Here is a 98,362-nt window from a genome sequence, read left to right on the forward strand (position 1 = left end):
AACTTATCCTCATATTTATATAATGATTTTGGTCTTTCTATATGGTTATTGTTTGTATCTATAAGAAATTCTTTGAGCCCTAAGTCAAATGTATTCTTTCTTTAATTCCCTATTACAGTAATTGTTACAGTCCGTTTTCGATAAACTCTTTTTAACAGTTTCATATAATTCTATCTTTTTAGCTAATATTTGATTATAAATAAACCTAACACAACCAAATGTCTTAGCTAATTGTGTTTCTTGTTCCACTGTTGGATAAATACGATATTTAAATCCTTTTATCATAGACAAATTCACCTTCTTATTTTTCCTTTTGACTATTGATATAAATTTTAATTTGTTCTTCTGTATTTTCACTTACTGTTGCTACAAAATACGAAGGATTCCACAAATGCCCTCCCCATAGTTTCTTTTTTATTATTATTCCATATTCTTTCATAAGTATTCTAGCTGATACTCCTTTTAATGCTTTCATTATATCTGGGATATATTGTTGTGGAGTACATTCTATTAATAAATGAATATGATCTAAATCTCCATTCATTAATATTATAGTAAATCCGTTATCTTCAGCAATTTTATGCAAAATTTCTTTTAATCTAGTTTCTATACTAGAAGTTAAAATCTTATGTCTATATTTAACACACCAAACAATATGATATTGTATTGAATAAACATAGCCACGTCCATAATATACTTGAGCCATTAAGGTATAAAATCAGGTATTAAGTCTATAGGGCTTAAAGCATAGCCAACAACTAATAGTATTACTAATTTAGCATACCAAGGAACATCGCGTCTTTTAGAAGCCAAATACAAAGCTTTTATTTCTTTTTTTAATTTTTTTATAGTTATCTTTAAATTATTAAAGGTCATTTTTAATCTTTTTATAATTATATTAATCATAATACCACCTCTATTAGTGCCCGATATTTTACTATCCTTCATCAATCGTAAATCTAATATTGATGAAGAATTTATGAAACATGCGAACTAACTTATTATATGGTGGAACTAAAATAGAAATTGCCAATAAGACACCTTTATGTGCAAAAGGAAAACACTATATATTTCTCCTTGCATAGTGTCTTTTACGTCATATATCAGTTTGAAAAATACTTTAAAGCACCACCTAAAAGAAGAATTGCAATAATTATGCAGTGAAGTACCATTGTTACTTTACTTAATTTTATCTTATCTCTAGCAACAAAGTAGGCTTCAATCAATACCATAACTCCAACTACAACTTGGAAAATACCATATATAAACCTTATACTCATAGTAACACCCCCTTAATATGCCGTCATATATTACAATTATTCATCAAGCGTGGTTTTACGATAGATGAATATCAAACAAAAAACATAAATGTTCATTACAATCCACCATTATATTTTTTCTGTGCCATAAATATTATAACCAAGCCCCATACAAAGAATATCCCAAAGCATATCACACCATATGCTGTCTTTGATGTGATATTAATAATACCCATCATCAGTATCATTCCTATTCCCATTATAATACATGCTTTACCCATTTTTTCTGTATAAGCTTTTTTATCTTTTTCAGCAACCCTTGTATAATGATAATCATGTATTAGTGTTATCTGTTCTTTTTTCCAAATACGCCATCCTATAAAAATAAAAGCTAATCCTACAGGTAATAATATAAGCATCATAACTATTAATTCAGACATATAATCATCTCCTTAGTTAAATATAAATAATTTTAAGTTCGTAGTTTTTTACGACTGCGAAACAACTTATAGATAGATTATACCTTCTAATACCATAAAATAGTATTCAATACTGTATTTTGTAACCATATTGGACGTAGAATGCAGCATTTTTCCGTAAATATTGGTGATTTGTTTTTTTCAAAATATGTAATTAGTTTTCTAATTCATTGCGCGAAATATAAGTCAAAAGATAAGACAAGGGATATTGCATAATATATCCCTTGTCTTATCTTCATTTAGAAATTCTTCATTTTACAATATAAATTTCTCGTAACCTATCAGCAATGTACACATATTAGTATGAACTTTCTCCTGTGTGACTTGAAATAAGAAGCGAAGAAACATTGAAGTTCAATTTACAAATTCTTCTTTTTTAATATAAATTTCTCGTAAGCCTTCCAGGACGTCAGGCTAGCGAACCTGAGCCAGGAAGGCGAATGTGAGTGCATAACAATTAATAATTGTTATGTCCCCACAGAGAACTACCCAGAGGATAGAGAAATTTATATTTAAAAAGATTAGAATTTGTTAATTGAATTTCACGTTTCGAACTCTTATTTCAAGTCACATCGGAGAACTCTACTCCACCTTTTTTTGTCTAGGTATATCTTTTATATATTGGTAATAATAACATAACAATCTTCCATTATATAATTTCCTGTTTTTATCTGCCTTTTGTCCAAATTCCTTCTGAAACTCTCCATTAGCAGTTATGACGTAGCAAGACCATTCATTTAGATTTCTATACATATCTCCAAAATCAATATGAAGTTTTTTTACTTCTGCTGCTTCTCCTAGTCTCTCTCCATAAGGTGGATTTGTTATTATAACACCATATTTCTGCCTAGAAGTAAAACTCTGCATTGGTATCTTTTGAAATTTTATAAATTCCTTAACTCCTGCTTTTTCAGCATTAGCTCCTGCTGTTCTTAGTAAACTTCCATCAATGTCTGAAGCTAGTATTTCGATTTGATCTCCATTTACAGTTTTTCTTGCGCCTTCTCTAACTTGCTCCCAAATATCAGCATCCATAGTTGGCCAATCTTCGCAGGCAAATTTTCTGTTTATACCTGGTGCAATGTTTTTCCCTATAAGCGCTGCTTCTATAGCTATAGTCCCAGAACCACAAAGCGGATCAGCTAAAACTCTTGAAGTATCCCAATTGCTTATTAGCACAAGGGCTGCAGCTAGTGTTTCTTTAAGTGGTGCCTCACCAGCATATTCTCTATATCCTCTTTTATGTAAGCCCACACCTGAAGTATCTATGGATAGTGTCACTATATCTCTTAAAATTGCAACCTCTATCTTATATTCAGGACCTTCTTCTGAAAACCACTCACTAGCATATTTTTTCTTCATAGACTCAACTACTGCTTTTTTTACTATGCCTTGGCAATCTGGCACACTGTGAAGCTGTGATTTAACAGATTTACCTATGATATGCATATTACCGTCTTCAGGTATTAAATTACCCCAATCTACTGCCAGTGTTCCTTGAAATAAGTCTTCAAAAGACAAGGCCTTAAACTCAGCCATCTTTATAAACAATCTTTCTGCTGTTCTGAGCCAAGTATTGCATATAGCGATATCCATTTCATCGCCTTCAAAAGTTACTCTTCCGTTTTCAACCAATAAATCTTCGTATCCTAGTGCTTTTAGTTCCTTTGCTGTAACTGCTTCTATTCCAAAAGTAGTAGTGGCAATTAAAGTATACATCATATATTATCTCTCCCATTTCTTCTTTTCCTTAGGTAAGTCTAAAAAATAACCAGTACATATGCTAGTTATTTTTTAAGATCCCTTTTGTTAGTATCACTTATATTATAATATCTCTATTTGTTATTGTTGTCTAGGAATTTAAAATTACGAACCTCAAAAAAACTTTTCCTAGAATAATAAATAAAAGTGTCAGAATTTCCTCTGACACTTAATTTTAAAAACTCTATAAATTCCAGTAGCAAACAACTATGTTATTAAACAGTAGGAAGTTAACTAATTATCTCCTGACTTACTATGCTCAGGTAAAACTAAGTTTAATATTATTCCTACTAGAGTTGCTAGTGCTACCCCTGCAAGTTCAAATTCTATTCCTAAGAATGGAAACTTAATACCACCTCCTCCAATACCTAAAACTATTATCACTGAAGCAATTATCAAATTTCTTTTTTTACTAAAATCAACCTTATCTTCCACAAAAATTCTAAAACCAGAAGATGCAATTATTCCAAATAACATTACACTAACTCCACCAATTACCGGCAATGGGATATTACCTATTATTGCAGAAACCGGTCCAAGAAAGGATAATATAATGGCAATTGTTGCAGCTCCTCCAATAACCCAAACACTATATACCTTTGTAATTGCCATAACTCCTATGTTTTCACCGTAGGTAGTATTTGGAGGTCCACCTACAAATCCTGCAAACATTGTAGCAACTCCGTCTCCTAGAATTGATCTATGAAGCCCTGGGTCTTTTGTAAAATCTTTTCCTACAACATTACTTGTAACATATACATGACCAATATGTTCCGCTAGAGTTACAAAAGCTACTGGAGCCATAAGCATAATAGCATTTATGTTAAAGGTAGGCAAAACAAAACTTGGTAGCTTAAATAACTTTGCTGCGCCTATTTCTGTTAGAACTTCCTTTGGAATTATGCCAAGTACCATAGAAAGTATATATCCAACTACCATTGCAATTAAAATCGGTACTACTCCGAAAAACCCTTTAAAATACATAGTACCTATTATAGCAATTGCAAGAGTTACCATTGATACTAGTATCCAGACTCCTCTAGATACACCTTCAAGAGCTGGTGTTGTAAAAGATGAATTTAGTCCCGCCCAATTTATTGCAGTGCCAGCTAAACTAAGTCCTATTACAATTACAACAGAACCTACCACCACTGGAGATAACATTCTATCTAACCATTTAGTTCCTGCAAGCTTAATAATCAGTGCTACAAGTACATACATAAGACCTGCAGCAATAATTCCTGATAACATTGAACTTTGTCCGTATGCCTTTGTAGCTACACCCATAGGTCCTATAAAAGCAAAGGACGACCCTACATATGCCGGAAGCTTGGCTTTTGTACATAAAATATATAGTAATGTTCCCACCCCACTACAAAACAGTGCAATTGACGGACTAAGACCTGTGAGCATTGGTACAAGAATAGTTGCACCCACCATAGCAAACAAGTGCTGTAAACTTAAGGGAATAGTCTTTATTATAGGTAATCTTTCATTAACATCTACAAAATTTTTCATTTGTTCCTCCTTTTAGGCTCTCCGTCCTATTTTAAAAGATTATTATCTTCTTCGTAGCTATTTATCTTTTTTTAAGCTATTTATCTTCTTGAAGCTAAAGTTCAAATATACTAACTGAATCTTCTCCGTCAATTTCTAGAAGCTCAACTGAAATCATTTCCTTACCTGAAGTAGGTATATTTTTCCCTACATAATCTGCTCTAATAGGTAATTCTCTGTGCCCTCTATCTACTAAAACAGCGAGTTGTATCATTTGAGGCCTACCATTAGCTATTATTGCATCAATTGCAGCCCTAGCAGTTCTTCCAGTGTATAATACATCATCTACTAAAATTATTTTTTTGTCTTTTACATCTATACCTAAATCTGCATTATTTAACACTGGTTGCTCGTTTATTGATGTAAGGTCATCTCTATATAGTGTAATATCCACACTACTTACGAGAACTTTCTTTCCTTCAATTTGCTCTATTAAATCAGCAATTCTTTCTGCAAGTGGTACCCCTCGTCTTTTTATTCCTATAAGTACGATGTTTTCTATTCCCTTGTTTTTTTCAATAATTTCATGTGCTACCCTTGTTAATGTTCTTTTTATAGCTTTTTCATCCAATAAAACTGATTTAAATTCCATAACCTGGCCCCCTACCCAACTGTATTATTTATGTTCATAATATTAAAAAAGCCTTTACCCTAAGGGTAAAGGCATACTATACACTAAAAATAGTATTGCTAACTTTATCCTTATGATCTCTCTGGAACATTTAAAGGCATAAACATTATATTATGAACATGATACCACATATTCTGCGCTATTTCAACTCGTTTCTTAGTTTTGTTATTATTTTTTCAAAATAAGCTGGAAGAGGTGAACTAAATTCCATGTATTCATGAGTACTTGGGTGTATAAACCCAAGCCTTTTTGCATGAAGAGCCTGACCTTTTAGATTAAACCTCTGCTTTTTAAAACCATATACCAAATCACCAACTAAAGGATGTCCTATTTTAGCCATATGTACTCTTATTTGGTGAGTTCTACCAGTCTCCAAATTACATTCTACTAAGGTATGACTCTCAAATCTTTCTATTACTTTATAGTGGGTAATAGCCTTTTTACCGTTTTCTACAACACCCATCTTTATCCTGTCATTAGGATTTCTTCCAATTGGTTGATCAATAGTGCCTTCATCAGGCTTAATTATACCTTCTACAAGAGCTACATAACTTCTTGTCATTGAATGGTCCTTAAGCTGCATTGCAAGGCAGTTATGTGCATTATCATTTTTTGCCACCACTAAGGCTCCAGATGTGTCCTTATCGATGCGGTGCACTATTCCAGGTCTTAGCACTCCATTGATGCCTGATAAATCTGTGCAATGATTTAGGAGTGCATTAACTAGGGTACCACTATAATTTCCTGGTGCTGGGTGAACCACCATGTCCTGTGGTTTATTAATTACTATTACATCACTATCTTCATATAAAACATCTAGGGGTATATCTTCTGCCTGCACATTTAACTCTACTGGATCTGGTATAGCTAATGTAACTGTTTCGTCAAGTTTTAATTTATAATTACTTTTTCTACATTTACCATTTACAAGTGCATTTTCCCCTTCAATTATCCCTTGAATATGTGACCTAGACTTATTTTCAAATTTGCTAGATATAAAAACATCTAATCTTGTACCAACTGAATCTTCCTCAATTTTAAAATCGAAATTCTCCATCTATATCTCTTCCTTTACTATAGAAATTGCCAAAATCAAAGTACCCACAACTACTAACATATCTGCTACGTTAAAAGTCGGAAAATAATATATGTCCTTATAATGGATTAAAATAAAGTCTACTACGTATTTATAAAATACTCTATCATATAGATTTCCGAGAGCTCCACTTATAATTAGTGCTAAGCTTATTCTTAGGAATTTTGATTTTGGCTTGTATTTAATAATATAATATATCATTCCTGATATAATCAGCAATGTAAATAAAGCTAATAATATTAATTTATTTTGTAAAATTCCAAAGGCTGCTCCTCTATTCTCCAAATATTCTAATTTGAAAAAATTATTAATTAAAATAATTCCATTATTGTCTTTCAAAGAACCAAGGGCCCAAATTTTAGCCAATCTGTCAAATAGTAATCCTAAAAAAATAATAACTATTTCCATACCCTACCCCCTAATTAATAAAGCGAAAAAGTATATATTGCTACAAATAGTTTTTTAACTAAATAATTTCAAACTGATTTTGTGCAATATATACTTTTTTTCTACTCTGCTTTTTTAAAACGCTGTGTATTAATTTAATTCTTTTTAATCTGGCAACTGATTTTTATATTGCTGGTTACTTATTTTCTCTATTGACTCTACATAACCGCCTTCGTCGTCATCATCATAATACTCAATAATGTCATCTAGTTCATTAAAACGGTCTACTACCATAAAAGTATCTTCAGCCTCTATACCTACTTCAGCACCGCTACTACTATATCTAAAAGGTATACCCAATACATCTTCTTCTACACATCTATCATTTTGCGGTGCGGGTTTTTTATCATTAAGATCATTTTCACATCTCACACAGTTTTCTGCGTATGGGATAAACTCTAATCTTGGCTCAATTATATCCTTGCCACAACACTTACATTTACCGTAAGTATTATCTTCTATGCTCTTTAGCGCATCTCTAATTTTTCTCATAATTGTAAATTCATTTTGCTTAAGTGCTAAGCCTTTTTCCATGTCAAACAATTCAGTAGCGGTATCTGAGGGATGATTGTCGGAAAATGATAGCTCCGTTGCCATTTCACTGTTAGAATTTCCAACCCCATTTTGCTTCATTTGAACAATAATTTGGTTAACTCGTTGCTGTTCATTTATTAATTTATTTTTAAAATATTCCAATTTATCCTTATCCATGATAACAGCTCCTCTAGTTATTAATATATTATAGAGTTATGTTTTCACATGGAGCAAATTTTATTACACTTATTTAATAATATTTAAAATTATTTTATTTTTGAATTATTATTTACTAAAAATGTTCTCAAATTTTCTTATAGTTTTTACTATTTCATCCACTGTGCCTATTGAAACTGTTTGTTTAGCATCTGATATAGCGTTGTCAGGATTAATATGGCTCTCAATCATTAAACCATCTGCACCAGCAGCAATTGCAGCAAGAGACATCTTTGATACCAGTTCTCGTCTTCCTGTGCCATGACTTGGATCTACAATTACTGGAATACGGTAACACTGTTTAATTGCAGCAACAGCACTTAAATCTAATGTATTTCTTGTGTATGTTTCAAAGGTTCTAATGCCTCGCTCACAAAGCACAACATTTTCATTACCACTGGCCATAATATATTCTGCTGCATAAAGCCACTCGTGTAAGGTTGCACTCATTCCTCTTTTTAATAAAATAGGTGTTTTTAATTTTCCAACCTCTTTCAGTAAACTGTAGTTATACATGTTTCTTGACCCTATTTGTAACATATCTGCATAACTAAGGACTAGATCAATATCCTTAGAATCCATAACTTCTGTCACTATTGGCATATCAAACTCATCGCCGACACTTCTAAGTATCTTTAGACCTTCCTCCTTATACCCTTGAAAATCATAGGGTGAAGTTCTTGGTTTAAATGCTCCACCCCTTAATATATGTACACCTATTTCTTTTAGTCCACTTGCTATGTCATGCATATTATCGTAGTTTTCAACTGAACAAGGTCCTGATATTATTACCTTTTCTTCTCCACCAATAACTATATTTTTAACTTTTACTAATATATCTAATCCACTATTTTTATGTACCAATAACTTTTTCATATACAATACTCCTAAATTAGTTTTAACATATTGTTCAAAATGCTTGTAGCATTTTCTACAGCAATATCCTTGAATTTTTCATAATCCATATGGGCTCCATTATTTGCATTATCTGATATTGATCTAATAACAATAAATGGGACTTCATTTAAATAGCACACTTGAGCAATACTTGCCCCTTCCATTTCACATGCCAAACATCTAAACTCAGAATTCAACCAATTTATTTTATCTACACTGCCAATAAATTGATCTCCTGAAACAATTCTTCCTGTAAAATGATTATGTCCTTTTATATCCTCACATGCCTTTGTTGCAATTTCAATTAGTTTCTTATCACATTTAAAATCAAAAGTATCCAGTCTTGGTATCTGCCCTATTTTATCACCAAACACAGTGGTATCCATATCATGCTGCACTAAATTTTCTCCTATTACAACATCTCCAGGATATATATTATCGACAGTTCCACCTGCAATACCAATATTTATAATGCATTCCACATTAAAATCATCGATTAATATTTGTGTACAAACTGCAGCATTAACTTTTCCAATGCCACTAGTAACTATAACTACATCTTTATTATGTATTGTTCCTAAGCTAAATTTCATTTTAGCCTTAACTTCACTTTTCTTAAAATCCATATCTTTAAGTAAGGATTCAACTTCTTCACTCATTGCTCCAATAATACCTATATTCATTTGTATATTCCTCCCTTTGCTACTATAAAATACATATCAATTATTAAATTAAAAGTGCCTAGTATATTATATCACATTTTCTACATAAAAAATCTCACCCAATGAGTGAGATTTTTTATGTTTTTACTCTTTTGCAAAAAAGCTTTTTATTTCTTCCATGTCCTGGGTATTAAAATCTTTTTCATCAATGTTTTTCAGTGTTAAATTAGAATATTCTGATTCAATAATATCATTTTCTTCTATTTTTTTATCATTACTCACATCATGAGTCTCATTACCCACATTATAGTTTTTAAAATAATCACTTTCTAATCCTTCAAACATCTCAACCTGACAATTCATAAAACCCCTGAATTTTGTTCTAAACTTTGCAAATTCTTGCTTAGTTTTTTCATACTCATCATTTATCTTAAGTACTTCATCATGAGCCTTATCTACCATTCTTTGTGAAGAGTCATTAGCACTTCTAATAATCAATTCTGATTCCTTTTGAGCAGAAAATTTTGCTTGTTCTGCTGCATTTTGAGCGAGTACTAAAGTGTTTTGAATTGTAGATTCTATTTTAACATGATGATCTAATTTTTCTTCTAAAAAACTTGCTCTTTCTCTTAAAGTTGAATTTTCTTTGTACATAATTTCATATTCTTCAGATATCTTATCTAAAAACTCATCAACTTCATCAGCATTGTATCCCCTTAAGCCCTTTTTAAACTCTTTATTATTAATATCCATAGCTGTCATTCTCATTTCTCTTCCCCCCCCTAAATATATCTCAATATTGCAACTTTCAAACGTTCCTTTTGAGTTGTTCCTATAATATCTGCAACCTTTAATTTTCCATATCCCCTAATTGTTAAAGTGTCATTAGTTTTGATAATTTTATCTTTTTTTACGCATTGTAAATAATTTACTAATATTTTGCCTGAAGCTATTAATGCCACCGAATTACTTCTTGAAACATTACAAATCGCCGCAACCATACCATCAAGACGAAGGGATGTAGATATAATAACACTCTCTTCAAATTTTCTTTCTGGTAGCTCCTGCATCTTATAATCATAATCACTAACCTGACAATGACAATTGCCTATATCATTCAAATTACTAATTATATAACTACTAATGTCACTACACACTGGTGCATAACATACTCTATCGCTAATTATTAAGTCACCTAATTTTTCTCTTTTAATCCCTAGTGACATTATTGCACCTAAATAATCCTTATGCGCAAGTGTGACAAACTTCGAATTATTACTTATTTTCAATAAGTTTATAGGATATATTAGTGGTTCATCAAAGGCAGAAAAACATAATATTCTTCTATCTGCATCTTTAAATATACCATTTGTAAATGATTTTAACTTATAGTTCTCACAGATATCTGAAATTTGAGTCCATATAGATGGAGATAGAAATTCATTAATAAATACAATTTTATTAGTCTTTTCAGCTATTTTCATTTTATTATATATATTAGAAATTAAATTCTTATCATCGTGATTTATACTATTTAAAAAATAATTTTTATCCATTTAAGTCTTCCTTTAACGTATTATAATATGGCAACCAAAATTCTTTTTGCCACCATTATAATAGCAAGTGCGATTATTGGTGAAAAATCTATCATAGTGTTTGAAAAATATCTTTCTTGAATTTTTCTACCAGGTTGCAGCAGAGGCCCAGTAATTTTATGGAGTATCTCTATATATTGATTTGTACGTCCTACATATACCCAAGATAAAATAACTTCAATTAATATTGCATACTCTAAAACGTTAAAAATAATATTTATCAATCTAAGCATTGTTAGCAAAATTTATAGCCTCCTATATTTCCATTTTCAAGATAACAATTATTCCTTGTTATCTTGAAAATATTTAAATTTATTTATTCCAATTAAAAATTCCTTTTGAACTTAGCTCGCTTTTTAATTCATTATTAACCTCTACATTAGAAGGTGATATTATGTAGACTCCTTTTTCTATTTGTTGGAGTTCTCCACCTAGGGCATAGCATGCTCCTCCAATAAAGTCTAATAATCTTTGTCCAGTTCTAGGTTCAAGTCCTGTAGTATTTACTACTACTATTTTTCTAGATTTTAAGTTGTCACTAATTGTAGTTGCTTCATCAAAATCTTCTGGTTTTATAATAACAACTTTTGTAGCTGCTGTTGTATGAATATTTACTACTTTACTTTGTTTTTTGTTTGCAGTCATAAGTGATTCAATATCCACATTATCCTCCTCATTTTCTTCTATTTCTTCAACTTCATCATAATCATCCTCTGCCATTCCTAAAAAACCCATAACCTTATTTATTACTTTACTTGCCATTGTTATCCCTCCAGTTATTTATAATCTCTTTTTCCAAATATTCGTGCTCCAAGTCTTATCATGTTAGCTCCCTCTGCTAGTGCAATTTCAAAATCACCACTCATACCTAATGATAAAAACTCCATAGAAACATTTTTATATTTATTCTTTTTTAGATTATCAAATATACTTTTCATCTCTGCAAAGTATTTACTACAATGTTGCGAATCACCAATTGGTATTGTAGCCATTAGCCCTTTAATTCTTATGTACTGACATTCCTCACAGGCTTTTATTAGAGCGTTTACCTCATCTACAGCAACACCTGTCTTGCTGTCTTCATTTCCTATATTAACTTGAATTAGAAGGCTGGCAATCTCATCTTGCGCAGCATACTGTTTTTCGATTTCCTTCAATAAACGTATACTATCTAAAGAATGAATAAGATGAACTTTACCAACAAGATATTTCACCTTATTCCTCTGCAGATGTCCTATAAAGTGCCATCTAACACCCGGACCCACATTGTCATATTTGTCCATCAATTCTTGTACTTTATTCTCTCCAAAATCTCTAGCTCCAGCTGCATATGCTTCTTTTATTTCATTTATTTCTCTAGTTTTAGAAACGCATACTAGTGTTACATCTTTTGGAATTTCTTTTTTCATTTCAGAATAAACTTCACCAATACCCAAGTACCTATGCCTCCTTGCCGTTCTCCCTGATACAAAATAACTATAACTATTTTGTACAATTTCCACTTATAAGTTAAATTCTTCATTTAACAGAAAAAACCTTCATTTTTCTATAATTTTTATGTTTTTATATTTTTAATGTAATATAATACCATTATTTCTTTTCATTTGCACTGTTCATATACTTATATTTGAAATCGCCTGTATATGCTAATATTTGTACATCATCTGCCTTAACAATACTAATCTTAACTTGTCTTACCTTTAATTCTTTTATATGCGTCGCTTCTAGTGTTAAATAATTATATAGTACATCTTCATTACCTATAGCACTAATATTGAATGGAGGTATGATCTTCACTCCATTTAACTTAATGGGAGCCCCAAAACATAGGGCATAATTATTATAAATAATTCTTTCTCCATTCACAGCAATTGCTTCTGCTCCTGCATTTCGCAGATCATTTATCACTTCAGCAATATCAGCATCATGAATTAACTGTCTACTACTAAACTCATCAATATTTGTGTTGCCATCATCTAATGTTATTTTAACCCCTGAACCTTGAACATCACTCTTCCCTATAATAATATTATTATCACTAACTTCTTTTTGTATTTCTTCCAAAACCTTAAATTTCTTCACATCACCACTATCATATTTTTGAAGCTTTGAAGATGCATTATAATATTGTTCTTTCAAATTATTTACATCAGAATATAATTTGCTTCTCTCATTATAAGCTTCATTATACTGTTTTACATCTAAAAAATTACTTTTTCCTTCAAATCCAATGTTCATTGCTATAAGAAGTCCTACGATTATTGAAGCAATAAAAACAAATATGGTAGCTTCATTATTTTTCATTTAATCACCTCATTAATGAGATTTAGCTTTATCTATTAAAAGACGTCTAATAATTGCAAAATTGTCGAATATCCTTCCACCGAATACAATTACTGCAGCCAAATAAATTGGGATTCCTAATTTATCTCCTAGATAAACCATGGCTACAGCCAGTGCTGCATTTCCAAAAAAACCTGATACGAAAATATCTGCCCTGAAGTTATGAGATATTGTTCCTCGAAGCGCTCCAAAAACAGAATCTAAACATGCAAAAATTGCTACAGAAATATATGGGGAAAATTTGACTGGAATATCTACATTCCATACAACTCCTAATATAACACCTATTAACAATCCTACAAAAGCAACCATTTAATCACCTCTATTTTTTTTCTATTGGTTTAGCAAAATCAAACTTATATGCTTTGTTGTATTTAGGAATTATAATTTTATCTGATTTTTCCATTGTTATAGTGCAAGTCTCGTTAAGTGCTTGTGGAATTGCTCCTGGAAAACTAATAGCACTTTCTAGTAAGTCCTTTTTCCCAATGACTTTAACTGTAACTCTTTTACTATAAGAAATTCTTTCATCATTTATAATAATAGCATTTCCTGCGTTTCTTATACCACTACGAGCAGTTAACCTAATATCATTTATAGAAATTGCTTCAGCATCTGCTGCATTTAATTCATTTACTATAAGAACTAAATCTGTATCATTTATACGCTGGTCCTCAGGGCTACTACCAAAAATATCACTTTTGGGAGTAATATATATTGTTATACCCTGGCCTGTTACTTCGGTGCCTCCAGTGAGTATTCTTGTTTCTTCTAATTGTTTATATAACACTCCACTTTCTTCATCTCTTCCCTTGGCAGCAGTTTCGTATTCAACTGTTTTAGTTTCTAACTCGTCAATTTTCTTTTGAAGCTCCGTCTTGCTCTTTTTTAGTTGCTCATTTTCAGTTATAATTTCTGGTGTATTACTCTTTGTATCAACTACTGAATTTTGTTTGCTTATCATTTTAAATTGGTAAGATATCATAAATCCTAACAATACACATATTATACCAATGGACATTTGGGATTTAAACTTCTTCATGGGTTTCCTCCTTGCTACTCTCTGGGGAAGATAATAATTGTTTGTCTACTTCTTGTGTTCTATGAAAACAACTGGGTTTCCTGTAAAACTCACATCCACATATCCCTTTGCACTCTTATATGCTGGCTCCGAAATAATATTTATTGCCTTATTAAATTTATTTTTTAAATCTTCCGTTGTTCCAAATTTAATGCACATTTCTCCAGCATAAACTTTTACATCTAAAACATTACTTACATCTACCATAGTTATTTTAGTAGCACCCTTAGTAATTTTATACTCTTTAATAATATTTGTTATATCATTAGCAATATTAATTTTCCTATTATCTTCCGATACAATTAGATTTCCTACTCCACATTTTTCGTAGTCAAATCCAATTAAATTTACTAAGTCCATATCTTTAATATCCGATCTCTTTTGAAGCAAAACACCTTTGTTGTCTAAAATATAATAGGTATTGTTTACTTTCCCATAAAATACAGCTACTCTTTCCTCTATATTTATTATAATCTTATTAGGTAAAACTTTCTTAAAAGTTGCACCTAAAATATAGGGGTTTTTAATAATTTGTTTTTTACTCTCTGTAAAACTTGAATAAAAAATATTACTTCCTAGTTCAGTTTTAGCCACATTATTAATTTCAGCTTTAGAAGCATTTTTATTTCCTAAGATTTCAATAGTTGTAATATTAAAATAAGGTAATTTAAGACATAGTGTAACTAATGTAGAAATCATAATTATAGATAGAAAAAATAAACGTTTTATTTTTCTTTTGTTTTTTCTTTTATATAATAATTTTTCTTTATTTTCTATAATATAATTTCCATTTTTAAGATTATCTCTATTCTTTCCCATTCACTTCCCCGCATTCAACAATAATATTTTTAATAATTTCATATTAACCCATAAATTTATTGTTTGTGAATCAAATCTCAATTAAATTTATAACTCACTTATGTATATATAATACCACTTTATTTAACTATTTTCATCTCAATTTGAATCTATTTTTGAGTATTTTTAAAAAAAGTTTATGTTTTAAAATGTTATTTTAGATATAAGCACAGAAAAGGCATGCATAAAGGCATGCCTTGCATTTTAATTTGAATTTTTATTTACAGTTTGCCTTGATACATTTAGAATAATACCCATAGCAAACATATTAAAAACAAGAGCTGAACCACCATAACTTATAAACGGAAGTGGCACACCAGTTACAGGCATTGATCCAGTAACTACCGCTATATTAATAATTGCTTGAACAGCTATAACAGAGGTAATTCCAATAGCTAAAATAGTACCATACATATCCTTAGCTGTAACTGCCGTTTTAATACCACGCCATACAAAAATCACAAATAACAGAATTATAAATGCTCCTCCAATTAAACCTAACTCTTCACCGATTATTGCAAAAATAAAATCTGTGTGTGGTTCTGGTATATACAAGCATTTTTGTCTTGATTGACCGATTCCAGAACCAGTAACTCCTCCAGACCCAAGTGCAAGTAATGATTGAACTAGTTGATATCCCTCATCTTGACTATGCTCAAAAGGATTCATAAAATTCAAAAGTCTAGCCATTCTATATGAAGCAGTAATTGTTAAAACACCAACTGCCGCAACTAGCGTTGCCCCTATAGCAAAAAGGTGCAAAAATTTTGCCCCTACTGCAAATAGTATAATCACAGTAACAATCATTATAACAGTTGCTATACTTAAATTTGGTTCAAGCAAAATTAAACCTGCAAAAAATCCTGAAACCAATAGGTATGGAAGTACCCCGTTAAAAAACTCTTTAACTTTTTCTCCCTTTCTATCTAAGCTTTTAGCCATATATAATACTATTGCATATTTGGCAATTTCTGATGGTTGAATAGATGAAAACCCTAATGGAATCCATCTCTTAGCACCATTAATGCCACTAAACCCAAATACAGCAACCAATAGTATCACAGTTACCACCATAATAATGCCAGTATATTTTTTTATTATATGATAATCAATTTTAATAGCTGCAAACATAAAAACAGTACCAACACATGCCCATAGTGCCTGTTTTTTTAAATAAAATTCTGGATCATTAACTTTAAAAGCTGCGGCATAGGAGCTAGCACTATAAACCATTACTACTCCAATTACCACAAGAAGCATTATTATTGCAAATAATACAAAATCTATTTGTCCCATCTTAGCGTTGGACTTTTTCATAATATATCCTCCTTACTTACTAATAGGAAAAGGATAAAAATCCGATTAAACATAAAATTACTGTTACAATGGAGAATACAGCAACAATTTTAGTTTCCTGCCATCCACCCAATTCAAAGTGATGGTGAATTGGAGCCATCTTAAATACTCTCTTACCTGTAGCTTTAAATCCTATAACTTGAATAATAACAGACAGTGTTTCAAAAACATATATACCTCCCACAATTGCAACTAGTATTGGAGATTTTAATATCATCCCTACTGCAGCAACCGCTCCCCCCAGTGCAAGGGACCCCATATCACCCATAAAAATTTGAGCTTTATAAGAATTAAATTTTAAAAATCCTAATAATGCACCAGCAAGCGCAGCACAAAATATTGCAAGAGTTGGATGAAACAACATATTACTGACTAATGCAAAAAACGTCATAACCACTATTGTAACAGAGGTAGCTAAGCCATCTAACCCATCTGTTAAATTTACAGCATTTGTGGTGGCTGCAAAATAAAAAATAATAAAAGGTACATACCAAAAGCCCAAATCTATACTTTTGTCTATAAACGGTATCCTTATGTCAGTTCCTATTTTAATTGAAGCATAATAACCAATAAAACCTGATACTATAAGTAAAAGTAGCATCTTTTTTTTAGATGAAAGTCCTTCATTTTTCTTATGTTTTATTTTTAACACATCATCAATAAGTCCAATTAATCCAAAAGCAATAAAGCAATAAAGTGCAATCATGGATTCATCGCTTGTATGTCTAACAATTATTAACATAGTAATTATTGTTGAGATCATGAATATTACTCCACCCATAGTAGGTGTGCCCGCTTTTCTGAGATGACTTTTAGGCCCCTCTTCTCTTATGTTTTGGCCAAATTTAAGCTTATGTAACATGGGAATTAATAAGGGTCCTTGGATAATTGATAAAAAAAACGCAATTAAAACTGAATATATAATTAAACTCATCTTTCAATCACCTCTTTTACGTCAGTCTTTTTGATAGGAGTTTTTTCTTCTAAATGATTTATATTTCCTAGGGAATTTATATTCATTGATGAATTTATATTCATTGATGAATTTATATTCATTGATGAATTTATATTCATTGATGAATTTATATTCATCAGTTCACTAACTATTTCCTCAAATTTCATATATCTTGAGGCTTTAACTAAAACAATAGCATCTTCATCAATAATTCCCTCTAGAAAAGAAACTACTTCCTTATAATTTTCAAAACTTTTATATTTATTTATATCATTAAATCCTTTTTTATATGCCTCATTAAATTCACCTAAGGTAATCAGTAAATCTATATTTTTGCGTTTTGCATACTCTCCAACTTGTTTATGTGCTTCAAAGGCTCCACTGCCTAATTCCCTCATAGTACCAAGTATTGCAATTTTAGATTTTCCATGAACATCACATAATACATCTATAGCTGCCAGCATTGAATCTGGGCTAGCATTGTAACAGTCGTTTATTACAGTGAATTTTTCACCTTTTACTATATCTAAGCGCATAGAAGTAGCTTCTAAATTTTTAAAACCTTCAGTAATTTCATCATAGCTCATACCTAGTGTTCTTCCGCAGGCCACTGCTAATGAGGAATTTAAAATATTATGTCTTCCAGGAATATTCACTACAAAACTATTACGGATTAATTTTCCTTGGTCCATCAAGCTAAAGGTTATTTTATTTTCTTCAACATTTAAATTACATGCTTTAAAATCAGCCTCTGAATCAATTCCTGTTTTTATAATTTTATAGTTCAAATTACTTATATGTTCTAATAAATCATTGTCTGAATTTACAATTAAAACATTGTCCGACCTAAAGTAATCTGTTATCTCCATTTTAGCCTTTAAAATATTTTCCCTTGTTTTAAGATTTTCAAGGTGAGACATTCCAATGTTAGTAATAATAGCAATATCAGGTCTTGCCACCTCACATAAATTATGAATTTCTCCAAAATCACTCATACCCATCTCAAGAACTGCAATATCATAACTTTTATCTAATTTAAATATCATAAGAGGTAGTCCTATTTCGTTGTTAAAATTGCCCAAGGTTTTAAAAACCTTGAATTTTGAGGAAAGTACAGCTGCCACCAGGTCTTTTGTAGATGTTTTACCTGTAGAACCAGTAATTCCCACTACTTTTAAATTTAGTTTATTTATATAAAATTTTGCCAGATCCCTTAATGCTTTTTTGGTGTCCGCTACTTTAATTACAGATGTATTCTTAGAAAACTCTATACTTTCAAATTTCATTTCATCAACTATGCAAATTGAAGCTCCTTTTTTACTAGCCTGCACAGCGAAATCATTAGCATTAAAATTTTCGCCTCTTATGGCTATAAAAATATCATTAGCTTTTATGGCTCTTGTATCTATACTTACATTGTTATACAATGCAACTTCACTTTTATCAAAAGCGCTTTCGCCTTTTACTATTATTTCTCCCCCAGTTGCCTCGATTATCTCGTCATAACTAATATACTCCATCTAAAAACGCTCCTTTAATATCTCTGAAACAATTTCTCGTTCATCAAAATGTATAGTTTTATCTTTTAAAACCTGATAATCCTCGTGGCCTTTTCCTGCAATAACAATTACGTCGGTTGGTTTTGCAATTTCTATTGCTCTCTTTATAGCTGTGGTTCTATCCTCTACAATCTCAAACCCTTGTTTTTCAATGCCACATACTACGTCCTTAATTATTACATTTGGATCTTCAGTTCTAGGATTGTCGGAAGTTATTATTGAAATGTCGCTTAACTCTGTTCCGATTTTGCCCATGATAGGCCTTTTTGTCTTATCTCTATCTCCACCACAACCAAAAACGCATATAAGTTTACCTTTTGTAAATTCTCTCACAGTTTTTAGTATGTTTTCTAGTGCATCAGGTGTATGTGCATAATCTAAAATTATCTCAAATCCTAAATTATAATTGTTTGCAACAAGTTCACATCGTCCAAGCACCTGTACCTTTTGTAGACCCAGCACAATTGCTGATACGTCTATTCCCAGATGCATACAAACTGCTATACATCCCAAAGCATTATAAACGTTGTAATTTCCTGGTATATTTAATTCTATTTCAAAAGATGCTTTTTTATACTCTAAAGTGAATTCATTTCCCCTGGAATGCATTTTTATATTACTAGCCCTAACATCTGCGCTGGCATTTAATCCATAGCTAAGTTTGCTACTAGAAATCAAATTATAAGCACTTTCACCATAAGTATCATCAATGTTAATTACAGAATTTTTACTATACTCAAATAATTTTAATTTTGCCTTAAAGTAATTTTCAAAGGTTTTATGAAAATCTAAATGATCTTGAGTCAAATTAGTAAAAATACTCTCGCAAAACTCTATTCCATACACCCTGTCTAAACTTAGTGAATGTGAAGACACTTCCATAACGCAGTAGTCCACCCCAGCATCTACCATATTCTTAAAAAGTTCATGTAATTCTAATGATTCCGGAGTAGTTCTCTCTGTATGAATTTTCTGCTGTCCAATATAATTTGCTATAGTTCCTATAAGTCCAACTTTATGCCCTTGCTCTTCTAAAATAGCCTTCATCATAAAAGCAGAAGTTGTTTTACCATTAGTGCCTGTAATTCCTATCATCTTCATACTTTTACTAGGATTACCATAGTAATTAGATGCACTCATAGCCAGTGCCTTTCTACTATCTTCTACTTGAAGCAGTGTGCAGTTTAATCCTTCTACTATTTTTCTTTGGCATACAATAGCAATAGCTCCATTGTTAATTGCATTTTGTATATATTTATGTCCATCAACTTTATATCCTTCTATACAGAAAAATACATCTCCATCTTTAATTTTTCTTGAATCATATTGAATTTCACTTATATCCATATCAATATTACCTAAGACTAAATTAAATTTAATATTTTCCATAATTTTCCCTAATTTCATATTATATCACTCCCTTAAATCTTCACCTTAAGTGTATTACTAACCTATTTTCTAAAATAGTATACAAAATAACCGTTATTTTATAAAAATAAAACCAAAGCACATAAAAACAAATAATAAATCCGACAGTTCAGAAGTTCTGAGTGCCGTCGGCTTTTATTATCTTATGTTACATTAAGATAAATAACAAGTCAAAAGTGCTAATATAATGACTTGTTATTTATTTTAATGTGCCTTATATATAGTTATACACTATATTTAACTAATCTGCCATACTATCTAGATGTACTGTTATTGTAGTTCCTTTTTCTACTTCTGTACTCTCTTCACTTTGTTCTGAAACTATTCCACTACCAACAAATTGAACTTCTAAGCCAAGACTATTCAACATTTCACTAGCTTTGTCCGGACTATACCCTTGAATACTCGGAACCATCACCATATTACTATACTCTACTTTCGTATCTGTATGTAAAATGATCTCTGTTCCTTCTTTAACTGTATAACCAGGTTTAGGCGTCATATCAGTAATAATCTCTCCATCTGTTGCTAATTTAAGCTTTAAATTATTATCTTTTAGAATTTTTTGAGCCTCTGCTCTTTTAAGACCCCTTACCTCAGGCACAATAATATCCTTTAATAAGCTTTTAGTAATTTCTGCACTAGATGCATCAGATTTTAGTGCTAAGTAATTGAAGATATCATTAAAAGCTTGTTTTGCAACTACAGTTGCAATCTGCCCACCATAATACCAAGATGGGTCTGGTTCATCAATTGAAACTAGTAGTGTTATTTGTGGGTCATTGGCAGGCGCCATACCAGCAAAGGATGCAACATATTTGCCTGGCGCATAAACACCATTTATAACCTTTTGAGCAGTTCCAGTTTTTCCAGCAATATGGTACCCTGCAATATATGCCTTCTTACCACCACCATTTTCTACAACCTGTTCTAGGTAACCTCTCAATTGTTTTGCTATTGGCTCATCCATTATTTGTCTTTCATTAAAATTTGAATATGCTTGTAGAACACTTTTATTGTTTAAATCATCATAAGCTACTATTTCTTTCATAACATGAGGTGTTATAAGCTTTCCCCCATTTGCAATAGCATTAAAAGCTGTTAAGTACTGCACAGCAGATAGTGTATTACTTTGACCAAAGGATGTTGTTGCAACATCAACAGCGGTCATATTTTTGGTTGGCCTGATTATCCCTAAAGCTTCTCCATTTAAATCAATACCTGTTTTTTTGCCAAAACCAAACAAATAAACATATTTATTTAGTTTTTCAGGGCCAAGTCGTCTACCTAGCTCCATAAATCCAACATTGCAAGAGTTTTTCAATATATCCACAAAGCTTTGAGTTCCATGTCCTGTGGTTTTCCAACACTTTATTGTTCTGCCCCCAACCACAGTGCTACCATTACAAACAAATCTATCCTTATCATCAACTAATTTTTCTTCCATAGCTGCCGTAGCTGTAACCACTTTAAAAATAGACCCTGGTTCAAATGTATCGCTTACTGACCTATTTCTCCAAGCCTTTTGATTTTCATCAAAACTTTTAGTAAGGTCCCAAGGGTCATTTGGATTATAGTCTGGTTTATTGACCATGCCCAAAATTTCTCCATTCTTAGGGTTCATTGCAATTATAGTAACTGCATTTGCTTTATTATCAATCATGGCTTGATCAGCTGCTTTTTCACAGAAATATTGAATCATCTGATCAATAGTGAGTACTACATCTTTTCCATTAATAGGTTTTGTATAATTTGATATTGTATAAGGCAAATCTTCACTTTTTCTATCAGTTTCAGAAATTTTTATTCCAGGTATACCTGATAGATATTTATCGTAATATAATTCCACACCTGTTAATCCATTACCATCAGTGTTGGTATGTCCTAAAACATTTGCTAAAAAATTATTATTTGGATAATATCTTTTTGTATCTCCAGTAATGACAATTCCGCGAAGCTTATTTTTCGTAGAAAAGTCAGTGATTTTATCGGCTACATCCTTCTCCACTCTTCTCTTAAGCATTGCTGCTCCAATAACTTTTCCCTTTGCATTAGTCTGAGTCAAAATCTTTAAGACATTTTCTGATTCCATTCCAAGTATTTTAGCCAGATCTGGCGCTATATCCTGCATAGTTAATTTATTTTTCGCAGTGGTGTCTCGAAGCGAATTAAGATCTAAGTCTACTCTAAAAACATTTGCACTTATAGCCAATTCTTTTTCATTTCTGTCTAAAATTCGTCCTCTCTGTGGCGCAATACGAACGTCGCTTGTCCACTGTAGGATTGCTTTTTCTTTGTATTCCTTGCCTTTAACTATCATTACGTAGCTTAACCTACTAATTAATAGAAAAAGCAAAAGAAAAAGTATTAAAAAGACAGTAAGCATTCTACGTTTAACTATTACTTTGTCTCTATACTCTCCTTTTGCCAACTAAGTTCCTCCTTATTATTGCTTGTAAAAATGAAAAGATAAAATTAGTGCTTGTCACCTAAAATATAATATTCTAAAAGATAATGTTTTTTATTTTACTTATTATATCACTGCTTATTTTAACTTCTGATTCTTCCACAGTTGCTAAATTATTTTTTCTCAAATTACAGTATTGTACATCGCTAATACTAGGTTTAACCATGTGAAGTTTAGTAGTAGCCGTCTGTTCAATGTGGCTTATATTTCTAAACTTAATTAACTCTAACTTATAAGCATCATTTTCTTTATTCAATGTTTCTATTTGAGCTTTAGCTTTTGAAGTTGTGTCTTGGTAATTATAAATCATACAATATCTAGCAATAATAGTAATTCCGATAACAAAACCTAAAAGGATATTTTTAATAATACTTTTTTTGTTTCTTATATCCTTTCTTTTCTTACTCTGCTGAGTTTGTTGTCGTGATTTCTCTAACTCCTCGTATTTTCGCTTTCTAACCTGTTCATCTGGTGCTAATACCGTATTACCATCCAATTCAAACTTGTTTTTTGCTACTATCACTTTATTCACCCCATCCACAATTTAGAACTAAATTTTTTCAGCTACTCTTAGTTTTGCACTTCTGCTTCTTACATTGATTTCTAATTCCTCTTCTGTAGCCCTTATAGGTTTTCTACTTATAAGTTTTACAATTGGTGTTTTCCCACATACACACATAGGTAACTCTTTGGGACATTTACAGGGATCTTGTAATTCTTTAAATGCATTTTTAACAATTCTGTCTTCAAGTGAATGGAAAGTAATAACTGCCATTCTTCCACCGCTTTTAAGTCTATGTATTCCATTTTCTATAGCACTGTTTAATATTCGCAGTTCACCATTAACCTCAATTCTTATACCTTGGAATGTTCTTTTAGCGGGATGACCCCCATCTCTCTTATATTTGGCTGGAATAGCTGCATCTATAACATTCACTAATTGAAGCGTAGTATCAATGGATTTTTCAGCTCTTCTATCTACTATAAAATTAGCTATTCTTTTTGAAAACTTTTCTTCTCCATAATTTCTTAAAATATCGCCTAGCTCCTGCTCACTGTAACTATTCACTACCTCAAAGGCTGATAAACTTTGAGTTCTGTCCATTCTCATATCAAGTTTCGCATCTCTCATATAACTAAATCCACGTTCTGTAGTATCTAATTGGTAAGAAGACACTCCTAAATCCATAAGAATACCATCTACTTTATCTATTTCTAGCTTTTCTAGTATGGCATCGATATTATGAAAATTATCGTGTACATATGTAACATTGTTATACTCTTTAATTTTTTCTCTCGCCGCTTTTAATGCATCTTCGTCTTGATCAATTCCAATTAGTCTTCCCTTTGGGGATAGTCTTTTTAAAATTTCTAAAGAGTGCCCTGCTCCTCCAAGTGTACAATCAACATAAATTCCATCCTCTTTAATATCTAGTGCATCAAGGCACTCCTCGAGTAAAACTGGTAAATGCTTAAATTCCATAATTAATCTCCTCTTTGACTATTTCATCCTATATATTTATTTCATCCTATATGTTTATTTCATCCTATATTCCGAGTTCCATCATTTTTTCTGCTATTTCATCAAAGTTTATATCCGAATCATTATATTCATCCCATTTGTCCTTAGCCCATATTTCTATTCTAGTTGATACTCCTATACTTACTATTTCCTTTTGAAGTCCAGCATATTCACATAAATTTTGTGGTATTAAAGTTCTTCCTTGCTTATCTATTGTTACTTCATTGGCGCCTGAGAAGAAAAAGCGTACAAAAGCTCTGGCATCCTTACTGGTTAGTGGAAGTTTCTTTAGCTTTTCCTCCATTATTGTCCATTCGCTGATGGTATATATATACAAACATCCATCTAGGCCTTTAGTCATTATAAATTCACTAGAAAGTCCATCTCTAAATTTGGTAGGAATAATTATTCTGTTTTTATTATCAATGGCATGTTGATATTCACCAATAAACATTTTATTCCCCCAATTTATAAACTTACTCCACTTTAAACCACTTTAACCCATTCTAAACCACTTTAAGGTATTATTCTATAGAAAAACGAAAATTCCTTCTTGTTTTATACAACTATTATCATTTTATAAAAATAAATATTTTTTCGCATCCCTTTTTTATAATATACTTACTCTGAATACATTATTATACTTATTGCACTCCACCTAAAAAGCATTCTACAAATTTACTTTCTTGAAATGCATTAGAATCTAGAGTATAATTTATAAAGTGTTAATAATTTAAAAGTAAGAAAGGAATGTACATATATATGAAGCTAGGAATTGTAGGTTTACCAAATGTAGGAAAAAGCACATTGTTTAATGCAATAACAAAGGCAGGAGCAGAATCTGCTAACTACCCATTTTGTACTATAGAGCCAAATGTAGGTGTCGTTAGTGTTCGTGATAAAAGATTAGATGTACTTCAAGCACTTTATAATAGTAAGAAGGTAGTTCATACTGCAATTGAATTTTATGATATAGCTGGCCTTGTAAAAGGAGCAAGCAAAGGAGAAGGTCTAGGTAACAAGTTTCTATCTCACATCAGAGAAGTAGAATCTATAGTTCATGTAGTAAGATGCTTTACTGATGACAATATTATTCACGTAGATGGCAATGTTGATCCACTACGCGATATAGATACTATTAATTTAGAGCTTATTTTTTCTGATCTTGACGTCTTAGAGAGGCGAATGGAAAAATCAGTGAAACTTGTTCGTTCTGGTGATAAAACAGCAAAAACTGAATACGAAATTATGGAAAGAATAAAGGTGCAGCTTGAAGCAAACTCTCCAGCAAGGACCCTTGAATTTAACGAAGAGGAATCTGTTTTTGTAAGCAGTCTTTTCCTAATCACCTCAAAACCAGTATTATATGCTGCAAACATTAGCGAAGAGGATTTAGTTTCTGGTAATTCAGAAAATGATATGGTTAAAAAAGTTAAAGAATTTGCTGCAAATGAGAATTCAGAAGTAATTACAGTTTGCGCAAGATTAGAAGAAGAACTTTCCACTCTAGAGGATGATGAAAAAATAGAACTCTTAAATGAATATGGTCTTGAGGAATCAGGTCTTGATAAACTTATTCACGCAAGTTATAAGCTACTGGGTTTAATGAGCTTTCTAACTGCAGGTGTTCAAGAAATAAGAGCTTGGACTATACATATTGGCACTAAAGCTCCCGCTGCTGCAGGTAAAATCCATTCAGATATTGAAAGGGGCTTTATAAGAGCAGAAATAGTTTCCTATGACAAATTAATTGAATGTGGAAGTGAGGCAGCCGCTAAGGAAAAAGGTCTTTATAGACTTGAAGGAAAAGAATATATTATGCAAGATGGCGATGTAGTTAATTTCAGATTTAACGTATAAGACAAAAAAGAGCAGGACTATTACTTTTAAAAGTGAATAAGTCCTGTTTTTTTATTAGCAATTATTAAATTATTTTTTAATGCTATATTTTCTTAATTCTTTGCTAATGGCCGTCATTATGCCTTGGGTATCTGTATCTGAATTACCCATCAGTACAGTCATAGCATCTTCTATAGATGTCATAGTATATATGTGGAAATTCCCATTTTTAATTTCTCGTTCAACTTCTTCACTTAATACCAGGTCATCCGCATTAGACAATGGTATAAGTACACCTTTATCCACTGTTGTATCTATAGCCTTGCATACTCCAAAAAAGCCCTCTATTTTATCGTTTACTCCTCCTATAGGTTGAACATCACCAAATTGGTTTACTGAGCCTGTGACGGCAATATTTTGTTTTATAGGTATTTTACTTAAAGCTGAAAGCATACATATTATTTCTGCCACTGAAGCACTATCCCCATCTATTTTGCCGTATATTTGTTCAAAGCTCAAATGAAAATCCACTGGAAGTTTAGTAAATCCACCATTAATACCACTTATATATCCCTTTAAAATATTAATAGATTTACTATGAATATTTCCGCTTAAATTACTATCCTTTTGAACATCTACAATATTTCCTTCGCCTTTATAACAGCAACAGGTGATCTTAATTGGCTTGCCAAAACTAAAATAGCCCGTATCAATTACTGATAATCCATTGATTTGACCAATTTTACTGTTTTGCACATCAATAAGCATTTTCTTTTCTGTATAATTTTTTAAAATTTCCACTTCCATAATATCTTTTTTATAAGCAATGTTAACTATATCGCCTTCACTAATCTCGGCCTTATTTTCCGCTTTGACCTTATTATCTGATAATGTAATTAGCTTGCTTATTTCATATTTGTCATAGTATACTTTGTTCCTGCTCTGGGCTTTTCTTGATAAAACTTTTGCTACTTCTCTTACAGCTCCTTTTGTAAGGAACTTATAATTATTTTCACTACAGATTTTATTTATCTCAGATACCAATGAGACTTTTAAATTAGTGTCTATATTTTGCACGGGACTCACTTCTGCCTTTATAGTGAAAATCTTTCTAAAATCTTCATCATAGTTATAAAGTAAGTCATAAGTCTCGTAATCCCCAATAAGGATTACCTTTTCTTTAATAGGTATAGGTTCAGGCTTTAAGGAACTTAAGGAAACCAGATCATAATAGCTTTTGTTACATGTCACATCTACTTCTTCTTTTAATAGTGATTTTTTTAAATGATAATAAGCAGAAGGATTACTTAGCAAATTGTTTGTTCTAATTATCAAACACCCTTCGTTTGCTTTTAACATGCTACCACTTTTTATAAAATCTATATTTGTAGAATAAACACCGTTGTGATTCTCATATTCTATATTTCCAATTAAATTTGTTAAATTAGGATCTTGTTCAAATATAACAGGTGGAACTGCATTTTTACTATTATCCACCATTACGTTTACAACATATTTATAGATAATTTCGTTTATTTTTTCCTCATCATCCTCATAGCTTATCGAATAATTCTCTATAAGTTTTTTTTCAATATCATTGCATACTATATCAAAATATTTTTGAACATCCACGTCTTCATTAAACAAAATTTTATATTCTTGTTTTAAATCCGTCATTTCATTCTTATAGTAAACTTCCATAATTTTTTTTATTTTATCTAGGTCCCTTACTTCAATTTCTTTTAATTCATCTAATATTTCCTTAGCTTTATCTTTTAAAATGATTACTGTCTCTAAAATGCTATCTTTTTTCTCTTTATCTAAGATGTCATATTCACTTTCAGTCATTTCTTTTCCACTGCTTAAAGGAATGAATGTAAATCCATTATTAGTGGATTTTATATCAAAGCCTTTTTCTTTTGCTAAATCTATTAGTTTAGCAATTAGTTCGCTTCTCTTTTTTTGAATACTGTCCTCAATATCTTCCTTCTCTTTATTTGTAGAATCGTTATAGAACTGATATGTGCACTCTAAATATTCATTCTGCATATCTTCAAGCGTGTCTTTTAACTTATTACCTCCACCATTACTTACAAAAATGGGTTTAGGAGATTTCTCATCTTCATATGATACATAGCATATATCTTTAGGCCTACCTTTACTTTTTAAAATTTCATTTACATATTTAGTAATGTCTTTAAGAGTCTCTTTTGAAAAATCGTCTATTAAATAAATATTAAAGCCCTCTTTATCTATACTTAAAGCCGTTTTAATATTTTCTATTACCTCAGAATACTGTGGCAGTGAATCTAATGGGCCATTTGCACTCATATCTTCAATATCAAATTCATATATAATGTCTTTTGGAGTTAATTCCCTATTCATATTCCGCCTCCCTTCAATCCTTTATTATATTAATATTCTTAAATTACCAATTTAGGAACAAATATTATCATTAAGAAATAATAATATTTTATTAATTTAAGTATATATTTACTTTTTTAATATTAATTTTTATTAAAAATATTATAATACACTTTTTTAATACTTGAGTTAAATTACAACTTAAGATATACTGTAATGAGTTATTGACATTTTTTATTTTTTATAATTTTTTTGTGAAGGAGTAATATTGATGGGGTTTAAAGACAAATTAACTAATAGCTACACGCAGGCCTATTTAAAAAGATATGGTGATAGACTTACTCAAGCACAAGGTAGGGTTCTATCCATAAAAGTAGAAGAAAAAAATCGTTTCTATGAGTTTTTAGAATACTTTAGAATATTTTATAAATTGACTGTTACAATCTTAGTAAAAGCTGATGGAAGTAAATCTATTGCTAAGTGCGTATACAATAAAAAACGTTGGTTCAAAAAAATCAAGTTTATTTCTGTGCTACAAGGTCATTCTGTTGTAATTCAAGGAATGAAAGGCAAAAAAGGAAAAGAAAAAAGAGAGCAAATTTCAATCGTGAATATTAGAAATATGACTACCAAGAAAGACTTAGTTCCAATGCAAGGCACTGCTCCAAAAGTGCAAAGAGTAAGAGCTGATAAACGTTTTAAATAAATAGGAAAAAAGTATATATTACGCGTATTGCAATACGACTACTGCATTCATTTCGCTAAGAACTACTAATTTTATTTTTAATTAAGCTGCTAAAAAACATAAACTCGCTTTCGCTCAAACATATGTTTTTCTGAGCGTAGATTAATTAAAAATAAAATAAGAAGTTCTAAAGCTTATTCAAATGCATTATACGTAATATATACTTTTTTTTGCGACTAAAAACATTTTATAATAAATGAGAATTTCTAAACCTCTCAATTATTAATGATTGTGCTTTAAATATAAGTACAAACTATTTATGAAGGATATAATACCAGAGAAAAATAAAATGATTAACCATTGACCTAAATTCAGTGGTATTGTATGAAATACTCTCTGTAATAATGGGATATATACTATGCTAAGTAACATAAGTACAGATATACCCACCGCTCCAATTAAGTACAAATTTGTAAAGGGATTAATTTCGAATAGTGAAAGCTTTTCTGATCTACATTCAAATACATGAATTAGTTGAGATAAAACTAGTGTTCCAAGGGCCAAGGTTCTACAAGTGTCAAGACTCATACCATAATATTTACCACAGATAAATGACAATATTGTACATACACCTATAAGGACTCCCCGAATTAGAATCTTTTCTGTAAGTCCTCTTGAAAATACACTTTCATTCTTTTCTCTAGGCTTTTCAAGCATAATATCACCATCAGCAGGATCAACTCCAAGTGCAATAGCAGGAAGTCCATCTGTAACTAAATTTACAAATAGAATTTGTATTGGAAGTAGCGGATTTTCGAGATAGAATAAGGAAGCCAAAAACATGGTAAGCACTTCCCCTAAATTGCAAGATAATAAATACCTTATAAATTTTCTTATATTATTGTATATTACACGGCCTTCTTCAACTGCTGCAACTATAGTGGCAAAATTATCATCTAAAAGAATCATAGAAGCCGCTTCTTTAGTTACATCTGTTCCGGATATTCCCATGGCTATACCAATATCTGCTTCTTTTATAGCAGGAGCATCATTTACACCATCCCCAGTCATAGCAACAATTTGGTTGTTATGTTTAAATGCTCTTACAATTCTTAGCTTATGCTTTGGAGTTACCCGAGCAAATATTTTAAATTTGTTTATATTTTTTTCTAATTCCACATCATTTAATCTATCTAATTCATCTCCAGTTATAACCTCACTAGGCTCGCTGCAAATATCTAAATCTTTCCCAATAGCATAAGCTGTATTTTTGTGGTCTCCTGTTATCATTACAGGTTTTATACCCGCAATCTTACACTTAATAACTGCCTCTTTTACCTCTTTTCTTGGAGGATCAATTATACCTGCAACACCAATAAAAATCAGATTAGACTCTAAATTATCATTTTTAACAATACCTGATACCTTATAGGCACAGGCGATACATCTTAAAGCCTTATAGGACATAGAATCTACAGCCCTTAATAGTGAGTTTTTATAAATGGGAAGCATGGGTTCTATACTCCCATTGAGGTATATATAATTACATTTTTCTATAACTCTTTCTGGAGCACCCTTTACATAACAAACTTCCCTATCCTCTTCTTTCACAATGACGGACATAATTTTTCTTGTAGAGTTAAATGGTATCTCATAAACACGTTTAGCTCTGCTTAAAAATTCTTTTACTTCCGCGGAGCCTTTAAAAAATCCTTTGATTAACGCAGTTTCCGTAGGATCACCAAAGAGGCTTTTTTCGAAAGTTTTCCCATTGAAATCATAATTACAGTCATTACAGTATGTATAGGCTTTTTTCATAATTAGATTTAATGGGATTTTGTCTTTATCAACATCATAAACATGTCCATTAAAATACATTGCCTTCACCGTCATATTATTTTCAGTTAAAGTTCCTGTTTTGTCTGTACATATTACAGAAGTACAACCCAGGGTTTCCACTGCTGGTAATTTTCTAACTAGAGCCTTCCTTTTAAGCATTCTAGATACCCCAAGGGCCAAAGCCACCGTAACAATAGCTGTGAGCCCCTCCGGTATTGCAGCTACTGCGAGACTTACCCCTAGTAAAAACATTGCATACTTATCTTGTCCACGCCAAATGCCCATGAGAGTTACAACTACGCAAATTATTATACAAAGTGCAACTAATATTTTCCCAAGATGTGCCAATCTTTCTTTAAGTGGAGACCTCTCACTTTCAATACTATGAAGCATATCCGCAATTTTCCCCATTTCTGTTGTCATTCCCGTTTCTACAACCTTTGCTTTAGCTTTTCCTGTAAGAAGTATGGTTCCCATATAAATATTACTATCATTAGAATCCACACTTTTATTTACTCCCGCTGACTCTCCAGTGAGAAGTGATTCATCTAACATTGCGTTATTATCCTGGACCAAAATACAATCCGCCGGAACTCTATCTCCACTTTCTAAAATCACTAAATCACCTGGCACTAAAAATATTGCATTTATTACTGTTATACTTCCATTTCTAACCACTTTAGCAGTCGGAGCCGCCAGCTGACTTAGTGCCTCCAGTGAACGCTCAGTTTTATATTCTTGAATAAATCCCAGTATTCCATTCATTATAACTATAATAAAAATAGTTATTGCATCTGCCTTCTCCCCCATAAGCCCAGAAATAACGGTTGCTGCTATTAATACCCATGTAATAAAATCATTAAATTGTGAAAAGAATATTTGAGCGGCAGATACCTTTTTCTTACTCTCTAATTTGTTATATCCATATTCTTTAAGTCTGTTTTCAGCCTCTTCGCAGGTAAGGCCCCTTAAAGTGGTTTTGCTGTCATAAACAGAGCTCCTCAGCTTATTTTTCTCCCTATCCTTTGACAGTTGTTCGTTAATCATATGCATGCCCCCTTCTCTACCTTAAATAAAACTCTTATTTTATACTCTAAGAATTACTATGTTTTCATTATCTTCTAATATATGTGTTAATCTACTTACATATGAAAAAAATATGGTACATTATTTTAGTTATGATTGTTTTTTCTTTACAATATGGGAATTTAAAGATAAAATAGTAAGGACAATGATTATTAATTAAACCATAAGAAAGATAACAAGGAGGTTCATACGTGAAAAACATTATTTATGTTACTGGTCATAAAAATCCAGATACTGATTCTATTTGCTCTGCTATTGCATATGCAGAGTTTAAAAATAAAACAGGAAAAATTCCTGCAGTTGCCATAAGACTCGGTGCTACAAATCTGGAAACACAATTTATCCTTAAATACTTTAACGTAGCGGAACCTGAGCTTATAACTACCGTTAAAACACAAATTTCCGACTTAGATATAGACATTATAGCCCCTATTTCACCAGAAATTTCTTTAAAAATGGCCTGGTCCATTATGAAAAAAAATAATATTAAAACTCTACCTGTTATAGACGAAAATGATAGGCTAGCTGGTGTGGCTTCAGTTTCAAATCTTGCAGCAAGCTATTTAGATATATGGGACAATTCTATTCTTGCCAAAAGTAATACCACACTTGAAAATATTTTAGATACTCTATCAGCTAAATGCATATTTAGCCCAGAACAGGAATTTAAAATAACCGGTAAAATTATTGTAGCTGCTATGAATCCAGAAAGCACGAAAACTGTAATTGAGGTTGGTGATGTTGCCATATGTGGCGATAGAGAAGATTCACAGAGCTTAATAATTAGTTCTAAAGCTTGCCTTTTAATTATTACAGGAAACCATCCTCCAACAGATAAAGTTATAGAACTTGCAAAAGATACTGGTTGTACAATTATATTGACCCCTTATGATACTTTTACGGCTTCTAGATTAATAACTCAAAGTATCCCTATAAGTTATGTTATGACAAAAAAAGATGTATTGAGCTTTAATACAGATGATTTTATTGAGGACATAAAATATATTATGCTTGAAACTAGGTACAGGAGTTATCCAGTAATTGATGAAACTAATAAAGTTATTGGTAGTGTATCTAGATTCCATCTAATATCACAAAACAAGAAAAAGGTAATCCTTATGGATCATAATGAAAGAACTCAATCTGTAAACGGGCTTGAGGATGCTGAGGTACTAGAAATAATAGACCATCATAGAATTGCAGATGTTCAAACCGGCTTTCCTATATACTTTAGAAACGAGCCTGTAGGAAGTACTTCAACTATAGTAGCCTCCATATTCTTTGAAAATGGAATTAGGCCTTCAAAAAGTGCTGCTGGCCTTCTATGTGCAGCAATAATTTCAGATACCTTACTTTTAAAATCTCCTACCTCTACTATAGTAGATGAAATTGTATTAAAAAGATTAGCTCAAATAGCTAATTTAAACATAGAAGATTTTGCTAAAGAAATGTTTAAAGCTGGTACTTCCCTTGAGGGCAAAACTGCCCAAGAAATTTTTTACCAAGACTTTAAGACCTTTTCCCTTAATAATTATAAAGTGGGAGTATCACAAATTGGTACAATGTATATTGATGGCTTTGACCCATTAAAAGAGGACATAATAAGTCTAATGAACAAAAAAGCAAAGGAAAGTAGTTATGACATTATTTTGCTAATGTTAACCGACATATTAAATGGTGGTTCTGTATTAATAGCTGCAGGACAACATAAAGATGTTGTTTCCAAAGCTTTTAATATTACTCTTACTGATAATGGTGTATATATACCTGGTATCGTATCAAGAAAAAAACAAGTTATACCACCTATTGCTGCTGCCATTAATCAAATAAAATAATTTTAAAAAGTATATATTACTCGTAGTGCATTCACCTTCGCTAAGAACTACTAATTTTATTTTTAATTAATTTGCTAAAAAATATAAACTCGCTTTCGCTCAAACATATATTTTTCTGGGCGCATATTAATTAAAAATAAAATTGTAGTTCTAGAGCTCGCTTCAATGCATTATACGTAATATATACTTTTTTTTGCGGCTAAAAACATTTGATAGAAATATTGAATTTCATCTATAAAAAGTTATCCACATTATTTTCCGCAAGCTGTTTCCTATATAATGAAAAAAAAGCAAAGCATTCCTTTTGAAATGCTTTGTTTTTTCTTTAAAACTACAATAGTCGCATAAGAAGAATTGCAATAAAAAGTATAAAACATATAAAATAACTTATGCTTAAATAGTCCTTTATGCAAGCATCATCAATCTTATTATTATATTCACCATAACTTTTTAGATAATGCATATTGTTTCCATTGTAATGGAAGTAAAAATTAACCGATTCTATATAGGCAGCTAAAATATCAACGTTTAGAAGAGGTGTTTTTAACAGATTGCTAAGGTAATCACCTTTAAAATTTATCTTGAAATTTTTATTCTTGAAAGCATAAATTGCGTATAAAAATAATTCTCCTATCAATGATGGAACTATACAAAATATAGCTATAAGTGTACCTATTATGTTCAGATCCTCATTAAGGCTTAAGTTATAAAGCAATGTAAATATAATAGCAGCCGCATTTCCTAGTATCATAATATAAAATAGTGGAGCAATAAATCCACATATAAGCGCTCTGGATATAGTGGAAATTGTGTCATAAAAATATTTTTTTTCAGTATGATTTAAATTTTTTCTTTCTGTATTACTTATATCTATTACAATGAAAGCCGCTATGGCATTGTACACTTCATTGCTTTTTACGATAAAATGATTAGACATAAAAGAAAGCCCAATATATATAAGAATTACAACAGAAAAATATAAAAATTGTAGTATATAAACGTTTTTGATTTTTTTATTTAATTTTAAATTAACAAAATTCAATACCCTTTGCCTATCTAATTTCCAAAGTAATATACTAAATAAACATCCAAACACATACCCTATCCCTATTTTCATCCTTTTGTGGCAAGGATACTTCCACTTCTATAAGTGGGGGAGGAATTGCCACTTTTCGTTAGACAACACTCTCTTGCCACTTTCACACCTCGCTTTCTTATTATAATTATTTTACTGATATATATTGCTATTGTTTCACTAATATTATATAATTATATTTATTAGTGAATGGAGTTGATATTATAGATATTACTATAACATCTAAAATTCAAATATATCCAACAAATGAACAGATAGAAATTTTAAATTCTACCATGTTTCAAATAAAAAAAGCATTAAATTACATTTCTAAATATGCCTTTGGTAATAACTGTCTTAATCAAAGTAAAATTAATACTGATACTTATTATTATCTAAGAGAAACATATGGTTTAAAATCTCAAATGTCTCAAAGTTGTATGAAAACTGTTATTGCTAAATACAAAACCAATAAATCCAATAGACATGATTTTAATTTAGTACAGTTTAAAAAATTAGAATATGACCTTGTTTGGAATAGAGATTATTCTTTAAATAAAGACTTATTCTCTATTAACAGCCTTGAAGGTAGACTTAAAATATCTTACCAAACTAAAAGTATGGAAAAGTATTTTGATGGTTCTTATAGTTTTGGTACTGCTAAATTGATATATAAATTTAATAAATATTTCTTGCATATTCCAATGACTAAAGATTACATTCAAACCACTCCTTTTGAAGTTAATAAAATTGTAGGTATCGACCTCGGTATAAACTTTTTAGCAACTACTTATGATAGTTATGGTAAAACTGTATTTTACAATGGTAGACACATAAAAGCTAAAAGAGGTCATTACAAAATTTTAAGAAAACAACTACAAGAATGTGGTAGTAAATCTGCAAAACGTAGAATTAAATCTACTGGTTCAAGAGAAAACCGTTGGATGAGTGACATAAATCACTCTATCACTAAGGCACTCGTTGACAAGTACGGAGCAAATACATTGTTTGTACTTGAAGATTTAACTAACGTTAGAACTGCTACCGAAAAAGTAAATATTAATAACAGGTATGTTTCTGTATCTTGGACCTTCTATCATTTTAGACAATTACTTGAATATAAAGCTAAAATTAACAACTCACTAGTTATAGTAGTTAATCCCGCATATACAAGCCAAACTTGTCCTAAATGTGGGCATATAGAGAAAGCTAATAGAGATAAAAAGAACCATATCTTTAAGTGTAAAAATTGCAACTATCAATCTAATGATGATAGAATCGGTGCAATAAATCTTTGGAATAAAGGTATAGAATATATTGAATCCCAAAGAGTATAGTGAGTAAACTTGCTATATTACGGTGGTGTCAATCACCGTATCGTAACCTACGTTTGAGATGGGAGAATTAATGCTAGTCGTTAGTACCATGTGTAGTAGAGTTACAAGCCCCCACCTCTTAGGTGGTGGGTAATTGACCCCCTCCTAGTTCATATTATTACGCACTTTAATAATAATATATGAGAAGTACTCTCTAATTAAAACTGTTTTTCAATTTTAATTTAAACACAATAAAAAAAAGAGTATATATTACTACTAATGCATTCATTTCGCTAAGAACTGCTAATTTTATTTTAAATTATGCTGCTAAAAAACATAAACTCGCTTTGCTCAAACATATGTTTTTCTTAACGCAGCACAATTTAAAATAAAATAAGAAGTTCTAAAGCTTATTCAAATGCATTATACGTAATATATACTCTTTTTACGCGTATAAAAGAATCAGTAGTGCCATCCCCACGTGGCAAGTGTAATTTCAATATCTTTCCTGAAAATCTATTTATTTGCGCAAATTATTAGCCATTTGCCACATTTCATCAGCAGTTTTAAGAGTAGATGAACTAAGTTGAAAAGCTCTTTGGGTTATAATCATATCTGTCATTTCTGAGGCAATATCAACATTGGATTGTTCTAAAAATCCCTGTTTAATAGAATAATCAGTGCTATCTATAACCTGAACACCAGGTTTTGGCATGTACAAACTGTCGCCAACAGAAATCATTGAATTATCACCTATAACATTTGCAATTTTAACTTTTCCCACCTGCTGTTCTACATTATTTTGTTTAAAAGTTACTATGCCACTTTCATCTATAGTGAAATTATTTCTATTAAATTTATAACTCCCATTTACTGTATTAATATTCTTTCCTTGATTATCAACTATAGATAACCTATTTCCCTTTTGGTCAACTATAGTGCCACTTGAATCTGTGAGAAAATTACCAGCTCTTGTATAAGCCTTGCTATTATCTGGCTGAGTAACCTCAAAATAGCCTGTACCATCTATAGCTAAATCTGTTAAAAGGTTTGTAGATACAAGGTCGCCTTGCATATTGTCTCTTGTCCATTCTCCAACCCTTACTCCAGTACCATTTTGTAGTACTGCTTTACCAGTAATACCTTCAGATACTGGATATCCCTTTCTATCAAGTGACTCATAAAGTAAATCTTTGAAATTCGTACTAACTTTTTTATACCCATTGGTATTTACATTTGCTATATTATTGGATATAGCATCTAATTTTTCTTGCTGCGCCATCATAGAGCTTTTACTATTCCATATAAGTCTTAACATTCTAGCTACCCCTCCCTCATTACAACTATCTTACTGTACCAACTTCATTAACAGCTTTTCCTAAGGTTTCATCCATGGCCTGTAGTACCTTTTGATTACTTTCAAAATTCCTCATAATTGTCATCATCTCTACCATTTCATTTGCAACATTAACATTAGACTTTTCTAGTGTGTTTTGTTTAACAGTAATATTCTGATTTTGGATTGGATTTGCTGCTTCAAACAAATTGTCTCCAACCTTTTTAAGTGTCTTGTAATCTGCAAAGTCCACGGTATTAAATTTATGTGTATTATCACCATTAACTGAGATATTTCCACTTTTATCAACTTGAAGTTTACCATCACCTACAAAAAGAGGTTCAATGGCATTTGTTCCCTTATTTTTACATAACACCTTATCTCCGCTGTCTGTTACTAAATAACCCTGTCCGTCAACATGATAGTTACCACTTCTGGTATAATAATTTTTATTATCAATACCATTATCCCTTTGCACTGTAAAAAATCCCTTTCCTTCAATTGCAAAATCTGTGGCTTTATCCGTAGTTTGAAGAACTCCCTCAGAAAAGTATGTGTTTAAATCATCAATTTGACTTCCCATACTCAAGGAACCAATAACATTTTTAGTATTTACTCCATTTACCATTTTGTCGTAGTTTTGTATCAAAACATCATCAAATTTTTTAATAGAAAGACTATCACTTTTAAATCCAATAGTACTAGCATTTGCTAAATTATTGCTGACCATGCTTTGTTTAGCTTCACCAGTTATGAGTCCTGTAACTGCTGTGTAAAGACCTCTAATCATTTTCCCACTTCCTTATTATTAATAATTGGCATTTCATCAGGGTAACGCATACCATATCCTCTAGCCTTTATTTCAACCTTGCCTTTACTCATTTCATAATTAATCTTGGTACCAGTTAATAGAATACAAGATAAAATTAGGCCTATCCCTATTCCAATCAAAAGTTTTCTATCACTTAGAAAGTCTATTAAATTTTTTATCTTATGTATAAGTCCTTTATTAATAGTACCTCCCCCTTACCTAAATGCATTATTTTTGATATTTCATCTACTGATGACCCCTCACTAAATAATCTTTTTATTTCATCAACCTTTTCACTATTGTTTTTATTATTATCGGTGGTGGTGTTGTTGTCGTATACTTCCTCTATAATAAATTGTTCTTTATTTTCATCATGAAATTTGTCGCTATCTTCTATATCGTTTGCTTTCTGTAAATATGAAGTGATTTTTTTAATTTCCCCACCCTTTAGGGCATCATTCACTTTATTTAAACTATTATTTTTATTTATAATTTCTTTAATCTCAACTAATTCACTTTGAAGCTCTAAAATACTTTCAGAAAACTCTCTTTTGAGTTCTCCTATTTTTATGTCATACTCCGTAGTATCTTCTAAGGCATCTCCCAGCACTCCCTTAAAGGACTTGCTCTGCTTTTTTATAGATAAGACATTTAAAATTATAAGAATTAATCCAACAAAAATTAATAACCCAGTCATATAACCCACTCCAAATTTTATATTTCATATTTCATATTTCAATTTTACTAGGGCTTTTCTTAGATTTACAAGTGCTCGGCTATGAAGCTGACAAACCCTGGATTCAGATACATTCAAAATACTTCCTATTTCCTTTAATGTAAGACCTTCATAATAATATAGTGTTAAAACCATTTTATCCTTATCCTTGAGATTCTCAAGTCCTAGTGATAAATATTCAATTTGTTCTTTTTCTTCCAATGCTTTTTCGGGGCTTGGACTCTTATCATCTTTAATGGTACCACTAAGTGGCATTTCATCTTCTTCAGAAAATATTAAATCTTCCATGGAAACTACAGATATGTAATTTATATTGTTCTCAATGTCAGCTACCTCATTAATAGTAATACCTAATTCCTTTGCAATCTCATGGTTTGTAGGCTCTCTATAGAGAAGTTTCTGTAACCTTTCAATAGCTGCATTGTAACTATTAAGCTTGTCCATAGCACCTTTAGAGATGGGACTGTTCTTACGAAGCTCATCAATCATGGCCCCTTTTATTCTTATAGACGCATAACTTGAAAACTTCATACCTTTTGTTTCATCAAATTTTCCTAGTGCATCCATAAGGCCTAGCATGCCATAACTAATCAAATCTTCATATTGAACATATTTTGTTTTTCCAATTATTACTCTAGATGCAATATATTTGACTAAGGGTATATTGCTTTTAACAATTTGCTCTCTCACATCAACCACACTGGCTATGGACATATAACCGCCTCCCTAAATTTTTTTCATCTGTTCTCTCATAAGTTGAAATGTATATTTAATAATTCTTTCTCTTGTTGGGCTATCTACGAATTCAAAGCTAAGTCCGCAAACAAATCTACCTTCGTCATCCTTTTGAATTCTCTTAGCTTGTCCCACTATAATTATATCTTCCTCATTAACCACTAAATCCAGCAAAATAAAATCATTCATTTTAATTTCTTCTGAAACTCTGACCTTCATTCCACCACCACTTAAATCAACTAATACTGCCCTTAAAAATTCACTCTTTTCTATAGTCTTTGGATTAATATTTGGTTGATTCTTAAGATTCTTATATTTAGTAGCTTTTAAAAGTGGTACTCTAACATATTTTCTTCTCTGAATCTTTATTATTTCCTTGGGTTTTGAGATAAGTAAGATAGGTATATTTTCAAATTTACGTCCTATAACTGAAGACTTAAATTTATAAAGATTTTCTTCTTCATAATAAATTATATCCATAATTGTTCCCTTTGATAATGGAACATACTGGCCTGCATTAATTGGTATACTAATTGCTATATATTCCTCTGTTAAATCCTGAATGTTTGTATTATAATATTTTTCATCAACTAATATTTCCAATTTTTTATTTATGGCAAAATCGACTTTGACCATTACCCCAACCCCTTATGAAAAAATACTAAATATTTTCTTAAATAATCCTTCTATTCCCATCCCACTCTTTTTATCATTCATGCCCTCAATTTTTCTTGCAATACTTATAATATCTTGGGCTGCCTCTGAACTTGGATAACTTATAATTACTGGCTTCTGAGCTCTTACTGCATAGGATAATTTTTTATCTTCACCAATATTGCCTAAGTATTCTAGTTCCATCCCAAGAAATTTAATATTAGCATTATTAAATTTTTTAAAGGTCATATTAGCTTCATTATTATCTAATGACCTATTTACTATTACCTTTGCAGAATTTTTTATATTAAAATGTTTAACAGCCTTAAGCAGACTATAGGCATCCGTTAGTGAAGTTGGTTCTGGTGTTGTTACTATTATTAGATCTTCACAACAAGCAATAAATCCCAAAACACTTTTATTTACACCAGCCCCAGTATCCATTATTATGTAATCTAGCCCTGTTAATGCCGTAAGCTTATTTAAAAAATTATCTCTTTGAGTTTGAGTTAAATCTTCAACTTTTGTAAGGGCTGAGCCACCTGGAAGAAGTTTCACTCCAAAAGGTCCATTTATTACAACTTCTTCAATCTCTTTTCCATTACTTATAACATCAAATACACTATACCTGGAAGAGCAGCCCATTATAATATCATCATTTCCCATTCCTATATCCGCATCAAAAATCATAACTTTTCTACCCATCTTTTGAAGTGCTATAGATAAATTTACCACTATATTACTTTTTCCAACTCCACCTTTACCAGATGTAACCGTTATAATCCTAGGTATGCTCTGTACTTCATTATCAACACTTTTCAGGGCCATCTGCCTTAGCCTTTGCGCTTGATCTAGCATATGGTATCCTCTCCTAATATAAGGCTAACAAGTTGATCCTTAGATAACTCTTTAAGATCATCAGGTACATTTTGGCCAGTTGTTACAAAACTTAGGGGTATCTTAGCAGTTTCTAATATATTAAGAATAGACCCATAAGTGGAAGTTTCGTCTAATTTAGTTACTATTATACTATTATAATGCAAAATCTGATATCCTTCAATAATAGATTTAATATCTTTATTCTTTGTTGTAGAACTTAGTACTAAATTGATGTTTTTTGTATCTGCCTTTTCCACAAAGGTTCGGAGTTCTGAGATTTGCATTTTATTTTTACTACTTCTTCCCGTGGTATCAATAAGTACCACCTCACACTCACTCATGCATTGTATAGCCTCATCCATATCCTTCATATTGTATACTACTTTAAAAGGTATGTTCATAATATCTGCGTAAGTTTTAAGCTGCTCAACTGCTCCAATTCTATAAGTATCTACTGTAATTAAGCCTACACTTTTTCTTTCGATTAGAGCGAGCCTTCCTGCAAGTTTTGCTATGGTAGTAGTTTTTCCTACACCCGTTGGACCCACTAAAACTATTCTCCCTTTCAAATTGGGAATAGTCACAGGCATCATTTCATTCAATACAATTTTCAATTTCTCATATTCTGAGGCATCAATTTCATTAACATCTCTATCCTTATCTTGCTCTTCAGTAGCTTGGACTTCATTATTTCCCAGGGAGTAATTTTTCATTTTCACCATTATATTATGAATATTTTCACTATCAACATCATTGTCTTCTAATAATTTTTCTATATTACTTTTACTATTATTATCATTATTACTATTATTGCCACCCCTATTGTGAGTGGAGAGTTCATTTATCATGATTTTCATTTCTTTCATTTCAGTTATTAAATCTACTGGGTAATTATTATTGTCACTGCTCGTATACGCCTTCTCACTATGTACTACCTTATTTTGCTTTTGAGAATCCTGCAGGCTATGTACTTCCTTTTCTTGCTTTTGAGATTCCCTAGGGTAAGGTTTAATTGCGTCTTGCTGCTGCACAACTTTTGTAAGAGCCTCTATGCTTTCTTTGATATTATCATCTTGTGGATTTATTTCATTTTCAACTGCAGCAGTGACTTCAATAATTTTGTTTGAAAATAAACCTTTTATTCCTGGTTTTCTTATTTTTCTCTGACTTATAATTACAGCTTCTAAGCCTAATTCATATCTTATCCTCGTCATGGCTTCGTTCATGCTACTCACAACATATCGTTTTATAATCATTATAGAGTCACAACTCCTTCAGTTTTGATCTCAACTTCATTTGGTATCTCATTTAGAGAAAGCACAGAAATACTTGGAAATACCATTTCAATAAGTCTTCTAAAGGCTGGCCTTATCTTAGGCGATACTAGTATTACTGGTTGATTATTGTGAAAATAAATTGTATTGATATTTTCCTTAATAGAATTTAGTATTTTACCTGTGGTCTCAGGATCTACTGCTGGAAAAGAGCCCTGAATTGATTTTTGAATATTACTTGCCACAATATTTTCAACTTCAGGTGCGAGAGTTATAATTGTTATACTTCCATTGTCATCAATTAGCCCATTACAAATACTTCTTCCAAGTGAAAAACGTACATACTCTGTTAGTACTTCTATATCCTTGGTTATTCTAGAATTATCAGCTAAGGACTCTAGGATTGTAACCATATCTTTTATAGCTACTTTTTCCTTTAACAAACTTTGAAGCACCTTTTGCACTTCACCAATAGTCATAAGATCTGGTATTAATTCTTCAACTACAGTATTATATTTTTCTTTAACAGAATCAATTAATAATTTTGTTTCCTGCCTACCTAGAAGTTCGAAGGCATGGGTTTTAATGGTTTCTGTTAAGTGGGTTACCATTACAGTCGTTGGATCTACTACAGTAAGCCCCTTTATTTCTGCATCTTCTCTTTGATCATTATTTATCCAAACTGCAGGCAGTCCAAAGGTTGGTTCAATAGTATTAATACCCTGTATATTAACGTCTTCAGAACTTGGGTCAATACAAAGTAGCATGCTTGGCATTAAACTACCTTTAATTATTACAGTACCCCTTATCTTAACTACGTATTCATTTGTTTTAAGTTGCAAATTATCTTTAATTCTAATAGGTTGAACAACAATTCCCATTTCTAATGCACATTGCCTTCTTACTGAGGCAATTCTTTGAAGTAGATCTCCTCCAGTAGCTTCGTCTGCCAGTGGTATTAGTCCATATCCTATCTCTATTTCCATAGGCTCCACAGAGATCAAATTCATAACATTTTCCGGTTCGCGACTTTCAGTATCAATATTTTCCTGTTCTTCATTTTCTATTTTTATAATCTTTTGGTCTTTTTCGTCCTTATGTAAAAAATATGCACTGGTTGCCGTACCAACAGCAAGAATTATGAAAACAAATGTAGGCATACCTGGTATTGCAGCTAAAACAAGTAGCACCACTGAAGTTATGGCAATAACCTTTGGAAATGCAAAAAGCTGTGATGTTACTTGAGTTCCTAAATTTGTTGTACTACCGGATCTAGTAACTAGAATACCAGAAGCAACTGATATTAAAAGTGCTGGAATTTGGCTTACAAGACCATCCCCTACGGTAAGGCGCACATACGTGGTTGCAGCTGTTGCGATTGGCATACCAAGCATTACTACACCTATAACTATTCCACCAAAAATATTAATTATTGTAATAATTATACCAGCTATTGCATCTCCCTTTACAAATTTGGAAGCTCCGTCCATAGCCCCGAAAAAGCTGGCTTCATCCTGAAGCTTTGTTCTTCGCTCTCTTGCTTGTTCTTCATTTATAACCCCAGCATTCAAATCAGCATCAATGCTCATCTGCTTGCCGGGCATAGCATCCAGTGTAAATCTAGCAGAAACTTCAGAAACTCTACCAGCACCGGCTGTAATAACTATAAACTGTATAACTATTATTATTAAGAAAATAATTATTCCAACAACATAATTACCTCCAACAACAAACTCACCAAAAGCCTCAATTATGTCACCTGCATAAGCTTCTGTTAGTACTAGCCTGGTAGATGAAATATTAAGTGCTAATCTTAAAAGAGTTGTAATCAGCAATAATGTTGGAAAAACTGAAAATTGCAAAACTTCTGTTGTAAACATGGTTAGTAGTAAAATTATAACTGCTAGTGTAATATTAACAGCAATTATTACATCAAGAAGCTTTGGTGGTAATGGAATAATAATCATTAAAACTATTCCTATTACACCAAATGCAACCAAAACATCTAGATTATTCTTAATTTTAAATCCTGTTTTTTCAGCCACAATTACCCTCCATTACTTTCATTTCTTTAATTTATATACCAATGCCAATATCTCTGCCACCGCTTGATACATATCAGCTGGGATTTCAGAGCCTACATCTAACTCCTTATATATTAACCTAGCTAGCGGTTTATTTTCAATTATTGGAATATCATTTTCACTTGCAATCTCTTTTATTTTTATAGCCACATTATCTGCACCTTTTGCTACAACTATAGGTGCACCATCCCCTCCCTGCTCATATTTAATAGCAATAGCTAGATGAGTTGGATTAGTGATGACCACAGTGGCATCAGGTACCGCTTGCATCATTCTACTTGATGCCATTTCTCTTTGCTTTTGCCTAATTTTCGACTTAATCTGAGGGTCTCCCTCTTGTTGTTTATATTCTTCTTTAATTTCCTGCATACTCATTTTTAACTCTTTGTTATGTTTGTATTTTTGATAAGCAAAATCAATTACTGATATTATCAGCATAATCATGCTTATTTTTAAAAATATATCTATTACCAGCTCCCCAAAAACACCTAAAATAGCTTCTATTTTAAGACTTCCATAATTCATTATTTGCATATAATTATTATTAATAAAATTATAAGCTACAATTCCGATTGTGGTTACTATAGCTAAGTTCTTCAATAAATCCACCACGGACCTCATAGAAAAAATTTTCTTAAAGCCACTTATAATACTTAATTTTTTAAGATCAGGTTTAAGTGGTTCACCTGTTAATATAAAACCAGATTGCATTAAGCTAGCAACAACACCCATTATCATTATGGGCACCATAATTGGTAAAACAAGAAGTCCAAATTTCACTGTAGATAAAAGGAGCAGACTTCTAAACGTATATTCATTTACACTGAGAGTTAAATAGTTGTTTAAAAAAACACTTAATGTGCCTTTTAAAGTGTCTAACAAATATGAACCCAAGGTAATAAGCAAAAATGTTGTGGTTAAAAGTGTGATAGTAGAAGATAATTCTTTACTTTTTGCTACTTGACCCTTTTTCTTTGCATCACTTTTCTTTTTTGGAGTAGCATCTTCAGTTTTTTCACCACTATCCGATGATATAATAATGAGTAATGGTATCACCTTATAAAAAGCTTTGATTATATCTGGAATAGTATAAAAAGAATTCACTATTAACTTTAAAGCAGCTGGAAGCACTAGTGCAAAGCAACTGAGTCCCACTAGTATTTTTATTGGCATACCTAAAATCATAACATTTAATTGTGGTACTGTTCTTGATATTAAACCAAGACACAAATCTGTTATGATAATTATTAAAATAATAGGTATTGCTATTTTTAATGCCAGTGTGAAAAATTGAATAAATATTTTCACCATCATCATAGATGTTGCTTGTGATAGTATAAACTTACCAAGCTTTACAGAGTTGAAAGAATCAATGACAGCCCTAATTAACATATGATGGCCATCTACAACAAAAAACATTACCATACTTACCCAGTAAAGTAATCTTCCAAGCAGTGTAACATTCTCATTAGATACGGGATCAAAGAGGCTCATCATGGAAAACCCAACTTGGAAATCCATAAGCTGCCCAGCCATCTGTGCTGAGAAAAAACAAAATTTTGTAATGTACCCTAAGGCTAGTCCAGTGATAACCTCATCTAAACAAAACTTAATAAGAGCTGCGTTACTAGTAATTGCGCTTACACTTTCATAATTAACACCTGGCAGAATTAAAAAAGTAAAAACAACACAAAATCCAACCTTTGCTGTGGGAGGAGTCCCCTTAGGAAAGAAAATTGGCACACTCATAAATAATGCTGATATTCTCAGCAGCACCATTATAAAGCCTAAATAATAAGCTGTATTAATCAAATTAACTCCACCTAACCTCCCATATTGGCAATAAGTTCAAAAATTCTAGTTGTAAAATCAACTAAAATGTGAAGCATCCAGCTTCCCATTAGTAAGCCCATTAGTGCTGCTGCAAGTAACTTTGGAACAAATGTTAATGTTTGCTCCTGTATTTGAGTAGTAGCTTGAAATATACTTATTAGTAGCCCTACCACTGTAGCTGTAAGTAGTATGGGAGCCGATACCATTATTGCCGTTTGAATAGCATCTTTTATTACAGATAATACAATATCTTCGGTCATTTAATTCACCTCAACTAAAACTCATAATAAGTGACTTTACCAATAGATTCCAACCATCCACCATAATAAATAACAATAATTTAAATGGCAGTGAAATCATAACTGGTGGCAGCATCATCATTCCCATAGCCATAAGAATACTACCCGTAACAATATCTATTATAATAAAAGGTATAAATAATAAAAATCCCATTTCAAAAGCTCTCCTTAATTCACTTATCATAAAAGAAGGAACCACTGCATATAAAGGTACTTTATCATAGGAAAGTTTAGGCTTTCCATTAGTCATTACTACCTTACCTTTTGCATCAACTTCATTTTTAACTGTATCTTCTAATTTGCCCACTTCTAAAAAAAGTTTTAGGTCCTTAGCTCTGGTCTGTTTTAACATAAAATCCCTCAGGGGCTTAGAACCTTTATCAAAGGCTACGGATTGAGTTATTGTACTATTCAAGTATGGAGTTATGGCATCATTATTTATTTTCGTAAATGTTGGGGCCATGGTAAAAAAAGTTAAAAATAGTGCAAGTCCAAGTAAAACCTCTTTAGGTATTGCTTGTTGAACACCAATTGCGCTTTTGAATAGTGATAGAACTATAATTATTCTTACAAAACTTGTAGTCATTATAATAAATGAAGGAAGTAATGTAAGTATAGTAAGCACAACAAGCAACTTAATATTATCCACATAATCAGCAGGAGTAGTTGCTTTATCAATTGAAAGATTAATTTTAGGTATTGGTAGTGTTTGCGGAACCGCATTTACAACTTTTATAGATACAATTCCCATTACCAACATAATCAAAGCAAAAATAAGCAAATTTTTATTCTTTCTTTTCATCTTTAGCACCCTTTTTCATAATGCGTTTTTTGAATGTATCCGCAAGTTCACTGTTAATAATATGTTTTTTGAATAGCTCTTTCATATCTTCATATTGCGGTATCTCCTTAATACTTTCAATACTGCTAATTTCTTCTTTAGGTAATTCAAATAAAATATTAATTCCCTTTAAACTGGAAGAAATGGCATACGCTTTTTCACCGATTTTTACAACTATAATACTATTTTCTTTAGATAGCGCTATCCTATCTAGAACTTTCATATATCTGCCATTTTGTAATTTTTGAAGCTTATTTCCACCATACTTTAAGGATAAATATAATAAAAGTAATATAAATGGTAAAAATATTATAATTTTAAAAAGTAGTGTCCAGAAATCTAAGTCCATTACATTACCACCTACTGTACTAATATTTCATTAAAATATATGTGAGATATTTTGCCTTTTGTTAAAGTTGGATTAACTTTAGAAATTAACTCATTCTTTATAACATCAATGCCTGTTCCACTAAAATCTGTAGTTTTTTTTGCTCTAAGAGTTGCAATGACTGCATCTCTAATAATTGGCTTTTTTGTATCCAATTCTGCAGTTAAATCTGCATTCTCCTCATATCCTATAAAAACAGTAACCTTTAAATAACGCCTTCCATCTTCATCTGTTAGATTTACTAAGAATTCATCTAAAGAATAAGTTACCTCATTACTTTCCACAGCTTTGGTCGAAGTAGCCGTTGTACCCGCAGCCTTTTTCCCAAAGAAATACATACCACCAAAGGCTGCACCGCCAACTACAATTAATACTAATAGAAGTATAATGACTATTTTAGAACCTTTTCCACCTTTTGTTTTCTCACTCATTTTTTAACAGCCTCCTTATCACTTGCAACGATTAAAATATTTACTCTCCTATTTAATGCTCTGTTAGTTTCGTTATTGTTAGGTGCAATAGGTTGGTATTCACCGCAAGCCACTGATGTAAATCGTCTTGGAAGCTTCTGCCCCTTAATATTTACAAAATATTCAAGTACTTTTAAAGCTCTAGCAGAAGATAATTGCCAATTATTTGTGTATTCAAAATTATTAATGGGCATATTATCTGTATGTCCCTCTATTACAACTTCATTAGGCAGAGTAGCTACTAGGGCATTTATTGAATCTAACACTGGTTTACTCTTATTTATAATTTCTGCTTTTCCACTTTGGAATAGAATATTTGCTTTGAGTTGAATGATAACTCCCCTACTATCAGATTTTATCACTACTGTGTTTTCTAGTTTTTTCGTTTTTATGAAACTTTGGACCTTTTGGTACACATCCTCAGAACTATTACTAGGTGTTGTAGTTGGTACAGGTTCTCCAACTAATGGAACTTCTCCACTTTTTACGTTAAAATCTAAAATACTAGTTCCAGTTTCGCCTGTGAGTACTGATTGAAGAGAAGATGCAATTTGTTTAAACTTTGCTGCATCAACTGTGGAAAAAGAATATAATAAAACAAAAAAAGTAAGAAGAAGTGTCATTGTATCGCAAAACGTAGCCATCCAGGCATCTGTTCGCATTTCTTCTCCACCATTTTTTTTCCTAGACATTATCTGTCACCCCAGCTTTTTCAGCTTCATCTGCAAGATATTTAGCTCTGTCCACAGGTGATAAATAAGAGGTCAATTTTTCTTCAACAATTCTTGGATTTACTCCAGATTGAATTGCAAGGATTCCTTCTAGCATCATTTCACGATTATTTGTCTCAATACTAGATTTATAATTTAAATTCTGTGCCATAGGCACTAATATTAAGTTTGCTAGTAAAGCTCCATAAAAGGTAGTTATTAATGCTTTTCCCATACCAGAAGCTAGTGCCGAAGAGTCACTTAAATTTGCTAGCATTTGTATAAGTCCTATCAATGTACCAAGCATACCAAAGGCTGGTGCATAAGCTGCCCAAGCTTTTAACATGTTTGCTCCATCATTATGACGTCTTTCCATCTCTCCTATTTCAAGTTCCATAATTTCCTTTATTGTTTCGGGCTCTAAGCCATCTACAACCATTTGAAGTCCTTTTTTAAGAAATTCATTTGTGAGTTGTGCCATCTCATCCTCAAGAGATAAAAGGCCCTCTCTTCTTGCTTTTTTAGACAGTGCTGTAAAACTATTAATAATCTCTGAACTAGAAGATGTACTTTCTTTAAAAGATTGTACAATAACCTTAAGCACTTTTTTCATAGCCGCAACAGGGTAAGCTATAAGTAGTGCAGCAAAGGAACCCCCTACTGTAATTGCTATTGACGCAGGGTCATAAAATACTAATAAACTAGTTCCACCAGCTGACATCCCCCAAAACGTTAGCCCAAACCCTGTTACAATTCCAATAGTGGTTAAAAAATCATGTTTTTTCATCCCGATGCCTCCTATAGCTCCCCAGTGTAAATCTTTCTTTTATACTTTATTATTTTCTCAATTACTAAATCAGTGCTCTCAAGCACAATGTACCTTTTACCGTTTACTAAAGTTATTAAAGTTTCCGGCATTGTTTCCATTTTTTCTATTACCTCTGCATTTAAGATGAATTCCTCTTTATTTAAGCCTGTAAGTTTTATCATGGGCCCTCCTAAAATTTACGATTTATTATGTATTGATGGGAAATTATTCATTCAATATGTTGGTCTATTTTTTTAGAATAATGAAATTGAAAAGAATTTGGTAAGTCTCAAATATATATGGTATTTGAGACTTGCTACAAATTCACTTTAAAATATAATGATTTATACTACCTCTTTAGACCTATTATTTCCTGTAATATTTCATCGCCTGTAGTTATTGTCTTACCTGCTGCTTGGAAGGCTCTTGTTGTAACTATCATATCTGTAAATTGCTCAGCTAGATCTACATTTGACATTTCAAGCATTCCTGAAAGCATATTGCCGTAAGCTTTGCTGTTATCAGCAGCATCTTTAATTCCTGATCTAACAACTGGTTCCCCTGAGTTAGAAGTTTGTGTGTATAAATTTTTACCACTCTTACTTAGCCCTGCTGGATTATTAAAGGATGCCATAGCAATCTGTCCAATTATAGCTACCTTTTCATTATCTAAAATGGCTTTAATAGTTCCATCTTTTTCTATAGAAAAAGATTTCACCTTCGCTGTCCCTACCTTATCAGGTATAGACAATGGTTTAAGTAAAATAGTATCTGCAACAGCAGCATCGTTTGCGCCAATAAATGATACGGTAGGGATACCCGTACTGTCATAGCTTGTTTGATTAGAGTAACCCATAACCCTAAACCCATCTGATGTTAATAAATGACCTTCATGATCTAGTGTTAAAGCTCCATCTCTTGTATATGATGAAGTTAATGTTTTAGTAACATCAGTCGAAGCAACCATATCATGGCCTGCAGTAACTGTTATCTCCCCAATAATAGGTCCAGTAGCAACTATCAAATAACCTTCTCCATCCATAGCAACGTCTAGATTTCTAGATGTTGGCTGCATCATTCCTTGACCTACCATAGTATCTATTCCCGCAACTTGTACTCCTAGTCCTACTTGCTTTGGGTTAACTCCACCTTGATTGGTTGCTGGTGCAGATGCATCAGACATACTTTGACTTACCATATCTTGAAATCTAACTCTTGAACTTTTAAAAGCAGTAGTCCCAACGTTAGCTATGTTATTTCCTATAACATCTAATTTAACTTGATTTGCTTTCATAGCACTTACTCCAGCATATAATGATCTTAACATAATATTACCTCCATTTTTTTAGTTGAATTCCAATAGAGTTATAATGTAATTTTGATTTTTCTTATTCCCTTTGCTTCTGTATTTCCACAAAGTTAAGCCTCCTAAAAGGTCCAGCTTATATCATAACTACACTATCTATATTGGTTACTACACTTGCCTGGCTCTGATTTTTGTCTAAAGCGGTAATTACAGTTCTATTTTTAATACTTGTTATAAGAGCCATATCCTTATATAAGATTAAGGATTGTTTCGCACCTTTACTATCTGCCATATTTATTCCTTCGTTAATTTTCTTCAAATCAGCATCATTAAAATTAATATTTCTACTATCTAGCCTTTGTGCTGCATGAGCAGATATTGTGAAACATTCTTCTTTTTTTATTTGTTTGTCCAAAATTTTATTAAATGTACTTTTTTCTTTGTTTAAAATATCTTCGTTTTTGTTAACTTTAGTATTTTTATTTTGGAGTCCTACAGCTGAATACTCCGTAAAGTCCACCGTTGAATACAGTTTTCCATTTACCACTCTAAAAGACATATCTTACCATCACCTTACTATCACAATTAATTGTTTACTTATTTTACTTTTGAGATGTCATCATAACTTATATCCTTAGTAAGTTCCACACCATTTTCCACATAACTTATAGTTAAATTAATACCCTTTGCATCTCTAGAAACACTTTTAACTATCCCTGAATATGCTTTTTCAGTATCTGTTGCTGCAGTCTCAACTTGTTTACCCATTAAACTTATAGCAGCGGAGAATCCTGCATTGCCATTTAAATTATCTAATGTAGTATCTGGAACATCTATAACATCTGATAAAGTGTCAGCGGGGAAATCCTTTATAGTGCCATCAGACATTTGTACTGCCATATAGGTTGCACCTGCTTCTTTATAAACTGCCTTAACAGTGCCTCCATATTGCATTCCATTTGCATCATAACTACTAAAAGCTACAATCTTACCCACGAGTGCAGATGATGTTTGAAAAGCCATAGTACTATTCATATTGGCCATTTGTTGTAATGACGCAAACTGGGCCATTTGAGCTACAAACTCTGTACCATCCTTAGCTGCTGTTGGGTCTTGGTTTGAAAGCTCTGCAGAAAGAATTTTAAAGAAAGAATTCTGGTCCATTTCTTCGCCTTTTTTTACAATTGGAGTTCCTCTGTCAGTTGCTCTTGATGATTTAGCCGCGTCATTTGCTAATTGACTAATTGCAGTACCATTATCCGTTGTCTTTTCTTGTTTATTAGTAGTAACTGATCTGCTAGGTACAATTTGTGGTGCTATTATTGGTCCATCTATAGCCATATTTATCACTCCCTAACATTTTTATTGTACAAAGTATTAAATTATTTTTAAACAAATTTGTTTACCTGGTTTTCTTGTATAGCATAGTTACTTATTACAGACATATCATCATTTCCATCTTCTAAAACCATTTTTGTATCACTGTTATTGTCTTTTCCTTCGTTGCTATTTTTTCCATTAGAATCTTTGTTGAAAAATGTGGAATCCTCATAAATGTTTATATCTAAGCTTTGAATTTTTATATCCATACTTTTAAGTCTATCACTTATATCTTGAAAGTTTTGGTTTAATAAATTAAAAGTTTCTTTGTTTTGAGCCGATATACTAGCCTTCATTATCCCACTTTCCATAGTAAGCTTTATAGTTATTTCTCCAAGCTCCTTAGGATTCATTTTTACTGTCAAATCCTTAAGGTTATTAATTTCCATAAACTTTATATTTTTAATTACATCTAGCGTGAAATCATTTTTATCAATTACTAAATTTGTAGTTTGAACCTTAGAAGTATCTATAGTCTTTGTAGCTTCAAATTGATTCATAAAATTAACTGCTTTTGATATTTTACTTTCGTCCTTATCTCCACTAAGCAAGTTTTTAAGAAATTTTTCTTCGGAGGAACTATTCCCTGAGGATTTATTTTCCTTAGAAGAATCATTTGAGCTTTGTATTTGGCTTTTAGCAAGGGTTTCAGACGTAGTCTTTGTACAAAGTTCCATTACCTTATTCATCAAATTATCTTTTGTTAGACTGTCCTTACTATTTCCGCTAAGAACTTGCAAACTAGGAACTTTTAATAAGCTCAGATTTTCCTTTAAGTCATTGACTACTGTAGTTAATTTTTGTATAACATCAGTCATTTCAGAAGGTTTGATGTTATTTACTTTTGATTGCTCCATCATTGCAACTATTTCACTAAGAGTGTTTTTTATTAAATTATTCTTTGGATTGGACATTAATTGTTCTTCGCCATTTAATTGTTCATTGCCTTTTAATTGCTCTCCCACAATTAATTGTTCTGCGCTAATTAATTTATCGCCGACCTTTAAACTATCTAGATTATTAGAATTAAGTTCACTTTCCGGTTGTATAGTTGTTGAAGATTTAGGGTCGTTTTGAAGCATAGAATTCAATAACTGAAGTAACTGCTGGATTTGATCCATTTGAGGTCCTGATTTATCTGTACCATCCAATTCTTTCGATGCATCTTCCACGGTCTTTTTAAGTTTATCTATAGCTTCTTTTATAAAATTAATTACCTTTGTTTTTAACTCTTTATTATCTTCAGAGTTGTCTAAATCTTTTACGGGAGCAACCTCAACTGCTGTTTTGTCAACATCACTGTTTTCAATGTCCTTGTTCTTAACATTTGCACTCTTATTTTCATTATCTGCTTCATTCAAATTTTGGTCTTTACTTTGCTCTTTCTGCACATTTTTCTTTGAAGAATTCTTAGAGTTCAATTCATGATTATCTAAAACCTTTTTAAATTCTTCACTTTTATTTCCATTTGAAAGCTCCTGCTTTTTAGAAGAAGCATAAGTATTCACATTAACATTCATATTTACGTTCACTGTTTTCACCTCCTCTCCCTGTGGTTATTTCTAATATAAGCATATAACGCAAACTCATCATTGGTTTTCTGCTCAATTAAATTTTGCTCCTTTATAAAGGCACACTTCTGATTTTCCTTCAAAATTTCAACTGTCTTTTTTTCAACTTGGCATTGTTTTAATTCACATCTTTTTTGCTCTAGTATCTCTTCTTTATCCTCTAAAATCACCGTGGTTTTATCAATAGCTAAATTTAGTGCATTTAAGTAATTTTGTTTCATCTTTTGCTGAATAATAGATTGATGTGCATCTATATTTCTATGATTTTTATAATTTACTTTTAGATTACTTAGTTCTTCTTGCACTATATTTCTATCCCTTTGTGCTTCTTTAAATATTAATTTACTTTTATCCTCATTATCTTTTCTAATATCAAGAAGCTTTTGCAGTCTAAATTTATATATATCTGCCAATATAAAAACTCCTCTCTAAAAAACTTTCTATTAACATCCTTAAGACCATCTCTATTAACTTTTCATTGATACTTTAATTAAATATATTTTTTAGCATATTTAGACTTTGATCAAATTCTGTAATTTCATTTATACCCTGCTTTAAAAAAGCCTCTATACTATCATTATATTTAATTGCATTATCAATTTTTGTACTGCTGCCTTTTACATAGGCCCCAATATTTATTAAATCTTCGGAGTCTTTATAAGTTGCCATAAGCTCCCTTGCCATGGAGGCCTCCTGTTTATGTTCTGTTGTAGCAATTTCGGACATTAACCTACTTACACTAGCCAAGACATCAATAGCTGGATAATGATTTTTTGCAGCTAAGGCTCTAGATAAAACTATATGCCCATCAAGTATTCCTCGAGTTGCATCTGCTATAGGTTCATTAAAATCATCGCCATCAACAAGTACTGTATAAAAAGCTGTAATAGATCCCTTAAGTGACATTCCACTACGTTCCATTAATTTAGGTAACATTGCAAATACGGATGGAGTATATCCCTTGGTAGCTGGAGGTTCACCGATAGCTAGTCCAATTTCTCTTTGTGCCATGGCGAATCTTGTTACTGAATCCATCATTAAAATTACTTTTTTACCTTGATCTCTAAAGTATTCTGCAATTGCTGTAGCTGTAAAAGCTCCCTTGAGTCTTACTAGGGGCGATTTATCAGAAGTTGCACATACGATAATTGATTTTTTCATTCCCTCCACGCCTAAATCTTTTTCAATAAAATCCAGCACTTCTCTTCCTCTTTCTCCAATAAGTGCAATAACATTTACCTCAGCTTTTGCCTGCCTTGCTATCATTCCAAGGGTTGTACTTTTGCCTACTCCACTACCAGCAAAGATACCAATCCTTTGGCCTTCACCACAAGTTAAAAATCCATCAATTGCTCGAACTCCAGTAGGTAAAATTTCCGTTATTCTACGTCTTTTTAATGGATCTGGCGGAGATGCATTTAGTGAATACACTGTATACCTCGCAATTTCAGGTCCTGCTAATGGATTACCTAATCCATCTAGCACCTTTCCAAACAATTCATCAGAACATTTGACGGTTAAAGGATTTCCCGTTGGTACTACCCTGCATCCCGGTGATATACCTATTAGTTCCCCAAGTGGCATTAATATTACATTTTTATCTCTAAACCCAACAACTTCACATGAGATTTCCTCATTTGAAATATTATAAATATTACACACTTCACCAACAAAAGCCGTTATTCCTTGAACTTCAATAGTAAGTCCTATAACATTCACTACCACACCTTCGGAGTAGGTGTAATTAATATCAGGAATTTTATTCATTAAATAATCAAAATTTAGATTTATCATAATAGTTGTCGCCTTTCTAAACCTATATTTGCTCTTCTCGTAAAACTTGTACTATCTTTTCTAAACCATAAGCTATACTTACAATATTTTTGCCTGTGTCTTTTTCAATAACAGCAGTTCCATCATCTAAAAAATTGTCCTCTATTACAAATATATCACCTTGAAAAGCAAGCTTACGTTTCCACTCCTCAATTTGCTTCTTTATAGAATCAAAATGACAACTGTTACTTTTTATAATATAAGATTTTATATTTCTTTCAGATTTTAGAGTATTGAAGATCATTTCATTCAATGCATTTTTCTCCACTATCTCTCTTTTAAGTATATTCTCAACTATACTTACAACTAGTGCCTTTATCTGTTGCTCCTTATCTGTTAAATACTGATTATATTCATCTTTTGCTGATGCTAGCAAATCATCTGCCATAGTTTTTACAATTTGCGCATCTGACCTAGAAGTTTCCATAGCTTCGTTGTATCCATTTTCATAGCCTTTTTTATGTCCTTCTTCTAAGCCCTCTTTATATGCCTCCGTTTTTGCCTCTGCTGCTTCCACAAAAGCTTTAGAAATAATTTTTTCGCTTTCAAGTCGTGCACTAGCTATTATATTGCTTGCTATGTTTTCATAGCTTTCCATAATGTCTCTTTTAGTTCCATTATTTTCAACCATAAGTCCATCTTTAGTAACTTCTTTTAATTGGGTGTTTATTTCCCTATGGCCTTGCTTAACCACTCTGGAATTTTTTATTACATTAATTGATGATTGCATCTTCTCCACCCCTTGAAAGTACAATTTCTCCAGCTTCATCAAGGCGCCTCAAAATGCCAACAATCTTTTGTTGTGCTTTTTCAACATCCATAAGTCTAACTGGTCCAAGGAATTCCATATCTTCTTTCAGTGATGCTGCCGCTCTCTTAGATTGATTTTTGAATATACAGTTTGCCACTTCTTCTGAACACCCTTTTAATGCAAGAGATAAGTCCTTAGTATCTACTTCTCTTAAGATTCTTTGTATTGAAACATCACCCAAGGTAATAATATCTTCGAATACAAACATAGATTCCTTAATCTTTTCTGCAAGTTCAGCATCTTCTCTTTCCAGTCCCTCAGTAATATTCTTCTCAGTAGTTCTATCTACTTGATTTAAAATATCAACTAAGGATTCGATTCCGCCAACTACAGCGCTGTCTGTTCTAATAACAGAAGATAATTTTCCATTCAAAACTTTTTCAATTTCTTTAATAACCATTGGTGAAATACCACTCATAGTGGCAATTCTAAATGATACTTCACTTTGCAAATCTAGTGGTAGAGCTGCCATTATCTGCGCAGCCTTATCAGACTGCATATAACACATAATAAGTGCTATGGTTTGCGGGTGTTCATTAGATATAACATTCAAAAGTTGATGTGCATCCGCTTTCCTTGCAATAGAAAAGGGTCTATATTGCTGTGTTTCTTCCATAACCTTATCTAATATCTCTTTTGCTCTCGTCGTACCAAGTGCTTTTGAAAGCAAGTTTCTTGCATATTCAACTCCACCTTCTAGCAGAAAATCCTTTGCTTTATTCATTTCCATAAATTCATCCAGGATCATCTGTCTTTGCTCAGACTTTACTGATACTATATTAGCAATTTCATAGGTTATCTTTTGTATATCCTTTTCTGGCAATTTTTTGATTATACCAGAGGAGGCATCGGGACCTAAGGTTATAAATAATATAGCCGCCTTTTGAATTCCTGTAAGTTTTTCACTTTTAGCCACCAATTATCACCTCTCATCTTCCGTCAGCCAAGACTTAATTATATCTGCAACTTGTTCTGGTTTTTCAGCAGCATATTTTTTAACCTGCTTTTCCATATTATGTTTCTTATCGTTACTATCAAATTCAATAGGATCAAATAATTCTTGCTGCTTTGGAGCAATATTATCTCCAATTACCATATCAATGCCTTCAGAAGTTGTTTCTTTCTTTTTACTGGACTTACGAATTGCAAGAAACAATATAAGAAGTACTATAAAAGCAAGAACACCAAATCCGATTTGTTTGTATAAGGCTGCTTTACTAGCTGCTTTATTTACATTTTCAATATCTAATAATGCTTTTTCAGCAGCTTTTTTACTATCACTATTAAAATACAAGCCTTCTATGCTTATAGTGTCACCACGGGTTCCAGAGAATCCTATAGCTTCTGCAACCAAATTGTTTACTGATGCCTTAGTAGCTGCATCCAAATTACCATCTAATACAACTGAAGTTGTAATTTTAGTAATTCCACCAGGTGCAGTTACTGTATTTTCCTCTACTTTTGAGTTATCATAGTTTTTTGTTGATTCTTTATTGACAACATTACCATTTTTAGGAGTTGTAGCCGTAGAGTTCTTTGCAGCCTCATCTACAGGACTAGTTGTTAAATCAGTAGTAGTACTGTCATTTATAGTTTGTTTATCATTAGAACTTACTACAGCTCCCTTTGTATCATATTTAACACTTTTCTTTTCAATTGCATCAAAATTAAGATCCGTATTAACTGAAACTCTTACTCCGCTTTTATATATAGGCTCTAATACCTTCATTATTTTTGCTTCCAATTTTTTTTCAACTTCTGCTTTTACTTCTTGCTGTTTATCTGTGGAACCCGTTAATGTATCTGCATCTTTATCATATAAACCCTCAGTTAATAGAAGAAACTTATCAGATACTATACTGACATTTTCCTTTGGAAGATTTTCTACAGCTCCAGTTAGCAATACGACTATTGCCTTTACCTGAGCATTATCAAGCTTAGTACCTGATTTAAGTTTTATTACAACAGAAGCACTAGCTGGCTCGGTCTCACGAACAAAAGCCGTGTTTTCTGGTAAAACCAAATTAACCTTCGCTCCTTCAATTTCCGGAAAAGACTTTATCGCTCTTTCAATCTCTCCAGCTAGAGCCCTTTGGTACATGATTTTAGTTTCTGTATCCGTAGGTGCCATTTTACCATTATCAAAAAGTTCGAATCCTTGGCTTCCTTCTTTAATAGTAACTTCAGACATAAGCTGCATTCTAAGGCTATCGATATCTGCCTTAGGTACTAGTATAGAAGTGCCTGTTACCTTGTATGCAACTTTTTTCTCATCTAATTTTGTAAGAATAGCACCTGAATCCTCTGATGTCATATTTGAAAATAAAACATCATATTTAACTTTCGATGCTAGTATTATAAATGAACTAAGGGCCACTATAATTACCACCGCAAGTAAACTATAAGCTATTTTTTTACTTTTACTTAAATTACCAAAGCCTTGCGAGGCCTTATTCTTCATCTCGAGTAGCTTACTCATCACCAGCACCCCTTACTATATCTGCATTCTATTGAATTCCTGATAAGCCTCTACAATTTTATTTCTAATTTGCACTGCAAGTTCCAGTGACAGTTTAGCTTCTTGTGTAGATAGCATAACTTTATGTACATCCTCTTCTTCACCTTTTACAAACTGATCAGTAAGGTTATCTGCTTCTATTTGTTTATCATTAACGTCATCTAATTTTTCTTTTAAAGTATCTAAAAAATTAGTGCCTTTATTCTCTACTTCTACAGAATTCTTTTGTAGTTCATTTGATATTTTTGTATTATTGACATAAGCATTAATATTCATTGTGCACTCTCCTATTTACCGATTTCTAAAGCCTTAGAGAACATGTTCTTTATAGCAGTCATTGAATTTACATTTGCCTCATATGCTCTTGTAGATGCAATCATATCTGCCATTTCATTTAAAATATTTACGTTAGGCATTGTAACATATCCCTCTTTGTCGGCATCTGGATGCGATGGGTCATAGACTTTTCTTAAAGGTGAAGTATCATTTTCAATACCAACAGCCGATACCCCTTTAAAGCTATCTTTATATAAACCAGTTGTCTTATCCAATTCTTGCTGTAAATTTTCTTGAAATACAGCTATTTTCCTTACATATGGTTGTCCATTTTCTCCCCTAGTTGTAGTTGCATTGGCTATGTTAGAAGCTATGGTATCCATCCTTAGTCTTTCTGCAGTGAGTCCACTAGAACTTATTCTCATTCCCCTAAAAACATCATTCATTATTTTTTATTTCCCTCCCGATATAACATAATTTGTAAGTGAAATTTTACTATTAACTTGAGTAACTAGTGCATTAAACATTAAGGTATTCGCTGCTTGATTAGTCATTTCTAAATCTATATCAACATTATTACCATCTTGCCTCATGCTAGTGTTTTCTTCTCTTTTTACTGTAATTTCTCCATTACTACCACCGTTTTGCATATGTTTATCATTACTGGTTTTCATTGTATTTTCACCCATGCTGTCATTTAATGTGTCTTCAAATGAAACATAGAATTTCTTGTAATTTTTTGTATTAATATTAGCAACATTATTTGCAATAACTTTACTTCTAACTGCAGAAGCATCCATACTTTTTTTCAACAAGTTATATGTATTTCCACCTAGAGGACTCCCGCTTATACCCACAATAATCATCTCCCTTAATTTAGAATTAGACATATACTTTGAAAATCCTTCTTTATATCTTATATATTACTATAAATAACTAAATCTTTTCATTAGACCTAATATATCCCACTTTATTAATTCCATTATATACTATTTAGTTATCTCCGTGAGCATTTTTTCGTTAATTTTTATGAATTTAATTAATTATAAAATTTAAACTGCTATATTTCATTGTTATAATGTCTATTTGATTAGTTATGTTTCTTTTTTAGAAATTTTTATGGAGTTTACACTTTCTTTACAATCCACATTTATATTATACATTATTGTTGTAATTTGTCTATTAAATTAACTAAATAATACAAATAAAATAAAAAATTCATTAAAAATAATTTATAGGTTAGAAATTTTAATATGTTATCTAGCTTATAATTATTCTACCCTATAGAAAAGGAGACTTGATTAAAATTATCAAGTCTCCTTTTCTATGCCTATCTTTATCTAGATCTAACGTTTTCTAATATTCTTAGTGCATCTTGAGGTAATTTGTTTGATTGAGCCATCATAGCATTCCCAGCTTCTATAAGAATATTATACTTAGAGAATTGCATCATTTCCTCAGCTATATCGGTATCTCTTATACTACTTTCTGCAGATTGCATTTTGTCTGATATTTCAATGGTAGAATCATAGGTGCTTTCAAATCTGTTCTCTAGGGCTCCAAATTTACTTCTGGCACCGATGATAGTATCAAGAGCAGTGTCTACAAGTGCTAGCGATCCATCTATGTCATTCACATCCACATTGACTAGAGTTCCATTCTTAAGAGCGAGGCCCTCTGTAGTTAAATTATATCTCGGTATATCAATTTTTTCTCCTACATTAGCACCTGTAACCATTTCTATAACATCGGTGCCATTATTATTACCCCCAGCTAAAAGTTTAACCCCATTAAATTCAGTATTATTTGCCATGTCATCTGCGCCATCTAACATCTGGTTTATTTCCTTTTGAATTATTTCTTTATCCTCAGGAGTTGTAGTTCCTCCAGCTTGTACCAATAGTTCTCTAACCCTCTGCAAACTACTTGTTATACCCTCTAGGCCACCTTCTGCAGTTTGTAGCATACTAATTCCATCTTGAGTATTTCTCGATGCCATTTGAAGCCCTCTTATCTGCATTCTAAATCTCTCACTTTGAGCAATTGCATTAGGATCTTCTTTAGAACTATTTATTTTAATACCCGAGGATATTCTCCCTAAGGACACACTTTGCTTATTAAGATTCTTACTGTAGGCTTTATATATATTTAAAGAGGCAATATTTTTATTTATTCTCATAAAATCAACTCCATTAAAGTTTTTTATTTACTATCTATATATAGTATATCGGATATATTGAATTTTACTTTAGGAATATAAATTGTTATTTAACTACGTTTAAATTTTATACTAGGGGTCTGACCCCTAAAGATATTTCAAATTTAATCGATAATATACATATAAACGGTATTAAACACAACAAAAAATATAACACAAGAGGTGATGATATGTTTAAAATTAAAGCAAAACAAAATGTAAATGTTAGTAAATTTAAAAGTATTAAGACCATAATTTTTATTTCCATTTTACCAGTAGTATTAATATCTTTATTGACAATGGGTGTTTTTTCAAATTATATCTCTAAGAAACTTATAACTGCTGAAATTGAAAATAGGATGAAACATCAGTTACAAGAAACTATTAATTTAATAGATAGAGATATGGAAAAGCATGCTCAGATAGCCGTTGATTTAGGAAAATTCACTGGAGCTAGTAGATTGGTATTAAGCAAGGCAGCAATTTTAAAATCTCAAGAAGAAGTACTCTCTACTAATAAAGACACATTAGGAGTGGGAGTTTGGTTTGAACCATATAAATATAAGAAAGATTTAAAATTCTTTGGACCTTATGCATACAAAGACGGTGGAAGTTCAAAGATTACTGAGGATTACGCTACACAGGCATATAATTATCCTGAGCAATCTTGGTATACTATAGGTAAAAATACTGATAAAAATATTGCTTGGCAGGACCCTTACTATGATGATACTTTAAAGATGACTATGCTAACCGCCACTGCGCCAATATATGATGAAAACAAAAGTTTTTTAGGTGTGGTAACTGCTGACATGAGTTTACAGACTATACAAGAAAATATTAAAAATATTAAAGTAGGACAAACAGGAAAAGCAATGCTACTGGGAAAGGACGGAACATATTTGGCAGGTGTTTCTGAAAAATTAGCTATAAAAACCAAAATCACAGGAGATAAAAATACAAGCATAGCAAAGCTAGGGCAAGAAATTTTACAAACTAAAGAAGGAATATCTTCTTTTGAAGATGATAACGGCAAAAATCTTGTATATTATAAACAGATACCAGACCTAGCCTGGAATATAGTTCTTTCAATTCCACAAAAGGAACTTTATGCCCCAATAAATAAATTGTTGATTAATATAATTATACTAAGTCTAATCGCTTGTTTATTAGTGACATTGGCAATTGTTATGTTCAGTAATTATATTACTAAGAATATTCAGGAAGTAAATGACCTTTCGCATGCCATTGCAGAAGGAGATTTGACTCATATAATAAAGGTTAGAAGTAATAATGAACTAGGGTCAATGGGTAACAATTTAAACAAAATGGCCAATAACTTAAGAATATTAGTTGAAAAAGTTGCTGGAAGTTTAGAACAGGTGGTAGCAACATCAGAGGAACTTACAGCAAGCTCAGACCAAACGCAGCAATCCGCAGAACAGGTTTCTCTAGCTATTCAACAGGTAGCTATTGGTAGTGGAGAGCAGGTTACAATAGCTAATGATACAACGAAGATTGCAGAAGAAATATTTACAGGTATGGAACAGATATCAAATAATATTCAAGCTGTAACAAATACTTCTTTAGAAGCTTCTAAAAGAGCCGAAAAAGGTAATAATGTAGTATCCTCTGCTATAGGGCAAATGAATAATATTAGGGACAAAGTAACAGTGTCATCACACTCAGTGTCAATACTTGGAGATAAATCAAAAGAGATTGGAAGTATAGTATCATTAATAACTTCTATTGCTGGGCAGACAAATTTATTAGCACTAAATGCAGCTATTGAAGCCGCTAGAGCTGGTGAACAAGGAAAAGGATTTGCAGTAGTAGCTGATGAGGTTAGAAAATTAGCAGAACAATCCGCATCAGCAGCTAAGAATATATCAAGTTTAATAAATGAAATTCAAAAGGAAATAGTAAATGCTGTCAAGGCTATGGATAATGGTAGTATTGCAGTTAACGATGGCATAAACATGGTGAATCAGGCAGGCAAATCATTTGGAGATCTATTAGAGGATATAAATTACATTGCTACCCAAATGGAAGATGTTTCCTCAGTCACAGAAGAAATAAGTGCAGGGACACACAATATGCTAGGAGCAATTGAGAATGTTGCTAAGATTTCAACTGAATCGTCAGGAAATGCTGAGAACGTAGTAGCAGCATCGCAGGAGCAGACAGCACTAATGAAAGAAGTAGCTAATGCTGCTGAAAATTTAACTGAAATGGCCGTTGAACTACAAAGTTTAATGAGCAATTTCAGGTTATAATTTGTAATTTAAAATAGAGCTAGGAAAAAAATAGACCTATAGGAGATTAATCCTATAGGTCTATTTTACAGGCAAATAATAGAAATAAGCATCAGTGGCTAACCCATTCCAATAAATACGTTTATTGGTTACTAACCATCAAATCCTCAGGCTTTTTAACCATTTTTGCTCTCATAGGGTTTAAGTGTATATACCTGCTTACTTCTAATACATATCCATCTTTCTCTATTATTTCAGCATTATATCTTGATTGGAACAAATGACCTATAAAATTATATTTCTTATTAAAATTTTTAGCATAAAAATTATTTATCCTACCAATATAAAAATTTATAGGCTTTTCTTTTGCTTCTATTTGTATATGTACATGGTTTGTCATCAAACAGTAACTTATAATTCTATAACAATCTTTGTAATAACATAGTGCCTCTTCCATACATCTTAAATAGAATTCAAAATCAATTTCTTCTTTAAATAAATCACTTCTTCGATTGCCTCTTGCTGTAACATGATATATAGCTCCTGGATACCATTCTAACTTCTTTCTTCCCATTTATACATTCTCCTGTCAATTTTTATTATCTATATTATTGTTGACAGTTTTTAATTTTTTAAAGCCTTTATTTTTACATTGTTTTACAAGTGCCTGTCACCTTTGTGAGGAGGTTTGCCGACGAACTTGCTTGCTCAAGATACTTTGGCAAAGTATCTTGAAAATTTGTTAATTCCCTCATGTTTTCCATGTCTTATGGAACTTCTGCTATTAAAATATAGAAGCATACTACAACAAAATGAGCATCAGTAGCTAACTTAGTGACTCTTCCATACATTTTAAATAAAATTTAAAATCAATTTTTTCTTTGAGTCTATCATTTCTACGGTTACCTCTAGCAGTTACATGATACACAGCTCCAGGATACCATTCTAGCTTTTTTCTTCCCATTTCAAAATTTCTCCTGTCAATTTTTATTATTTATATTATTAACAGGCTTTACTATTTTAACACTTTTATTTTTACATTCTTTTACAAGTGCCTGTCACCCTAGTAAGGAGGTTTGCCGACGAACTTGCTCCTCATTCAACTATTCCTTCATTTTCTATATTTCTACTTTCTTCATCTTGTGCATTTACCTGTGCTACTAAATTGTTTAGCTTAATGTTTAATTCTTCTAGTTCTAATCCAGTAAGATTCCCCTGTTTAGCTAGCTCAGCTAACTGTTTCATTTGCTGTAGCTTTGCCTCCATGATGCTTAGCATATTTTGTCTACATTGCACCCACTGCAACTCTTGCTGCAGCTGTCGCTTTAGTACTTCTTTTTCATCCATGCTATGCTCTTGTATCCAAATGTTGTCCTACATTAGTGTCCACTGCAACATTCTTCATTATTTCTGTCATCTGTGTAGCAGTTTCTTTTCCTGTATCCATAGCCATCTTCATTACTGCTATACCAGCTGATTCTTGTACTCTTGATTGACTCATCACTATTGATAGTGCTCCAATATCCATAGTTATTCCTCCAATATTCATCTTATTTTACACCCCTGGGTGCTTGTGAGGGCTTGCCTGAGCTTGCTATATTTATTTGCATTATTTTACAAGTGCCTGTCACCCTAGTGAGGAGGTTTGCCGACGAACTTGCTAGTATCTTTTGATAACTGCCATATCTTTTTTATTGCAAATTTTTGTAATGCTCGTAAAACATAATCTTCATTCCATGGACTGTTAGATAAAAAATTTCCTACGGAAGTTCTATGTCTTGAACTATAACAGTTTTCAGTTATACGACTAACTTTACCATTGCAACCACGGCCTACGGCCCCAAATACAAAAGCACAAATATGCTTGAATTGTGGCAATGTTAAATAAAGGGCTATTCTAATTTCTATAATAAAGTTGTTAATTGATTTAGCATATGGTATATTATTTTCTGTAGGCATTTTTATCCATCCTTTAGTTATATTTCTTCACAGTAATATAATACCTTAGTATGGCTAAAATGCCTATTTTTGTTATCATTTTTTTTAATTCCAAAATATGTTATGAAATTTGCTCATTTATAGTTAATACTTTTATTTTTACATTCTTTTACAAGTGCCTGTCACCCTAGTGAGGAGGTTTGCCGACGAACTTGCTAATTTTAAGCAACTTTCATAGGAAGCTATTGCATCTACCCCTGATATCCTACCGCTCACTAAATTTCTATATAATATATATAACTTTAAGTGGAGATCTGGATTCACATGCTTGACCTCTACCATTTTTTCAAATATCTCATCTTCAACTGAAAGTTTACTGCCTGAATCAAGAAAACCAGAAACAAACTTTTGAACTCCCTCAATCTTCATTTTTATATTAGGTTCAGAACATAGAAGACTTATTTCATTTAGTCCTTTAATAATTTTTTGTACTTCTTCTATTTCAAGTGAAACTACATTTTTGCTATTCATATATAATCGCCTTTCTTGATTTATAATGTCATTAACAGATATTAAATTTATTTATCATCCTCTTATTATTTCGTTTAAAAGCTTAATAACTTTATATGATTTTTATAAAGTTCAAACCTGTTACAGTAAAATAAGCACCAGTAGCTACTACTTTAGCTGCCGATGCTTATTTAAACATTATTCTATATTTCATTTTTCCTTCTCTCTCCACCCATTATTTTATAGCCTTTAGCTTTGCAATATCTGACCAATTATTTGCTGTAATAATTTCTACACTACTCATATCTTTTCTCATACTCTTAACTTCACCTTTAATTTCTGCAACTTCATATTTCAAGTTTTCTTGCTCAGCTGAAATAACATCTGTTTTATGCTCCAAAGCTCTCAATATTTGAGTATGTTCTTCCTGTGTGGTTTTAATTGATGTTATATCACCCTTCATTGATGTTATATCACCCTTCATTAATGTTATATCACCCTTCATTGATGTTATATCACCTTTCATTGATTTTATGTCACCTTGCATTGATTTCATGTCACCTTGCATTGATTTCATGTCACATTGCATTTCCTTTAGAATATCTAATATTTCCTTATCCATAAATTCACCACCTAGATCTTTTTATTTTATTATAGCATATTTCAACTGTGGTTGAAATATAAATTGTATTCTATAAAAATCATTTTAAATTACCTATTAAGACAAAATACCTACTATACTTGTAATTTCCCATAGCTTCTACATGCTAAAACAAAATATAAATCAGCAGATCGTGAAACAGAATTTTCGCAAGTGTTTTAATTTTTCTTTTTTCTCCAAAGGTGTCTCTTATTTTCGTTAAAAAAATATCCTTTTATCGTTGATATAATCATTTATATATAGTAAAATATTTCATCTTTGTCTTTCGACATAATCCACTAGATAGTAGATTACATAGTCAGGTCTTTTTCCCGAACTTCATATTATGGTGCTTACTAATCTTGGCGCACTGCTGTTCCACTTTCATTTTCTCTGAAATCATAATCATCAGCAACTTCAGATAATACCGTCATGGCATTCTCTGTCCCACCATTATTTACTAATTGTGATAATGCGGTTGAAATATCGCTACTGCTATTTGTCCATATATTTCCTGAAAACTGAAATTTATTTATCGTTGAATCTTTATATTCAACAATCCCCATTCGTATATCACTTACCCCTTGTGAATTAATATAATCAATGAACTTTGTTATATTATTTGCAACATTAGCTTGAATACCACTCATACTAGCTGTATTATCAACTACAAATACAATATCTACTTTTCCCTCTAAAGACGGTAACTGCATTTCATTTGTTGGTGGTGATAAAACCTTTATTGTGTTAAATTCAGTACTATTAGCTATATCGTTAATGGAAGCTTTTACACTCTCAAGCTCATTTTGAATGCTCATCCTATCAGCTCCATTTAAGGTTCCATTTAGCGATTGCACAATAATATCCCTCATCCTTAAAAGATTAGGGTTTTGTATAGAACCAAGTCCGGCTTCCGCTGTCTGAACAAGAGAAACACCATCTTGAATATTTCTTTCTGCCTGTTCAAGTCCTCTTATTTGTGCCTTCATTTTTTGATCTATAGCAGAGCCAGCTGCATCATCGGCAGCACTATTTATTCGAAGTCCTGAAGAAAGCTTTTCCATAGCACTAGCTTTCACTTTTCCTGCAGCATTAGATTTATTATAAGCACTCAGTGCATTTATATTATGAAAAACTCAACTCTAACATCTACCTCCAAGCTTCCAATATCTTCCATATATCTCTGTATAGTATTATATCCATATACAACTAATGCATCTAGTGTAGCTCATTACTCGCTCAACATACCTTGGCAAAGCATCTTGAAAATCTGTTAATTCCCTTATGGTTTCCATATCTTATGGAACTTCTGCTATTAAAATATAGAAGCATACTACAACAAAATGAGCATCAGTAGCTAACTTAGCGCCTCTTCCATGCATTTTAAATAAAATTTAAAATCAATTTCTTCTTTGAATATATCATTTCTACGGTTACCTCTAGCAGTTACATGATACACATCTCCAGGATACCATTCTAGCTTTTTTCTTTCCATTTCAAAAATTCTCCAGTCAATTTTTATTATTTATATTATTGACAGGCTTTACTATTTTAATACTTTTATTTTTACATTCTTTTACAAGTGCCTGCCACCCTAGTGAGGAGGTTTGCCGACGAACTTCAAGGAACTAGGTACAGGTAGTTGGTTAGACCTTTCCTGATAGGATTTTCCTACTATATGTTAATAACTTACTAATGAAAATAGAGTTTCCTCCATTTTCAAGAGGAAACATCACGCATTTGCGTGCTGCTTCGCAGCTCGCACCCTATATCCATTTTATCACCTCCCGTTTGATCTAAAAAATAGAAATAGATTATTCTTTAATTTTGTATTCAATTTAAATTCCATATTTTACACCACTGGGGCGCTTGCGAGGGCTTGCTATTTAACCATATTTTTCTAATTTGTTGATAAGCCTTCAACAAAATGAACCCAGTAGGTATTATTTTAGCCATTGATACTCATTTTAATATTTCCACCAATTCATAATTACCTTAGTTAAAAGCTGAAAACGCGCTTGCTAACTATTGCGCATCCCCTTGCCACTTAGTCATAAGATTTAATACACTCTTCTGCATTTCATCAGCCTGTTTCAACATTGATTGTGCTGCTTCTTCAAGTATACTACTTTTAGCCATTTCCATAACTTCTTTTGCCATGTCTACATCACTTATTCTAGCATCTGCACTTGTTAAATTATCGCCATAGTTACCCACATTGTTATATATATGTTCTAAAGCATTTTGGTATGAACCAAATCTACCTCTCTGTGCTGAAACTGTTGCTATGGCTTCATCAATTTTTTCGAGTGAATTTTCCCCATTTTCAATAGTATCAACTGTTACATCATCTATTCCTAAATTTACTGTTCTAGCATCAAAAAGTTGTACTTGAAATTTTTCAACTGAATTTGACCCTACTTGAAGTTCTAGTGTGGGCATTTCATCATCCTGACTAGTAATATTTCCTGAAGATCCAATCTTATTTCCTATAACGTTTGCTAACTGATTTCCCCAATCTGAGGATTGAAGATTTACTTTTTCACCTCCTGTTGCTTGAACTATATTATCGAATTCTGTTACATCTGAATTATTTGTATTATATACTCCGTATAATCTAATTCCTTTACTTTTAAGTTCATTTAGTGTAGAAGCCACCTTTGAAATAGTATCATCATCGGCATCCTCATCCGTTACTAATATTACATTTTTTGTTTGAGCCCCATTTTCATTTTGTCTGAAGTCATAATAGTCTGCCACTGTAGCCAATGCCGCCATAGCATACTCTGTTCCACCACTATTTGTCGCAGCTAAATACGTTAAAGTGCTTGAAATATCACTACTACTATTCGTCCATTTATTGCCTGAAAAATCATATTTTTTTATAGTTAAATCTCTATACTCAACTATCCCCATTCGTATGTCACTTACACCTTGAGAATTAATATAATTAATAAATCCATCTATATTATTTGCAACATTAGTTTGAATACTGCTCATACTCCCTGTATTATCAACTACAAATACAATGTCTACTTTTCCTTCCAAAGGTGATAACGGAGTTTCATGTATTGGTGGTGATAAAACCTTTATTGTATTAAATTCAGTATTATTAGCGATATCATTAATTGAGGATTTAACATTTTGAAGTTCATTTTGGATTTGCATTCTATCCGCTTGATTTAAAGTTCCATTAAGTGCTTGTACTATAAGTTCTCTCATTCTTAAAAGATTAGGATTTTGTATTGAACCAAGTCCCGCTTCCGCTGTTTGAACAAGAGAAACACCATCTTGAATATTTCTCCCCGCCTGTTCAAGACCTCTAATTTGTGCTTTCATTTTTTGATCTATAGCTAAACCAGCTGCATCATCAGCAGCACTATTTATTCTAATTCCTGAGGAAAGCTTTTCCATTGCATTAGATTTTACTTTTCCTGCAGCAATTATTTTATTATAAGCAGTTATTGCATTTAAATTATGATTTATTATCAAAGGAAACACTCCCATCAAAATATGTAAAAGTAATTATGTAATCAATCTATTATCGGCTATATTTCCCATAACTTTACTAAATATAGATTATTATCTAATTTAATTCTTTCATTTATCATTTATCCTTAAAAAATCCTGTGAAATAACATGGAAAATAATAAAGCACCAGCAGTTATCACTCTAGCTACTGATGCTCGCTCCAATATCTTACCACCTTTTATAATATAAATCTTTTCATCTACCACTATTCCATCTGATTGTTGTTTTGTTGATTGACTCATCACCGTTGCTAGTGCCTCTATGTCTATTTTCTACACCCATATTATTAGTTGGTGCTAGAATAGAAATAGTGCAATAGAAATTGAGAAAGTTCCAGATAAGTATTAGAATAAAGATAATAGATGGAGGGACTTAATCATGAGAAAACAGCACGATAAACAATTTAGATAAGATGCTGTCAAATATTATGTAGATCATAAGGAACTTGCATTAACAGGCTGTTCCAAAAATCTTGGCATAGGAGGTAGTACTTTGTCCAAATAGCTAAGAGAATCTAATAAAAAAATGGAATCCAAGTCCGTGGTTCTGGTAATTATGGAAGTGATGAACAAAAGGAGATTGTACTATTAAAACGTGAACTTCGTAATAAAAAGAACGAGATTGACATATTAAAAAAAGCAATAAGCATTCTGGGAAATTAACAGAAGCAATCTATCTTGAAGTACAAAACGAATGTGATTACCTCAAGGATAAACGCCGGGTTTCTGTCAGCAAAGTGCTTAATATATTAGGTGTTTCACGATCTGGATATAACGCATGGATGCATCGCCTTCCTTCAAATCAGCAAAAAAGGATACAGTCAGTAAAGGAAAGATTTCAGAAAATTTATGATCAATCATACCAAAATTATGGTATTCCTAAAATCACAAAAAGATACAAAAATATGTTGAAAAAATATCAGAGCGTACTGTTGGAAAATATATGAGAGAACTCGGAATAAAAGCCCAGTATATAAAGCCATATACCGTCACTACAAAGCATTCTGATTTCAGCAGCAAACTTGAAAATATACTCAATGAGCAATTTAATCCAGCTGTTCCAAATACGGTTTGGTGCACAGATATCACATATATTTGGGCAAATACAGGTTTTATATATCTTACTAGCATTATGGATTTGTACTCTCGAAAAATTATAGCTTGGACACTTATAGATACACTTAAAGAATCCTGTGTTATTGATACAATTAATAAGGCGAAGGATAACAGGGATAGGGTTAATGCAATCATTATACACAGTGATAGGGGCACCTTGTATGTCTCTAATGAATATAAAAAGGCAACTGCCAACATGACAGCTAGTTATTCAAAGAAAGCCTTTCCTTGGGATAATGCATGTATTGAATCTTTTCATGCAATTATCAAACGTGAGTGGATAAATCGTTTTAAAATTAAAAATTATAACCATGCATATGCTCTTGTATTTGAATACATTGAAGCATTTTATAATACAGTAAGAATTAATTCACAGCCATTGCAACTATATGTAACGTGATTAGTTTGAAATAGCTTATAAAAAAGCAACTAAACTGAATATATCAATCGCAAGTTAAATTTAAGAGAATTACTAATAACTTTCTCATTTTAATTTGTACTTTTTATTGCTCTAATTTGCCCTAAAAAATCAAAATGGCTCATTCATTTGACTTACTATTTATTTTTATATTTACCAAATTCTCACACCTGTGGTACTTGTCATACTCTTAATTTAATTGTTGCCTCAGTCTAATTAGTGCAGGGTTATACTTACCACACATTCTATAATACTCAATAGCCTTTTCCATAAAACCAAGCACATCATAAATTACACCTATATTATAAAAGGCTAGATAAGTATTAACTCCTTGTACCTTTGAAAATTCAAACTTTGTGCATTTCAAAAAATTTTCTACAGCTATCTCAAACTTAGAATTATTCATATATATGTGACCCATTAAAAAATAGAAATCAGCATTGTTATAATATTTCTCATATTCTTCTAACACTAATGCTTTTTTATATTTACCATTATTCACCATAGAATATCCATAGGTTTCTATAAGATTCCCTACATACTCAAGATTATAATCAATTTTATAAGATAATGCTTTCTCGAAAAACAAACTTGCTCTTTCATATTCTTTGTAGACATAATAAGACTTACCGAGTTGGTAATATAAATAAGGATCATTAGGATCACCTAAAATAGCTTCATTTAACAAACTTACATTTCTGGATAGTTTATTTGTCCTACTTAATTCCGATATTGTATACCCAATATGTTCTACTCTTATAGCGATATCCTCTGTCTCTATCAAACAATTATCTATACTTACAACTTGCTCGTGAATTATCCCCTCATACTGGTACCAATCTTTATTAAACAACCTATTTATTCTCTCTTGTTGCTTATTAATACCATTAGGTGTTTCCATTATATTAAGTCTTTCTATTCTTCCTATCTTATTTTTACCTTTGGTTGTAAACATTAAAATATTTCCCCTATCAAATAATTCTATAATTTCATCGGCATCCAAAATTAGTACCCAATCATTTGATGCTTTAGATATAGAAAAATTCCTAGCTTTAGAAAAATCGTTGCACCAGATATAGTCATAAATTTTATCTGTGTACTCTGATGCAATTATTTTTGTATTATCTGTAGAACCTGTGTCCACTATAACAATTTCATCTACAAAAGTCGCAATACTTAATAAACATTTTTTTAAATTATTTTCTTCATTTTTAACTATCATACACAAGGTCAACATTCCTTAATCACCTTACATATTTTTTCTATTTCTTCTTTCTTGAGTTCAACAGAACTAGGTAAATTTATTCCCTTAAACGATATAGAATTTGTGATACTCATATCACCATGTTTACAATTTATATATGGCGGCATATTATGAACAGGCATAAAAAAGGATCTAGATTGAATTCCATTATCTTTAAGTTTATTTAATAATTCATCTCGAGTTAAAGGGAACTCATCTTGAACTAAAATAGAATATAACCAATTAACATTAGTAGTATCATCCTTTTCTGTTGGAATTTTTATTCCTATAACGTTTTCCAATAAGTTATTATACTCCTTTGCATGTCCTAATTTAGCATTAACATACTCTTCAACCATTTCAAGCTGAGCACAGCCCATTGCAGCAAGAATATTGGGCATTCTAAAATTATACCCTAATTCTTCATGATAAAAAGCACCGTTTTCTAACACTGATTTAGTTTGAGTTGAAAGATACTTAGCCCGTTTAGCTAAATCTTCTTTATTTGTTACTAACATTCCACCTGCCCCAGTAGTTATTAATTTATTTCCATTAAATGAAAAACATCCAATATCTCCGATGTTACCTGCTTTCTTCCCTTTATAAATAGCACCCAAACTTTCTGTAGCATCTTCAATTACAAATAAATCATGTTTTCTTGCAATATCCATTACCTTGTCCATATTTACTAGATTCCCATATATATGTACTGGCAGTATAGCTTTTGTTTTTGATGTTATCAATTCTTCAATTTTACTTTCATCCATAACCCATGTATCTTTGCATACATCAACAAAAACTGGTTCAGCCCCTACATACCTTATTGTATTAACTGGAGATATAAAAGTTAATGATGAAACAATAACTTCATCTCCTTTACCAATACCTAATGTTCTTAACGCAAGCTCCAGAGCTGCTGTTCCATTCATAGTTACAACTGCAGCTTTAGCCTCTAAGTAGTTTGCAAAATCATCCTCGAATTTATCAACGTAGGAACCAACTGAGGATACCCAGTTGGTATCTAAACAATCTTTAATATATTTCCATTCATTTCCTCTAACTTCTGGTATACATAATGGTATCATTTTTAACGCCTCAATTCATATTCATATTTTTTAGCTATATTTTAGTACATTATTTATTATTTTAAAATTTAAATGGAAATTGCATAAATACCAATTTATTTATTTTAAACATTTTGCAATCCCGATGCCTGTAATTCCATATAATCATAACAAACTTTGCATAATTCCAATTCATCATATCTTTTTTCACTTAATATTTTTCTATAACTGTTCATTTTATTAGAATTCCAAATTTCTAATAAAGTGTTATCTTTTATATTTCCAATAATCATCTTATTATCATAATCTCCACAACATGCTGAAACACTTCCATCCCAATTAATTGATAATTTATCAAAAACTTCTGGACAACATTTAGGATGTTGTTTTATAACGGACTCTTCACCCTTTAATCTTATAATCATATTCTTATCTTTTTCTTCTAGTTTCACCCTATTTAAATCAATATAATCTAATATGGTTCTACCAACAGTAACTAAATCGGCATATTTTTCTACTTCCTTTTTAAATTTTTTCACTTGTTCTTCTGTTTCATAAGTTATAGTAGTACTTACATGAATATAAGGATATGCTTTATCTCCCCTTATATCATAAAGCATTTTTATTTTATCTAATAGTTCACTAAAGTAATCAGTATTTCTCATTTCCGAATAACTTTTTTTGTCTACCCCCTGAAATGAGAATTTTATACTATCCAACTCAATATCAACAATCTCATTAAATTGTTTTTTTGAAAACAAGCTCCCATTAGTATTAAAATGACATATTATTCCTAAGTCCTTTGCAATTTTAATATACTCTATAAAGTTCATATGTAATGTTGGCTCTCCCCACCGAATAAATCTTAATGGTGTTTTATATTCTTTTATTTCATTTAATATCTTATCATATACATATTCATTCATAAATCCTTGTTTCCTATTTATTGAGCCAGTTCCAACAGGACACATTAAACATTTATAATTGCAATTATTTGTAACCTCAATATCTATATACCTTGCAAATACTGGTACATTATTAGCTTTGTATTCAATATCTCCATTATCACATATATCATATACACTCTTGAATGGATTAATTCTTTTCATTTAATTACACCTCTCAACAATTTTCTACACATTATAAATATCAGTTTTAAAATATTTCATATTACTTTGTATCCATTGAATAATTTCTAACAATCCTTCATCAAATGAATATTTAGGAAACCATTCTGTGGTTTCCTTAATTTTAGTATTATCTCCCAAAGCCTATTTACTTCACTATTTTCTGATTTTAATCTATCCACATCGCATATTATTTTTTCAACTAAATCCTGAACTTATTTCATGGTTAAATCTTACATTTATTTCCTTATTAATAGTTTTGCAATTTTCAGCGATTTTATCAACTCCATACTCCTTGCAAGTTTCTAACTGTAATAAACTATATTCTGTTTTTCAATCTATATTTTATGTCTTCTTCATTACTAAAATTATCTACATCATAATAAGTAGCATGCTCAGGTAATAAAGGTTCAACATATTCATTTTTATTGTAAATGCAATTATAACATAAAGTACCTTCAATAGAATCTTCTAAATGCTTTCTCCTAAGTTCAATAAGTTTTTTACCATTCCAAGCTTCCTTTATAGAAACCTTATTTAAATCTGCTACAGTCAAGTAATTTTGAAAATCAATACAACATGCTGTTAAATATCCTTCATAAGTTACATGTAATGAATTAAAAGGTAATGAGCATGGCATTTTTTTTATTGAATATTTATCATCTTCAAGAGCTAGTTTTTCATTTATTTCGTACATCATTCCACCTTGATTTGCAACATTTAAAAACACCACTTCATCGCATATATTTTTAAGTTTCTCCTCTAATGCTTCTTCTTCATCTTCACTATACTTTGTTACTATAGATGATACAAATATTTTAAAATTTTTATTGTTTTTCTTTCTGTAATCAGATATATATTTTAGGTTATCCAATACAATATTAAATTCATCTTTACCATGAATAATTTTATACGTCTCCTTGGTTCCAGCATTAATTGAAAACTTAATACTATCAACACCTGCCTCTATGACTGCTATAGAACGTTTCGGTGTTGCTAAAGCACCATTTGTTGTTATATAAACATATTTATATCCTATTTCTTTAGCCTTAGCTACATATAAGGCCAAATTTTTAGAGACAAATGGTTCACCTGTGGCATAAAATCCAACTTCTTCCGTTCCTTCTTCAAAGGCTTCTTTTAATATGCGAAATAAAAATTCTTCATTAATTTCACCTTTTTTTCTTGTCATTTTTGAATTAGCACAAAATAAGCAATTATGATTGCATAAATTTGTTAACTCAATAAGCATATTCCTAGGGAAAGGTGGTATTAAATTTTTATCTATTACATTATATTGAGCTATTCTACCTTTTAGATCCATACATACTCCTCCTTGTTATTAACAGTAATCTCACTATCTATATGAATTACTAATTTCGTTAGCAGCTCTCATTCCACTCATGAAACTTTGATCGCTCCACAAATAATCCCATTCTCCAAACCTACCAGTAGTAATTATCCCCATTTTTCTTAAATAATTAATAACTATCTCTCTATTTATATATATATCAGTTTCAAATACCACATTAGCATATTTTTCTCTCTTAGCATGAATAAATATAATATCATTTACATTTGCCAATTTCATTTTTACTATATCCTTAATAATATTTTCTTTAAGCAAATCATCACTAATATCCAATGGATTATGTTTAGAATAGTAAACTTCAAATTGAATTGAACTACACCCACTGGGAACATTGTTTATTGACTTTAAATGAGGAAAATATGCTCTAGCTGCAACAATATTCTCATCATATATATATATCCAGGTACTTTTAGCATCTATTATTTTATTAAAACCCACCGAAATTAAAGCAACTGAAGTTGATAAAAGTTTATTAGCCGCATTTCTAACATTTAATGGTACATCTTTTATAATTTTAATTATTTCTGGTAAAGGAATGCTACTAATTAATGAATTATAATAAATTTGGGTTGAATCACTAAATTCAACACTTTTTTTCTTAACATCAATAGTAATAGCTTCCTTATGAAATTCCATTTTCAAATTAGATGTCATCGGTTTTAAAAACTCCTTAAAACCGCCTTTTTGTGGATACCTCATTTCTTTTGCATAATATACATTAGTAGTTATTTTTTCAAAAGCACCATGTAGTATCTCTTCTAAAGTAGGTTTATACATTCTTTTATCAATCCAACTCGTACCCAATCGCTTAGCTTCGATTGTCCAATATTTTTTAGTGTATATTACCGGAAAATTTTCCGCAATATAACTCCCATAATTGCTAATAAGCCATTCCTCATAGTTAATGAAATTGTTCTTTTGATCTGGTTTATTTACAAAATCTATTATAGCCCTTACCTTATCGTCAATTGGTAAATTGTATAAATTGTTTTGTATTGGATGTTTTAGCCAGTATCCATAGTAGTAATTATATGGCTCCGGCTTTTGAACAAAGTTCTCTGTTTTATCAAAAACTTCCCTACAATTTTCTATGTTAGTAAAACTCATATGAATAGCAGTATCAAACAAAAAACCATTCACTAAAAAACTATTACAAAGTCCTCCATATGTATCACACTTTTCATAAATTATGGATTGGTTCTTACCTAAATGATATCCCGCTGATATTCCAGCAATACCGCTTCCTAATATTACAATTCCATTTTCCATTTTTTCTCCTATAATTCCAAGCAATCTATATTTTAAAATAGTTTTTGAATTGACTAATAATGTATTCTATTTGTTCATCATCTATCCCTGGCCAAACACCAATCCAAAATGTATTATTCATTACTATATCAGTATTTTCCAACTTTCCACTAACCCTATAATTTATACTATTTTCTAGGAACAACGGTTGTTTGACTATATTTCCTGCAAATAGCAACCTTGTTCCAACTTTTCTTTCTTCTAAAAACTTAACAAGACTATTTCTATCATACTTAGTTTTATCCTTCATTGTTAAAATAAATCCGAACCAACTTGGCTCACTCTTTCCTGTTGGTTCGGGAAGAATTAAATATTCCTGAAATTGTTTTAATCCATCATATATTCTTTTGTAGTTTTCTCTTCTTTTTTCTATAAAAACAGGTAATTTTTTAAGTTGTGATACCCCTAATGCTGCTTGCATATCAGTTACTTTAAGATTATATCCCAAATTTGAATATACATATTTATGATCATATCCTATTGGCAATTCTCCATGTTGTTGTGTAAACCTCTTTCCACAAAGATTATCACTTCCAGGAGGACAACAGCAATCCCTTCCCCAATCTCTTAGTGAGCGTATAATATTATGCAACTTAGAGTCACTAGTAATTACTGCTCCTCCTTCACCCATAGTTATATGATGTGCGGGATAGAAACTAAAAGTAGATATATCACCAAAAGTACCCGTATATTTACCATCATACTTTGAACCTAATGCATCGCAATTGTCTTCTATAACCCATAAGTTATGTTTTTTAGATAACTCCATTATTTTACATAAATTAAATGGATTTCCTAAAGTATGCGCTAAAATTATTGCTCTTGTTTTATCTGTAATTGCTTCTTCTACTTTATTAGAATCTATATTGTATGTTCCTATCTCTACATCTACAAATACAGGTATTAATCCATTTTGAATTATAGGCGATACTGTAGTAGGAAACCCGGCAGCCACTGTTATAACCTCATCTCCCTGTTTTAATCTTCTTTCACCTAATTTAGGAGAAGTTAGAGCAGTAACTGCAACAAGATTAGCTGAAGACCCCGAATTTACGAGCGAACAATATTTTACTCCCAAAAATTTGGGAAACTCTTTTTCGAATTCATTTCCATATCTACCTGATGTAAGCCACATATCTAAAGAAGCATCAATTAAATTAGATAAATCGTCTTCATCGACTACCTTACCGGCTGCTGGTATGTATGTTTCTCCAGGTATAAATTTTTTTCCCAAGCTTTTCTCTTTATAGAAATCTTTCACTTTTTGAAGTATTTCTAATCTCGCAAACCCTTCATTAAAATTTATATCGCTCATTTTATTCACTCCATATCAAATTCTGTATTTTAGCTTGTTTTTCATATTCATCAATTTGTTTTAAAGTATATCTATACATATTCGAATTATTATTCTCATAATAAGTTTTGTACCACTGTATAGTTTTATCCACTGCCATATTCACTTCATAAACAGGGTACCATTTTAAGTGAGCCTTTACCTTGCTTATATCAAGTTTTAATAAATTAGCTTCATGGGGTTGTTCACTTTTATCAATCTCTATGATACCTTTCCCCCAACTTTTAATAGCTAAATTTAAAATTTCATCAACATTCAAAATATCTGTGTCTCTTGGACCAAAGTTCCAACCACTACTGTATTTTTCTTTGTCACTAAGCATTAATACCCCAAGCCATAAATAACCTGATAGTGGTTCTAATACATGTTGCCATGGTCTTGTAGCTAAAGGATTCCTTATAACTATTGATTTTTTTTCTGAAACTGATCTTACAAAGTCTGGAATCAATCTGTCCTCTGCCCAGTCCCCTCCACCAATTACATTTCCTGCTCTAACTGATGCTAATGCGATACCTTTTTCCTTATAAAAACTGTTTATATATGACGTCGTAATTAGTTCTACACAACCCTTACTAGAACTATATGGGTCATGTCCACCCAAAGAATCAGTTTCTCTATATCCATATACCCATTCTTTATTTTCATAGCATTTATCTGTAGTTACTACAATTACAGCCTTAACACTGTCACTCTTTCTAGCTACTTCTAATACATTTACAGCTCCCATCACATTAGTTTCATACGTCATTCGCGGCTCAATATAAGATAGCCTTACTAGTGGCTGAGCTGCAAGATGAAATACTATTTCTGGTTTGTATTTATGGAAAATATCATCTAATTTTTCTTCATCTCTTACATCACCAACTATACTTGTAATCTTTTCATCTAATTTACATGTTTTAAAAAGTGATGGTTCAGTAGGAGTTTCTAAAGAATATCCAATAACCTCTGCGCCTAGATTTTTAAGCCAAATAGAAAGCCACGAACCTTTAAATCCAGTATGCCCCGTTATAAGGACTTTTTTTCCTCTATACTTATCATTAAATACACTCATAGTAGTTCCTCCAAATTTGTTTTATACCGTCGTATGCTCCTAGTAAATCATCCGCTTAATATAGCCTTAGTTTTACAATTGATTCATTTTCAAACTTAAAACAATTATTTTTAATATTAAATGTCGAACCTATTTATTTCAACCATTCCATCATTATTTGAATAATAACTATTATTCAAATATAATATAGTTTTTTTTATTTCTGAACCAACTCCCTTTTGAGGATTATAACCCAAACTTCTAAGTTTAGAAGTATCATATATAAATTTTGAATCACCCTCATATGAATTTATATCGTTATCAAATCCATATGTAATATCTATACTTTTACATCCATCACCATATTCGTATATCTCTTTGGTAATACATGCCAACTGATATATGCTATAATAATTATCACTACCTAAATTGAAAACTTGATAACCTTTTATTTTATTATTTATTAATCTTAGTATTGAATTTGATAAATCCAATACAGAAATAAAATTTCTCATTTGATTTCCTTTAGATCTTAAAATTAGTTTTTGATTCTCTACTATTTGTTTACAAAAATTATTTGGTACTATCGTCCACCTATTTATTTTTTTAAATAATGGAGCTGTGAGAAAATTTGAAGGTCTTAATATCATACAATTCATTCCATAGTAGTCAGAATATTGTTTGCAATAAAGTTCAGCAAAATAATGTGTACTTCCATAATCATTTAATGGATTTATCTTAGAATCTTCAGATATAATGTTTCCATTATCATTTGAACCATAAACATGAAAAGTTGATATGTATATAAAATTTTCAATTTTATTTTTCCTACAAAATTCTAGCATATTTCTCGTCCCAAAAACATTAGTGTTGATAGCATAACTTGGGTTTTCTTTACATATATTTTCATTAGCAGCCGCCATATGTATTACATAGTCATATTTTTCTGTTATGGAATCAGCAATTTTTATATTGCATACATCATCATATATAACTTTATATTCTTTTGACCATTCCAACATATAGTTAGGTATTTTCCTACACAACATTGTTATCTCAATATCATTTTCTCTGTTTAATAATTCTGTACAATAACTACCTAAATATCCACATGCGCCAGTTATCAGGATTTTCATATAATTCCTCCGACATATATTATTTAAAATCTACCATAATGTGTTAAAATCATCTAATTTACTAAATGATTTATCTCTAACTGAAATAATAGGATTAAGTATACCCCATTCGATTCCACAACTATCCCATCTAATTCCGCTATCATTTTCTAAATTATAAACTGTAGATACTTGATAAACAACGATAGTATCATCCATTAACGATCTAAATCCATGTGCTAATCCTTTCGGAATATATATCGAATGACTATTGCTATCTGATACTTCTATAGTAATAAATTTTTTATAAGTTCTAGAACTTTGTCTTAAATCTAATATCACATCAGTAATTTTACCCTTAGGAACATATACCAATTTATTTTGGTCATATGGTGGCTTTTGAAAGTGCATTCCCCTAATAACATTTTTTTTTGAATTTGTATAATAAGATTCTTTGAAATCAGTACAAATACCAAATCGATTAAATAACTCTTCATTGTAGATTTTAGTGAATATTCCTCTTGAATCACTAAAAACTGGATTTTTCACAACATATACGCCTTCAAGTTCAGTCTTTACTATTTCCACACTGCCCATGGAGCCTCACCACTTTCCCATATTTCTTCTAGCAAGCTTTTATCCCTTAATGTGTCCATTGGTCTCCAAAATCCTTCATGTTTATATGCACTTAACTCATCATCTTTTGCAAGATGTTCAAGTGGTTCTTTTTCAAATACAGTATTATCATCTTGAATATAATCAAACACTTTAGGTTCTAATACAAAAAAACCTCCATTTATCCAAGCATTATCCCCACTTGGCTTTTCCGTAAATGTTTTAACAGAACTATCACTATTAATATTTAATGCTCCAAATCTTCCTGATGGTTGTACTGCTGTAACCGTAGCAATATATTTATGATTTTTATGGAACTCTAAAATCTTGTTAATATTAACATCTGCTATCCCATCGCCATAAGTCATCATAAACGTTTCATTTTCAATATACTCTTCTATCCTTTTTAATCTTCCTCCAGTCATCGTATTCATACCTGTATCAATAAGAGTGATTTTCCAAGGTTCCGCTTTACTATTATAGTATTTTATGTCTCCTGAATGTAAATCAACTGTTAAATCACTCATATGCATATAATAATTAGCGAAGTATTCTTTTATAATATATCCTTTGTAACCACAGCAAATTATAAATTCATTGTAACCATAACTAGAATATAACTTCATTATATGCCAAAGTATCGGTTTACCACCTATTTCAACCATTGGTTTTGGTTTTAATTCTGTCTCTTCACTTAATCTAGTTCCGAAACCTCCTGCTAGTATCACTACTTTCATATTAACCAACCCTCCTTAAAATTTAATATTATCTTAATTTTCATCAAATATATAGTCAAATACTGTTTCAAATAATTCTAAATCTGTTTTTAAATTTTCTTTACTCTGTTTAAATAATTTCTTAGTTACTTCATCTATATTGCTAAGTTTATATATATTTAAAAAGCTTTGACATACATTATTTTTCAAATCACATAAGTCAATTTTATTAATTCTAATATCATTTTTATAGTCTTCATAGAATTTAAATAAATGATTAAACCTTAAAATTTGTTTGTCTATTTGACTACTATCCTTTTCTGTTCCTCCATATCTTTCAAATAAATACCTTCCTTCAATGTATGCATCAAACCCTTGTTCAGCAATCTCCATGGATAATCTTGCTTCTACAGTCCAGTAATCCTTTCCATAATAATTTGTTCCACATAAAGCTTTTCTTCTAAATGCAGTCTGAGTTGGTGATGGCATACAATTTAAACTTGCAATTTTAGAATAATAATTTTCACTATTAAAATAGGATTGATCATCGAAATAATGTTTTTTCATATTTTTATCAATAAAATGTAGTACACCTACATTTTCGTTATAGTTAAAAATATTAACAACACTTTCAATATAAGTATTTTTAAAATAATCATCACCATGTAAAGTTGTTACATATTCTCCAACGGCTAACTTCATTACTTTATTAGAATTTAATAGCCATCCTATATTTTCTTTATTCCTAATCAATCTAATTCTTATGTCTTTTATGCTTTTTAATAATTGGAAAGTTTTATCCTCAGAATTATTATCACAAATAATTATTTCAAAATTCTTATATGTTTGATTTAAAACACTGTTTACTGCTTTAATAATGTCCTTTTCATCATTATAAATTGGCATGCATACACTAACTAATGGTTCATTCGTATGTTCATTTACTAATTTAACTATGATTTCTTCAATATCTTTCTTTGATTTTTCATCCTCACAATAATTCAAGCAGTCATTATACTTATCAAGGGCTTGATTAAATCTACCAGTTATTTCATATATATATCCTAAATTATATAACAAATCAAATGTTTGTCCCACTTTTCCCAACGTTGTATTTAATAGTTCTTCTGCTTCATAATATTTTTTTTCATTTATCAATACAACTGTTTCCATTGAATATAATCCAATTTGAAAGTTTCTGATTAATGTATGTACTTCTTGAAATTCTTTATTCTCTATTAACTCTATAACTTTACCTTCTATTCCACTAAATATTTCATTGGGTGACATTTTATTCACTCCTCTTATTTCTAGAATAACTCTAAGTTACTATGTAGTAATTATATACATATATTTTCTAAACATTATAGACATTTGTTTTAAAATAATGCATGTTTTTTTCTATCCAAGATATAGTTTCTAACAGACCCTCATCTAAACTATAAAGTGGCTTCCAGTGTGTTAATTGTTTGATTTTGTTATTATCTGCCAATAACCTGCTAACTTCGCTTTTTTCTGGTCTTAATCTATCTACATCACACACAATACTTGCATTTCTATTGGACAACTTAATTATTTTATTAACTAAATCACCTATGCTAATTTCATGATTTGACCCAGCATTTATAACTTCCCCAATAGTCTTATCACTTTCTGATATCTTTATAAATGCTTCTACTGTATCTTTTACATAGTTAAAGTCTCTGGTTGGTGTAAGACTTCCAAGTTTAATTTCAGTTTTTCCTGCTAAAATCTGTGAAATAACAGTTGGGATTATTGCCCTTGCCGATTGCCTAGGTCCATAAGTGTTAAATGGTCTTATCGTTGCAATTGGGGTGCTAAAACTTCTATAATAACTTTCTGCAATCTTGTCTGCACCTATTTTAGATGCAGAATAAGGAGATTGACCTTGCATAGGATGTTTTTCATCAATAGGAACATATAATGCGGTTCCATAAGTTTCTGAAGTTGATGTATGTATTATTTTCTGTATATCATAATCCCTACAGGCTTCAAGAACATTTGCAGTTCCTTCAATATTCGTACGTATATAGGCCATAGGCGATAGGTACGAGTATGGTATGGCTATTAGTGCTGCAAGATGAAACACAACATCTTGCCCTTTAACAATACTTTTCATTCCATCATATTCTCTAATGTCGCTAGTTACAACCTGAATATTATCTTTTATTCTTTTATCAAAGCTATCTATCCAACCCCAGTTATTAAATGAATTGTATTGGACAAGAGCTGTTACATCTGCTCCAATTTCAACAAGCCTTTCTGTTAGATGACTTCCTATAAAGCCTTCTGAACCAGTTACAAGTACTTTTTTGCCTTTTAAGTTCATTATTTCACATCCTTATACTATCTCTAATTAACCCTACTTTGCTCTATACTGAAGTAATATCTTAGCTTTTTCATTGTTTTTTTCTTCCCATTTTCTTATAAGATAATCATAAACCTCTTGATTATGTATCCTTTTCCCTATATAAAAATCAGCACATTCTTTTGAAAAACTACTTTTAAATTTAAAAAGATTATCCTCAATGCTATTTGTAAGACCTCCTCCAAAATGCATTTTCTTATAACCTTTTTTCTGTGCATATTTTATAGCTTCCCATAGTAACAGATTATTAGGCGCAAATTTTAAATATTCTTTTAAGCTACCAGCTAAATGATAATGAAAGTAATCTCCATACCCCATAAATATCGCTGATGCAATAACTAGATTATCCTTTTTTACATTAAGTAATATATAATTATTATTATCTTTAATAGTTTCGTAATAACTATCATTAAAATAATAATAACTATCTGCATGTACTTTATTCATTGTTGAATTATATATTTTATTAAAAGTTTCAAAATCTTTACTCTCTTCTACATGCAGACCATTTTTTTCAGCTTTTCTTATCATATTTCTATTTTTACTTATTATATCTTGATCCCAAATTTCTTCTAGCCTCTTTGTTAAATCCAACCATACTGTAGTTCTATTATGTATTATATCTATATTATTATTCAATAACTTTTCATTTTTTATTAGAGGATGAAATCTTACAAACTCAGCTACGATATTATTTTTTTTACAATAATCTATGAAACATTCTTCTAAGTCTTTCATAAATTCTCCATCACTACAATTTAAAATAGGTCCACCATATCCATATGCTGTTTCAATATCATAATATTTATCATCTAGCTTATATCCTTCTATTTCTCTTAACACAAACGGATAAAATGCTATATTACCATATATGTCATAGTAAATAAATAGTTTTCCTTTACCGTCACCATTCAATTCATACATTTTATAATATTCACTTGTATAATAAATATCTTGAACATAAGTAGGTAACTTATTCAAATACAAATTCCATTCATCATCACAACTATTAAATACCCTATACATCTAAGAACTCCTTTATACTGTTTGTTCCATTAAGATATTTTATTTTTCTGCCTCTACAATAAAAAAACCTATAGTGTATTCCCCGCCCATATCTGTTCTTTCTACTGAGTCAATTTTAACATTTTTAAATCCTGCTTCTTCCCAAGTACTTTTTATTTCATTTACTGTAAAAAAATGTACAGTTCCTCTATGTGCAAGTGCACCTTCGGTCATTTCTCTATAAGTACCTTCCTCCAGTTTTTCACCTGTTCCATATCCTGTAGTTTTACAATTAAATAATCCGGTAGAAAATATTTTGCCCCCCTCTTTTAACACTCTTTTTGCTTCAGTTAATATATTTTTTACATCATATAGCTTATTTCCACATATTACAGCTGAATCCACAATAGCATCAAAATGGTTATCTTCATAAGAAAGATTACCAGCATCAGCTACCAATAAATTTGCTTTTAAGCCTTCTTGTTCAATTCTCATTATAGCTTTTTTTATTGCTGTCTCAGAACCATCGAAACCATATGCATCAAATCCTTCTTTTGCTATATACCAAGTTACTGCACCAGTACCACATCCAAAATCTAATACTCTTATTTTTTTTCTGTCAAGCTTATAAAAATTTCTTGCTACAAATCTAATTACTTCCTCTGAAGGATACTTTCCCCACTCCTGTTCTTGATGTATTACTTCCCACATATCATCAAATGTTTTCATTTAAATGCTCACCACTTTCTATTAAATTTATAATTGCATTAACTACTCTATCCATATCTTGAAAATTATATCTATTATCAATAGGTATAGTTAATATTTTATTAGATATGTATATACTTTTTTCAAATTTATTTATCAAATTTTCATTTCTAATATCCCAGTGTATTGGGCAATAAATCGAATGTATTCTCAACTCTTTTCTAATAAAGTCCCTATTATTAATTAATATAGGGAATGCTAAAGGCACATTATCTTCTATTAGTTCCTTATTGAATAAAATTTTTATATTACTAAATTTCGTTAGTATTTCATATAAATAATTATAATTATCTGTTCTAAGTTTCTTTATTAATTCATAATTTGTTTTATTTAAAGACTCTTTTGATTCATTATCCATACCATTTACATTTTCTCTTTTATAATAAGCTTTATCAGCTTGATTAAATAATTTCAAAAACTCTTCTTCATTTCCACTATGTAATTTTACATACTCAGTTTTGTTTAATCTCGCCTCATTAATTAGTTTATAATACTTGTCTTTAATTGTATCAAAATCAACAGATTTATTGCATAAAACCAAACTTCCGTCAATGGGTAAAAATTTTCTATAGCTATTAAATATATAATCACCTATAAACTTTTCTTTTTTAGAGAACCAAAACATTTGTACTGCATCTTCAATTAATATTATTCCAGTTTGCTGAATTGATTTAAGAAATTGAATTGTTTGGTCACTATGATAAAACCCAAAGTAGTCTATAAAAAATATACCTTTTACCTTATATTGGTCTAATTTATTTTTAATATCATTCAAATTGATAGATAAATCTTCATTTACTTCGTAAAAAACAAAATGAATACTTTTTCTTTCAAAACTATATAAAATTGTAGGACACAAATAAGCAGGCATAAGTATATATTCATCCTCTTTAAAGTTACTATCCTCGATTATAAATCGAATTGCACTTTGGCCCCCATTTAAAAATACTGCTTTTAAATCCCGAAAATCATTTTGGGTAATATCCAGCACACTACTATCAATCCAAAATTCACCACCTATTGGTTTTAAATGTCTTTCCATTCAATAACCTCGTCTTTTTTCATATCTCTTTTAAGTCCTCTTCCAATTAAGACGTCAGCCATCTCTGGCTTTATTCCATTACCAGGTCTCTTATACGCTAACATATGTTTTTTCAATATAGTTCCCTTTTTCAAATCGCAGGATGATACTATACTTCTTCTTATATCTTTCATTATAGCAAGTTCTCTGTCGGTTGGACTTTTTATTCCGCTACCTAATAACTTCTCTGTATTTCTTATATATTCAACATACTCCTTAAATCCATTTGGGTCCATTGATGCTTTATGGTCAGGACCACCCATACCTCTATCTAAAGTTATATGTTTTTCTATAAATTCTGCACCTAAAGCTACCGCTGCAACCGCCGATTCATTGCCTAATGTATGATCAGAAAATCCAACTGGTATTTTAAAAGCATTTCTTAATGTAACCATAGCATTCAAGTTAACATCCTCTATAGCAGTAGGATAATCTGTTATACAATGCATTAATTTCACATCTTTGTTCCCTGTCGAATATATAACATCAACTGCCTTTTCCACCTCACCTAACGTACTCATACCTGTAGATAGAATTATAGGTTTTCCTGTTTCTCCTATTTGCTTAAGGAATTCATAATTTGTAACTTCGGTAGAACCTATTTTTATTAACGGGACATTTAAACTATCCAAATAATTTAAACTATCTACCCCATCAGGTGTAGAAATAAAAATAATTTTCTTTTCGTTACAATAATTCTGAATTTCTCTAAACTGTTCAAAAGGCAATTCTAGTTTTTTTATCATTTCAAGTTGACTTTCTTTTATTGGATCATTTTCCTTTTGATATTGTGCTTTATCTGCAAATACTCCAGTACTCTCTTCTGCCCTAAATGTTTGGAACTTTATAGCATCTGCTCCACATTCTACAGCCATGTCTACAAGTTCTTTGGCTGTTTTTATGTTTCCATTATGATTTACCCCTGCTTCTGCAATTACAAATACTGACATAACATCAACTCCAAATAAGCTTCTTTTTTATTAATTTATCATCAATTTCGATATTTTCAATCACTGAAACTATTTTTCCACTTGTATCCCCATCTCCGTAAAGACTTTTTGTAAACTGTACTTTTTCTTTAAATTCATAGCTTAAAGATTTAGTAATAGCTTTTATTATATCTTCATAATTATTACTACAACTAATAATGTTGTCAGCCATAAGCCTTCCCTTTTGCCTATTACCAATGTTGACAACAGGAATCTTTAGATAAGGTGCCTCAACTAAAGCACTAGACGAATTACCAATTACTGTACAACATAATTTCATAATACTTAAGTACCTTAAAACTCCCAAGCTTTTAAATAAGTGAACATTAGAATTTAGCTTTGCAAATTCTTCAAGTTTTTTTATTATATAGTTGCCACCATTGTCTGCATTAGGGTATGTGATTATCATTTTCTTATTTACAATATTTAAAGCCTTAATTAAACTTTCAATTTGATATGAAAGATCATCCATTTCAAGAGTAACAGGATGATATGTAACAAGTATAGTATCCTTATCTATAATAACGTTTAATTGTCTTTTTAGTTCTTCTCTACTTAAAAAATTTGTTAACTTAATATTTTCAATTCCAGGGTCGCCTATATCAAAAACTCTCCATGCCTCTTCACCCATACTAATTATATTTTCAGAATATACCTTTGCACCCGGAAAATGAATATGAGCCATTTTAGTTATAGCATTCCTAATCTGTCCATCGATAGCGCCTTCTGTAATTTCTCCACCCGATATATGCGCAATTGGTATGTTCATGGTCATTGCAGTTGACACTGCCGCAAATAATTCATATCTATCACCTAAAACAAGCAATATATCTGGTTTCAGCCTTTCAAAAGCCTGAGAAAGTTGAATCATTAATAATCCCATTTCTTTAGCCATAGTGCCTTTACTGCTAGTTTCCATTATAATAGGTAGTGTTTCATCTACTTTAAATCCATCTTCTAAAATCTCATTTATAGTATACCCAAAGTTATCTGATAAGTGTGTACCAGTTACTATTAATTGAAGCTCTAAGTTACTATTTTCTTTTATTTTATTTAATGTATTTTTAAGTAGTCCATACTCTGCTCTTGTTCCAGTTACTACTGCAATTTTACGCATGATTTTCACATTCCTTCATAAGTAATTCAGCAAATTTAAAATCTATTTCATTGTCTATATCTAATGATTTTTCATTATTCATAACATACCCTGTTATGTTTTCTGTTTCAAATGTTTTTTTATGCATTAAAACATTCATTTTTATTACATAAACTGCACCATTTACTCTATAAATTTTAGGTAAATCCTGTCTTCTCACTATTTGTCTGCCTTCTTCTATAAAATATTTTAATTTATCACCATCAAATATATTGGTCCAATAGGGGTTCACTTCTGCCTCACAAACAGATACAGATCCATCTATACCAGTTTTAAGAAGTTTTTCAATTGTGCCATCAATATCTTCAACAGTTCTAAGCGGCGACGTACACTGCAATAAGCATACATATTTAGGAATATACCTTTCCTTTTCCCTCAGTGAATCTAACATATGTAAAATGCAATCTATAGTTGCCGTATCGTCATTCGCTAACTCCTTAGGTCTTAAAAAAGGAACTTCTGAACCATAAGCCTTACTTATACTAGCAATTTCCTCATCTTCTGTAGATACTATTACTCTTTTAATATACTTACTCTTCAATGCTTCTTCTATGGTGTAAGCTATCAAAGGTTTACCATTCAAAATCTTAATATTTTTTCTTAGTATACCTTTAGAGCCGCCCCTTGCAGGAATTATTGCAAGAATATCCTCATTAATCATTATTTTTTTCACCTTCTTTGTCTAAACAGAGTAGCTCAGAAACATCTTCATTCACTTTATAATAATCCTCTATTTTACCTATATCCATCCAATATTCTTTTATTTCATAACTACCCACTCTTTTGCCTTGCTTTATACATTTATTTATTAATTCAGTTATTTCATAATATTCATCCTTAGGAATATAATCAATAACATCTGGATTTATGCAATAGATGCCAGCATTTATTAAATATTCTTTAGTAGGTTTTTCTTCAATGCTCTTAATAATACATTTTTCTGAATTTATTATACCATAAGGAATAGTAAAACCATGTTTTCTAACACCTACAGTCAAATCATATTTATTATTGATATGAAAGTCCATCATATTCTCTACATTTAAATTAGTAAATATATCACCATTAATTACAAAAAAAGGCTTGTCTATATATCCTCTAGCTAACCTAATTCCACCACCTGTCCCTAGCCTTTTAGTTTCTTTTACATAATCAATTTTAACACCATACGCATACCCTGATTGGAAATAATTTTGTATAATCTCCGCCTTATAATTAACAGAAAGTAATATTTTATTATATCCGTATTGCTTGTAATTATTTATTATGTGTTGAAGAATAGGGTCTTGTCCTATTTTTAGCATAGATTTTGGCAATTCTTCTGTTAGTCCTTTAAGCCTTGTCCCTAGTCCTCCAGCCATTATTATTACAAAGTTTTCCTTTCCTTCTGGGAGTAGCAAATCATTTATATCTAATAGTCTTTCGACCTTACCCTCTCTATTTAAAATTGGAACTTGTTTCACAGCTTTTTTAATAAATATATCCTTTATTTCTTCCCTACCCATATCATTATAGGCAACTACAGGATTATAATGAATAAAATCCTGTAGACTTTCCTCAAGTTTTAGCCCTTTCAACAAAGCTCTCCTTATATCACCATCAGTTATTGTCCCAATTAGTTTATTATCTCCATCAACAACTAATATAATTCCCTTAGCCCCATTATCAATTACCCCCAGTGCATCTTTAATAGTACAGTTTTTTTTAATTAATAATTGCTCAACATTATTATTCATCCATCATCATTCCTTAGAATATTAGAATATTTGTAATCATTTTATACATCACTAGTTTTAAACTCTTCAATTAAGGATTTTAGCAGCTTTAAATACTTCTCTAATTCTAGGGCTTTCCCAAACTCAATGTTTAGCCTTGAATTTAATTCTTCTATTTTATTAGTTCCACTATAATAAAAATTTGCATAAATAGCACTAAACTTGGAAGCTAGAGCATTTTTCAAACTAACTTTATAAAAAGAATTTTTTTCTAGAATATCTTCAAAAGATTTAACATAATCTAATTCAGAAATTAATCTATTAACTCCCATTTTTTTTTCCTTATACCTATTAATTTTTTTGAGAATCTTAATGCGTTTCTCATTTTCAATTAATAATTCATTAATTTCCAAATCAACATTAATTACAGTGTTATATATTTTGTCGCTATTCTGTGAAAAGTTGTATTCCTCATAAATATCAGTAATAATTTTTTCTATATCGTATTCTTTTAATAAATCTTCCCGCATAACATGCTCAAACGTCTTATTTGAAGTTCCCTCAATATATAATCCACCTTCGGTTGAATTTATATATTCTATCTCTGAGTTCATCTCTATCATATCTTCAAACAACGATTTCATTCCCATAAATGAACTATCAGTATAAACCCTTTTGTTAAAAACATCTTTTGTCTTAATATACTTCTCCATAGAAACATCTATTTTTTCACTAGTCCATGAACCCTTTGCATATAGACTATCTTCTGTATAGCATAAATCTTGACCTATAAAAATAATTTTTTTGAAACCCAATTTAATAAACGCATCTAAAGCAACATTGGCTACTGAAAATCCACTTTTAATTGTAAATTTAGACTTGAATATATCTTTTTGCATGTACCGAAGTAAATGTGTGGTGTCTAACACCATTCTTACTTTTTTGCCCTTATATTTAGGTAATATTTTATAGTAGAATTCATCGCTAAATACCAATGTTGAACTATAAGTATCGATATTTTTAAATATATTTTCTTCTTCGTCACCGCCATCAATTGCAAATCTATAATGAGGATTAATACCATTACTATCCAATATTTTAATTGCAGAACCCACTGCTACAATTATAGCTTTATTTTTAATTTTCTTCAAAAGATGCATATTCTTATTAAGTGACGGACCAGCTGAAACCAATATTATTGGTATATCTCCAAATTTATCAATTAATTCTTCTATAGGAAGTGCCTCTTGCTTTATATTTCTAAAAATATTTACTGGCCAAGTGTATAAAAAAGAATCATTTGTAGCTATATTTACTTTAGTACCATTTAAATACTTACTCCATTTTCCCATAACTGACTCTAAATATCCAGGATAAAGCGTCCTATAGGAAATATTATAAACTATAGACACACCATCTTTCATCCCAGCACTTAAACAACTCCAAATAATACTTGTTGCTTCTATATATGTTTTATTAATAATAAAAGTGATATGTTTCAGTTTGAGTAGTAACCCCTGTACATCAATAAAATTTAATAATGTTATGAAAAGATTTAAGTCCGGTTCTACTATAATTACCTTTTCAAGCTTTTTAAAATTACTCACTATATAATCAACTGCATATCCGCATCCAATACCAAAAATCAAAAGATTCTTAGTATTCCGATCTATGCCTTTAAACATTATATCTACTTCTCTATTAGTATCATAAATGCTATGAATATAACATTTTCTACCATTATGTTCTACTAATAAATTTTTTCCGTTTCCTACCTTATAAATTAATGAATTATACTTATATTGTTCTCTCATAATATCTTCATAAACTACACTTAAATTTTCTTTAAAAAACCTTAAATTTTTTTCATACATTTCCATAAATGCTTTCTCCTAACTCATTCTTGCATTTTTCAATATTGGTTTTAACTCAAACTCTAAAATATCCTGATAAAGTAAATAGTCTTTATTATTCAATGCAACATTTATATTTTGAAATATAATGTTTATATGCTTTATGTATTTCTCGTCTAATTTAGGTAGAATATAGAATATTTTTTCCACTAATACAGCCACTGTCTCCTTAAATTTTTTCATATCATATTCAACTATATTTTCCTCCACCACATCTATTAACTCTAAAACATCCTTCATTTTATCCTCCAACCACATTTACTATAAATTATAAACAGGCACCCTGCCTTTATATCTATTATCGGCATAAAACTTGAAAACTTTATCGAATTTTTAAAAAAAAGAGCGAGACTGCATTTTAAGGTTCTTACTGAGCTTTGGGTGTTTCCTAATATTAAGAATGAGCAGGTAGTTTATACACTATCTGCTCATTTTTATATTAAAGCAGATAAACTAAATTCTTTATCTTTAGGAAGAAATGCAAGTTTACATTTCTTTGTGAGATTGACTAATCCACTTCTTCCGTATACAATACGTTTAAGAAGTTTGAATTTGTTGTTGTTTCCTTCAACAAATCCAGAGCTTATAGTGTAGGATATTGCATTCTTGACGGGATCAATATCCTTTTTTATTCCATTACAAAACGACTTTATTTCACTGTCTTCAAATTCTTTTAAAAATTCTTCCAACTTATCTGGATCAGTACCCATTATAGTGCCATGAAATTCTTTGAAAATAAATTCCACCCGAGCGGCTACTGGATATTTTTCTTTTATTAAATCAATATACATGCCTACTTTTTCATCTTTTTTGACTTTAGGATTACAGGTAAATAAATATTTTAATATTTCTGTTCGCTTTAAAACGATGACATCTAAAGGAATAACCCTTTCCATAAGATACTTCGCGGAGAATGGTGCTCGATATGGGAAGTTGTTTTTTCCTATGATGTAAATATAATCCGCAAGTTTATGTTTACTTTCACAAAAACTAGGCTGCCGCAGGATATAAAAGTATATCGTCTCACTGCTATGACCATCATCCATCATTTTAAAAATGATAATCAACCAGTCATTCATGGGCGATTCTCGCTTTTTATAGTTTGTTGGCGAATCCAGACTATTAATCTCCAATTCTGATATTTCAACATATTTTTTTGCTGTAGGTAGTGCTATTTGAAATTTTTCTGATATGATCTTTACACTTTTATTTTCTAAACCATTCCAATAGTCTTGTATTTCACGGATTAATTGCTGTTTTTTTTTCTGCCTTCAGCCTGAGCAACGTATTGTTTAGTTGTAAGTAAATGCTTTTTATTATCATATATATGCTCCGAATCATCTGGATTCTTTGGAGGTGTATTGTCATATTGTAATGAATTAATATATTCCTCGTTAGGTTTCTTTTCTATTAGTACTTTCTTAGGAGCATTATCTAATATTTTACCATCACAAATATAAACACTAGGTGGCATCTCTTCTTTGAAAATATCTTTCAAATAGCCAAGGAGGTTTTGTAGAATATGAAAACGGTCTGCTACTTGAACGCATTCGGGTAGAATTTCATTGATTGCGGTAGCATAGGCACTAGCACGATCTCTAGCTACCAGTCGTATTCTTTTGTGATCTTTCAACCATTCTTTCAAAGTGTTTGCATCCCTACCATTAAGAAGCGCTATAAGATGATGATCCTTTAAATCATAGATAGCAGTTGCATATGACTGTCCTTTTCGAATAGCTACGTCGTCAATGCCAACAGCATCTACATCATGGTCATCTACAAATTCAATATAATCATACAAACGTTGGATGGAATCGTTGCTTATTTGGACACCTAGAAATGATAAAACTTTACTAGCGCCCTCATTGCTTAAGAACATAGATACACCAAGTATAAGAGAATTCAAAGAGTCTGTACGTACCTGTGAAGCTTTTGCAAAAGGTAGATCTTCCATAAATACTTTACAGTTGCAGTCAGGGTTCTCACAATCATATTTGTATACGTTAGCGTGTAGGAAAGTCAGCTTACAGTGAATAGGGGTATCTTGTATAGTTCGTTGATATGTTGCGTGCTTAGCATTACTTTCTACACCACATTTAGGACAATTGCAACTATGTGGTTTAGATTTTATATATATATGCAATGTTTTCTGGTCTTCTATATGATCATATATGTAATGATTTTGATCTAGAAGAAATGAATAATCTAGTGTTTCATGATATTTCATTTCACATTCACATCCTTTTTTCGATACCTTATTATACCATAAATACCCAAAAATAAGAACCCTGAGCATAAAGAAAAAGCAGGTTTTTGCTTAAATAGAGTATTATAAATACCGAGTAGATAGTTTAAAATAACTATCTACTCGGTATATTTTTGTTTTACCTATAATTATTAAAACAATAATAAATTGTTAGTATAAATAGTTTAGATTAACACATGATAAAGGAAAGAAAGGTGGATAGAAAATGAAAGTTCAAGAAGTGATATTGGATGATAATAAAAAGAGATACTTATTGTTAAATAGTAAAGGAGCACCTATTATTTCAGTAGCCAAATACTTAAAGCACATAGATAATACGGGGAAGAGCTTTAATACTCAAAAGACATATAGCTACGCTCTTAAATTATATTTTCAATATTTAGAAGAGATTGATAAAGATTATAAAAATGTAAATATAAATAATTTATCAGATTTCGTTGGTTGGTTAAGAAATCCATATGAGAGTAGTAAGGTTCTTATATTAAAGGCAACTAAATCGAAGCGAACAGAAAAAACAGTAAACTTATACATTTCGGCTGTAACTAATTTCTATGATTATTTATTTAGGTCAGAAGAAATTGATAATGATGTGATTGATAAATTAATGAAACAAGTATATACAGGTGGTCATAGAGCATATAAGGATTTTTTATATCATGTAAATAAAGATAAACCTTCAAATAGAAACATATTGAAAATTAAGGAACCACGAAAAAAACTAAAAGTTATTAGTAAAGAAGAAGTTGAAAAAATATATAATGCAACGAGCAATATTAGAGATAAATTTTTAATAAGACTTCTATTTGAAACAGGTCTCCGAATCGGTGAAGTCTTATCACTCTACATTGAAGATTTTATATGTGATTATAATAGAGGTCATAAAATAAGGTTAGTTGATAGAGGCGAATTAGTTAATGGGGCTAAACTAAAAACTGGTGAAAGAGAGATACATATATCTCAGGAATTAATGAACTCGTTTGATGACTATGAGTATGAGATTTTAGACGAGTTAGAAATAGATACTAATTTTGTGTTTTTAAAATTAAAAGGTGAAAATAAAGGTAAGCCTATGAGTTATTTTGAAGTGAGTTCATTATTTAAGAGGCTTAAAGAGAAAACAGGCATAGATATACACCCTCACCTTTTTCGCCATTATGGTGAGTGTTTTAAAATGGTAAGAGAATTGATTCCTTTGTGTATCTGGGTAATTATTATCTAAATCACTCACCATAAT

102 protein-coding genes and 2 pseudogenes are annotated in these 98,362 nt (G+C 31.1%); 7 read left to right on the forward strand and 97 right to left on the reverse strand.

All coding sequences use genetic code 11. The annotated features are described in order from the left end of the window. Positions 1-96 precede the first annotated feature (96 nt). From KPL51_RS13395 to mraZ, 30 genes and pseudogenes are all read right to left on the reverse strand, one after another. A pseudogene (locus KPL51_RS13395) lies at positions 97-285 on the reverse strand (helix-turn-helix domain-containing protein); the annotation flags it as partial. A 16-nt stretch (positions 286-301) separates the two neighbouring features. Beyond that, positions 302-706, reverse strand: a complete 405-nt coding sequence (tnpA, locus tag KPL51_RS13400) for an IS200/IS605 family transposase (protein WP_216162376.1) — start codon at positions 704-706, stop codon at positions 302-304. 2 nt (positions 707-708) lie between these two features. Next, positions 709-876: pseudogene (locus KPL51_RS13405) on the reverse strand (YkvA family protein); the annotation flags it as partial. 227 nt (positions 877-1,103) lie between these two features. Next, positions 1,104-1,280 carry a hypothetical protein gene (locus tag KPL51_RS13410; protein WP_216162379.1) on the reverse strand — a complete coding sequence of 59 codons (177 nt, stop codon included), beginning with the start codon at positions 1,278-1,280 and terminating at the stop codon, positions 1,104-1,106. A gap of 95 nt (positions 1,281-1,375) precedes the next feature. After that, positions 1,376-1,699, reverse strand: a complete 324-nt coding sequence (locus KPL51_RS13415; protein WP_216162382.1) for a DUF3784 domain-containing protein — start codon at positions 1,697-1,699, stop codon at positions 1,376-1,378. 621 nt (positions 1,700-2,320) lie between these two features. Then, a complete protein-coding gene (locus KPL51_RS13420; RefSeq protein WP_216162385.1) occupies positions 2,321-3,460 on the reverse strand; it encodes a THUMP domain-containing class I SAM-dependent RNA methyltransferase in 1,140 nt (379 codons plus the stop codon). Between the two features lie 273 nt (positions 3,461-3,733). Beyond that, positions 3,734-5,017 (reverse strand): uracil permease, encoded by a 1,284-nt coding sequence (gene uraA, locus KPL51_RS13425; protein WP_216162388.1) that lies wholly within the window; start codon positions 5,015-5,017, stop codon positions 3,734-3,736. Positions 5,018-5,111: 94 nt separating this feature from the next. Further along, a complete protein-coding gene (gene pyrR / locus KPL51_RS13430; RefSeq protein WP_216162391.1) occupies positions 5,112-5,648 on the reverse strand; it encodes a bifunctional pyr operon transcriptional regulator/uracil phosphoribosyltransferase PyrR in 537 nt (178 codons plus the stop codon). Positions 5,649-5,826: 178 nt separating this feature from the next. Continuing rightward, complete coding sequence (locus KPL51_RS13435) at positions 5,827-6,744, reverse strand: RluA family pseudouridine synthase (RefSeq protein WP_216162394.1); 918 nt, start codon at positions 6,742-6,744, stop codon at positions 5,827-5,829. After that, on the reverse strand, positions 6,745-7,191 hold the full coding sequence (gene lspA / locus KPL51_RS13440) for a signal peptidase II (RefSeq protein WP_216162397.1): 447 nt from the start codon (positions 7,189-7,191) through the stop codon (positions 6,745-6,747). It lies immediately after the preceding gene. 144 nt (positions 7,192-7,335) lie between these two features. Further along, complete coding sequence (locus KPL51_RS13445; protein ID WP_216162401.1) at positions 7,336-7,941, reverse strand: TraR/DksA C4-type zinc finger protein; 606 nt, start codon at positions 7,939-7,941, stop codon at positions 7,336-7,338. A 108-nt stretch (positions 7,942-8,049) separates the two neighbouring features. After that, positions 8,050-8,856 (reverse strand): 3-deoxy-7-phosphoheptulonate synthase, encoded by an 807-nt coding sequence (gene aroF / locus KPL51_RS13450; RefSeq protein WP_216162404.1) that lies wholly within the window; start codon positions 8,854-8,856, stop codon positions 8,050-8,052. A gap of 11 nt (positions 8,857-8,867) precedes the next feature. Continuing rightward, positions 8,868-9,560 (reverse strand): 5'-methylthioadenosine/adenosylhomocysteine nucleosidase, encoded by a 693-nt coding sequence (locus KPL51_RS13455; protein WP_216162407.1) that lies wholly within the window; start codon positions 9,558-9,560, stop codon positions 8,868-8,870. 123 nt (positions 9,561-9,683) lie between these two features. Then, the gene (locus KPL51_RS13460) at positions 9,684-10,307 is read right to left on the reverse strand and encodes a DivIVA domain-containing protein (RefSeq protein WP_216162410.1); all 624 of its coding nucleotides are present in this window, start codon (positions 10,305-10,307) and stop codon (positions 9,684-9,686) included. A gap of 14 nt (positions 10,308-10,321) precedes the next feature. Further along, positions 10,322-11,095 carry a YlmH family RNA-binding protein gene (locus KPL51_RS13465; protein WP_216162413.1) on the reverse strand — a complete coding sequence of 258 codons (774 nt, stop codon included), beginning with the start codon at positions 11,093-11,095 and terminating at the stop codon, positions 10,322-10,324. A gap of 20 nt (positions 11,096-11,115) precedes the next feature. Next, a complete protein-coding gene (locus tag KPL51_RS13470) occupies positions 11,116-11,367 on the reverse strand; it encodes a YggT family protein (protein ID WP_216162675.1) in 252 nt (83 codons plus the stop codon). 79 nt (positions 11,368-11,446) lie between these two features. After that, on the reverse strand, positions 11,447-11,896 hold the full coding sequence (locus KPL51_RS13475; protein WP_216162416.1) for a cell division protein SepF: 450 nt from the start codon (positions 11,894-11,896) through the stop codon (positions 11,447-11,449). A 14-nt stretch (positions 11,897-11,910) separates the two neighbouring features. Next, positions 11,911-12,570 (reverse strand): YggS family pyridoxal phosphate-dependent enzyme, encoded by a 660-nt coding sequence (locus KPL51_RS13480; protein WP_376770088.1) that lies wholly within the window; start codon positions 12,568-12,570, stop codon positions 11,911-11,913. A 154-nt stretch (positions 12,571-12,724) separates the two neighbouring features. Then, on the reverse strand, positions 12,725-13,438 hold the full coding sequence (locus KPL51_RS13485) for a DUF881 domain-containing protein (protein ID WP_216162419.1): 714 nt from the start codon (positions 13,436-13,438) through the stop codon (positions 12,725-12,727). A 12-nt stretch (positions 13,439-13,450) separates the two neighbouring features. Beyond that, a complete protein-coding gene (locus tag KPL51_RS13490; protein WP_216162422.1) occupies positions 13,451-13,789 on the reverse strand; it encodes a small basic family protein in 339 nt (112 codons plus the stop codon). A gap of 10 nt (positions 13,790-13,799) precedes the next feature. Next, a complete protein-coding gene (locus KPL51_RS13495) occupies positions 13,800-14,519 on the reverse strand; it encodes a DUF881 domain-containing protein (RefSeq protein WP_216162425.1) in 720 nt (239 codons plus the stop codon). Positions 14,520-14,564: 45 nt separating this feature from the next. Next, positions 14,565-15,377, reverse strand: a complete 813-nt coding sequence (locus KPL51_RS13500) for a cell division protein FtsQ/DivIB (RefSeq protein WP_216162428.1) — start codon at positions 15,375-15,377, stop codon at positions 14,565-14,567. A 243-nt stretch (positions 15,378-15,620) separates the two neighbouring features. After that, the gene (spoVE, locus tag KPL51_RS13505) at positions 15,621-16,733 is read right to left on the reverse strand and encodes a stage V sporulation protein E (protein WP_216162431.1); all 1,113 of its coding nucleotides are present in this window, start codon (positions 16,731-16,733) and stop codon (positions 15,621-15,623) included. A gap of 19 nt (positions 16,734-16,752) precedes the next feature. Next, positions 16,753-17,706, reverse strand: a complete 954-nt coding sequence (mraY, locus tag KPL51_RS13510) for a phospho-N-acetylmuramoyl-pentapeptide-transferase (protein WP_216162434.1) — start codon at positions 17,704-17,706, stop codon at positions 16,753-16,755. Next, complete coding sequence (locus KPL51_RS13515) at positions 17,703-19,247, reverse strand: UDP-N-acetylmuramoyl-tripeptide--D-alanyl-D-alanine ligase (protein WP_216162437.1); 1,545 nt, start codon at positions 19,245-19,247, stop codon at positions 17,703-17,705. Before KPL51_RS13515 ends, mraY begins: the two co-directional genes overlap by 4 nt. Beyond that, positions 19,248-20,693: a UDP-N-acetylmuramoyl-L-alanyl-D-glutamate--2,6-diaminopimelate ligase gene (locus KPL51_RS13520; protein WP_216162440.1), complete on the reverse strand. Its 1,446-nt coding sequence runs from the start codon at positions 20,691-20,693 to the stop codon at positions 19,248-19,250. It lies immediately after the preceding gene. A gap of 262 nt (positions 20,694-20,955) precedes the next feature. Beyond that, a complete protein-coding gene (locus tag KPL51_RS13525) occupies positions 20,956-23,145 on the reverse strand; it encodes a stage V sporulation protein D (protein WP_216162443.1) in 2,190 nt (729 codons plus the stop codon). A 73-nt stretch (positions 23,146-23,218) separates the two neighbouring features. Next, positions 23,219-23,704 (reverse strand): CCDC174 family protein, encoded by a 486-nt coding sequence (locus KPL51_RS24310; RefSeq protein WP_216162446.1) that lies wholly within the window; start codon positions 23,702-23,704, stop codon positions 23,219-23,221. A 27-nt stretch (positions 23,705-23,731) separates the two neighbouring features. After that, entirely contained in the window at positions 23,732-24,664 is a 933-nt protein-coding gene (gene rsmH, locus KPL51_RS13535) for a 16S rRNA (cytosine(1402)-N(4))-methyltransferase RsmH (protein WP_216162449.1), read from the reverse strand. Positions 24,665-24,728: 64 nt separating this feature from the next. Beyond that, positions 24,729-25,157, reverse strand: coding sequence for a division/cell wall cluster transcriptional repressor MraZ (gene mraZ / locus KPL51_RS13540; protein ID WP_216162452.1), 429 nt, complete (start codon positions 25,155-25,157; stop codon positions 24,729-24,731). 308 nt (positions 25,158-25,465) lie between these two features. Between mraZ and ychF the strand changes: the two genes are divergently transcribed. Further along, a complete protein-coding gene (gene ychF, locus KPL51_RS13545; RefSeq protein ID WP_216162455.1) occupies positions 25,466-26,563 on the forward strand; it encodes a redox-regulated ATPase YchF in 1,098 nt (365 codons plus the stop codon). 69 nt (positions 26,564-26,632) lie between these two features. Here ychF and KPL51_RS13550 read toward each other — a convergent pair whose 3' ends face one another. Next, positions 26,633-28,927: an AAA family ATPase gene (locus KPL51_RS13550; RefSeq protein WP_216162459.1), complete on the reverse strand. Its 2,295-nt coding sequence runs from the start codon at positions 28,925-28,927 to the stop codon at positions 26,633-26,635. A 250-nt stretch (positions 28,928-29,177) separates the two neighbouring features. On the opposite strand from KPL51_RS13550, the gene KPL51_RS13555 reads away from it, so the two are divergent. Next, the gene (locus KPL51_RS13555) at positions 29,178-29,612 is read left to right on the forward strand and encodes a hypothetical protein (protein WP_216162462.1); all 435 of its coding nucleotides are present in this window, start codon (positions 29,178-29,180) and stop codon (positions 29,610-29,612) included. 261 nt (positions 29,613-29,873) lie between these two features. Here the strand turns inward: KPL51_RS13555 and KPL51_RS13560 are convergent, their stop codons facing one another. Then, positions 29,874-32,477: a cation-translocating P-type ATPase gene (locus KPL51_RS13560; protein WP_224854256.1), complete on the reverse strand. Its 2,604-nt coding sequence runs from the start codon at positions 32,475-32,477 to the stop codon at positions 29,874-29,876. 230 nt (positions 32,478-32,707) lie between these two features. Between KPL51_RS13560 and KPL51_RS13565 the strand changes: the two genes are divergently transcribed. Continuing rightward, positions 32,708-34,351, forward strand: coding sequence for a putative manganese-dependent inorganic diphosphatase (locus KPL51_RS13565; protein WP_216162468.1), 1,644 nt, complete (start codon positions 32,708-32,710; stop codon positions 34,349-34,351). A 331-nt stretch (positions 34,352-34,682) separates the two neighbouring features. Here KPL51_RS13565 and KPL51_RS13570 read toward each other — a convergent pair whose 3' ends face one another. Beyond that, positions 34,683-35,288: a hypothetical protein gene (locus KPL51_RS13570; RefSeq protein WP_216162471.1), complete on the reverse strand. Its 606-nt coding sequence runs from the start codon at positions 35,286-35,288 to the stop codon at positions 34,683-34,685. 344 nt (positions 35,289-35,632) lie between these two features. Here KPL51_RS13570 and KPL51_RS13575 point away from each other — a divergent pair, with 344 nt between their 5' ends. After that, positions 35,633-36,763 carry an RNA-guided endonuclease InsQ/TnpB family protein gene (locus KPL51_RS13575; protein ID WP_216162474.1) on the forward strand — a complete coding sequence of 377 codons (1,131 nt, stop codon included), beginning with the start codon at positions 35,633-35,635 and terminating at the stop codon, positions 36,761-36,763. A 499-nt stretch (positions 36,764-37,262) separates the two neighbouring features. Here the strand turns inward: KPL51_RS13575 and KPL51_RS13580 are convergent, their stop codons facing one another. The 30 genes from KPL51_RS13580 to KPL51_RS13725 all read right to left on the reverse strand — a co-directional run bounded on the left by KPL51_RS13580 (position 37,263) and on the right by KPL51_RS13725 (position 62,474). After that, on the reverse strand, positions 37,263-38,060 hold the full coding sequence (locus KPL51_RS13580) for a flagellar hook-basal body complex protein (protein ID WP_216162477.1): 798 nt from the start codon (positions 38,058-38,060) through the stop codon (positions 37,263-37,265). A 25-nt stretch (positions 38,061-38,085) separates the two neighbouring features. Next, a complete protein-coding gene (locus tag KPL51_RS13585; RefSeq protein ID WP_216162480.1) occupies positions 38,086-38,868 on the reverse strand; it encodes a flagellar hook-basal body complex protein in 783 nt (260 codons plus the stop codon). Beyond that, entirely contained in the window at positions 38,865-39,029 is a 165-nt protein-coding gene (locus tag KPL51_RS13590; protein WP_216162693.1) for a hypothetical protein, read from the reverse strand. The genes KPL51_RS13585 and KPL51_RS13590 overlap by 4 nt, the downstream gene beginning before the upstream one ends. A 35-nt stretch (positions 39,030-39,064) precedes the next feature. Further along, positions 39,065-39,586, reverse strand: coding sequence for a DUF6115 domain-containing protein (locus KPL51_RS13595; RefSeq protein WP_216162483.1), 522 nt, complete (start codon positions 39,584-39,586; stop codon positions 39,065-39,067). A 24-nt stretch (positions 39,587-39,610) separates the two neighbouring features. Next, positions 39,611-40,339 (reverse strand): FliA/WhiG family RNA polymerase sigma factor, encoded by a 729-nt coding sequence (locus tag KPL51_RS13600; RefSeq protein WP_216162486.1) that lies wholly within the window; start codon positions 40,337-40,339, stop codon positions 39,611-39,613. A gap of 12 nt (positions 40,340-40,351) precedes the next feature. After that, positions 40,352-40,996 (reverse strand): flagellar brake protein, encoded by a 645-nt coding sequence (locus tag KPL51_RS13605; RefSeq protein ID WP_216162489.1) that lies wholly within the window; start codon positions 40,994-40,996, stop codon positions 40,352-40,354. A 12-nt stretch (positions 40,997-41,008) separates the two neighbouring features. Further along, the gene (locus KPL51_RS13610; RefSeq protein ID WP_216162492.1) at positions 41,009-41,872 is read right to left on the reverse strand and encodes a MinD/ParA family protein; all 864 of its coding nucleotides are present in this window, start codon (positions 41,870-41,872) and stop codon (positions 41,009-41,011) included. Further along, entirely contained in the window at positions 41,866-43,149 is a 1,284-nt protein-coding gene (flhF, locus tag KPL51_RS13615) for a flagellar biosynthesis GTPase FlhF (protein WP_216162497.1), read from the reverse strand. The genes KPL51_RS13610 and flhF overlap by 7 nt, the downstream gene beginning before the upstream one ends. Then, positions 43,149-45,215: a flagellar biosynthesis protein FlhA gene (gene flhA, locus KPL51_RS13620; RefSeq protein WP_376770089.1), complete on the reverse strand. Its 2,067-nt coding sequence runs from the start codon at positions 45,213-45,215 to the stop codon at positions 43,149-43,151. Before flhA ends, flhF begins: the two co-directional genes overlap by 1 nt. A 15-nt stretch (positions 45,216-45,230) precedes the next feature. Next, positions 45,231-47,063, reverse strand: a complete 1,833-nt coding sequence (locus KPL51_RS13625; RefSeq protein WP_216162503.1) for a fused FliR family export protein/FlhB family type III secretion system protein — start codon at positions 47,061-47,063, stop codon at positions 45,231-45,233. Positions 47,064-47,074: 11 nt separating this feature from the next. Continuing rightward, on the reverse strand, positions 47,075-47,344 hold the full coding sequence (gene fliQ, locus KPL51_RS13630; protein WP_216162506.1) for a flagellar biosynthesis protein FliQ: 270 nt from the start codon (positions 47,342-47,344) through the stop codon (positions 47,075-47,077). A gap of 10 nt (positions 47,345-47,354) precedes the next feature. Beyond that, complete coding sequence (locus KPL51_RS13635) at positions 47,355-48,185, reverse strand: flagellar type III secretion system pore protein FliP (RefSeq protein WP_216162510.1); 831 nt, start codon at positions 48,183-48,185, stop codon at positions 47,355-47,357. Beyond that, on the reverse strand, positions 48,169-48,573 hold the full coding sequence (gene fliO / locus KPL51_RS13640) for a flagellar biosynthetic protein FliO (protein ID WP_216162513.1): 405 nt from the start codon (positions 48,571-48,573) through the stop codon (positions 48,169-48,171). The genes KPL51_RS13635 and fliO overlap by 17 nt, the downstream gene beginning before the upstream one ends. Before the next feature lie 11 nt (positions 48,574-48,584). After that, on the reverse strand, positions 48,585-49,043 hold the full coding sequence (locus KPL51_RS13645) for a flagellar basal body-associated FliL family protein (RefSeq protein ID WP_216162516.1): 459 nt from the start codon (positions 49,041-49,043) through the stop codon (positions 48,585-48,587). Then, positions 49,040-49,774 (reverse strand): flagellar motor protein MotB, encoded by a 735-nt coding sequence (locus tag KPL51_RS13650; RefSeq protein ID WP_216162519.1) that lies wholly within the window; start codon positions 49,772-49,774, stop codon positions 49,040-49,042. The genes KPL51_RS13645 and KPL51_RS13650 overlap by 4 nt, the downstream gene beginning before the upstream one ends. Next, a complete protein-coding gene (locus KPL51_RS13655; RefSeq protein ID WP_216162522.1) occupies positions 49,767-50,579 on the reverse strand; it encodes a motility protein A in 813 nt (270 codons plus the stop codon). The genes KPL51_RS13650 and KPL51_RS13655 overlap by 8 nt, the downstream gene beginning before the upstream one ends. An 11-nt stretch (positions 50,580-50,590) precedes the next feature. After that, entirely contained in the window at positions 50,591-50,782 is a 192-nt protein-coding gene (locus tag KPL51_RS13660; protein WP_216162525.1) for a flagellar FlbD family protein, read from the reverse strand. Between the two features lie 167 nt (positions 50,783-50,949). Continuing rightward, positions 50,950-51,927: a flagellar hook-basal body complex protein gene (locus tag KPL51_RS13665; protein WP_216162529.1), complete on the reverse strand. Its 978-nt coding sequence runs from the start codon at positions 51,925-51,927 to the stop codon at positions 50,950-50,952. A gap of 115 nt (positions 51,928-52,042) precedes the next feature. Next, positions 52,043-52,465: a TIGR02530 family flagellar biosynthesis protein gene (locus tag KPL51_RS13670; RefSeq protein ID WP_216162532.1), complete on the reverse strand. Its 423-nt coding sequence runs from the start codon at positions 52,463-52,465 to the stop codon at positions 52,043-52,045. Between the two features lie 38 nt (positions 52,466-52,503). Further along, positions 52,504-53,247: a flagellar hook capping FlgD N-terminal domain-containing protein gene (locus tag KPL51_RS13675; RefSeq protein WP_216162535.1), complete on the reverse strand. Its 744-nt coding sequence runs from the start codon at positions 53,245-53,247 to the stop codon at positions 52,504-52,506. A 47-nt stretch (positions 53,248-53,294) separates the two neighbouring features. Next, on the reverse strand, positions 53,295-54,818 hold the full coding sequence (locus tag KPL51_RS24315) for a flagellar hook-length control protein FliK (RefSeq protein WP_216162538.1): 1,524 nt from the start codon (positions 54,816-54,818) through the stop codon (positions 53,295-53,297). A gap of 5 nt (positions 54,819-54,823) precedes the next feature. Then, positions 54,824-55,270 (reverse strand): flagellar export protein FliJ, encoded by a 447-nt coding sequence (gene fliJ, locus KPL51_RS13685; RefSeq protein ID WP_216162541.1) that lies wholly within the window; start codon positions 55,268-55,270, stop codon positions 54,824-54,826. 73 nt (positions 55,271-55,343) lie between these two features. Then, positions 55,344-56,651: a flagellar protein export ATPase FliI gene (gene fliI / locus KPL51_RS13690; RefSeq protein ID WP_216162545.1), complete on the reverse strand. Its 1,308-nt coding sequence runs from the start codon at positions 56,649-56,651 to the stop codon at positions 55,344-55,346. Between the two features lie 22 nt (positions 56,652-56,673). Beyond that, complete coding sequence (locus KPL51_RS13695) at positions 56,674-57,420, reverse strand: FliH/SctL family protein (RefSeq protein ID WP_216162548.1); 747 nt, start codon at positions 57,418-57,420, stop codon at positions 56,674-56,676. Next, on the reverse strand, positions 57,404-58,417 hold the full coding sequence (gene fliG, locus KPL51_RS13700) for a flagellar motor switch protein FliG (protein ID WP_216162551.1): 1,014 nt from the start codon (positions 58,415-58,417) through the stop codon (positions 57,404-57,406). The genes KPL51_RS13695 and fliG overlap by 17 nt, the downstream gene beginning before the upstream one ends. 6 nt (positions 58,418-58,423) lie before the next feature. Next, positions 58,424-59,980 carry a flagellar basal-body MS-ring/collar protein FliF gene (gene fliF, locus KPL51_RS13705; RefSeq protein ID WP_216162554.1) on the reverse strand — a complete coding sequence of 519 codons (1,557 nt, stop codon included), beginning with the start codon at positions 59,978-59,980 and terminating at the stop codon, positions 58,424-58,426. Between the two features lie 15 nt (positions 59,981-59,995). Then, the gene (gene fliE, locus KPL51_RS13710; protein ID WP_216162558.1) at positions 59,996-60,295 is read right to left on the reverse strand and encodes a flagellar hook-basal body complex protein FliE; all 300 of its coding nucleotides are present in this window, start codon (positions 60,293-60,295) and stop codon (positions 59,996-59,998) included. Positions 60,296-60,306: 11 nt separating this feature from the next. Beyond that, the gene (flgC, locus tag KPL51_RS13715; protein WP_216162562.1) at positions 60,307-60,741 is read right to left on the reverse strand and encodes a flagellar basal body rod protein FlgC; all 435 of its coding nucleotides are present in this window, start codon (positions 60,739-60,741) and stop codon (positions 60,307-60,309) included. A 6-nt stretch (positions 60,742-60,747) separates the two neighbouring features. After that, on the reverse strand, positions 60,748-61,161 hold the full coding sequence (gene flgB / locus KPL51_RS13720; RefSeq protein WP_216162680.1) for a flagellar basal body rod protein FlgB: 414 nt from the start codon (positions 61,159-61,161) through the stop codon (positions 60,748-60,750). A 470-nt stretch (positions 61,162-61,631) separates the two neighbouring features. Further along, the gene (locus tag KPL51_RS13725) at positions 61,632-62,474 is read right to left on the reverse strand and encodes a flagellin N-terminal helical domain-containing protein (protein ID WP_216162565.1); all 843 of its coding nucleotides are present in this window, start codon (positions 62,472-62,474) and stop codon (positions 61,632-61,634) included. A gap of 209 nt (positions 62,475-62,683) precedes the next feature. On the opposite strand from KPL51_RS13725, the gene KPL51_RS13730 reads away from it, so the two are divergent. After that, positions 62,684-64,768, forward strand: coding sequence for a methyl-accepting chemotaxis protein (locus tag KPL51_RS13730; protein ID WP_216162581.1), 2,085 nt, complete (start codon positions 62,684-62,686; stop codon positions 64,766-64,768). Between the two features lie 121 nt (positions 64,769-64,889). On the opposite strand, the gene KPL51_RS13735 is transcribed toward KPL51_RS13730, so the two are convergent. The 11 genes from KPL51_RS13735 to KPL51_RS13785 form a co-directional block, all read right to left on the reverse strand. Then, the gene (locus tag KPL51_RS13735) at positions 64,890-65,321 is read right to left on the reverse strand and encodes a transposase (protein ID WP_224854261.1); all 432 of its coding nucleotides are present in this window, start codon (positions 65,319-65,321) and stop codon (positions 64,890-64,892) included. A 252-nt stretch (positions 65,322-65,573) separates the two neighbouring features. Continuing rightward, positions 65,574-65,711: a hypothetical protein gene (locus KPL51_RS13740; RefSeq protein WP_216162584.1), complete on the reverse strand. Its 138-nt coding sequence runs from the start codon at positions 65,709-65,711 to the stop codon at positions 65,574-65,576. A gap of 131 nt (positions 65,712-65,842) precedes the next feature. Next, entirely contained in the window at positions 65,843-66,094 is a 252-nt protein-coding gene (locus KPL51_RS13745) for a hypothetical protein (protein WP_216162587.1), read from the reverse strand. A gap of 1 nt (position 66,095) precedes the next feature. Beyond that, positions 66,096-66,296, reverse strand: coding sequence for a YjfB family protein (locus tag KPL51_RS13750; protein WP_312888650.1), 201 nt, complete (start codon positions 66,294-66,296; stop codon positions 66,096-66,098). Between the two features lie 83 nt (positions 66,297-66,379). Beyond that, positions 66,380-66,706 (reverse strand): hypothetical protein, encoded by a 327-nt coding sequence (locus KPL51_RS13755; RefSeq protein WP_216162589.1) that lies wholly within the window; start codon positions 66,704-66,706, stop codon positions 66,380-66,382. Between the two features lie 138 nt (positions 66,707-66,844). After that, entirely contained in the window at positions 66,845-67,216 is a 372-nt protein-coding gene (locus tag KPL51_RS13760) for a hypothetical protein (RefSeq protein ID WP_216162592.1), read from the reverse strand. 214 nt (positions 67,217-67,430) lie between these two features. Continuing rightward, complete coding sequence (locus tag KPL51_RS13765) at positions 67,431-67,817, reverse strand: hypothetical protein (protein WP_216162595.1); 387 nt, start codon at positions 67,815-67,817, stop codon at positions 67,431-67,433. A gap of 374 nt (positions 67,818-68,191) precedes the next feature. Continuing rightward, positions 68,192-68,959: a flagellin N-terminal helical domain-containing protein gene (locus tag KPL51_RS24320; RefSeq protein WP_224854274.1), complete on the reverse strand. Its 768-nt coding sequence runs from the start codon at positions 68,957-68,959 to the stop codon at positions 68,192-68,194. 233 nt (positions 68,960-69,192) lie between these two features. Further along, positions 69,193-69,330: a hypothetical protein gene (locus KPL51_RS13775; protein WP_216162598.1), complete on the reverse strand. Its 138-nt coding sequence runs from the start codon at positions 69,328-69,330 to the stop codon at positions 69,193-69,195. Between the two features lie 530 nt (positions 69,331-69,860). Beyond that, positions 69,861-71,327: a flagellin N-terminal helical domain-containing protein gene (locus tag KPL51_RS13780; RefSeq protein WP_216162601.1), complete on the reverse strand. Its 1,467-nt coding sequence runs from the start codon at positions 71,325-71,327 to the stop codon at positions 69,861-69,863. A gap of 125 nt (positions 71,328-71,452) precedes the next feature. After that, positions 71,453-71,611: a hypothetical protein gene (locus KPL51_RS13785; RefSeq protein WP_216162604.1), complete on the reverse strand. Its 159-nt coding sequence runs from the start codon at positions 71,609-71,611 to the stop codon at positions 71,453-71,455. A gap of 649 nt (positions 71,612-72,260) precedes the next feature. Here KPL51_RS13785 and KPL51_RS13790 point away from each other — a divergent pair. After that, entirely contained in the window at positions 72,261-72,881 is a 621-nt protein-coding gene (locus tag KPL51_RS13790) for an IS3 family transposase (protein WP_376770090.1), read from the forward strand. Positions 72,882-73,089: 208 nt separating this feature from the next. On the opposite strand, the gene KPL51_RS13795 is transcribed toward KPL51_RS13790, so the two are convergent. The 23 genes from KPL51_RS13795 to KPL51_RS13905 form a co-directional block, all read right to left on the reverse strand. Then, entirely contained in the window at positions 73,090-74,136 is a 1,047-nt protein-coding gene (locus tag KPL51_RS13795) for a glycosyltransferase family 2 protein (RefSeq protein ID WP_216162607.1), read from the reverse strand. Further along, positions 74,130-75,227, reverse strand: a complete 1,098-nt coding sequence (locus tag KPL51_RS13800; protein ID WP_216162609.1) for an aminotransferase class V-fold PLP-dependent enzyme — start codon at positions 75,225-75,227, stop codon at positions 74,130-74,132. The genes KPL51_RS13795 and KPL51_RS13800 overlap by 7 nt, the downstream gene beginning before the upstream one ends. Before the next feature lie 104 nt (positions 75,228-75,331). Next, positions 75,332-76,315, reverse strand: coding sequence for a radical SAM/SPASM domain-containing protein (locus KPL51_RS13805; protein ID WP_216162612.1), 984 nt, complete (start codon positions 76,313-76,315; stop codon positions 75,332-75,334). 337 nt (positions 76,316-76,652) lie between these two features. Beyond that, the gene (locus KPL51_RS13810; RefSeq protein WP_216162615.1) at positions 76,653-77,657 is read right to left on the reverse strand and encodes a radical SAM/SPASM domain-containing protein; all 1,005 of its coding nucleotides are present in this window, start codon (positions 77,655-77,657) and stop codon (positions 76,653-76,655) included. A 33-nt stretch (positions 77,658-77,690) separates the two neighbouring features. Beyond that, a complete protein-coding gene (locus tag KPL51_RS13815; RefSeq protein ID WP_216162618.1) occupies positions 77,691-78,974 on the reverse strand; it encodes a protoporphyrinogen/coproporphyrinogen oxidase in 1,284 nt (427 codons plus the stop codon). A 25-nt stretch (positions 78,975-78,999) separates the two neighbouring features. Next, positions 79,000-80,328, reverse strand: a complete 1,329-nt coding sequence (gene rfbH / locus KPL51_RS13820) for a lipopolysaccharide biosynthesis protein RfbH (RefSeq protein ID WP_216162621.1) — start codon at positions 80,326-80,328, stop codon at positions 79,000-79,002. A 1-nt stretch (position 80,329) separates the two neighbouring features. After that, a complete protein-coding gene (rfbG, locus tag KPL51_RS13825) occupies positions 80,330-81,421 on the reverse strand; it encodes a CDP-glucose 4,6-dehydratase (protein ID WP_216162624.1) in 1,092 nt (363 codons plus the stop codon). 116 nt (positions 81,422-81,537) lie between these two features. Beyond that, positions 81,538-82,536, reverse strand: a complete 999-nt coding sequence (locus KPL51_RS13830; RefSeq protein WP_216162627.1) for an NAD-dependent epimerase/dehydratase family protein — start codon at positions 82,534-82,536, stop codon at positions 81,538-81,540. 30 nt (positions 82,537-82,566) lie between these two features. Next, positions 82,567-83,103, reverse strand: coding sequence for a dTDP-4-dehydrorhamnose 3,5-epimerase (rfbC, locus tag KPL51_RS13835; RefSeq protein ID WP_216162630.1), 537 nt, complete (start codon positions 83,101-83,103; stop codon positions 82,567-82,569). Further along, positions 83,094-83,867, reverse strand: a complete 774-nt coding sequence (gene rfbF, locus KPL51_RS13840; protein WP_216162633.1) for a glucose-1-phosphate cytidylyltransferase — start codon at positions 83,865-83,867, stop codon at positions 83,094-83,096. Before rfbF ends, rfbC begins: the two co-directional genes overlap by 10 nt. Positions 83,868-83,900: 33 nt before the next feature. Further along, positions 83,901-85,136 (reverse strand): glycosyltransferase, encoded by a 1,236-nt coding sequence (locus KPL51_RS13845; protein ID WP_216162636.1) that lies wholly within the window; start codon positions 85,134-85,136, stop codon positions 83,901-83,903. Between the two features lie 67 nt (positions 85,137-85,203). After that, positions 85,204-86,196: an NAD-dependent 4,6-dehydratase LegB gene (locus KPL51_RS13850; protein ID WP_216162639.1), complete on the reverse strand. Its 993-nt coding sequence runs from the start codon at positions 86,194-86,196 to the stop codon at positions 85,204-85,206. A 33-nt stretch (positions 86,197-86,229) separates the two neighbouring features. Further along, on the reverse strand, positions 86,230-87,261 hold the full coding sequence (locus tag KPL51_RS13855; RefSeq protein ID WP_216162642.1) for a lipid II:glycine glycyltransferase FemX: 1,032 nt from the start codon (positions 87,259-87,261) through the stop codon (positions 86,230-86,232). A gap of 39 nt (positions 87,262-87,300) precedes the next feature. Next, a complete protein-coding gene (locus KPL51_RS13860; RefSeq protein WP_216162645.1) occupies positions 87,301-87,969 on the reverse strand; it encodes a class I SAM-dependent methyltransferase in 669 nt (222 codons plus the stop codon). After that, entirely contained in the window at positions 87,956-89,050 is a 1,095-nt protein-coding gene (locus tag KPL51_RS13865) for a DegT/DnrJ/EryC1/StrS aminotransferase family protein (RefSeq protein WP_216162648.1), read from the reverse strand. The genes KPL51_RS13860 and KPL51_RS13865 overlap by 14 nt, the downstream gene beginning before the upstream one ends. Further along, positions 89,035-90,039, reverse strand: a complete 1,005-nt coding sequence (gene neuB / locus KPL51_RS13870) for an N-acetylneuraminate synthase (RefSeq protein ID WP_216162651.1) — start codon at positions 90,037-90,039, stop codon at positions 89,035-89,037. Before neuB ends, KPL51_RS13865 begins: the two co-directional genes overlap by 16 nt. Before the next feature lie 4 nt (positions 90,040-90,043). Further along, on the reverse strand, positions 90,044-91,195 hold the full coding sequence (neuC, locus tag KPL51_RS13875; protein WP_216162654.1) for a UDP-N-acetylglucosamine 2-epimerase: 1,152 nt from the start codon (positions 91,193-91,195) through the stop codon (positions 90,044-90,046). Continuing rightward, positions 91,188-91,895: an acylneuraminate cytidylyltransferase family protein gene (locus KPL51_RS13880; protein WP_216162657.1), complete on the reverse strand. Its 708-nt coding sequence runs from the start codon at positions 91,893-91,895 to the stop codon at positions 91,188-91,190. Before KPL51_RS13880 ends, neuC begins: the two co-directional genes overlap by 8 nt. Further along, positions 91,888-92,970: a nucleotidyltransferase family protein gene (locus tag KPL51_RS13885; RefSeq protein WP_216162661.1), complete on the reverse strand. Its 1,083-nt coding sequence runs from the start codon at positions 92,968-92,970 to the stop codon at positions 91,888-91,890. The genes KPL51_RS13880 and KPL51_RS13885 overlap by 8 nt, the downstream gene beginning before the upstream one ends. Positions 92,971-93,011: 41 nt before the next feature. Next, a complete protein-coding gene (locus KPL51_RS13890) occupies positions 93,012-94,829 on the reverse strand; it encodes a motility associated factor glycosyltransferase family protein (RefSeq protein WP_216162664.1) in 1,818 nt (605 codons plus the stop codon). Positions 94,830-94,841: 12 nt separating this feature from the next. Further along, positions 94,842-95,102 (reverse strand): DUF8042 domain-containing protein, encoded by a 261-nt coding sequence (locus KPL51_RS13895; protein ID WP_216162667.1) that lies wholly within the window; start codon positions 95,100-95,102, stop codon positions 94,842-94,844. Positions 95,103-95,296: 194 nt separating this feature from the next. Beyond that, complete coding sequence (locus KPL51_RS13900; RefSeq protein ID WP_224854265.1) at positions 95,297-95,941, reverse strand: transposase; 645 nt, start codon at positions 95,939-95,941, stop codon at positions 95,297-95,299. 167 nt (positions 95,942-96,108) lie between these two features. Further along, entirely contained in the window at positions 96,109-97,089 is a 981-nt protein-coding gene (locus KPL51_RS13905) for an ISL3 family transposase (RefSeq protein WP_216162671.1), read from the reverse strand. Between the two features lie 244 nt (positions 97,090-97,333). On the opposite strand from KPL51_RS13905, the gene KPL51_RS13910 reads away from it, so the two are divergent. Further along, positions 97,334-98,347, forward strand: a complete 1,014-nt coding sequence (locus tag KPL51_RS13910) for a site-specific integrase (protein WP_224854269.1) — start codon at positions 97,334-97,336, stop codon at positions 98,345-98,347. Positions 98,348-98,362: the final 15 nt, after the last annotated feature.

Origin of the sequence: Clostridium bowmanii, from assembly GCF_018861315.1 — a bacterium.
In the GTDB taxonomy this organism is placed as follows: domain Bacteria; phylum Bacillota; class Clostridia; order Clostridiales; family Clostridiaceae; genus Clostridium_AD; species Clostridium_AD bowmanii.

What these genes read in the sequence shown, in the direction of transcription:
- spoVE (WP_216162431.1), bottom strand. Translation starts at nt 16,733, where the DNA reads ATGAAAAAGTCCAACGCTAAGATGGGACAAATAGATTTTGTATTATTT.
- neuC (WP_216162654.1), bottom strand. Translation starts at nt 91,195, where the DNA reads ATGCGTAAAATTGCAGTAGTAACTGGAACAAGAGCAGAGTATGGACTA.
- KPL51_RS13560 (WP_224854256.1), bottom strand. Translation starts at nt 32,477, where the DNA reads ATGATTAACGAACAACTGTCAAAGGATAGGGAGAAAAATAAGCTGAGG.
- KPL51_RS13735 (WP_224854261.1), bottom strand. Translation starts at nt 65,321, where the DNA reads ATGGGAAGAAAGAAGTTAGAATGGTATCCAGGAGCTATATATCATGTT.
- KPL51_RS13470 (WP_216162675.1), bottom strand. Translation starts at nt 11,367, where the DNA reads ATGCTTAGATTGATAAATATTATTTTTAACGTTTTAGAGTATGCAATA.
- KPL51_RS13655 (WP_216162522.1), bottom strand. Translation starts at nt 50,579, where the DNA reads ATGAAAAAACATGATTTTTTAACCACTATTGGAATTGTAACAGGGTTT.
- fliI (WP_216162545.1), bottom strand. Translation starts at nt 56,651, where the DNA reads ATGATAAATCTAAATTTTGATTATTTAATGAATAAAATTCCTGATATT.
- KPL51_RS13775 (WP_216162598.1), bottom strand. Translation starts at nt 69,330, where the DNA reads ATGGAAAGAAAAAAGCTAGAATGGTATCCTGGAGATGTGTATCATGTA.
- KPL51_RS13415 (WP_216162382.1), bottom strand. Translation starts at nt 1,699, where the DNA reads ATGTCTGAATTAATAGTTATGATGCTTATATTATTACCTGTAGGATTA.
- KPL51_RS13490 (WP_216162422.1), bottom strand. Translation starts at nt 13,789, where the DNA reads ATGGTTGCTTTTGTAGGATTGTTAATAGGTGTTATATTAGGAGTTGTA.
- uraA (WP_216162388.1), bottom strand. Translation starts at nt 5,017, where the DNA reads ATGAAAAATTTTGTAGATGTTAATGAAAGATTACCTATAATAAAGACT.
- KPL51_RS13830 (WP_216162627.1), bottom strand. Translation starts at nt 82,536, where the DNA reads ATGAAAATCCTGATAACTGGCGCATGTGGATATTTAGGTAGTTATTGT.
- tnpA (WP_216162376.1), bottom strand. Translation starts at nt 706, where the DNA reads ATGGCTCAAGTATATTATGGACGTGGCTATGTTTATTCAATACAATAT.
- mraY (WP_216162434.1), bottom strand. Translation starts at nt 17,706, where the DNA reads ATGAGTTTAATTATATATTCAGTTTTAATTGCGTTTTTTTTATCAATT.
- KPL51_RS13635 (WP_216162510.1), bottom strand. Translation starts at nt 48,185, where the DNA reads ATGAAAAGAAAGAATAAAAATTTGCTTATTTTTGCTTTGATTATGTTG.
- fliO (WP_216162513.1), bottom strand. Translation starts at nt 48,573, where the DNA reads ATGGACTTAGATTTCTGGACACTACTTTTTAAAATTATAATATTTTTA.
- rfbF (WP_216162633.1), bottom strand. Translation starts at nt 83,867, where the DNA reads ATGAAAGTAGTGATACTAGCAGGAGGTTTCGGAACTAGATTAAGTGAA.
- KPL51_RS13610 (WP_216162492.1), bottom strand. Translation starts at nt 41,872, where the DNA reads ATGCTAGATCAAGCGCAAAGGCTAAGGCAGATGGCCCTGAAAAGTGTT.
- KPL51_RS13420 (WP_216162385.1), bottom strand. Translation starts at nt 3,460, where the DNA reads ATGATGTATACTTTAATTGCCACTACTACTTTTGGAATAGAAGCAGTT.
- fliQ (WP_216162506.1), bottom strand. Translation starts at nt 47,344, where the DNA reads ATGACCGAAGATATTGTATTATCTGTAATAAAAGATGCTATTCAAACG.
- KPL51_RS13520 (WP_216162440.1), bottom strand. Translation starts at nt 20,693, where the DNA reads ATGAAATTAGGGAAAATTATGGAAAATATTAAATTTAATTTAGTCTTA.
- KPL51_RS13765 (WP_216162595.1), bottom strand. Translation starts at nt 67,817, where the DNA reads ATGGATAAGGAAATATTAGATATTCTAAAGGAAATGCAATGTGACATG.
- KPL51_RS13865 (WP_216162648.1), bottom strand. Translation starts at nt 89,050, where the DNA reads ATGGAAAGACATTTAAAACCAATAGGTGGTGAATTTTGGATTGATAGT.
- KPL51_RS13570 (WP_216162471.1), bottom strand. Translation starts at nt 35,288, where the DNA reads ATGTCTAATCATTTTATCGTAAAAAGCAATGAAGTGTACAATGCCATA.
- KPL51_RS13810 (WP_216162615.1), bottom strand. Translation starts at nt 77,657, where the DNA reads ATGGATCTAAAAGGTAGAATAGCTCAATATAATGTAATAGATAAAAAT.
- KPL51_RS13845 (WP_216162636.1), bottom strand. Translation starts at nt 85,136, where the DNA reads ATGTCACCCAATGAAATATTTAGTGGAATAGAAGGTAAAGTTATAGAG.
- KPL51_RS13805 (WP_216162612.1), bottom strand. Translation starts at nt 76,315, where the DNA reads ATGAAAAGAATTAATCCATTCAAGAGTGTATATGATATATGTGATAAT.
- KPL51_RS13445 (WP_216162401.1), bottom strand. Translation starts at nt 7,941, where the DNA reads ATGGATAAGGATAAATTGGAATATTTTAAAAATAAATTAATAAATGAA.
- KPL51_RS13695 (WP_216162548.1), bottom strand. Translation starts at nt 57,420, where the DNA reads ATGCAATCATCAATTAATGTAATAAAAAATTCCAGAGTGGTTAAGCAA.
- fliF (WP_216162554.1), bottom strand. Translation starts at nt 59,980, where the DNA reads ATGAGTAAGCTACTCGAGATGAAGAATAAGGCCTCGCAAGGCTTTGGT.
- ychF (WP_216162455.1), top strand. Translation starts at nt 25,466, where the DNA reads ATGAAGCTAGGAATTGTAGGTTTACCAAATGTAGGAAAAAGCACATTG.
- KPL51_RS13755 (WP_216162589.1), bottom strand. Translation starts at nt 66,706, where the DNA reads ATGCCTACAGAAAATAATATACCATATGCTAAATCAATTAACAACTTT.
- KPL51_RS13550 (WP_216162459.1), bottom strand. Translation starts at nt 28,927, where the DNA reads ATGAATAGGGAATTAACTCCAAAAGACATTATATATGAATTTGATATT.
- KPL51_RS13800 (WP_216162609.1), bottom strand. Translation starts at nt 75,227, where the DNA reads ATGATACCATTATGTATACCAGAAGTTAGAGGAAATGAATGGAAATAT.
- KPL51_RS13815 (WP_216162618.1), bottom strand. Translation starts at nt 78,974, where the DNA reads ATGGAAAATGGAATTGTAATATTAGGAAGCGGTATTGCTGGAATATCA.
- KPL51_RS13855 (WP_216162642.1), bottom strand. Translation starts at nt 87,261, where the DNA reads ATGTATAGGGTATTTAATAGTTGTGATGATGAATGGAATTTGTATTTG.
- KPL51_RS13730 (WP_216162581.1), top strand. Translation starts at nt 62,684, where the DNA reads ATGTTTAAAATTAAAGCAAAACAAAATGTAAATGTTAGTAAATTTAAA.
- KPL51_RS13910 (WP_224854269.1), top strand. Translation starts at nt 97,334, where the DNA reads ATGAAAGTTCAAGAAGTGATATTGGATGATAATAAAAAGAGATACTTA.
- mraZ (WP_216162452.1), bottom strand. Translation starts at nt 25,157, where the DNA reads ATGTTTATTGGTGAATATCAACATGCCATTGATAATAAAAACAGAATA.
- KPL51_RS13460 (WP_216162410.1), bottom strand. Translation starts at nt 10,307, where the DNA reads ATGAGAATGACAGCTATGGATATTAATAATAAAGAGTTTAAAAAGGGC.
- KPL51_RS13585 (WP_216162480.1), bottom strand. Translation starts at nt 38,868, where the DNA reads ATGATTAGAGGTCTTTACACAGCAGTTACAGGACTCATAACTGGTGAA.
- KPL51_RS13580 (WP_216162477.1), bottom strand. Translation starts at nt 38,060, where the DNA reads ATGTTAAGACTTATATGGAATAGTAAAAGCTCTATGATGGCGCAGCAA.
- KPL51_RS13740 (WP_216162584.1), bottom strand. Translation starts at nt 65,711, where the DNA reads ATGGGAAGAAAAAAGCTAGAATGGTATCCTGGAGCTGTGTATCATGTA.
- KPL51_RS13515 (WP_216162437.1), bottom strand. Translation starts at nt 19,247, where the DNA reads ATGGAGTATATTAGTTATGACGAGATAATCGAGGCAACTGGGGGAGAA.
- KPL51_RS13885 (WP_216162661.1), bottom strand. Translation starts at nt 92,970, where the DNA reads ATGAATAATAATGTTGAGCAATTATTAATTAAAAAAAACTGTACTATT.
- pyrR (WP_216162391.1), bottom strand. Translation starts at nt 5,648, where the DNA reads ATGGAATTTAAATCAGTTTTATTGGATGAAAAAGCTATAAAAAGAACA.
- KPL51_RS13880 (WP_216162657.1), bottom strand. Translation starts at nt 91,895, where the DNA reads ATGATTAATGAGGATATTCTTGCAATAATTCCTGCAAGGGGCGGCTCT.
- KPL51_RS13725 (WP_216162565.1), bottom strand. Translation starts at nt 62,474, where the DNA reads ATGAGAATAAATAAAAATATTGCCTCTTTAAATATATATAAAGCCTAC.
- KPL51_RS13750 (WP_312888650.1), bottom strand. Translation starts at nt 66,296, where the DNA reads ATGAATATTGGAGGAATAACTATGGATATTGGAGCACTATCAATAGTG.
- flgC (WP_216162562.1), bottom strand. Translation starts at nt 60,741, where the DNA reads ATGAATGATGTTTTTAGGGGAATGAGAATAAGTTCTAGTGGACTCACT.
- lspA (WP_216162397.1), bottom strand. Translation starts at nt 7,191, where the DNA reads ATGGAAATAGTTATTATTTTTTTAGGATTACTATTTGACAGATTGGCT.
- rsmH (WP_216162449.1), bottom strand. Translation starts at nt 24,664, where the DNA reads ATGGAATTTAAGCATTTACCAGTTTTACTCGAGGAGTGCCTTGATGCA.
- neuB (WP_216162651.1), bottom strand. Translation starts at nt 90,039, where the DNA reads ATGTCAGTATTTGTAATTGCAGAAGCAGGGGTAAATCATAATGGAAAC.
- KPL51_RS13600 (WP_216162486.1), bottom strand. Translation starts at nt 40,339, where the DNA reads ATGTCCATAGCCAGTGTGGTTGATGTGAGAGAGCAAATTGTTAAAAGC.
- KPL51_RS13495 (WP_216162425.1), bottom strand. Translation starts at nt 14,519, where the DNA reads ATGAAGAAGTTTAAATCCCAAATGTCCATTGGTATAATATGTGTATTG.
- KPL51_RS13455 (WP_216162407.1), bottom strand. Translation starts at nt 9,560, where the DNA reads ATGAATATAGGTATTATTGGAGCAATGAGTGAAGAAGTTGAATCCTTA.
- KPL51_RS13795 (WP_216162607.1), bottom strand. Translation starts at nt 74,136, where the DNA reads ATGTTGACCTTGTGTATGATAGTTAAAAATGAAGAAAATAATTTAAAA.
- KPL51_RS13650 (WP_216162519.1), bottom strand. Translation starts at nt 49,774, where the DNA reads ATGTCTAGGAAAAAAAATGGTGGAGAAGAAATGCGAACAGATGCCTGG.
- rfbH (WP_216162621.1), bottom strand. Translation starts at nt 80,328, where the DNA reads ATGAGCGATATAAATTTTAATGAAGGGTTTGCGAGATTAGAAATACTT.
- KPL51_RS13850 (WP_216162639.1), bottom strand. Translation starts at nt 86,196, where the DNA reads ATGAACTTAAAAGGCAAAAAAGTACTTGTAACTGGTTCAGAAGGCTTT.
- rfbG (WP_216162624.1), bottom strand. Translation starts at nt 81,421, where the DNA reads ATGAGTGTATTTAATGATAAGTATAGAGGAAAAAAAGTCCTTATAACG.
- KPL51_RS13745 (WP_216162587.1), bottom strand. Translation starts at nt 66,094, where the DNA reads ATGGATGAAAAAGAAGTACTAAAGCGACAGCTGCAGCAAGAGTTGCAG.
- KPL51_RS13485 (WP_216162419.1), bottom strand. Translation starts at nt 13,438, where the DNA reads ATGAAAAATAATGAAGCTACCATATTTGTTTTTATTGCTTCAATAATC.
- aroF (WP_216162404.1), bottom strand. Translation starts at nt 8,856, where the DNA reads ATGAAAAAGTTATTGGTACATAAAAATAGTGGATTAGATATATTAGTA.
- KPL51_RS13905 (WP_216162671.1), bottom strand. Translation starts at nt 97,089, where the DNA reads ATGAAATATCATGAAACACTAGATTATTCATTTCTTCTAGATCAAAAT.
- KPL51_RS13465 (WP_216162413.1), bottom strand. Translation starts at nt 11,095, where the DNA reads ATGGATAAAAATTATTTTTTAAATAGTATAAATCACGATGATAAGAAT.
- KPL51_RS13890 (WP_216162664.1), bottom strand. Translation starts at nt 94,829, where the DNA reads ATGGAAATGTATGAAAAAAATTTAAGGTTTTTTAAAGAAAATTTAAGT.
- fliE (WP_216162558.1), bottom strand. Translation starts at nt 60,295, where the DNA reads ATGAATATTAATGCTTATGTCAATAATACAAAAATATCAAATGAACTA.
- KPL51_RS13645 (WP_216162516.1), bottom strand. Translation starts at nt 49,043, where the DNA reads ATGAGTGAGAAAACAAAAGGTGGAAAAGGTTCTAAAATAGTCATTATA.
- KPL51_RS13675 (WP_216162535.1), bottom strand. Translation starts at nt 53,247, where the DNA reads ATGGCTATAGATGGACCAATAATAGCACCACAAATTGTACCTAGCAGA.
- KPL51_RS13670 (WP_216162532.1), bottom strand. Translation starts at nt 52,465, where the DNA reads ATGTCTTTTAGAGTGGTAAATGGAAAACTGTATTCAACGGTGGACTTT.
- KPL51_RS13555 (WP_216162462.1), top strand. Translation starts at nt 29,178, where the DNA reads ATGGGGTTTAAAGACAAATTAACTAATAGCTACACGCAGGCCTATTTA.
- KPL51_RS13900 (WP_224854265.1), bottom strand. Translation starts at nt 95,941, where the DNA reads ATGAATGACTGGTTGATTATCATTTTTAAAATGATGGATGATGGTCAT.
- KPL51_RS13475 (WP_216162416.1), bottom strand. Translation starts at nt 11,896, where the DNA reads ATGGCAAGTAAAGTAATAAATAAGGTTATGGGTTTTTTAGGAATGGCA.
- KPL51_RS13435 (WP_216162394.1), bottom strand. Translation starts at nt 6,744, where the DNA reads ATGGAGAATTTCGATTTTAAAATTGAGGAAGATTCAGTTGGTACAAGA.
- KPL51_RS13500 (WP_216162428.1), bottom strand. Translation starts at nt 15,377, where the DNA reads ATGGGAAAGAATAGAGATAATCTTAAAAATGGAAATTATATTATAGAA.
- KPL51_RS13760 (WP_216162592.1), bottom strand. Translation starts at nt 67,216, where the DNA reads ATGAATAGCAAAAATGTAGTTTCACTTGAAATAGAAGAAGTACAAAAA.
- KPL51_RS13660 (WP_216162525.1), bottom strand. Translation starts at nt 50,782, where the DNA reads ATGATAAAACTTACAGGCTTAAATAAAGAGGAATTCATCTTAAATGCA.
- KPL51_RS13665 (WP_216162529.1), bottom strand. Translation starts at nt 51,927, where the DNA reads ATGTTAAGATCATTATATGCTGGAGTAAGTGCTATGAAAGCAAATCAA.
- KPL51_RS13410 (WP_216162379.1), bottom strand. Translation starts at nt 1,280, where the DNA reads ATGAGTATAAGGTTTATATATGGTATTTTCCAAGTTGTAGTTGGAGTT.
- KPL51_RS13595 (WP_216162483.1), bottom strand. Translation starts at nt 39,586, where the DNA reads ATGACTGGGTTATTAATTTTTGTTGGATTAATTCTTATAATTTTAAAT.
- flhF (WP_216162497.1), bottom strand. Translation starts at nt 43,149, where the DNA reads ATGATTATAAAACGATATGTTGTGAGTAGCATGAACGAAGCCATGACG.
- KPL51_RS13605 (WP_216162489.1), bottom strand. Translation starts at nt 40,996, where the DNA reads ATGGTCAAAGTCGATTTTGCCATAAATAAAAAATTGGAAATATTAGTT.
- KPL51_RS13860 (WP_216162645.1), bottom strand. Translation starts at nt 87,969, where the DNA reads ATGAAAACATTTGATGATATGTGGGAAGTAATACATCAAGAACAGGAG.
- flgB (WP_216162680.1), bottom strand. Translation starts at nt 61,161, where the DNA reads ATGATTATTGTGGGTATAAGCGGGAGTCCTCTAGGTGGAAATACATAT.
- KPL51_RS13895 (WP_216162667.1), bottom strand. Translation starts at nt 95,102, where the DNA reads ATGAAGGATGTTTTAGAGTTAATAGATGTGGTGGAGGAAAATATAGTT.